General features: G+C 68.6%; 101 protein-coding genes, 4 tRNA genes and 4 pseudogenes (2 of these 109 only partly in view). 51 read left to right on the forward strand and 58 right to left on the reverse strand.

Annotated features, from left to right (window positions below; genetic code table 11):
- Both K8O92_01595 and K8O92_01600 read left to right on the forward strand, forming a co-directional pair.
- On the forward strand, positions 1 to 426 hold the 3' portion of the coding sequence (locus K8O92_01595) for an AzlC family ABC transporter permease (GenBank protein ID UAK32750.1). The gene continues 270 nt to the left of window position 1, outside the view; only the last 426 of its 696 coding nucleotides appear in the window; the start codon falls outside the window, past its left edge; it ends in the stop codon at positions 424 to 426.
- Positions 423 to 734 carry an AzlD domain-containing protein gene (locus K8O92_01600; protein UAK32751.1) on the forward strand — a complete coding sequence of 104 codons (312 nt, stop codon included), beginning with the start codon at positions 423 to 425 and terminating at the stop codon, positions 732 to 734. Before K8O92_01595 ends, K8O92_01600 begins: the two co-directional genes overlap by 4 nt.
- Before the next feature lie 211 nt (positions 735 to 945).
- Here the strand turns inward: K8O92_01600 and K8O92_01605 are convergent, their stop codons facing one another.
- The 7 genes from K8O92_01605 to K8O92_01635 form a co-directional block, all read right to left on the reverse strand.
- On the reverse strand, positions 946 to 1611 hold the full coding sequence (locus K8O92_01605; protein UAK32752.1) for a hypothetical protein: 666 nt from the start codon (positions 1609 to 1611) through the stop codon (positions 946 to 948).
- A gap of 48 nt (positions 1612 to 1659) precedes the next feature.
- A complete protein-coding gene (locus K8O92_01610) occupies positions 1660 to 2031 on the reverse strand; it encodes a thioesterase family protein (GenBank protein UAK35376.1) in 372 nt (123 codons plus the stop codon).
- Between the two features lie 89 nt (positions 2032 to 2120).
- Positions 2121 to 7058, reverse strand: a complete 4938-nt coding sequence (locus tag K8O92_01615) for an NAD-glutamate dehydrogenase (GenBank protein UAK32753.1) — start codon at positions 7056 to 7058, stop codon at positions 2121 to 2123.
- Between the two features lie 635 nt (positions 7059 to 7693).
- Positions 7694 to 9370: an energy-dependent translational throttle protein EttA gene (ettA, locus tag K8O92_01620; GenBank protein ID UAK32754.1), complete on the reverse strand. Its 1677-nt coding sequence runs from the start codon at positions 9368 to 9370 to the stop codon at positions 7694 to 7696.
- 79 nt (positions 9371 to 9449) lie between these two features.
- Positions 9450 to 9950, reverse strand: coding sequence for a single-stranded DNA-binding protein (locus K8O92_01625; protein UAK32755.1), 501 nt, complete (start codon positions 9948 to 9950; stop codon positions 9450 to 9452).
- Positions 9951 to 10110: 160 nt separating this feature from the next.
- Positions 10111 to 11031 carry a serine/threonine dehydratase gene (locus K8O92_01630; GenBank protein UAK35377.1) on the reverse strand — a complete coding sequence of 307 codons (921 nt, stop codon included), beginning with the start codon at positions 11029 to 11031 and terminating at the stop codon, positions 10111 to 10113.
- Positions 11032 to 11075: 44 nt separating this feature from the next.
- Positions 11076 to 13109 (reverse strand): cytochrome c oxidase assembly protein, encoded by a 2034-nt coding sequence (locus tag K8O92_01635; GenBank protein UAK32756.1) that lies wholly within the window; start codon positions 13107 to 13109, stop codon positions 11076 to 11078.
- A 202-nt stretch (positions 13110 to 13311) separates the two neighbouring features.
- Here K8O92_01635 and K8O92_01640 point away from each other — a divergent pair.
- Together K8O92_01640 and K8O92_01645 are read left to right on the forward strand one after the other, a co-directional pair.
- Positions 13312 to 13385 (forward strand) — tRNA-Arg (locus K8O92_01640).
- Positions 13386 to 13654: 269 nt separating this feature from the next.
- Positions 13655 to 14473, forward strand: a complete 819-nt coding sequence (locus K8O92_01645) for a class II glutamine amidotransferase (protein ID UAK32757.1) — start codon at positions 13655 to 13657, stop codon at positions 14471 to 14473.
- A gap of 85 nt (positions 14474 to 14558) precedes the next feature.
- On the opposite strand, the gene K8O92_01650 is transcribed toward K8O92_01645, so the two are convergent.
- Positions 14559 to 15236 (reverse strand): DUF4389 domain-containing protein, encoded by a 678-nt coding sequence (locus K8O92_01650; GenBank protein UAK32758.1) that lies wholly within the window; start codon positions 15234 to 15236, stop codon positions 14559 to 14561.
- 461 nt (positions 15237 to 15697) lie between these two features.
- The gene (locus tag K8O92_01655) at positions 15698 to 16018 is read right to left on the reverse strand and encodes a hypothetical protein (GenBank protein ID UAK32759.1); all 321 of its coding nucleotides are present in this window, start codon (positions 16016 to 16018) and stop codon (positions 15698 to 15700) included.
- 388 nt (positions 16019 to 16406) lie between these two features.
- On the opposite strand from K8O92_01655, the gene K8O92_01660 reads away from it, so the two are divergent.
- Entirely contained in the window at positions 16407 to 16937 is a 531-nt protein-coding gene (locus K8O92_01660) for a DUF4254 domain-containing protein (protein UAK35378.1), read from the forward strand.
- Here K8O92_01660 and K8O92_01665 read toward each other — a convergent pair whose 3' ends face one another.
- The 3 genes from K8O92_01665 to K8O92_01675 are packed head-to-tail and all read right to left on the reverse strand — an operon-like array spanning position 16938 to position 19542.
- Entirely contained in the window at positions 16938 to 17252 is a 315-nt protein-coding gene (locus K8O92_01665) for a hypothetical protein (GenBank protein UAK32760.1), read from the reverse strand.
- Positions 17253 to 18401: an acyl-CoA desaturase gene (locus K8O92_01670; GenBank protein UAK32761.1), complete on the reverse strand. Its 1149-nt coding sequence runs from the start codon at positions 18399 to 18401 to the stop codon at positions 17253 to 17255.
- A 19-nt stretch (positions 18402 to 18420) separates the two neighbouring features.
- Positions 18421 to 19542 (reverse strand): ferredoxin reductase, encoded by a 1122-nt coding sequence (locus tag K8O92_01675; GenBank protein ID UAK32762.1) that lies wholly within the window; start codon positions 19540 to 19542, stop codon positions 18421 to 18423.
- A 143-nt stretch (positions 19543 to 19685) separates the two neighbouring features.
- On the opposite strand from K8O92_01675, the gene K8O92_01680 reads away from it, so the two are divergent.
- Positions 19686 to 20333, forward strand: a complete 648-nt coding sequence (locus K8O92_01680) for a TetR family transcriptional regulator (GenBank protein ID UAK32763.1) — start codon at positions 19686 to 19688, stop codon at positions 20331 to 20333.
- A gap of 28 nt (positions 20334 to 20361) precedes the next feature.
- On the opposite strand, the gene K8O92_01685 is transcribed toward K8O92_01680, so the two are convergent.
- Positions 20362 to 21726 (reverse strand): MFS transporter, encoded by a 1365-nt coding sequence (locus K8O92_01685; protein ID UAK32764.1) that lies wholly within the window; start codon positions 21724 to 21726, stop codon positions 20362 to 20364.
- 169 nt (positions 21727 to 21895) lie between these two features.
- Between K8O92_01685 and K8O92_01690 the strand changes: the two genes are divergently transcribed.
- From K8O92_01690 to K8O92_01700, 3 genes are read left to right on the forward strand one after another with little or no spacing between them, the layout of a single operon-like run.
- A complete protein-coding gene (locus K8O92_01690; GenBank protein ID UAK32765.1) occupies positions 21896 to 22453 on the forward strand; it encodes a PadR family transcriptional regulator in 558 nt (185 codons plus the stop codon).
- 21 nt (positions 22454 to 22474) lie between these two features.
- Positions 22475 to 24505 carry an NADPH-dependent 2,4-dienoyl-CoA reductase gene (locus tag K8O92_01695; protein UAK32766.1) on the forward strand — a complete coding sequence of 677 codons (2031 nt, stop codon included), beginning with the start codon at positions 22475 to 22477 and terminating at the stop codon, positions 24503 to 24505.
- 58 nt (positions 24506 to 24563) lie between these two features.
- Entirely contained in the window at positions 24564 to 25367 is an 804-nt protein-coding gene (locus K8O92_01700) for an SDR family oxidoreductase (GenBank protein ID UAK32767.1), read from the forward strand.
- Positions 25368 to 25480: 113 nt separating this feature from the next.
- Here K8O92_01700 and K8O92_01705 read toward each other — a convergent pair whose 3' ends face one another.
- Positions 25481 to 27178 (reverse strand): DUF853 domain-containing protein, encoded by a 1698-nt coding sequence (locus K8O92_01705; GenBank protein UAK32768.1) that lies wholly within the window; start codon positions 27176 to 27178, stop codon positions 25481 to 25483.
- A 188-nt stretch (positions 27179 to 27366) separates the two neighbouring features.
- Here K8O92_01705 and orn point away from each other — a divergent pair, with 188 nt between their 5' ends.
- Together orn and K8O92_01715 are read left to right on the forward strand one after the other, a co-directional pair.
- The gene (gene orn, locus K8O92_01710) at positions 27367 to 28020 is read left to right on the forward strand and encodes an oligoribonuclease (GenBank protein UAK32769.1); all 654 of its coding nucleotides are present in this window, start codon (positions 27367 to 27369) and stop codon (positions 28018 to 28020) included.
- A gap of 55 nt (positions 28021 to 28075) precedes the next feature.
- A tRNA-His gene (locus K8O92_01715) sits at positions 28076 to 28151 on the forward strand.
- Between the two features lie 114 nt (positions 28152 to 28265).
- Here K8O92_01715 and K8O92_01720 read toward each other — a convergent pair.
- Positions 28266 to 29498 (reverse strand): L,D-transpeptidase family protein, encoded by a 1233-nt coding sequence (locus K8O92_01720; protein ID UAK32770.1) that lies wholly within the window; start codon positions 29496 to 29498, stop codon positions 28266 to 28268.
- Between the two features lie 313 nt (positions 29499 to 29811).
- Here K8O92_01720 and K8O92_01725 point away from each other — a divergent pair.
- The 4 genes from K8O92_01725 (at position 29812) to K8O92_01740 (ending at position 32260) form a co-directional block, all read left to right on the forward strand.
- Positions 29812 to 29884: transfer RNA gene (locus K8O92_01725), tRNA-Lys, on the forward strand.
- A gap of 716 nt (positions 29885 to 30600) precedes the next feature.
- Positions 30601 to 31221 carry a transglycosylase SLT domain-containing protein gene (locus tag K8O92_01730; GenBank protein ID UAK32771.1) on the forward strand — a complete coding sequence of 207 codons (621 nt, stop codon included), beginning with the start codon at positions 30601 to 30603 and terminating at the stop codon, positions 31219 to 31221.
- A gap of 97 nt (positions 31222 to 31318) precedes the next feature.
- Positions 31319 to 31633 carry a hypothetical protein gene (locus K8O92_01735; protein UAK32772.1) on the forward strand — a complete coding sequence of 105 codons (315 nt, stop codon included), beginning with the start codon at positions 31319 to 31321 and terminating at the stop codon, positions 31631 to 31633.
- A 93-nt stretch (positions 31634 to 31726) separates the two neighbouring features.
- Entirely contained in the window at positions 31727 to 32260 is a 534-nt protein-coding gene (locus K8O92_01740) for a DUF1992 domain-containing protein (protein UAK32773.1), read from the forward strand.
- A 25-nt stretch (positions 32261 to 32285) separates the two neighbouring features.
- Here K8O92_01740 and K8O92_01745 read toward each other — a convergent pair whose 3' ends face one another.
- Positions 32286 to 32750, reverse strand: coding sequence for a MarR family winged helix-turn-helix transcriptional regulator (locus K8O92_01745; GenBank protein UAK32774.1), 465 nt, complete (start codon positions 32748 to 32750; stop codon positions 32286 to 32288).
- Between the two features lie 58 nt (positions 32751 to 32808).
- Here K8O92_01745 and K8O92_01750 point away from each other — a divergent pair, with 58 nt between their 5' ends.
- Positions 32809 to 33786 (forward strand): pirin family protein, encoded by a 978-nt coding sequence (locus K8O92_01750; protein ID UAK32775.1) that lies wholly within the window; start codon positions 32809 to 32811, stop codon positions 33784 to 33786.
- Positions 33787 to 33921: 135 nt separating this feature from the next.
- Positions 33922 to 34218, forward strand: a complete 297-nt coding sequence (locus K8O92_01755) for an excalibur calcium-binding domain-containing protein (GenBank protein ID UAK32776.1) — start codon at positions 33922 to 33924, stop codon at positions 34216 to 34218.
- Positions 34219 to 34281: 63 nt separating this feature from the next.
- Here K8O92_01755 and K8O92_01760 read toward each other — a convergent pair whose 3' ends face one another.
- Entirely contained in the window at positions 34282 to 34503 is a 222-nt protein-coding gene (locus K8O92_01760) for a DUF3618 domain-containing protein (GenBank protein UAK32777.1), read from the reverse strand.
- Between the two features lie 166 nt (positions 34504 to 34669).
- Between K8O92_01760 and bcp the strand changes: the two genes are divergently transcribed.
- Positions 34670 to 35143 carry a thioredoxin-dependent thiol peroxidase gene (gene bcp / locus K8O92_01765; protein UAK32778.1) on the forward strand — a complete coding sequence of 158 codons (474 nt, stop codon included), beginning with the start codon at positions 34670 to 34672 and terminating at the stop codon, positions 35141 to 35143.
- A gap of 68 nt (positions 35144 to 35211) precedes the next feature.
- Here bcp and K8O92_01770 read toward each other — a convergent pair whose 3' ends face one another.
- Positions 35212 to 36468 carry a hypothetical protein gene (locus tag K8O92_01770; GenBank protein ID UAK32779.1) on the reverse strand — a complete coding sequence of 419 codons (1257 nt, stop codon included), beginning with the start codon at positions 36466 to 36468 and terminating at the stop codon, positions 35212 to 35214.
- A gap of 255 nt (positions 36469 to 36723) precedes the next feature.
- Here K8O92_01770 and K8O92_01775 point away from each other — a divergent pair, with 255 nt between their 5' ends.
- Positions 36724 to 37386, forward strand: coding sequence for a TetR family transcriptional regulator (locus K8O92_01775; protein UAK35379.1), 663 nt, complete (start codon positions 36724 to 36726; stop codon positions 37384 to 37386).
- A 37-nt stretch (positions 37387 to 37423) separates the two neighbouring features.
- Here the strand turns inward: K8O92_01775 and K8O92_01780 are convergent, their stop codons facing one another.
- Positions 37424 to 37861: a holo-ACP synthase gene (locus K8O92_01780; GenBank protein UAK32780.1), complete on the reverse strand. Its 438-nt coding sequence runs from the start codon at positions 37859 to 37861 to the stop codon at positions 37424 to 37426.
- A gap of 76 nt (positions 37862 to 37937) precedes the next feature.
- The gene (locus tag K8O92_01785; protein ID UAK32781.1) at positions 37938 to 47285 is read right to left on the reverse strand and encodes a DUF1729 domain-containing protein; all 9348 of its coding nucleotides are present in this window, start codon (positions 47283 to 47285) and stop codon (positions 37938 to 37940) included.
- A gap of 356 nt (positions 47286 to 47641) precedes the next feature.
- Between K8O92_01785 and K8O92_01790 the strand changes: the two genes are divergently transcribed.
- Positions 47642 to 47723: transfer RNA gene (locus K8O92_01790), tRNA-Leu, on the forward strand.
- A gap of 510 nt (positions 47724 to 48233) precedes the next feature.
- Here K8O92_01790 and K8O92_01795 read toward each other — a convergent pair.
- The 3 genes from K8O92_01795 to K8O92_01805 are packed head-to-tail and all read right to left on the reverse strand — an operon-like array spanning position 48234 to position 50044.
- Positions 48234 to 48722 carry a DUF4442 domain-containing protein gene (locus tag K8O92_01795; GenBank protein ID UAK32782.1) on the reverse strand — a complete coding sequence of 163 codons (489 nt, stop codon included), beginning with the start codon at positions 48720 to 48722 and terminating at the stop codon, positions 48234 to 48236.
- Between the two features lie 27 nt (positions 48723 to 48749).
- Positions 48750 to 49397, reverse strand: a complete 648-nt coding sequence (locus K8O92_01800) for an enoyl-CoA hydratase/isomerase family protein (protein ID UAK32783.1) — start codon at positions 49395 to 49397, stop codon at positions 48750 to 48752.
- Positions 49398 to 49408: 11 nt separating this feature from the next.
- The gene (locus K8O92_01805; GenBank protein ID UAK32784.1) at positions 49409 to 50044 is read right to left on the reverse strand and encodes a TetR/AcrR family transcriptional regulator; helix-turn-helix transcriptional regulator; all 636 of its coding nucleotides are present in this window, start codon (positions 50042 to 50044) and stop codon (positions 49409 to 49411) included.
- A 155-nt stretch (positions 50045 to 50199) separates the two neighbouring features.
- Here K8O92_01805 and K8O92_01810 point away from each other — a divergent pair.
- The 3 genes and pseudogenes from K8O92_01810 to K8O92_01820 all read left to right on the forward strand — a co-directional run bounded on the left by K8O92_01810 (position 50200) and on the right by K8O92_01820 (position 51487).
- Positions 50200 to 50520, forward strand: a pseudogene (locus tag K8O92_01810) (transcriptional regulator).
- 48 nt (positions 50521 to 50568) lie between these two features.
- Positions 50569 to 50937 (forward strand): annotated as a pseudogene (locus tag K8O92_01815) (cytochrome b).
- A gap of 358 nt (positions 50938 to 51295) precedes the next feature.
- Complete coding sequence (locus K8O92_01820) at positions 51296 to 51487, forward strand: DUF2795 domain-containing protein (protein ID UAK32785.1); 192 nt, start codon at positions 51296 to 51298, stop codon at positions 51485 to 51487.
- Between the two features lie 101 nt (positions 51488 to 51588).
- Here K8O92_01820 and K8O92_01825 read toward each other — a convergent pair whose 3' ends face one another.
- Complete coding sequence (locus tag K8O92_01825) at positions 51589 to 53319, reverse strand: ATP-dependent DNA helicase (GenBank protein ID UAK32786.1); 1731 nt, start codon at positions 53317 to 53319, stop codon at positions 51589 to 51591.
- Between the two features lie 21 nt (positions 53320 to 53340).
- Positions 53341 to 53628 carry a hypothetical protein gene (locus K8O92_01830; protein ID UAK32787.1) on the reverse strand — a complete coding sequence of 96 codons (288 nt, stop codon included), beginning with the start codon at positions 53626 to 53628 and terminating at the stop codon, positions 53341 to 53343.
- A gap of 176 nt (positions 53629 to 53804) precedes the next feature.
- Between K8O92_01830 and K8O92_01835 the strand changes: the two genes are divergently transcribed.
- Entirely contained in the window at positions 53805 to 54356 is a 552-nt protein-coding gene (locus K8O92_01835) for a DUF6098 family protein (protein UAK32788.1), read from the forward strand.
- An 11-nt stretch (positions 54357 to 54367) separates the two neighbouring features.
- Here the strand turns inward: K8O92_01835 and K8O92_01840 are convergent, their stop codons facing one another.
- Positions 54368 to 54565 carry a hypothetical protein gene (locus K8O92_01840; GenBank protein ID UAK32789.1) on the reverse strand — a complete coding sequence of 66 codons (198 nt, stop codon included), beginning with the start codon at positions 54563 to 54565 and terminating at the stop codon, positions 54368 to 54370.
- Positions 54566 to 54957: 392 nt separating this feature from the next.
- On the opposite strand from K8O92_01840, the gene K8O92_01845 reads away from it, so the two are divergent.
- Positions 54958 to 55383 (forward strand): hypothetical protein, encoded by a 426-nt coding sequence (locus tag K8O92_01845; protein UAK32790.1) that lies wholly within the window; start codon positions 54958 to 54960, stop codon positions 55381 to 55383.
- A gap of 99 nt (positions 55384 to 55482) precedes the next feature.
- On the opposite strand, the gene K8O92_01850 is transcribed toward K8O92_01845, so the two are convergent.
- Entirely contained in the window at positions 55483 to 56484 is a 1002-nt protein-coding gene (locus K8O92_01850) for a saccharopine dehydrogenase (protein ID UAK32791.1), read from the reverse strand.
- Between the two features lie 83 nt (positions 56485 to 56567).
- Here K8O92_01850 and K8O92_01855 point away from each other — a divergent pair, with 83 nt between their 5' ends.
- On the forward strand, positions 56568 to 57158 hold the full coding sequence (locus K8O92_01855; GenBank protein ID UAK32792.1) for a TetR/AcrR family transcriptional regulator: 591 nt from the start codon (positions 56568 to 56570) through the stop codon (positions 57156 to 57158).
- Positions 57159 to 57282: 124 nt separating this feature from the next.
- Positions 57283 to 57705 carry a hypothetical protein gene (locus K8O92_01860; GenBank protein UAK32793.1) on the forward strand — a complete coding sequence of 141 codons (423 nt, stop codon included), beginning with the start codon at positions 57283 to 57285 and terminating at the stop codon, positions 57703 to 57705.
- Positions 57706 to 57890: 185 nt separating this feature from the next.
- Here the strand turns inward: K8O92_01860 and K8O92_01865 are convergent, their stop codons facing one another.
- Positions 57891 to 58502 carry a TetR/AcrR family transcriptional regulator gene (locus tag K8O92_01865; protein UAK32794.1) on the reverse strand — a complete coding sequence of 204 codons (612 nt, stop codon included), beginning with the start codon at positions 58500 to 58502 and terminating at the stop codon, positions 57891 to 57893.
- Positions 58503 to 58580: 78 nt separating this feature from the next.
- Here K8O92_01865 and K8O92_01870 point away from each other — a divergent pair, with 78 nt between their 5' ends.
- The 4 genes from K8O92_01870 (at position 58581) to K8O92_01885 (ending at position 62192) form a co-directional block, all read left to right on the forward strand.
- Complete coding sequence (locus tag K8O92_01870) at positions 58581 to 59597, forward strand: DJ-1/PfpI family protein (protein UAK32795.1); 1017 nt, start codon at positions 58581 to 58583, stop codon at positions 59595 to 59597.
- Positions 59598 to 59699: 102 nt separating this feature from the next.
- Positions 59700 to 60422 carry an alpha/beta hydrolase gene (locus tag K8O92_01875; protein UAK32796.1) on the forward strand — a complete coding sequence of 241 codons (723 nt, stop codon included), beginning with the start codon at positions 59700 to 59702 and terminating at the stop codon, positions 60420 to 60422.
- A 35-nt stretch (positions 60423 to 60457) separates the two neighbouring features.
- On the forward strand, positions 60458 to 61423 hold the full coding sequence (locus K8O92_01880) for an alpha/beta hydrolase (protein ID UAK32797.1): 966 nt from the start codon (positions 60458 to 60460) through the stop codon (positions 61421 to 61423).
- A 37-nt stretch (positions 61424 to 61460) separates the two neighbouring features.
- The gene (locus tag K8O92_01885; GenBank protein ID UAK32798.1) at positions 61461 to 62192 is read left to right on the forward strand and encodes an alpha/beta hydrolase; all 732 of its coding nucleotides are present in this window, start codon (positions 61461 to 61463) and stop codon (positions 62190 to 62192) included.
- 688 nt (positions 62193 to 62880) lie between these two features.
- On the opposite strand, the pseudogene K8O92_01890 reads toward K8O92_01885, so the two are convergent.
- The 3 genes and pseudogenes from K8O92_01890 to ilvD all read right to left on the reverse strand — a co-directional run bounded on the left by K8O92_01890 (position 62881) and on the right by ilvD (position 66297).
- Positions 62881 to 63771: pseudogene (locus K8O92_01890) on the reverse strand (hypothetical protein).
- Entirely contained in the window at positions 63768 to 64382 is a 615-nt protein-coding gene (locus K8O92_01895; protein UAK35380.1) for a TetR/AcrR family transcriptional regulator, read from the reverse strand. Before K8O92_01895 ends, K8O92_01890 begins: the two are co-directional and overlap by 4 nt.
- A 208-nt stretch (positions 64383 to 64590) precedes the next feature.
- Positions 64591 to 66297: a dihydroxy-acid dehydratase gene (gene ilvD / locus K8O92_01900; protein ID UAK32799.1), complete on the reverse strand. Its 1707-nt coding sequence runs from the start codon at positions 66295 to 66297 to the stop codon at positions 64591 to 64593.
- 138 nt (positions 66298 to 66435) lie between these two features.
- Here ilvD and K8O92_01905 point away from each other — a divergent pair, with 138 nt between their 5' ends.
- Complete coding sequence (locus K8O92_01905) at positions 66436 to 66822, forward strand: helix-turn-helix domain-containing protein (protein ID UAK32800.1); 387 nt, start codon at positions 66436 to 66438, stop codon at positions 66820 to 66822.
- Here K8O92_01905 and K8O92_01910 read toward each other — a convergent pair whose 3' ends face one another.
- The 4 genes from K8O92_01910 to K8O92_01925 form a co-directional block, all read right to left on the reverse strand.
- Positions 66823 to 67416, reverse strand: a complete 594-nt coding sequence (locus K8O92_01910) for an ATP-dependent Clp protease proteolytic subunit (protein UAK32801.1) — start codon at positions 67414 to 67416, stop codon at positions 66823 to 66825.
- Between the two features lie 297 nt (positions 67417 to 67713).
- The gene (locus K8O92_01915) at positions 67714 to 68319 is read right to left on the reverse strand and encodes an ATP-dependent Clp protease proteolytic subunit (protein UAK32802.1); all 606 of its coding nucleotides are present in this window, start codon (positions 68317 to 68319) and stop codon (positions 67714 to 67716) included.
- 354 nt (positions 68320 to 68673) lie between these two features.
- On the reverse strand, positions 68674 to 70242 hold the full coding sequence (locus tag K8O92_01920) for a hypothetical protein (GenBank protein UAK32803.1): 1569 nt from the start codon (positions 70240 to 70242) through the stop codon (positions 68674 to 68676).
- Positions 70243 to 70593: 351 nt separating this feature from the next.
- Positions 70594 to 71199: a TetR/AcrR family transcriptional regulator gene (locus tag K8O92_01925; GenBank protein ID UAK32804.1), complete on the reverse strand. Its 606-nt coding sequence runs from the start codon at positions 71197 to 71199 to the stop codon at positions 70594 to 70596.
- Positions 71200 to 71289: 90 nt separating this feature from the next.
- Here K8O92_01925 and K8O92_01930 point away from each other — a divergent pair, with 90 nt between their 5' ends.
- Both K8O92_01930 and K8O92_01935 read left to right on the forward strand, forming a co-directional pair.
- The gene (locus tag K8O92_01930) at positions 71290 to 72498 is read left to right on the forward strand and encodes an acyl-CoA dehydrogenase family protein (protein UAK32805.1); all 1209 of its coding nucleotides are present in this window, start codon (positions 71290 to 71292) and stop codon (positions 72496 to 72498) included.
- A complete protein-coding gene (locus tag K8O92_01935) occupies positions 72495 to 73550 on the forward strand; it encodes a phosphotransferase family protein (GenBank protein UAK32806.1) in 1056 nt (351 codons plus the stop codon). The genes K8O92_01930 and K8O92_01935 overlap by 4 nt, the downstream gene beginning before the upstream one ends.
- 96 nt (positions 73551 to 73646) lie before the next feature.
- Here K8O92_01935 and K8O92_01940 read toward each other — a convergent pair whose 3' ends face one another.
- Entirely contained in the window at positions 73647 to 74309 is a 663-nt protein-coding gene (locus K8O92_01940; protein UAK32807.1) for a hypothetical protein, read from the reverse strand.
- A 240-nt stretch (positions 74310 to 74549) separates the two neighbouring features.
- A complete protein-coding gene (locus K8O92_01945) occupies positions 74550 to 75326 on the reverse strand; it encodes an APH(3'') family aminoglycoside O-phosphotransferase (GenBank protein ID UAK35381.1) in 777 nt (258 codons plus the stop codon).
- Between the two features lie 168 nt (positions 75327 to 75494).
- On the opposite strand from K8O92_01945, the gene K8O92_01950 reads away from it, so the two are divergent.
- The gene (locus K8O92_01950; protein ID UAK32808.1) at positions 75495 to 75992 is read left to right on the forward strand and encodes a MarR family winged helix-turn-helix transcriptional regulator; all 498 of its coding nucleotides are present in this window, start codon (positions 75495 to 75497) and stop codon (positions 75990 to 75992) included.
- 9 nt (positions 75993 to 76001) lie between these two features.
- A complete protein-coding gene (locus K8O92_01955; protein UAK32809.1) occupies positions 76002 to 78569 on the forward strand; it encodes an MFS transporter in 2568 nt (855 codons plus the stop codon).
- Between the two features lie 133 nt (positions 78570 to 78702).
- Here K8O92_01955 and K8O92_01960 read toward each other — a convergent pair whose 3' ends face one another.
- Positions 78703 to 79722: a crotonase/enoyl-CoA hydratase family protein gene (locus K8O92_01960; GenBank protein UAK32810.1), complete on the reverse strand. Its 1020-nt coding sequence runs from the start codon at positions 79720 to 79722 to the stop codon at positions 78703 to 78705.
- Positions 79723 to 79832: 110 nt separating this feature from the next.
- Between K8O92_01960 and K8O92_01965 the strand changes: the two genes are divergently transcribed.
- Complete coding sequence (locus K8O92_01965; protein UAK32811.1) at positions 79833 to 80429, forward strand: TetR/AcrR family transcriptional regulator; 597 nt, start codon at positions 79833 to 79835, stop codon at positions 80427 to 80429.
- A 224-nt stretch (positions 80430 to 80653) separates the two neighbouring features.
- Positions 80654 to 81562 carry a cutinase family protein gene (locus K8O92_01970; protein UAK32812.1) on the forward strand — a complete coding sequence of 303 codons (909 nt, stop codon included), beginning with the start codon at positions 80654 to 80656 and terminating at the stop codon, positions 81560 to 81562.
- Between the two features lie 362 nt (positions 81563 to 81924).
- Here K8O92_01970 and K8O92_01975 read toward each other — a convergent pair whose 3' ends face one another.
- A complete protein-coding gene (locus tag K8O92_01975; protein UAK32813.1) occupies positions 81925 to 82293 on the reverse strand; it encodes a hypothetical protein in 369 nt (122 codons plus the stop codon).
- Between the two features lie 411 nt (positions 82294 to 82704).
- Here K8O92_01975 and K8O92_01980 point away from each other — a divergent pair, with 411 nt between their 5' ends.
- From K8O92_01980 to K8O92_01990, 3 genes are all read left to right on the forward strand, one after another.
- Entirely contained in the window at positions 82705 to 83799 is a 1095-nt protein-coding gene (locus tag K8O92_01980; GenBank protein UAK32814.1) for an LLM class flavin-dependent oxidoreductase, read from the forward strand.
- Positions 83796 to 84401, forward strand: a complete 606-nt coding sequence (locus tag K8O92_01985; GenBank protein ID UAK32815.1) for an FMN reductase — start codon at positions 83796 to 83798, stop codon at positions 84399 to 84401. The genes K8O92_01980 and K8O92_01985 overlap by 4 nt, the downstream gene beginning before the upstream one ends.
- A 69-nt stretch (positions 84402 to 84470) precedes the next feature.
- Positions 84471 to 85019 carry a YceI family protein gene (locus K8O92_01990; GenBank protein UAK32816.1) on the forward strand — a complete coding sequence of 183 codons (549 nt, stop codon included), beginning with the start codon at positions 84471 to 84473 and terminating at the stop codon, positions 85017 to 85019.
- Between the two features lie 52 nt (positions 85020 to 85071).
- Here K8O92_01990 and K8O92_01995 read toward each other — a convergent pair whose 3' ends face one another.
- The 3 genes from K8O92_01995 to K8O92_02005 all read right to left on the reverse strand — a co-directional run bounded on the left by K8O92_01995 (position 85072) and on the right by K8O92_02005 (position 88317).
- On the reverse strand, positions 85072 to 85887 hold the full coding sequence (locus K8O92_01995) for a DUF72 domain-containing protein (GenBank protein UAK35382.1): 816 nt from the start codon (positions 85885 to 85887) through the stop codon (positions 85072 to 85074).
- A gap of 99 nt (positions 85888 to 85986) precedes the next feature.
- The gene (gene glpK / locus K8O92_02000; protein ID UAK32817.1) at positions 85987 to 87504 is read right to left on the reverse strand and encodes a glycerol kinase GlpK; all 1518 of its coding nucleotides are present in this window, start codon (positions 87502 to 87504) and stop codon (positions 85987 to 85989) included.
- 48 nt (positions 87505 to 87552) lie between these two features.
- Positions 87553 to 88317 (reverse strand): IclR family transcriptional regulator, encoded by a 765-nt coding sequence (locus K8O92_02005; protein ID UAK32818.1) that lies wholly within the window; start codon positions 88315 to 88317, stop codon positions 87553 to 87555.
- 260 nt (positions 88318 to 88577) lie between these two features.
- Between K8O92_02005 and K8O92_02010 the strand changes: the two genes are divergently transcribed.
- From K8O92_02010 to glpD, 3 genes are read left to right on the forward strand one after another with little or no spacing between them, the layout of a single operon-like run.
- Positions 88578 to 89393, forward strand: coding sequence for an aquaporin family protein (locus K8O92_02010; protein UAK32819.1), 816 nt, complete (start codon positions 88578 to 88580; stop codon positions 89391 to 89393).
- 37 nt (positions 89394 to 89430) lie between these two features.
- Complete coding sequence (glpK, locus tag K8O92_02015) at positions 89431 to 90951, forward strand: glycerol kinase GlpK (protein ID UAK32820.1); 1521 nt, start codon at positions 89431 to 89433, stop codon at positions 90949 to 90951.
- A gap of 49 nt (positions 90952 to 91000) precedes the next feature.
- Complete coding sequence (gene glpD, locus K8O92_02020; protein ID UAK32821.1) at positions 91001 to 92680, forward strand: glycerol-3-phosphate dehydrogenase; 1680 nt, start codon at positions 91001 to 91003, stop codon at positions 92678 to 92680.
- A 47-nt stretch (positions 92681 to 92727) separates the two neighbouring features.
- On the opposite strand, the gene K8O92_02025 is transcribed toward glpD, so the two are convergent.
- The gene (locus K8O92_02025; protein ID UAK32822.1) at positions 92728 to 92892 is read right to left on the reverse strand and encodes a hypothetical protein; all 165 of its coding nucleotides are present in this window, start codon (positions 92890 to 92892) and stop codon (positions 92728 to 92730) included.
- Between the two features lie 138 nt (positions 92893 to 93030).
- Between K8O92_02025 and K8O92_02030 the strand changes: the two genes are divergently transcribed.
- Positions 93031 to 93705, forward strand: a complete 675-nt coding sequence (locus K8O92_02030) for a class I SAM-dependent methyltransferase (GenBank protein UAK32823.1) — start codon at positions 93031 to 93033, stop codon at positions 93703 to 93705.
- Positions 93706 to 93715: 10 nt separating this feature from the next.
- Here the strand turns inward: K8O92_02030 and K8O92_02035 are convergent, their stop codons facing one another.
- From K8O92_02035 to K8O92_02050, 4 genes are all read right to left on the reverse strand, one after another.
- Positions 93716 to 94978, reverse strand: a complete 1263-nt coding sequence (locus K8O92_02035) for an acyl-CoA dehydrogenase family protein (protein UAK32824.1) — start codon at positions 94976 to 94978, stop codon at positions 93716 to 93718.
- An 8-nt stretch (positions 94979 to 94986) separates the two neighbouring features.
- Complete coding sequence (locus K8O92_02040; protein UAK32825.1) at positions 94987 to 95985, reverse strand: phosphotransferase family protein; 999 nt, start codon at positions 95983 to 95985, stop codon at positions 94987 to 94989.
- Positions 95982 to 96278, reverse strand: a complete 297-nt coding sequence (locus tag K8O92_02045; GenBank protein ID UAK32826.1) for a DUF6285 domain-containing protein — start codon at positions 96276 to 96278, stop codon at positions 95982 to 95984. The genes K8O92_02040 and K8O92_02045 overlap by 4 nt, the downstream gene beginning before the upstream one ends.
- A 457-nt stretch (positions 96279 to 96735) precedes the next feature.
- Positions 96736 to 97206, reverse strand: coding sequence for a helix-turn-helix transcriptional regulator (locus K8O92_02050; protein ID UAK32827.1), 471 nt, complete (start codon positions 97204 to 97206; stop codon positions 96736 to 96738).
- 104 nt (positions 97207 to 97310) lie between these two features.
- On the opposite strand from K8O92_02050, the gene K8O92_02055 reads away from it, so the two are divergent.
- A complete protein-coding gene (locus tag K8O92_02055) occupies positions 97311 to 98564 on the forward strand; it encodes a cytochrome P450 (protein UAK32828.1) in 1254 nt (417 codons plus the stop codon).
- A 9-nt stretch (positions 98565 to 98573) separates the two neighbouring features.
- On the opposite strand, the gene K8O92_02060 is transcribed toward K8O92_02055, so the two are convergent.
- The 3 genes and pseudogenes from K8O92_02060 to K8O92_02070 all read right to left on the reverse strand — a co-directional run bounded on the left by K8O92_02060 (position 98574) and on the right by K8O92_02070 (position 101409).
- On the reverse strand, positions 98574 to 99227 hold the full coding sequence (locus tag K8O92_02060; protein UAK32829.1) for an SDR family oxidoreductase: 654 nt from the start codon (positions 99225 to 99227) through the stop codon (positions 98574 to 98576).
- A gap of 46 nt (positions 99228 to 99273) precedes the next feature.
- Positions 99274 to 99726, reverse strand: a complete 453-nt coding sequence (locus K8O92_02065) for an SRPBCC family protein (GenBank protein ID UAK35383.1) — start codon at positions 99724 to 99726, stop codon at positions 99274 to 99276.
- Positions 99727 to 99795: 69 nt separating this feature from the next.
- Positions 99796 to 101409 (reverse strand): annotated as a pseudogene (locus K8O92_02070) (FUSC family protein).
- A gap of 100 nt (positions 101410 to 101509) precedes the next feature.
- Here K8O92_02070 and K8O92_02075 point away from each other — a divergent pair.
- Together K8O92_02075 and K8O92_02080 are read left to right on the forward strand one after the other, a co-directional pair.
- Positions 101510 to 102928: an amidase gene (locus K8O92_02075; GenBank protein UAK32830.1), complete on the forward strand. Its 1419-nt coding sequence runs from the start codon at positions 101510 to 101512 to the stop codon at positions 102926 to 102928.
- Positions 102929 to 103014: 86 nt separating this feature from the next.
- Positions 103015 to 103824: a class I SAM-dependent methyltransferase gene (locus K8O92_02080; GenBank protein UAK32831.1), complete on the forward strand. Its 810-nt coding sequence runs from the start codon at positions 103015 to 103017 to the stop codon at positions 103822 to 103824.
- Between the two features lies 1 nt (position 103825).
- Here K8O92_02080 and K8O92_02085 read toward each other — a convergent pair whose 3' ends face one another.
- The 6 genes from K8O92_02085 to K8O92_02110 all read right to left on the reverse strand — a co-directional run bounded on the left by K8O92_02085 (position 103826) and on the right by K8O92_02110 (position 109338).
- Positions 103826 to 104833, reverse strand: coding sequence for a cation diffusion facilitator family transporter (locus K8O92_02085; protein ID UAK32832.1), 1008 nt, complete (start codon positions 104831 to 104833; stop codon positions 103826 to 103828).
- A gap of 137 nt (positions 104834 to 104970) precedes the next feature.
- Positions 104971 to 105339: a fluoride efflux transporter CrcB gene (gene crcB, locus K8O92_02090; GenBank protein UAK32833.1), complete on the reverse strand. Its 369-nt coding sequence runs from the start codon at positions 105337 to 105339 to the stop codon at positions 104971 to 104973.
- The gene (locus K8O92_02095) at positions 105336 to 106031 is read right to left on the reverse strand and encodes a CrcB family protein (GenBank protein ID UAK32834.1); all 696 of its coding nucleotides are present in this window, start codon (positions 106029 to 106031) and stop codon (positions 105336 to 105338) included. The genes crcB and K8O92_02095 overlap by 4 nt, the downstream gene beginning before the upstream one ends.
- A 362-nt stretch (positions 106032 to 106393) precedes the next feature.
- Positions 106394 to 107746: an FAD-dependent oxidoreductase gene (locus K8O92_02100; protein ID UAK32835.1), complete on the reverse strand. Its 1353-nt coding sequence runs from the start codon at positions 107744 to 107746 to the stop codon at positions 106394 to 106396.
- A 317-nt stretch (positions 107747 to 108063) separates the two neighbouring features.
- The gene (locus K8O92_02105) at positions 108064 to 108645 is read right to left on the reverse strand and encodes a TetR/AcrR family transcriptional regulator (protein UAK32836.1); all 582 of its coding nucleotides are present in this window, start codon (positions 108643 to 108645) and stop codon (positions 108064 to 108066) included.
- A 6-nt stretch (positions 108646 to 108651) separates the two neighbouring features.
- Entirely contained in the window at positions 108652 to 109338 is a 687-nt protein-coding gene (locus tag K8O92_02110; GenBank protein ID UAK32837.1) for a crotonase/enoyl-CoA hydratase family protein, read from the reverse strand.
- 227 nt (positions 109339 to 109565) lie between these two features.
- On the opposite strand from K8O92_02110, the gene K8O92_02115 reads away from it, so the two are divergent.
- Positions 109566 to 110813 (forward strand): hypothetical protein, encoded by a 1248-nt coding sequence (locus K8O92_02115; GenBank protein UAK32838.1) that lies wholly within the window; start codon positions 109566 to 109568, stop codon positions 110811 to 110813.
- On the opposite strand, the gene K8O92_02120 is transcribed toward K8O92_02115, so the two are convergent.
- Both K8O92_02120 and K8O92_02125 read right to left on the reverse strand, forming a co-directional pair.
- The gene (locus K8O92_02120) at positions 110791 to 112017 is read right to left on the reverse strand and encodes an ROK family protein (GenBank protein ID UAK32839.1); all 1227 of its coding nucleotides are present in this window, start codon (positions 112015 to 112017) and stop codon (positions 110791 to 110793) included. The genes K8O92_02115 and K8O92_02120 overlap by 23 nt on opposite strands.
- A gap of 264 nt (positions 112018 to 112281) precedes the next feature.
- A complete protein-coding gene (locus K8O92_02125; GenBank protein UAK32840.1) occupies positions 112282 to 112476 on the reverse strand; it encodes a hypothetical protein in 195 nt (64 codons plus the stop codon).
- A 413-nt stretch (positions 112477 to 112889) separates the two neighbouring features.
- On the opposite strand from K8O92_02125, the gene K8O92_02130 reads away from it, so the two are divergent.
- Both K8O92_02130 and K8O92_02135 read left to right on the forward strand, forming a co-directional pair.
- Positions 112890 to 113213: a hypothetical protein gene (locus tag K8O92_02130; GenBank protein ID UAK32841.1), complete on the forward strand. Its 324-nt coding sequence runs from the start codon at positions 112890 to 112892 to the stop codon at positions 113211 to 113213.
- Positions 113210 to 113917, forward strand: partial view of a hypothetical protein gene (locus K8O92_02135; protein UAK32842.1) — the 5' portion only. 594 nt of this gene lie beyond the right edge of the window; 708 of the gene's 1302 nt are visible here — the first part of the coding sequence; the start codon lies at positions 113210 to 113212; the stop codon falls past the right edge of the window. Before K8O92_02130 ends, K8O92_02135 begins: the two co-directional genes overlap by 4 nt.

Here is a 113917-nt window from a genome sequence, read left to right on the forward strand (position 1 = left end):
GTTCCCGACGCGGTCGGCACGGGCTGGCGCCGGCCGCTCGGGGTGCATCTGATGAACGACGAGTCCGTCGCTCTGACCATCGCGCAACCCGATGCGAGTCGCAGGCGCGCGGCCTACTGGATCACCGGAGCCGGGATATTGCTGGCGTGGCCCGGTGGCGCGGCCATCGGAGCGCTGATCGGATCGGTGGTCACCGACACCTCGGCGCTCGGACTCGACGCGGTGTTTCCCGCGGTGCTGCTCGCGCTGGTCCTGCCCGCCCTGCGCGACCGGACCACCCTCGCGGCGGTGTGCGTTGGCACCGCGATCGCGCTGATAACCGCCCCCTTCCTGCCTACGGGACTGCCGGTCCTGCTCGCCCTGGCCGGACTGCTGGTGGCGGCGCGGGAGAAGCCGCGACCAGCGACCGCATCGGAAGCGGCATGATGCTGGCCGCCGGAATCGTCGCGCTCGCCGCGGGAACCTACGCGTTCCGGTGGGCGGGCCCCGCGCTGCGCGAGCGGGTGCGACTTCCGGCACGCGTGGTGCGGCTGTTGGAAATCGGCGCCGTGGTGCTGCTGGCCGCACTGGTGGCCGTGACCACCCTGCCGCTCGGTACCGCTGGTCTCGGATTCGCCGTGCCCGCAGGCGTTCTCGTCGGCGGCGCACTGGCGTGGCATCAACGCCCCATACTGGTGGTCATCCTGGCCGCCGCCGCGACGACCACGTTCCTTCGCCTGATCGGCATCTCTTGAGCGGCTCGAAAATCCAGCCCGCGCAACCGTTCCGTGCCGACAAAGGCGGCGCCGTCCCCTCCTGCCGACGGCGCCGCCTACCTCATCGATCGCTCCCGGGCATTGTTGTGCTACCGAAAATCGGTCTATGGCCCTTGCATCTTCCGGTGCTCGCGAAATCGGTTGTGCACACGCGTGATAGCGATGGCGTCCGGAGGGACGAGCCGCGTGCTCAGCCTGCGATCAAGGGGATTGCTCCACCCAGGCGGCGGGCCACCGAACCGTAGCGGGCGTCCAGGCGCAGCCATGTCCTCGTCGCGCGTACGCGCACGATCTCGGCGGGCGGGATGCGGCGCGGATCGGCCTTCTCCCCCGAGTGCGGGATGAAGTCCATCGCCGTGAGCGCGAAGACCACCCGCATCGGCACCTGCACCTGAGCGCCTGCGCCGGACACCGTCAGCACCGTCTGGTCGAGCAGCGAGGCGGGCGGACCGTGGTTGCTGCCGTGCTCCTTCGCCAGCTGCGCACCCTGCTCGGCGAGTTCGACCAAGGTACGGGCGGGCACGTCCTCGACGTGCGCGAAACCGTCCGTGGGCGGCAACGCGCCACGCCACGCGGAGTCCATCGGATATCCGAGGTCGATCGGACTGCCGCTCGCCATACCGGCCAGCACGAGATCGGCGCCGACCGTCACGTCGTCGACGCCGAGCTCGGCGATCACTGTGCGTCCCGCCAGCGCCTCGAAACCCGTCGCGACCCATGCGGAGACGTAATTCTCCCCGCGGCGGCGCAGGCGCACCACCACCGCCGGGTCCAGCCGCACGGCCCTGGTCAGGAACGTCGCGAGATTCTCCCGCTCCGCCGGATCCGGTACGTGCAGTACTCGTTGTTCCGTCATCACGGCTGCCCCGCCGTCAGCATTCGACGATCACCGATGCGCGGTCGCTCACTCCATCCACTCGGACAGGTAATCACGCTCGGCGTCGGTCAGCCTGCGCAATCGCTGCGCCCGCATGTCGAATGCCGCGATCTGCGTGGACGCGACCACCGCCGCGGGCGAATCGGGCTCGGCGCCCGCCGCCCGCACCTCGTAACCGATGGTGAAGTCGACCGCGCGCAACTGCTCGATCCACATGGCGATATCCAGCGGCGTGTCCTCGTGCCGCAGCTGGCCGCGGTAGCGGACGTGCAGGTCGGCGAGGACGCAGCCCTCACGCAACGGGGCGGTCGGGCGGCCGTCCTCGAACAGCCACGGGATCCGCGCCTCCTCCAGCAGCGTCACCATCCGGGCATGGTTGACGTGCTGGAACACGTCCATGTCCGACCACCTGACGTCCACCTTGGCATGGAAACGCCGGGGCAGCACCAGGCTGCCCGCCGCCTTCCCGCTTCCGCTCACCGAACTCGTCAACGTGGTACCTCCGATTGGGCGCCCACCCCGCTCACCATGCTCCGCACTTGCCGCGCCGCAACCGAAAGCGTGGCGAGATCGTGGGTTCCGGATTCGAACAACTCCGACAGCGCCGCCCTGGCTCGGCCGAGGCGGGACTGATTCTTCGACTCCCAGTATGCAATCTTCTCGTTCGCCGTCTCTTCGGGGTCACCGCCGGAGAGCACGTCGAGGGTGAGCGAGCGCAGCGACGCGTACATGTCGTCGCGCAGCGCGAGCCGCGCCAGCGCATGCCAGCGGTCGCCGCGTTCGAGGTGGCTGACCGCCTGCAACAGCCAGTCGATCTTGAGGTGATCGTTGAGCGCGTAGTACAGCGACCCGACCTCGTCGCCGTCCCGGTCGGTGATATCGGCGATGTCCACGATGTCCAGCAGAGGGAAGAGGTTGAGCAGACCGAAGACCTCGGTGGCCAGATCGGTCGGCGCGCCGCGGGCGATCAATTCGGCGGACTGGTCGGTGAGGGTGGACACATGGTGTCCGCGCAGCCATCCCGCCACCTTGGGGGCCAGTTCACGCACGTCGGCGCGGTACCGACTGATCTCCGAGCCCACCGCGATCGGCTGCGGCCGGTTGCTCAGCAGCCATCGGGACGCCCGGTCCAACGTCCGCTTCGTCTCCAGTTCGAGCAGGTCGCGCACCGAAGTGGGTGCGTCACACGCACGGATTCGCTTCCACATGTCGTGCAGATCGAAGATTCCGCTGGCCGCGGCGAAGGCGCGCACCGCATCGGTGGTGGTGGCGCCGACCTCCTCGTTCAACCGGTGCGCGTAGGTGATGCCGCCGTAGTCCACCATCTCGTTGGCGATCATGGTGGTGACGATCTCCCGGCGCAGCCGGTGGCGTTTGATCGCCGCCGCGAAGCGGTCGCGCAGCGGTGTGGGGAAGTAGTCCGGCAGCCGCGTGGCGAAGTACTGACTGTCGGGCAGGTCGGATTCGAGCAGATCGGCCTTGAGCGACAGCTTCACATGCGCCATCAGATTCGCCAGCTCCGGCGACGTCAGACCGGAGCCTTCTCCCAGCCTGCGCTTCATCTCCTGATCGGAGGGCAGCGCCTCGAGTTCACGGTCCAAGCCGCGACGCTCTTCGAGATCCTCGATCAACCGCATCTGCACGGGCAGCATCTGCGACGCCTCGGTGCGCGAAATACCCATGAGGAAGTTCTGCGCCACGTTGTCCCGCAGGACCATCTGCGCGACCTCGTCGGTCATCGAGGCCAGCAGCGGATTGCGCTCGTCGGGCAGCAACTGCCCCCCGGACACGACGGCGTCGAGCAAGATCTTGATGTTGACCTCGTGGTCGGAGCAGTCCACGCCCGCCGAGTTGTCCAGCGCGTCGGTATTGATCTTGCCGCCCTTGCGGCAGAACTCGATGCGGCCCAACGCCGTCGCGCCGAGGTTGCCGCCCTCGCCGACCACTTTGACCCGCAATTGGCTCCCGTTGACACGTACCGCGTCGTTGGACTTGTCGCCCACTTCGGCGTTGGTCTCCGTGCTCGCCTTGATGTACGTGCCGATACCGCCGTTCCACAGCAGGTCGACCGGCGCGAGCAGGATCGCGCGGACCAGATCCGGCGGCGACAGCGATACGACGTCATCGCCCAGCCCCAGAGCCGCCCTGGCCTGCGGGCTGATCGGCACCGACTTCACGGTGCGGTCCCACACACCTCCGCCGGGGCTGATAAGTGACGGGTCGTAGTCGGCCCACGACGACCGCGGCAACGCGAACATCCGCTGCCGCTCCCGGAACGAACGCGCCGCATCAGGATCCGGATCCAGGAAAATGTGGCGATGGTCGAACGCGGCCACCAAACGAATGTGCTCCGACAACAACATACCGTTACCGAACACATCACCACTCATGTCACCCACACCCACCACAGCGAAATCCTGCGACTGCGTATCGAGCTCCATCTCACGGAAATGCCGCTTGACACTCTCCCAAGCACCCTTGGCCGTGATACCCATCGCCTTGTGGTCATAACCCGCCGACCCACCCGAGGCGAACGCATCACCCAGCCAGAACCCATAACTCTGCGCCACATCATTGGCGATATCGGAGAACGACGCGGTGCCCTTGTCCGCCGCGACCACGAGATAGGTGTCATCACCATCGCGGCGCACCACTCGGTCAGGAGGCAATACCTGCCCACTCGCGCGATCCACATTGTCGGTGATATCCAGCAAGCCGGAGATGAATGTACGGTAGCAAGCAACCCCTTCGGCGCCCAACGCCTGCCGGTCCGCCACCGGATCACCGGTAGCCGCGGGCGGCTGCTTCACCACGAAACCGCCCTTCGCGCCGACCGGCACGATCACCGCGTTCTTCACCGCCTGAGCCTTCACCAAACCCAGGATCTCGGTACGGAAATCCTCCAACCGGTCCGACCACCGCAACCCACCACGCGCCACCGAGCCGAAGCGCAGATGCACGCCCTCCACCCGCGGCGAGTACACGAAGATCTCGAACTGCGGCCGCGGCTTGGGCAACTCGGCGATTTCCCGCGGTTCGACCTTCACCGAAACGTACTCGCGTGGTTTGCCTTCCGCGTCGATCACGTAGTAGTTGGTGCGCAGCGTCGCCTTGATCAGTCCGAGGATCGACCGCAGGATGCGGTCCGCGTCCAGGCTGACCACCTCATCGATGCGCCCTCGCACCTGGGTCTCCAGCTCCGCGGCATGTTCGGCGGAGACGGTGTCGGGATCGAAACGCGCAGCGAACAGATCGACGAACAGGCGCGCGATATCCGGATAGGTGAGCAGCACACGGCAGATGTTGGCCTGGCTGTACGGGAAATTGGCCTGCTGCAGATACTTCGCGTAGGTGCGCAGGATCGAGACGGCCCGCCACGGCAGCCGCGCACGCAGCACGAGTTCGTTCAGCCCGTCCGCCTCCGCGCGGCCGTACCACATGGCCTCGAAGGCTTCCACGAACCGCTCACGCAGGCCGCGCACCTCGGCCTCCAACACGTCGGCGCGTTTGGAGGACTCGAGCAGTTCCGCGTCCAGATCCCGGTCGAGCGAACTGCGCAACAACTCCGGGCGGGCGAGCAGACCGAAATCGTAGATCCACCGTTCACCACCGGCGCCGCCGGCCGCGTCCTCCAGCTCGATCTGGTACGGGCGCTCGTCGACCACCTCGACACCGAGGCTTTGCAACACCGGAAGTACTTGGCTCAGCGAGATACCGCTGCCACCGATGTAGAGGGTGAAGCGCCACGAACCCGGCGCCGAACCCGGCTTCCGGTAGAGGTATTGGTCGATACCGCCCGCACTCAGCCGCTCCAGGCGCACGATGTCTCGCAGCGCCCGTGCCGCGGCGAAATCCTGTTTGTAGCCCTCGGGGAAGGCCTCCGCGTACCGCTGCACCACGGCCGGATCGAGCACCGTCGACGTGCTCACCTCGTCGTTCAGGCGGTCGTCCCAAGTGCGGCTGGCCTCGGCGAGCAGGTTCTGCAGACGCAGCCGGTTGGGCTCGGAGGTATCGGCGACCGGGGGTGTCCGATGCGGAGCACCGAGCTCGGCTTCCGGCATGCGCACCGTGAAATAGACTCGCGCCAGCTCGCTTTCGCCCACCCGCGCGGAATAGTCGATGGACACCCCACCCAATTCGCGGACCAGGATCTCCTGCATCTCCAGCCGCGAGCTGGTGGTGTACCGATCACGCGGCAGATAGACCAGGCAGGCGACGTAGCGGCCGTAGGTGTCCGCGCGCAGGAACAGGCGCACCTGGCGGCGCAGGCCCACACTCAGCACGGCGGTGGCGGTGCGGCGCAGCGTCTCGGCGTCGGCGGAGAAGAGTTCGGTGCGGGGGAAGGATTGGATGACCTCGAGCATCGCCTGCCCGGAGAACGATTCCAGGTCGAATCCGCTGTCCTCGATCGCCGAGCGGACCCGGCGCTCGATCACCGGGATGTCCAGGACGTTCTCGTGCACGGCGGAGACGGTGAAGACGCCGATGAACAGGTGCTCGCCGACGACGGTTCCATGCGCGTCGAAATCGGCGACGCTGACGAAGTACGGGTACACCGCACGGTGCACGGTGGCGGGAACAAGCCCTTGGGTCAGCGTGAGCAGCGGACGGTCACCGCTGTTGACCGGCACGTGGAAGTCGGTGCCGACGTCCGGTCGCAGCACGCCGAGGCAGGTGGCGGGCACGACGGTGGACATCTCCCTGCCCTCGTCGGTGTTCAGTCGGTAGCGCGCGTAGCCGAGCAGGGTGAAATTCCCTCCGGCCAGCCAGCGCAGCAGGTTGGCGGTGTCGGTCAGCTCGGCCGAGTCGAACGGCGCGGAGCCGGACCCCGCGGCGAGCTCGAGGTCGTCGGCCAGCTTGCTCTGCACGTCCTTGATCGCTTCGGTGTCGCCGATCACCTGACGCACATCGTCCACCACGTCCGGCACCGCGGCCTCGACCCTGGCCAGCAGTGCCGCACTGGTCGACGGGTGCAATTGCACGTGCATCCAGGATTCGCGCAACCCGGCCGCGCCGGTGCCGTCCACCTCGTGCGCGGCGGCGTGCGTCAGGCGTCCCTCCGCGTCCCGCTCGACCTCGAAGATCGGATGGATGATCTCGCTGACGCTGACGCCGATCCTGCTCAGCGACGAGCTGATCGACTCGACCAGCAGCGGCATGTCGTCGGTGACGATCTGCACCGCCGCACCGATTCCGGAGCCGTCATCCGGGTGGTATACCCGCACCAGCGCGCGACCGGGGCGGCGCGTCACCCCCAGCTCCAGATGCCTGCGGAAGATCTGGGTGATGCCGGTGATCGCACAGTCCACATCGCCCGCGTCGACGTGGCGGAAGTACGCTTCCTCGAGCGTCGCGAGATCGCCGCGCAATGACTGCGGCAAACCCGCGGCCCACGCCGCGCTGGACAATTCGGACGAGACGGTCATTTTTCGCCAACTCCCTCGGATATCGGTTCCGTAACAAAGTGACGCTGGTCCGAGGGTAACTGTGCGCCGAGGACGCGTGGGTGAATTCCCTTCCTGGATCGGGGTGTTCACCGCGACCGCGCAGTTCGCCGCCCGTGTGCCGAGATCGTGCGGACGACCTCGGGCACAGCACAGGAATCGGACCCGCGAACGTTCAGGTGAGCGCTACAGGTCGTATCCGCGGCGGCAGGGGCGCCGCACCGGTACCTCGGGTCAGCTCGGCCACCGCGTCGGCGGTCGAAGCCACCGGTTGCTCGAACTGCGCCTGCGCATTCACGACTCCCACCCTAGCGAGCTACGCGCGGGTAGGTGTCACTCCTGTTCCGCGTTGCCGATAAAGACTCATCGAGCTGCCCCACCGAGGCGCTCCTCCCCCCGTTTTCCCCGTCGATTTCTGGCGTCATCGCCCACACGATGCGTCAGCAAACGCCAGGCAGTGGCCGGCTCCGAGCCCGATGAGGCAGGCTGCCAACTGCGATCCGGCGGACGCATGACACCCGCCGGACCCCGGACGAATGCGAAGTCCGGTCTGCGGCGAGGCGTCCTGGGCCGGGTGGGTGCGGCCTGTGCCCGCACCCACCCGCCGAGGGCCGGGCTCAGCCGCGGGTCAGCTTGCGGTGCGTAACCCGGTGCGGGCGGGCCGCTTCCGGGCCGAGCCGCTGGACCTTGTTGGCCTCGTACGCCTCGAAGTTGCCCTCGAACCAGAACCATTTGGCCTCGTTGTCCGAGTCGCCCTCCCACGCCAGGATGTGGGTACAGGTGCGGTCGAGGAACCAGCGGTCGTGGGAGATGACCACGGCGCAGCCGGGGAACTTCTCCAGCGCGTTCTCCAGCGAGCCCAGGGTCTCCACATCGAGGTCGTTGGTCGGCTCATCCAGCAGGATCAAGTTGCCGCCCTGCTTGAGGGTCATCGCGAGGTTCAGCCGGTTGCGCTCGCCACCGGACAGGACGCCCGCGGGCTTCTGCTGGTCCGGGCCCTTGAAACCGAAGGCGCTCACGTAGGCGCGCGACGGCATTTCCTGCTGGCCGACCTCGATGTAGTCCAGACCGTCGGAGACCACCTGCCAGACCGTCTTCTTCGGGTCGATGCCCGCGCGGTTCTGGTCGACGTAGCTCAATTTGACCGTCTCGCCGACCTTCACCTCACCGCTGTCCGGCTGCTCGAGCCCGACGATGGTCTTGAACAGCGTGGTCTTCCCGACGCCATTGGGCCCGATCACGCCGACGATGCCGTTGCGCGGCAAGGTGAACGACAGATCCTTGATCAGCTGGCGGTCACCGAAGCCCTTGTCCAGGTGCTCCACCTCCACCACCACGTTGCCCAGGCGCGGGCCCGCGGGAATCTGGATCTCCTCGAAATCCAGCTTCCGCATCTTCTCGGCTTCGGCCGCCATCTCCTCGTACCGGCCGAGGCGGGCCTTGTTCTTGGCCTGCCTGGCCTTGGCGCCGGAACGCACCCAGGCGAGTTCTTCCTTGAGCCGCTTCTGCAGCTTCTGGTCCTTCTTGCCCTGCACCTCGAGCCGCGCGGCCTTCTTCTCCAGGTAGGTGGAGTAGTTGCCCTCGTACGGGTAGGCACGGCCACGATCCAGCTCGAGGATCCACTGCGCGACGTTGTCCAGGAAGTACCGGTCGTGGGTGACCGCGAGCACGGCGCCCTGGTACTGCGCCAGGTGCTGCTCGAGCCAGTTCACGCTCTCGGCGTCGAGGTGGTTGGTCGGCTCGTCGAGCAGCAGCAGATCGGGCTTGCTCAGCAGCAGCTTGCACAGCGCGACCCGGCGGCGCTCACCACCGGAGAGGTTGGTGACCGGCTCGTCCGGCGGCGGGCAGCGCAGCGCGTCCATCGCCTGTTCGAGCTGGGAGTCCAGGTCCCAGGCGTCGGCGTGGTCCAGATCCTCCTGGAGCTTGCCCATCTCCTCCATGAGCTCGTCGGAGTAGTCGGTGGCCATGAGTTCGGCGATCTCGTTGAAGCGATCCAGCTTCACCTTGATCTCGCCCATGCCCTCCTCGACGTTGCCGCGGACGGTCTTCTCCTCGTTGAGCGGAGGTTCCTGCTGCAGGATGCCGACGGTGGCGCCGGCGGCGAGGAACGCGTCACCGTTGTTCGGCTGGTCCAGTCCGGCCATGATCTTCAGCACGCTGGATTTACCAGCGCCGTTCGGGCCGACGACGCCGATCTTGGCGCCGGGAAGGAAGTCCAAGGTGACATCGTCGAGCACGACTTTGTCGCCGTGCGCCTTGCGAACCTTCTTCATTTGGTAGATGAACTCAGCCATAAGTCAAAAGCCTATCGGTGCGGGAGATGAAGGGACGAAGCAGAGCTACCCTGCCGCCAGGACGAAACCGGTCGTGCGATCACGCGTCGACAGGCTCGGGTGCGCTGCCGCGAGGCGGTGCCGAACCGGCGGCTGCCACATTCTCCCCCGGCGCGTCGCCGACCGGCACCCGACCTTCAGCGCTCGACCCCCCGGAAGTATTCCGCGACGGGGGCATATCGGACAGCCGCGTCAGTTGCGCCGCACAGCGGGACAGGTCCGGGCCGACCACGGAGGCGCGCATCTCCAGATCCCGTCGTTCCACGCCGTCTTTGCTACGGTACTCGTGCGAGCGCAGCTGACCGTAGGCGATGATCGGATCGCCGCGCCGCAGGGACGCGTCGACTCCCGCCACCAATCGACGCCAGCAGCTGACGGTGAGATACAACGTGCCGTTGTCCACCCATTGCCCCGACGCGTGATCCAGCCGGCGAGAATTGCTCGCCAGACGGAAGGTGACCACCTGCTCGCCATTGGTCAGGTCCCGCTTGACCGGATGGGTGGCGATCGTCCCGATCACGGTCGCGTTGGCTTCGTACATGGTTACGCCCCTTCACACTCGGCTCCGGGCCTGCCCGGAGTTCCTCCCCCTCCAGGAGGGCTCCTCCAGGGTGCGTCCAATTCCGGGGCGCCGAGCAGACCCGTCCGGAAATGTGCACAACTCCCCGAAGTGTGAAAATCATCGCTTTCACGCCGTGCGATCAGAACACCGCCACGTCGGTGTTGGCGCCGCAGAGGACGACCACCGGTCGCTCGTCCGGCGCGGGGACATAGGCGCCGCTGTGCAGGGCGGCCAGGGCGACGGCGCCGCCCAGTTCGACCAAGATGCGGAATTCGCGCCACAGATACTCACGCGCCGCGCTGATCGCGTCGTCGCTGACCAGCAACGACCGCACCCCGTGTCGGCGGGCGAGGTCGAAGGCTATTTCACCGATCCGCGTGGGACCCAGCGAATCGACGGTGATACCGGTCCCGGCGATGTCGACGGGACCGTCCGCCTCCGAAGCCGCCCGCAGGATCGCTGCGCCCTCGGGCTCCACCCCGATGACCTGCTGACGGCGCCCGACCGCGGCCGCGATCCCGGCGATCAGTCCGCCGCCGCCCACCGCCGCCAGCACCGGCGGCCGCCCACGTACCTGCTCTTCGAGTTCCAGCCCGACCACCCCCACGCCCGCGACCACCGCGGGCAGGTCGTAGCCGTGCAACAGCAACGCGCCGCGTTCGGCGGCCAGTTCGGCCGCGTGCCGCATGGCCTCGGCGTAGGTGGTGCCGCACCAGAGCACTTCGGCGCCGTGTGACCACATCGCGGCGACCTTGGTGTGCGGCGCGGTCTCCGGGACGACGACCGTGCAGGACTTGCCCAGCCGTGCGGCGGCCAGCGCGGCCGCGATGCCCGCGTTGCCGCCGGATGCGATCACCACCTGATCGACGCCGTCGCCCGACTCCAGCAGCGCGTTCAGACTGCCGCGCACCTTGAACGTCCCGCCGTGCTGGAGGTGCTCCAGCTTCATCGTCACCGGCACCGGGCCGGACGGGCTCGCGACGGAGGTATGGAAGACCGGCGTCTTGCGGATCTGCCCGGCCAGCCGCTTGCGTGCGGATCGCACGTGCGACCGCTCCACCCGCCCGACCGGTCTGTGTGGGGAGACCGCGGTGGCGCGTTCACTCACTTACGCACTTCTCCATCTCGCTTGGCCAGTTCGGCGAACATGGCGTTGTGTGCGGCGAGTGCGGCGTCGTTGTCGCGTACGGCGGCTCGATCGGTGCATTGCGCGAGCCGCTGGTCGCTGCGCGACCATTGGATCAGCAAAGCCAGCATCACCACCACCAGAGGAACCTCACCGCTCGCCCAGGCGAGACTGCCGCCGGTGCGCTGGTCGCCGAGCAGATCGCCGTTCCAGCCCAGACCGAGGCCGCGGTAGAACCAGCCACCGAGCACCGTGGTCATGCTCATCAGCGCGATGCCGAAGAACGCGTGGAACGGCAGCGAGCCGAACACCATGGCGAGCTTGGTCAGCGGCTCCACTTGCCTCGGCTTGGGATCGATGCCGATCACCACCCAGTAGAACAGGTAGCCGCTGAGCAGGAAGTGCAGGTTCATCAGCAGGTGCGCCGCGTGCGAGTCGGCGTAGGCGTCGAAGATGCCGCCCAGATACAGCGCGTAGAACCCGGCGACGAAGATCGCCGAGGCCACGATCGGATGGGTCAGGAAACGCGACACCGGGTTGTGTACCGCGGCCAGGAGCCATTCCCGCGGTCCCGGCGCTCCACCGCGCCCCGCGGGCGGCAGCGCGCGCAGCGCCAGCGTCACCGCACCACCCAGCGCGAACAGGATCGGCGCGAGCATCGACAGCGCCATATGCGCCCCCATGTGCACGCTGAACATGGCAGGCGAGTACCGGCCGACTCCGGAGCAGGTCGCGACCAGCAGCACCACGCAACCGGACAGCCAGGCGAGCGTCCGCCCGGCCGGCCACGCGTCGCCCCGCGCTCGTAGCCGCCGCACGCCGAGCAGGTACAGCAGCGCCAGCACGAGCGACAGCGTTCCGAAGATCAGATCGAAGCGCCAGTCGAACAGCAAACGAGCGACGCTCGGCGGCCCAGCCAGGTCGTAGCCCAGTTCCACTTCCACGGGGTTCGGGACGGAATCCGGGGGTGGCGGCGGCGTGCGTCCGAGTCCGACCGCGAGGCCGATGGTCGCGGCGAAGATCAACACCTCCACGCCCGCGTACCGGACCAGCGCGGCGCGATCGCGGGGATCGGCCGCGAGCGCGGGCAACGCGGCGCGGCGCTGCAAGTAGCCGAACACACCGAGCAGCGCCAACGCGGCCGCCTTGGCCAGCACCAGCCTGCCGTAGGTGCTGGTGAACAACTCGCCCGGGGGCACGCGGACGAACGCGTTGATCACACCGCTGACCGCGATCACGCCGAACGCGACCGTGGCGGTCAGGGAGAAGCGCCGCGTCGCCACGTCGGTGTACGCGCCGCCCCGCAAGGCGTGCGCCAGCACCGCGAACAGGCCGCCCACCCAAACGGCGGACGAGATCAAATGCAAGATCAGGCTGTTGGTCGCCACGTCGTGCGACCCGCCCGAGGAGGAATGCCCGGTCAACGCCAACGGCATCATGGCGGCGATCGCGGCGCCCAGCAGTACCGGGGCCCAGCCCCAGCGCAAGGCCAGTCGGCAGCCCACCGCCACGATCAGGGCGAAGACCACGGTCGTGCGCCAGGCTCCGGCCAGCTCGATCTGGTCGATCGCCCGCCAGAGACCCTCCGGCCGCAGAACCTCACCCACCGGCTGACCCGTGGTATCCGAAACCGTCAGGGGCACCAGGAGCGCGGCGCAGCATGCCCAGACCAATGCGAAGTTCGACGCTCGCCGCACCGCGCGGTAGCCCCCGACGTCCAGCAATCCGTTCGGCTGCGGTGGTACGAGGAAGGCCGCGAAGAGCAGGGAACCGACCGTCAGCGCCGCCGACAGGTCCGCGAGCGCCCGGATCGCGGGCAAGCCGTAGGTGGTCGCCACGCCCGGGTCGGGAATGCCGAGCAGGCTCAGCGCCTGCGCCGCCGACAACCCCACCACCAGCGCCGCGACCACGGCCGCGAGGGCGCCGGCCAGCACGGTGACCGTCGCGAACGTCGCCCCGGACCGGGAGGCCGCGGCTTCAGGCGCGGCGGACGAGGTGGCGGCGGAGGACATACGACTGAGCGTAGTTCGGCGAGTATTGCGTGGCCCGGTCGGGTTTGTACCGATATTGTTGGCCGCGGATCACCACGGGCACGTCACCTACTGTCTCGGGATGGCTGAAACGTTGCTAACGCTAAGAATATGGCCACCTGGACGGTCGCTATAATTGGCCCGCTGGACAGCGCGGCCAATGTCGGCCATCGTGGAACCCGCTGCCTCCGTAGCTCAGTTGGATAGAGCAAGGGCCTTCTAATCCCTAGGTCGCAGGTTCGATTCCTGCCGGGGGCGCAGCACACTGGAGACCCGCAACTTTGCGGGTCTCCAGTGCTATTACCCCCCGAGCGCGAAGCTCAAACACTTCGAAATCTCCCTCTGCGTACGAGGAAAGAAGCCGCGCTCCCACCGCCCTACCGCTCGACTTGCGAGCTGGTTGCGGGATGGGTGGACCCGCCGCCGCGCCCGTGCCGAACGGGCTGCCCGGGTGCCGGGCGAACGGTCTGAGCAGATCCGCCCGCCATCTCCGCTCGATCTGCTTCAATCGATGGATGTGCAGGTGGATGGCTTATTCGGGTGAGCCGATCCGGGCCGAGGACCTCTTGTTCCGGCCGAAGCACTCGTTGATCGACCAGAGTTTGCACTCGCGGCTCGGCGCGACGACCACGAACGGCGACGGCTTCGGGATCGGCTGGTACGGCGAAGGCACACGACCGGCGGTGTTCAAGAACATCGAACCGGCATGGAACGACCGGAACCTGCGCGAGATCGCCGCGCAGGTGCGCACGCCGCTGTTCTTCGCGCACGTGCGCGCGTCGACCGGGACCGCGGTCCAGCGCAGCAACTGCCACCCGTTCCGGCACGAGCGGTGGTTGTGGATGCACAACGGAGCGCTGCGCGGCTTCCACGAGATCAAGCGCGATCTCGTCACGGCGATCGACCCGGTCCTGTATCCCGATATCGAGGGCTCCACCGACTCGGAGGTCCTGTTCTTCCTCGCGCTCACCTTCGGCCTCTTCGACGACCCGTTCGGCGCGGTCGCCCGGGCGGTCGGGTTCGTCGAGGAGGTCGGCCGGGAGCACGGCGTCGCCGATCCGGTGCAGATGACCGTCACGACCACCGACGGTACGTCGATGTGGTTCTTCCGGTACTCCAGCGAGCGGCAGTCGCGGTCCTTGTTCTACTCCACAGATATCGGAACACTGCGGCTGCTGCATCCGGAGGTCGAAGTCCTCTGGGAGCTCAGCATGGAAGCCCGCTTCGTGGTCTCCGAGCCGCTGCGCGACCTGCCGGGGGCGTGGAAGGAAGTGCCGGAATCGGCAGCCGGTGTCGTTCGTGCCGGTCACGAGGAGGTCAGGGCATTCCAGCCGGTGGCTCCATGACCCGCCTGTGCGGGCCGGCGGCGGTGTCGCAACGAATCCGCCCGCCGAGTCAGCGGGCGGATCGGGTGGCACAGCGGCATCGGGTTCACTCGGACTCGCGAGCTCCCTGGTCGAGACGGAAGGGCGGGTACTCGTCCCGCATCAGGCCGGCGTACGCCTGGACGCGAATGACCCAGCGGTTGATGCCCATGACGAAGTCGTAGACGCCCTGGGGGTACCGCGCCGTGAACAGCAGCGCGATCAGCGCGACGAGCAGCAGGACGCTCAGCAACGAGATCGAGCCACCGCTCCAGTCGTCGCCATCACTCATCCCGAGCGCGATACCCCCGCTCACTGCCGCGGCGACGATCAAATAGTGCGGAATGGCCAGCAGCCACCACTTCACCAGCACCAGACCGCGGTGCAGCGACTCCGGGTAGTCGATCTCCAGGTCCGCCGGGTATTCGGCGTTCGGCCGCAGACTGAACGGCGGATACTTGTCGGTGCCGAGCACCGAGAGCGCGTAGAAGACCACCCGCCATCCCCAGCGCATGACGCCGACATTGAAGTCGAACAGGCGCCGCGGGTACTTGCCGGTGACAAGGATCGCGAAGAAGGCGACGATCGTGAGCACCGCGTACGCGATGTGCAGGAAGAACAACACGATGTAGTGCGGAATGGCTAGTAGCCACTTGACCAGCCACATCCACCGCGACAACGCGGGGTCCAGATCGCCTCGAACGCGAATCGGCGCGGTCGGTACGACGGGCTTCTCTGGTTCCATGATCAACGCTCCTCCGGTTGTTGTGATTGAAGTCACAACCAGTACAGGTGAGCTGATTCTCTCGCATTCAACCATTCTCGAACGGCACCATCCGATACCGACATGCCAACGAATCGGGGTGCGCGGCGGCGTGGTCATGGGGGTGCGTACCGGCCGATGGCTCGCTTCGATCACTGCTGTGTCCGGATGTGGGCTTCGCCCATGATGTTTCGATGTCCTTCCGCGCGGATGCGCTGTTCGCTCCGAGATCCGCGTGGTGCGACTCCGCCAGGCGACGCAATGACGGTCGGCGTACCGACAGCCTTCACACGCGCTGTCACAAACAATCCGTATATCGAATTACACTGCGGCGCACGATGTTCAGCACAACCGTTCACCGGGGCGGACGATGGCAGAGCGAGGATGCGCGTACCGGATCGGTGGCACTCCTCGCCGCGCTCCAGCTACGACGGACGGCCCGGTCAGGCGGGCCCGCTCGACTGCGCCGAATACAGGCTGACCTCGCCTTCTTCACTGAGGAAGGCGTTGACCAGCATGGTGCGGGTGGCTCGCAATTCCTCTTGATCCGGCGCTGCGGTGGTGATCGAGATCTGCGGGATGACCGCCCAGTTGACCACGTAGCGCTCCGGCGGGCCGTCGTCGTCGGACAGCCGGGCGAGACGGAAGACCGAGACGGTCTTGCGGACGATCAGATTGCGCACGACCTCCGCGATTCGCTCGGGGTCTTCCAGCGCGAACATGAAGCCGAATGTCAACTCGGGCGATGACACGTAGGCGGGCACGAACACCGAGGCTAGCGGATCGGGCTGCGACGCGCAGCGGTCGCATCGAATCGGTTGCCGCGCATGCGCTCGGTGAATTCGAAGACGTACCACCACGGGGCGGGTCCGGGTGACCGATCCGTAACGGAACATAACGATTTCCCGGCAGCTGCCGGATTCGTACACCAGAGTATTGCGCGGGTTCGGCTACCGCGCTTTCCTGAAAGTGTCCCGATTTTCTCGGACCGTCTTCTCTCGCATCGTCGCGGATTTCCCGGTTTCTCTGCCGTGCCGGTGGAACGTGGGATGGCAGCCGGGTGCGGGACTGCGCCGGAGCCGAGGGGCGCCCCTCCCGAAATCCCCCTCGGCCCTGGCGTACCCAGGATTCATCGTGTCGCAGAGGTATGCCATGCACACCGAATACGCTCAGCGCAGTTTCGGCACCGAAGAGCTGCCGTCGTCCGCGGCGGTGCTTCGCGCGATTCGCGAACCCGGTGAGAATCAGCACCGGCACAGCGTGCTGCACGCGGCGCGCGAACTCGTCGACTGCCACGAGCGACGGCAGCGGGCGCTCGAACGAGCACACGTCCCGGGGGCGTCCAACACCCTCGTCGCGGCGTGCAGCCAACAGGTGGACGACATCGACGGCTGCCGCGCCGAATGGATCGGACGTATCGACGCGTGGGTCGCCGCGAACGTGCCGCACCGCCAGGGCGCATCCCTGCACACCGAGACACTCGGCGCGGTCATCGATCGGATCGCGGCGAAATGGGTTGCGGCTCGGCGCTATTTGGGCGACGAGGTCACGCCTGCGCCGGGTGCCGCGCAGGTGGGCGGGGAAGCCCACCTGCGATGGACCCGGCTGGCCGAACTGATCGACGGCTATCAGGATCTGATCACCGACGTCATCGAACACCGGCGCAGGCTGCCGGTGTGGTGATCAGCGCGGCTCTTCGACCCCCGGCTCGACGACCTCGGCGTCGAGGAACCCCTCCGGCTCGCCGACCGGCGGCTTCGTGACCGTGGCCTCGGTCTGGTCACCGAGGTCGCGATCGGGATCCTGCTGCTCCGCGTCCCGACGAGCCGCGGCCGCCGCCTCGTTCATCTCGATCGCGTCGGTGATCCACTCACCGATCTCCCGGGTGACCTCGGCGACGGTGCCCGTGATGATGTTGGCGATATTGCCGACATGCCGGGCGCCGGAGGACGTCAATTCCTGAATGAGATCCTTATTGCTTTCGAATTTCCCGATCATTCACACGCCCGCTTCGCTCGCCTTCGGCTGTCGCATCACGATAACACCGGGAGACGGCTCGCTCTCGACCCAGCGAGGCGGCAGTGCCAGTTTGAAGATCTTCTTCCACACCGAGCCGATCTGCTTACCGAGCGGGCCGGCGTTGTACGGCAAACCGTACTTTTCACACAATGCGCGCACGGTGGGCGCCATCTCCGGATAACGGCTCGCGGGCAGGTCCGGAAACAGGTGGTGTTCGATCTGGTGCGACAAATTGCCGGACATGATGTGGAACAGCTTGCTTCCGGTGATGTTCGCCGAGCCGAGCATCTGCCGGATGTACCACTCGCCGCGGGTCTCGTCCGCGGTCTCCTCCTCGGTGAACGTCTGTACGCCGGTCGGGAAGTGACCGCAGAAGATGATGGCGAAGGCCCACACGTTGCGCACCAGGTTGGCGGTGGCGTTGCCCGCCAGCGTGTGGAAGAACAGCGGACCGGTCAGGGCGGGGAACACCAGGTAGTCCTTGAGCACCTGCCTGCCCGCCTTGCGCCACTGGCCCAAGAGCAGCTTCTTGACCTCGGGCCACTTCTTCTTGCCCGCCAGGATGTTCTCGACCTCGAGGTCGTGGCCCATCACGCCCCACTCGAACAGCATCATGAGCACGAAGGCGTACAGCGGCTGCCCGAGCCGCAGCACGTTCCACTCCTGGGCCTCGTCCATACGAAGGATGGAGTAGCCGATGTCGCGGTCCTTGTTGTGGATGTTGGTGTAGGTGTGGTGCAAGTAGTTGTGCGAGTGCTTCCACTGGTCGGCCGGGCAGACCGTGTCCCACTCGAACACCCGGGAGTTCAGCCCGGGCTCGCGCATCCAGTCGTACTGGCCGTGCATGACGTTGTGGCCGATCTCCATGTTGTCCAGGATTTTCGACACACTCAGCGCCGCCACCGCGGCCAGCCAGACCGGCGGAAGGAAGCCGAGATACATCAGGCCGCGCCCGGCGATCTCGAACCCGCGCTGCGCCTTGATGATCGAGTACAGGTATTCCCGGTCACGCTCGCCCAGATCGGCGACGATCGCGGCGCGCAGTTCATCGAGTTCCCCGCCGAGTTCCTCGATCTGGTCCGGGCTCAGGACCAGCGGTCCGTTCTCGGTTTCGGTCAGTATGGTCATGATTGGCTCCCCTTCTTAATCAGATGTCGACCTCGACGTCGCCGACCGGCGCGCTGATGCACAGCTGGATCGGCTGGTCGGGGTCACTGTCGGTTTCGCCGGTGCGCAGATTGCGCGTGCAGCCGGAGCGGCGTACCGCCGTGCAGGAGAAGCAGATCCCCATGCGGCAGCCGTACTCGGGACTCAGTCCGGCGGATTCGGCCTGCTCGAGCAGGCTGGCGCCGTTGTTCTGCGCGCTCAACCCGCTGGCCGAGAAGCTCACCGTGCCATGAGCGTCCGCGGTGTCGGCCGGTGCGACCGACAGCGTGAACTCCTCGGTGTGCAGCCGGTCTTCCAGCTGCTCGGCCTGATAGATCGTCCGCACCGCGTCCATCAGCGACTGCGGGCCGCAGACATAGGTCTGCGCGTCGGCGAACCAAGGCGCGACGCGCTCCAGTTCGTCGTAGTCGAAATATCCGCCGGTCTTCGGACGGGCCAGGTCCACCCACGGCGCGCCGGGGTCGACCCGTGGCGCCACGTCCTGCGCCCGATGCGGATACCGCAGCTCGATGCGGAAGTTCGGGTGCCGCTGCGTGATCGCGTCCAGTTCGGCTCGGTGCGGCAGCACCCCGGGCGACTTCGCGTAGTGCAGGAACACGACCTCGCCCGGATGGTTCTCCTCGGCGAGCGTGCGCAGCATGGACAGCACCGGCGTGATGCCGCTGCCGCCGCTGATCAGCAGCATGCGCTTCGGACGCGGCTCGGGCAGGCGGAACACGCCCTCGGCGGGCGTCAGGTCGACCACCATGCCGGGGGCGGCGTGGTGGTAGAGGAACTGCGACACCAAGCCGCCCGGATGCGCCTTCACGGTCAGTTGGATGTGGCGATCCCGACCGCCTTCCGGATTGACCGGCGAATAGCACCGCGTGTGCCGCACGCCATCGATCACCACGCCGATCTGGACGTACTGTCCTGCGACGTGGCCTTTCCACTGCCGCGTCGGGCGCAGCGTGAGCGTCACCGAACCCGGCGCCGAGCGGCGCACATGGGTGATTTCGGCCCGCATGTCCCGCACGGTGAGAGTGGGACGGACCAGCTCCAGATACCGGTCCAGCGGGTGTGGCGAGGTCAGGGTCTGCACCAGGTTGATGAGATCCACCATTGTTCTCCGTGCCTCTTGTCGGGCTGACGACGTGCAATCAATTTTCAGTGCACGTCTGTACACTAAACTAGTGTGACGGATACCCGGGGTTAGGTGTCAACCGGCGAAACGTGTGACTCGAACTACATCTATGGATAGGTCGAATGGTGAACGGATGTATGCTCACCGGAATGAGCGAGCAGGCGGCGACCCGAGGCGAGCGCAAGGAGCGGACCAGGCAGGCACTGCTGGACGGCACCCTCGCGTTGGCCGCGGAGCGCGGATTCGCCGCGCTCAGCCTGCGGGAGATCGCCCGCTCGGCAGGGATCGTGCCGACAGCGTTCTACCGGCATTTCGCGTCGCTGGAGGACCTCGGCGCCACGCTGGTCGATGACGGCGTCACCGCACTGCGGCTGGCGTTGCGCGAAGTCCGCCGCAACGCCGAGGCGAGCCTGTCGGACACGGTGCGATTCGTGTTCGCGCAGGTCGGCCCCAAGCGCGATCTGTTCGGTTTCCTGACCAGGGAGCGCCACGGCGGGTCGGCGGCGCTGCGCACGGCCATCGCGCGGGAGATCCACCTGATCGTGCGGGAACTCGTCGCCGATCTCTCCCGGATCAGGGCCCTGGACTCCTGGACCCCGCGGGACCTGGAAATCGCCGCCGACCTGATGGTCACGACGGTCACCGACGGAATCGCCGCCTACGTGGCGGCGGCGCCGCGCCAGGAGCAGGCGATCATCGACCGCACCGTTCAGCAGATGCGGTTGATCGCACTCGGCATGGGCAGCTGGCGGCCGCCGAACCGGCGCTGATCCGGCGCTCGGCCGCTCGCCGCGGATCTCACGCGGCCGATCGGGGCTCTTCGGTGGCGCCACGGTCCGGCGCGACCGGATCCGGCGACCGCACCGGCAGCAGCACCGCCAGGCCCGCCGCGAGCACGATCAGCAGTCCCGCGATACCCGCGCGGTCGGAGCCGAACAGCCAGACGAACAAGCCGAACAGCGTCGGCGCGAGGAAGGACACCGCGCGCCCCGTTGTCGTGTACAAGCCGAAGAGCTGGCCCTCGCGGCCCGGCGGCGCGAGCCTGGCCAGGAATGAGCGCGCCGACGCCTGCGCGGGACCGACGAAAACGGTGAGCAGCAATCCGAAAATCCAGAACATCAACGGGCCGGACACCACCAGCAGCGCCAGCCCCCACACCAGCATGGCGGCCAGCGACACCACGATGACGACCTTCGGCCCGACCCGGTCGTCGAAGCGTCCCGCGACGATGGCGCCCAGCGCCGCGACGACGTTGGCGGCGATGCCGAACAGCAGCACGTCCGAGTCGGCGATGCCGTAGACCCGTACGGCGAGCACCGCGCCGAAGGTGAACACCCCGGCCAGACCGTCACGGAACACCGCGCTGGCGACCAGGAAACCCACCGTGCGCCGGTCGGTGCGCCACAGCTCACGCAGATCACGCCACAGCACCCGGTAGGAGCCGAGGAATCCGGCGCCCGCCGCGCCGGGATCGGCGTCTGTCCGCGGCATTTCGGGCACCGCGAACAGGACCGGCAGCGCGAACGCGGCGAACCAGACGGCGGCGAGCACGGCGACCAGCCGGATGTTGAGCCCGTCGTCGGTGGGCACACCGAGCAAACCGCGATTGTCGCCGTCACCGGCGATGAAGCCGAAATAGCAGATCAACAGCAAGAAGATGCCACCGAAATAACCCATCGCCCAGCCGAATCCGGAGACGCGGCCGACGGTCTGTGGCGTGGACACCTGCCGCAGCATCGCGTTGTACGGCACGTTCGACAGCTCGAAGCAGGTCGACGCGAACGCCAGCAGCACCAGTCCGAGCCACAGGTCGCGATAGTCGTCGTGCACGAAGAACATCAAGGTCATCGCGGCGATGGTGAGCGCGGTCAGCGCGGCGAGGGAGCGTTTGCGTTTCGCCGAGGCGTCGAAGCGCTGTCCGCTGATCGGCGCCGTCAACGCCACGGTCAGGCCCGCGATTCCCAGTGACCACCCGAGCCACGCGCTGGCGGAAACACCGCCGGGCAGGTCGTCGCCCACCTTGTCGGTGAGATACACCGAGAACACGAATGTGAGGATCACGGCGTTGAATGCCGAAGACCCCCAATCCCACAGCCCCCACGCCACCACTTGCCCGCGCCCGGCAGCCTGTCCGACCGTCGCCTGAGCGTTCACCTCGGTCATGCCGCGCAGCTTAATGCGCGCGACCGCGCGAGCCCGGCCGAAACCGCATCCTCCCGGGCGGAGATGACCAGCGGCTCGCCCCTCGCAAGTCGGTTCGCCACGATCCTGGAGCACAAGTTCCCTATGCACCTAGTTGCATAGTACCGAGTGTCACGACTATCCTCGCCGCATGGCACTCGAGCATGCGCTGCTGGTATCGCTGACCGAGCGCGCCGGCTCCGGATACGAGCTCGCGCGCCGCTTCGACAAGTCCATCGGCTACTTCTGGAGCGCGACCCATCAGCAGATCTATCGCGTCCTCAAGCGCATGGAGGAGTCCGGCTGGGTCGACGGCGAGTCGGTGACGCAGGAGGGCAGGCCGGACAAGAAGGTGTACTCGGTCAGCGAGGCGGGGCGCGCCGAACTCGCGCGCTGGATCGCCGCACCGAGCGACTCCGGCACCCCGCGCAACGAACTCGCGGTGAAGATCCGCGCCGCCGCCTACGGCGACGTCACCGCGTTGCGCGCCGAGGTGGCTCGCCATCGTGACCAGCACGCCCAGCGGCTCGAGCTGTACCGCCACATCGAGAAACGCGACTTCCCCGCCCCGGAACAGCTCACCGGGACGGCCCTGCACCAGTACCTCGTCCTGCGCGCGGGCATCCGCGTGGAGTCGGGGTTCGTCGAATGGTGCGACGAAGTTCTGCAAGCACTGCACCCGCGCGCGTCAGCCCCGCGCGCGGATTGACGGAGAAAGGCGACCTCACCGATGAGTTCCTTCCCCCATTTGTTCGAGCCGCTCGACCTCGGCTTCACCGCGTTGCGCAACCGCGTGGTGATGGGTTCGATGCATACCGGGCTCGAGGACCGGGCCTGGGATACCAACAAGCTGGCCGCCTACTTCGCCGAACGCGCACGCGGCGGCGCGGGCCTGATCATCACCGGCGGCTACGCCCCCAACCGCGCGGGCTGGCTGCTGCCCTTCGGCGCCAAGCTGACCAACAAGACCGAGGCGTACCGGCATCGGGCCATCACCAGAGCCGTGCACGAACACGGCGGCAAGATCGCCATCCAGATCCTGCACGCGGGCCGCTACTCCTACATGCCGGGCAGTGTGTCGGCGTCGTCGATCAAGGCGCCGATCAACCCGTTCCGGCCGCGCGCACTGTCGGTCAAGGGCATCGAGCGCACCATCGATGACTATGCTCGCTGCGCGAAGCTGGCCCAGTTCGCCGGGTACGACGGCTGCGAGATCATGGGCGGTGAAGGCTATTTCATCAACCAATTCCTCGCACCGCGCACCAACAAGCGCACCGACGCGTGGGGCGGTTCGCCGGAGAACCGGCGCCGGATCGCGGTGGAGATCGTGCGCCGCACCCGCGCGGCGGTCGGACCGGACTTCATCATCGTGTTCCGGCTCTCCATGGCCGAGCTGGTGGAGAAAGGCCAGACCTTCGACGAGATCGTCGCGCTGGCAAAGGAACTCGAAGCCGCCGGGGTGAACATCCTGAACACCGATATCGGCTGGCACGAAGCGCGGGTGCCCACCATCGTGACCTCGGTGCCCCGCGCTGCCTTCGTCGAGTTCACCGCGAAGATCACCGCGCAGGTGAACATTCCGGTGTGCGCGTCCAATCGGATCAACATGCCCGAGGTGGCCGAGGAGATCCTCACCCGGGGTGACGCGCAGCTCGTCTCGCTGGCCCGGCCCTTCCTCGCCGACCCGGAATGGGTGAACAAGGCCGCGCAAAGTCGCGTCGACGAGATCAACACCTGCATCGCGTGCAACCAGGCCTGCCTGGACCACGCTTTCGTACGCAAGACCGTGTCCTGCTTGCTCAACCCGCGCGCAGGCCATGAGACCGAGCTGAAACTGCTGCCGACCCGCCGCACCAAGCGCGTCGCCGTGGTAGGCGCGGGACCGGCCGGGCTCTCGGCCGCGGTGAACCTCGCCGAACGCGGCCACCGCGTCGAGCTGTTCGAGGCCGACGACAAGATCGGCGGCCAGTTCGACATCGCCCGCCGCATCCCCGGCAAGGAGGAGTTCAACGAATCGATCCGCTACTACAACCGGATGCTCGAGCTCACCGGCGTCACCGTGCATCTGAACAAGCGGGTCGGCGCCGACGAACTCATCGCGGGAGGTTATGACGAGGTGGTGCTCGCCACCGGTGTGCAGCCGCGCATCCCCGACATCCCGGGTATCGACCACCCCATGGTGTTGTTGTACGCCGAACTGGTCCGTGCGGAGAAGCCGGTCGGCAAACGCGTCGCCGTGATCGGCGCGGGCGGCATCGGGTACGACGTGAGCGAATTCCTCACCGTCGAGGGCCATCCCACGCTCAAGCTCGACGAGTGGAAGGAGGAGTGGGGCGTCACCTCCGACGACGAGCAGGTCCGGGGACAGCTCACTGCGCCCAAGCCCGCTCCCGCGGCACGCGAAGTCGTCCTGCTGCAACGTAAGACGACCCCGTTCGGCAAGGATCTGGGCAAGACCACGGGATGGGTCCACCGCGCCGCACTGAAAGCCAAGGGCGTCGAGCAGATCGGCGGCGTGAACTACGAACGCATCGACGACCACGGCCTGCACATCAGCTTCGGGGAGAAACGGCAACGGCCGCAGGTGATCCCGGTCGACAACGTCGTCGTCTGCGCGGGCCAGGAATCCGTGCGCGATCTGGAGGCACCGCTGCGCGCTGCCGGTGTCAGCCTGCATCTCATCGGCGGCGCCGAAATCGCCGCGGAACTGGACGCCAAACGAGCCATCGACCAGGGCACCCGGCTGGCCGCGCGACTCTGACCGGGCCGGGCGGCCACCGTCGGCGTGGCCGCCCACCGCATCGCCTAGGCTGCACCGGGTGAGCCTGCCCTCCCCCACCTCCGAGAACCGCGCGGTCGTCACCGGCGCCTCCTCCGGCATCGGCACCGCGCTCGCCGCCGAACTCGCCGCGCGCGGCTACTCGCTGATCCTGGTCGCCCGCCGCGAAGAACTGCTCACCGAGCTCGCGCAGCGGCTGACCCTGGCCCACGGCATCACCGCCGAGGTACGCCCCGTCGACCTGGCCGACCGCGACCAACGTGGCGCGCTGGTGGAGGAACTGGCCGCCCGCGACATCGCCATCCTGTGCAACAACGCGGGCATCGCGACCTTCGGCGCGGTCGCCGAACTCGATCCGGCCTACGAGCGCGCGCAGATGGAGCTCAATGCCGTCGCGGTGCACGACCTGACCCTGGCCGTGCTGCCCGGCATGCTCGCCCGCGGGGGCGGCGGCATCCTGATCAGCGGTTCGGCCGCGGGCAACATGCCGATCCCGAACAACGCCACCTACGCCGCGAGCAAGGCGTTCGCCAACACCTTCTCCGAGTCGCTGCGCGGCGAGCTGAAGGGCTCCGGCGTGCACGTCACGCTGCTGGCGCCCGGACCGGTGCGCACCGAGACACCAGACCCGGCGGAAGCCTCCATCGTCGACCGGATGGTGCCCGACTTCATGTGGGTCTCCTCGGAAGCCACCGCCAAGGTGTCCATCGACGCGCTCGCCCGCAACAAGATGCGCGTGGTTCCCGGCCTGATCAGCAAGGGGATGAGCGTGGCAGGCCAGTACGGCCCGCGCGCGGTCACCGCACCCATCGCGGGCGCGTTCTACAAGAAGCTCGGCAGCTGAGCCGACAAGTCGGTCGGCCTCCGTTCATCGCCGTCCGGCATGGGCACTTCCAAGAAACCGGTACGCGGGGCCGCCCGCGACATCGCCGCTGACCCGCATCCGACCTCGACCGTTCAGCGGCGCCTGGTGCCGAACAGACTGCGGGTGATCTGACGACCGGCCGCGCCGGCGGCCGAACGCAGGAAGCTGCGCACGGCCGGATTCTTCATGATCCGCTCGGCTGCGGACTCCTCCTCCGTGCGGGTCGCGGCACGGCCGGGCACGGAAGCGGGCTCCGGTTCCGGCGCCGCGGCGGCGACTTTCGCGGCGAGCAGTTCATAAGCCGACTCCCGGTCGATGGTCCGGCCGTACTTCGAGGCCAGCGGGCTGGACAAGGCCCGCGATTTGATCGCGTCCGCGCCGATGGTGTCCATCAGTGAACGAGGCGGCCGAATCCTGGTCCATGCCACCGGCGTCGGCGCGCCCTCTTCGGAGAGGACGGTCACGATCGCCTCGCCGGTGCCGAGAGAGGTCAGCGCCTGCTCCAAGTCGTAGACACCGGTCCTGGGGTAGGTGCGGACGGTCTTCGACAGCGCTTTCTGGTCGTCAGGGGTGAACGCGCGCAACGCGTGCTGAATGCGGGCCCCGAGCTGGGAGAGCACCTGGTTCGGGATGTCGGTGGGCAGCTGGGTGCAGAAGAACACGCCCACGCCTTTGGACCGGATCAGCTTCACGGTCTGCTCCACCTGCTCCGAGAAAGCCTTGGAGGCGTCGGAGAAAAGCAGGTGCGCCTCGTCGAAGATGAAGACCAATTCGGGCTTGTCCACGTCGCCGACCTCCGGCAGCGTCTGGAACAGGTCGGCGAGCACCCACATCAGGAAGGTGGAGAACATCACCGGCCGCGCCGCCTGCGCGCCGAGTTCGAACAGCGTGATCACCCCCTTGCCGTCCACGACCCGCACCAGGTCTGCCGGGTCGAGTTCGGGCTCGCCGAAGAACGTGTCGCCGCCGTCGGCCTCCAGGTTCACCAGGGCTCGCAGGATCACTCCCGCGGTGGCCGCGGAGACCCCGCCGGTACCCTTCAGGTCCTGCTTGCCCTCCGGGCTGGTCAGATGGGTGATCACGGCGCGCAGGTCCTTCAGATCCAGCAGCGCGAGGCCGTTTCGGTCGGCCCAGTGGAAGATCAGGCCGAGGGTGGATTCCTGTGTCTCGTTCAGCTCGAGCACCTTGCTCAGCAGCACCGGGCCGAAGGAGCTGATCGTCGCGCGGATCGGAAGCCCGGTCCCGGTGGTGCCCAGCGAGACGAATTCGGTCGGAAAGCCGGTCGGCGCCCATTCCGTGGCGCCGGTCTCCGCGATGCGCGCGGCGAGCTTGTCACTGAGCTGCCCCGGCTCGCACAAGCCGGACAGGTCACCTTTGATGTCGGCCAGCACCACAGGCACCCCGGCGCTCGACAACTGCTCCGCGATGCATTGGAGGGTCTTGGTCTTCCCCGTGCCGGTCGCTCCGGCGACCAGACCGTGCCGGTTCGTCATCCGTATCGGGATACGGACGCGCGCGGTGGGATCCACCGTCCCGTCGACCACGACGGCGCCCAGCTCCAGCGCGGCGCCTTCGAATGCGTAGCCCGCGGCGATCTGCCGCGCGGCGGGCACGTCTTCGCGCTCGCCGACCGGTTCGTCGTGTCGCGCGTCGTCCGCCGCGCCGACCGCCGTTCGCTCGGCGAGTTCACGTTCGGCGGCCTCCGCGGCGGCGGCTGCCTCCGCTGCGATGCGCGCCGCTTCGTCGGCGGCCCTGCGCGCCGCGGCGGCCTTCTCCTGAGGGGTGGTCATCGCACGTCCTGTCGTCCGGATTCGGCTCCGACTGCTTTACGCAGTGTTTGCCTGTCACACCGAAACACCATGTGCCGATCTGAGACCAACTGTATCCCTGCCGGTCAGGTTGGAGGGCGCATCGGCAGCTGCGCGATTGCCGTGCCGTACCGCGGGCACGGGACCAGCACCCGGCTAATGTTGCACGAGTGTCCGACAAATACATGGTGTGGATGGATTGCGAGATGACCGGCTTGCGCTTGGACAGCGACAAGCTGATCGAGGTGGCCGCGCTCGTGACCGACAGCGATCTCAACATCCTCGGCGAGGGCGTGGACATCGTCATCCACGCCGACGACGACGCGCTGGCCGCGATGCCCGCGGTCGTCGCCGAGATGCACGCGCGCTCCGGGCTGACCGAGGAGGTTCGTCGCTCCACCGTCACCCTCGAAGAGGCCGAGCAGCGCGTGCTCGACTACATCCGCCAGTACATCCCCACGCCGCGCACCGTGCCGCTGGCCGGTAACTCGATCGCCACCGATCGCGGTTTCATCGCCAGGGACATGCCCCTGCTGGACGCACACCTGCACTACCGGATGGTCGACGTCAGTTCGATCAAGGAGCTGTGCCGCCGCTGGTACCCGCGCATCTACTTCGGCCAGCCGGAGAAGGGCTTGAGCCACCGCGCGCTGGCCGACATCCAGGAGTCCATCCGGGAGCTGGAGTACTACCGGCGTACCGCGTTCGTCGCCCCGCCCGGCCCCTCCACCATCGAGATCGCCGCCATCGCCGCCGAGATATCCGAGATCACCGTCGAGCGGACCGAATCAGCCCAGGTCAACGGCTCGCCAGAAACCGATTAGGGAGTCGGCGGGTAGACACGCTAATATCTAGCCCGCCGGTTGTTCACCGGCGATGGTGAGCGTAGTTCAGTTGGTAGAGCACCAGGTTGTGATCCTGGCTGTCGCGGGTTCGAGTCCCGTCGCTCACCCCAGTGGTCCGGGTGGCTCCGAGAGATCGGAGCCACCCGGGCCTTTTTTCTTTCCCCGGAAACGCCGAACGGGCCACCGGATTCGCTCCGGTGGCCCGTTCGGCGTCTGTCTTCGGCTCAGCGATTGTCGTCCGCGTTGCCCGCCTTCCAGACCGACCACGGAATGTTCCAGTCACCCAGCCCGTCTACGCCGGACAAGGTGCCGCCCACGGTGTTCTTCACGATCGTGATGTCACCGCGCTTGGCGTTCTGATAGACCCACTGCGCGTTCGCCGGACTGAGGTTCAGGCAGCCGTGACTGGTGTTGCTGTAGCCCTGCGCACCGACCGACCACGGCGCCGAGTGGAAGAAGATGCCGCTGTAGGACAGCCGCGTGGCGAAGTCCACCGGCGTCCGGTACCCGTCTGCCGAGTTGACCGCCACGCCGTAGGTGGAGGAATCCATGATGATCTTCTCGTGCCGGTCGGCGACGATGTAGATGCCGTTGTCGGTGGGCGTGCTGTCCTTGCCCATCGAGGTCGGCATGGTCCGGATCACCTGACCGTTCTGCTCGACGGTCACCTGCTTGGTGTCGTCGTCGGCGGTGAAGATCACCGCGTCGCCGATGGTGAAGAACGAGTGGATGTTGTCCTGGCCGTACAGACCGTTACCGAGATCACGCCCATAGACGTTCACGTCGATGGTGACTTTCGTCCCTGGAGCCCAGAAATGCTCCGGCCGCCACCGCACCTCGCGGTTGTTCACCCAGTAGAACGCGCCCTCGACCGGCGGCTCGGTGGTGATTTTGATCGCGGACTGCGCGGCCTTGCGGTCGGGAATGTTCTCGTCGAACTGGATGGCCACCGGCTGGCCGATACCGACCACCTCCCCCTCACCCGGGATCAGGTAGGGCTTGGTCTGGTTTCCGGGCGAGCTCGTGGTGAAGCTCAGCGTCGCCGAGTTCGCGCCGCCGAGCCCGATCGCGTCGGCCTTCAGACGGTAGGTCTTGCCGTAGCCGAGTACCTCGGTGGTCTCCCACGATCGCCCGTCGGCGGCGAGCCTGCCGTTCACCGACTTGCCCTGGGGGCTGGTCAACGTCACAGCGGTGAACTTGCCGTCCTCCACCTTGAACGCCATCGGGACGCCCGGCGAGACGCCGACCTCCCCGTCCTTCACCGGCGACAGCAGCTTGGGCTTGATCAATTCGGTGATGGGGTTGCGGTCGATGGCCACCTGCGCCGCATCGGTGGCGTCGGATGCCGAACATCCCGTCAACGCCAGTGCTGCGACGGCGACGACGATCACCGGCCCCGCGATCTTGCGCATCGACCACCGTGCGGCCGGCTTGCGCCGACCCTGACCACCAATCATCTCCAACCCCGTTTCAAAGTCTCGGTGCTCCAGGACACACCGATGGCTTCGGATGGACCGCCACGCCCTCACCCCGCCGTGCAGCGGGCGGTCTCAACCACAATCGGACATTCTGCCAGTGCGTCACGTCCAGGCCAATGTGAACACCACGTCCGTCACTGCAGCGTTACAACCGATAGATCAACTCCGCGCGCCTGGGCGTTACGACTGGTCCACCTGGCGAGAAGCCGGCACATCAGGGCCGGTCAGGAAACGATTTCACTTCTGCGGGGCAGGCCTGTTAAGGTTTGTCCCGCACCGGAACACGGAGCAGGCGCCATTAGCTCAATTGGCAGAGCAGCTGACTCTTAATCAGCGGGTTCGGGGTTCGAGTCCCTGATGGCGCACTCCACAAGAACCGTGCCCTTGCCAGTCATCGGCTGGCAAGGGCACGGTTTTTTGTCTCCGGATCGCCCGCAGTCCCGTGACATCGCCGTGACCTGCGCCTTTTCTCAGAAGCACCAGCTGTCTCAATTCAGACAGCAATACGCGCGCTCGGCCGCTGAATCCAGGCAATACAGCCGAAAACTTCTGTGATCTATAGCACAAGAGGTTTAGCAGCAAACTCCCAGGTTGGATAACGATTCGACAACGCGGTCCTGAGCTTTCCAAGATCGACGGCACCTGTCGTTCGAAATCTGTTTACCTTCCGTTCACCAAGCGTGACCATTCTGCAATCAGGTCACAAAGCGACCTGAAGTTTGGTCAGCCCGAGGAGTTGTAGACACCGATTCGGTAACGATCACACGGAAGGCGGCAGCCAACCCCCGTGATCGGCGGAGCGGAATCCGGCAACGGACCCGCAATCCCATACTTCCGCCCCATTTCTTCGCATCGAGGATGCGAAGTCCCGCGCGACACCGCGGCCGAGCCCCACCGAGGGCGGTCCGGCGCCGCACGCACGAAGCGTGTCGCGTTCCGGGGACACGAACGGTCCCCCACAACAAAACCACACAACAGCACATGGCCGTTTCGGCGCACGCCTCTGAGCGTACGCCGCAGGATCCGTGCTGCCCGAACGCGGCCGGATCGAGTAAGTCCCCGACCAAGGAACCGATTCGCAATGCCTGACAGACGCCCTTCCGCCCTTCGCCGTCCCTCGCTACGCGAGACCGTCACCGTCGCCGCCGCGGCCGCGGGTGTCGTTGCCGTAGCCGCCTGCTCCGCGTCGTCCGTCGCCGACAACAGCGTCCCGTCTCGCATCGCCATGGTGGCCGAGCAGCAGGCCGCCGCCGCGCCCGCTCCGGTCGCCGCGCCGGTCGCAGAGGCGATCCCCGCGCCGCTGCCCGCCCCCGCTCCCGCGCCCGCTCCCCTCCCGGAGCCGGTTCCGGCTCCGCTGCCCGTCCCCGCCCCGCCGGTCTACGCGAACAACCTCGACGGCTGGATCCGCCAGGCGCTCGACATCATGCGGGCCAACAACATCCCGGGCACCTACGAGGGCATCCACCGCAACATCATGCGCGAGTCGACCGGTAACCCCCAGGCCATCAACCTGTGGGACTCCAACGCCGCCGCGGGCATCCCGTCCAAGGGCCTGCTGCAGGTGATCGACCCCACCTTCGCCGCCTACCACGTCCCCGGCACGCCCTTCGACGTCTGGGATCCGGTCGCCAACATCGTCGCCGCCTGCAACTACGCCGCGCACCGCTACGGCTCGATGGACAACGTCAACAGCGCGTACTGAGTCCGCACGCACGCAGCCTCTCCGCCGCCGGGGAGGCTGCGGCGCCTTCCGGGCCGGTCGGCTAGGGTCGACGCACCTACGACCCCGTGGACGTGCCATGACCGACTACGCACACAGCGACGCGGCGGCCAAGAGCCGCGCCGAGAAAGCGCGGCGGCTGGCGAGCTACCTCTGGCAGCGCGGCATCACCGGAGCCGAGGTGCTCGCGATGCCCGCACCCGTCCGGCGCAAACTGGCCAGAGCCGCCGAAACCAATCCGCCGAGCACGGACGAGACCTGGGCTACGGTGGCGAAGCTGCTGGCGGAGAAGGACGAGTGGGCCGCCCGCCATCAGGAGCATCCTTCGGCCCGGCGTGAGCACACCGACGAGAAGCTGCTCTGGGTGAAGCCGCCGATCACACCGTGGTCCTGAGCGTCGGCGAAAACCCTTCCCGCAGAACGCATTCCACGTCTACTACAGACTTCCGTAGAGTGGTGTCATGTATCCGCCGATCCGGCCGTCGCCATGACCGAGCGCAAGCCGCCGAAGCAGACTTTCGAATCGTGGGTCGACAAGCAGATCCACGAGGCGGCCGAGCGCGGCGAGTTCGACAACCTGCCCGGCACCGGCAAGCCGATTCCCGGAGCGGGCACAGCTTCCGACGAGGACTGGTGGCTGCGCGGTTATCTGCGTCGCGAAGGGGTCAGCGGAGACGCGCTGTTACCGCCGTCGCTGTTACTGCGGCGCGATATCGAGCACCTGTCCGAGGACGTGCGTGAGCTGACCACCGAACGCCAAGTGCGTGCGGCGGTGAGCGAACTCAACAAACGCATCGTGGATTGGCTGCGCATGCCGGAAGGACCGTTCGTTCCGATCGCGCCGGTGAACGCCGACGAGATCGTCGCCCAGTGGCGGATCACGCGCTCGGCCGCGGAGCCGAAGCGCGAGCAACCCGGCCGCGCGACCACAGCGTCCTCTCCAGCGCCGTCCGACGAGGCCGGGCCGCGTCTGCGCCGCCGATGGTGGCGCCGATGGCGGCGCGGCGGCGAACCCGAATAGCTCGCGTCCGGTACGCACCGGCCGATCAGGCCCCCAGTTCGGTCACCTGCTCGACCTCGGCGACCACCTTGTCCGCCAGCGCGCGCAGCGCTCGCGCCTCACCCGGCGTCAGCGGCTCGATGAAGACGCGGCGGACCAGATCGACGTGGTTGGGCGCGGCACGCTCCAGCGCGACGCGCCCTTCCGGTGTGAGTTGGACGATGATGCCGCGGGCATCCTCCTCGGCGGGCCGCCGCTCGACCAGTCCGCGAGCGTCCATCCTGGCCAGATGCTTGGACAACCGGCTCTTCTCCCAGCACACATCGGCGGCCAGTTCCTTGGCGCGCAAACACCCGTTGGGCGCCGCCGACAACGCCACCATCAATTCGTAGTCCGCCAGGGACAGGCCGTCCTCGGCCAGCCCGGCGGAAATCGCCCCATCCAAACGCTGGCGCAGCCGCACATAGGCCTGCCAGGTCGCCTGCTCGTCGTCACTCAACCACCGGACCATGGGAATGAAGTGTAGTCACGGTTGGTTGACATGGACACCAAATCTCGAGGAGGTCCCGATGCCCGCCGTCACCGTTCCAGACATCATGGTTTTGCCACGCCTGCCCCGTTCCGACGCGACCTCGCGTGCGCGGCAGGTCCGCACCGTGGTCACCGCGCACAAACAGCGCGAAGGCGCGGGGTTCGAGGTGCGCAGGCCCTTCCCCAGCATGGATCTGCGCACCGCCGATCCCTTCATCCTGCTCGACCAGATGGGCCCCGTCGCCTACGAACCATACGAGGCGAAGGGCGCGCCCTGGCATCCGCATCGCGGCTTCGAGACGGTCACCTACATGCTCGACGGCACCATGGTGCACCACGACTCACAGGGCGGAGGCGGCGTCATCGGCGAGGGCGACACCCAATGGATGACCGCGGGCTCCGGCATCCTGCACGACGAGGTCCCGCCGGAGGAGATGGTCGCGTCCGGCGGCTGGTTCCACGGCATCCAGCTCTGGGTGAACCTGCCGCGCGCGCTCAAGTTCGCGGCACCGCGCTACCAGGACCTGCGCGCCCGCGAACTGACCCTGGTGAGTTCACACGACGGCGGCGCGCTGGTCCGGCTCATCGCCGGAGACGTCGGCGGATTCACCGGGCCCGGTTCGACCTACACCCCGATCGCCTACGCACACGCCTCGCTCACTCCCGGCGGCCTACTCGAAACCCCATGGCCGCAGGACTTTACGGCCATGGCGTACGTGCTGTCCGGTAGCGGCACGGTGGGACGGGAGCGCAGGCCGCTGGGCGAAGGACAGCTGGCGGTCTTCGGCGGCGGCGACTCGATCACCGTGACAGCCGATGCGCGCCAAGACAATCGGACCGGCGCGCTCGAGGTGTTGCTGCTCGGCGGACAGCCGATCCGGGAACCGGTAGTGCAGTACGGGCCGTTCGTGATGAACACCCGCGCGGAGATCATCGACGCGATGGAGGACTACCAGGCCGGACGCATGGGAAACATCCCGGCAGAGCACATCCGCGCCATCGGGACGACCGCATGAAAGGCGTCGGGGGGCGGATCCCCTAATGCCCTAGTTCCATCCCCCCGAGGTTGACAAGAGCGCGGCCCGTCACAACAGTGGATGCGGCGTCCGGTCGGACGCCGCATCCACCGCAGCAACCACATAGAGGAATACATGAACGTTCGCCGGCTCTCCGTCAGCGCGGCCGTCGCGGGACTGACCTTTCTCGCGGCTCCCGCCGCCCTAGCCGCCCCCCCATCCGGATCCGCCGGAACCGGCTCGTCGGCCGTCGACACCGGCTCGGCCGCGACCGGCTCGGCCGGTCTGTCGCAGACCGGTTCGGCCGGTGGCGCCTTCGCCAACTGCGACGACGCCCGCAACGCCGGCCGTGCGCCGCTGTTCCGCGGCGAACCGGGCTACGGCCCGCACCTGGATCCCGACGGCGACGGCTTCGCCTGCCCGACGGTCTGAACCGACCGCGAAACGACGACACCCGGTGGGCAGCGCCACACCGGGTGTCGTCGTTTCCACAGCTCAGCGGAAGATCTTGAGCAGCGCCAGCCCGACGAAAAGGGCTGCGGCGCCGATCAGGCTGTATTTCACCTTCGGCTCGTTGAGCTTCGCGACCACGATGTGCTTGGTGTCGTCCGCGATGCGGTGCGGATCCGCGCGTACCGCGAGTTCGTCGAGCGTGCTCGCCAGCCGAGTGCGGGCGGCCTCGATCTCCTGCTCGATCCGCTCGGTATCCCTTGCCACGTTCCACCCTCCTGTTGTCGATTGCCGCACCGGGCCACGAACCGGGGCCGCATGCTCGGCCGTTCGCGGAGCACCCAGGGCTCGCGGACGAGTGTATCCGCCCTCACCTCGCGCCATCCGGCCGCGCGAAGATCTCTTGTCCGGGCGTTCGGATACCGTGCTGGAGGTGACCACCAACCAACGACTCTCCCCCGGCGACACCGCCCCCGACTTCACGCTTTCCGATGCCGACGGCAAGAACGTCTCGTTGTCCGACTACCGCGGTCGCAAGGTGATCGTGTACTTCTACCCCGCCGCGAGCACGCCCGGCTGCACCAAGCAAGCCTGCGACTTCCGCGACAACCTGGCCGATCTGGACGGCGCGGGCATCGACGTCGTGGGCATCTCGCCGGACAAGCCCGCCAAGCTGGCCAAGTTCCGCGACGCCGAGCGATTGACCTTCCCGCTGCTGTCGGATCCCGACCGCACCGTGCTCACCGCGTGGGGCGCGTACGGCGAGAAGACGATGTACGGCAAGACGGTCGTCGGCGTCATCCGCTCGACCTTTCTGGTGGACGAAGCGGGCGAGATCGCCGTCGCGCAGTACAACGTCCGCGCCACCGGCCACGTCGCCAAGTTGCGCCGCGACCTGTCGGTGTAGCCGACCGGCAGCGAAAAGCCCGGCGCCGCAGGGGCGCCGGGCCGAAGTCGAGATGCCGCTGGACAGGCTCAGGCCTGCAGTACCTGCTGCGCGGCCCATTGCGCCATCAAACGCAGATGCTCGTCCCACCAGTCCGCGGCTTCCGGAGTGAACACGGCAGGTGGTGGAGCCTCACCAGGGAAGAGCAGCGCGCCGTCGGGCGCGCCCACCACGCGATCGGACGGGACTCCAGTACCCGGCACCAGCGGCGCCGTGGCATCGGTCTCAGCCTCCTCCGTGGCATCGGTCTCGGCTTCCTCCGTGGCGTCGGCGGCCACCAGCGGAAGCGGATGATTGCGCGGGGCAGCACCCCAGCGCTGTTCCAGACCCTCTTCGGTCGCGATGGCATCGGCGCCGGAGCCGAGCGGCCCGCCGAACGAGCCATGCCCCTGCGTGGTGCCTGGCCGGGCCGGATCTCCCGCCTGCGCCGCACCGGCGTCCTCGACCTTGGAGTCCGCCATGACGACGGTGGGCATCGAGCGGGAGGAGTCGTTGAGCATGTAACTCCCGCCGACGACCATTCCGCTGGCCAGCACACCGGCGGCGGCGAACACCGCGACCCCGCCGCGTGCACGCTGTGGCTCGCTCAACGACTCGCCATTGCTGTCCTGCTCGAGTCGCGCGCTCAATGCCGCACCCGCCGCGGACGCGAAAGCGGCCACCGTACAAGGGATCACCGGTGCGCCGAATTCCTCGACGGCCGTCAGCACCGCCGACGCGGCGCCCGCCGAGCCGATCAGCGCCACCGCGTCCGGCCGCGCCGCGGCCGCATCCAACTGTTCCCACGCCGCCGCGACGCCCATGCCGAGCGACCGCGGCGTAGCCCGGCCCGCCTGCCCCACCGCGGCCAGCACCCGCCGGCGGCCGCGGTCGACCAGGGTGAACGCCTGGTATCCGGGCACCACCTCGCAGATCAACAAGTTGTCGTAGGCATCGAGCCACGTCATCATGCTCGCCACGCTCAGATGAGCCGACTTCGCCGAGACCATCGAGGCGCTGTGCCACGGACCGGCCGCCAACCGCGTCACGATGGCCCGCCGCTCCGCGGCATCCCGATAGACCACCGCCACGCCGCCGACCTCTCGATCCGCCTCCAGCCCCGCGGCCAGGGCGTTGAGCGCGGTCTCGACCGCCGCGGCCACGTCCGCCTTGCCGTCGCCGTCGGTTCGCACCACCCGGCGCAGCAGTACCCGGTCGGCCAGTTTCTCGCCCTCCGCGAGGGCCACCGCGTGCACGGCTCCTCGTTCGGTGGAAACGCCGAGAGTCACCACAGATTCAGCCACCACTGATCACGCCTTCCCTCTGCGCATTGACCGAGCTCACGGACTTGCCGAAAGCCATGAGCCCCATGGATTCCCCTGCTCGGAACACACGTCGCGATGCACGCGCGCTCGGTATAGGTTCGGCACCACATCGGCCACGGATGGGTAGCGATAAGCGAGACGCCTGGACACGAACAGCGGATGCGCGTATCGCCCGCTTGTCCCTACCGTTAGCCTGGAGGCGTGGAAGTACGCGCGGAGGCCAGGTCGAAGCACCGTCTGGACCCTGCGTTGGAGCTGCAGGACGACCCACAGGAGCTCATGCCGCGACGCCGGCCGACGCAGGAACGCAGCAAACGCAAGTTCGACGCCTTACTGCAGGCGTCGAGGGAACTGCTCGTCGAGGTCGGTTTCGAGTCGTTCACCTGTGAGGAGGTGGCGGCCAGGGCCGAGGTGCCGATCGGCACGCTGTATCAGTTCTTCGCCAACAAGTACGTCATCGTCTGCGAGCTGAACCGACAAGACCTGGTTGCCGTTTCCCAGGAACTGGCCGACTTCCACGGTGAGATCCCGTCGCTGGACTGGCTGCGGCACATGAACCAGTTCGTCGACCACTTGGCCAACCTCTGGATGACCGACCCGTCCCGGCGGGAAGTGTGGCTGGCCATGCAGTCCACCCCCTCCACCCGGGCCACGGGCGCGATCCACGAGAAGCAGTTCGCCGAGGTCGTGTCTCAGATGCTGCGGCCGCTCACACCGCGCACCCCGCGCGCGCGGCGCACCATGATGGCCGAAGTGCTGGTGCACGTGGTCTATTCCATGCTCAATTTCTCGGTGCAGGACGAGCAGAGCAGCGCCGAAGCCGTCGCCGAACTCAAGCGGCTGATGGTCGCCTACCTGCTCGTCGCGGAGAAGGAATCGCGTACCGGCAGCGAACGATAGCGGGTGGCCCCGGCGGGAACCGGGACCACCGCGCGGCTCAACCCGCGCTGTCGCGGCCCTCGATGAGGTCGGCCAGCTCCCCCGGGTCCTCGAGCACCACCATCGCGGCGGCGGTGTCGCCGTCGTGCGTCAACGACAGGTGAACCCTTACCCGGGGCAGGAATTCGGCGGCCAGGCCGTGCAGCTTGATGCTCGGCCTGCCCCACGCGTCGTTGACCACCTCGATCAGCGGATAGGGGTTGTCCCCGATCTGCGGACGGCGGGCGAACCGCGACGATGCCCAAGCTTTGAGCACCGCCTCCTTCGCCGCCCACCGCGCCGCGTAGCTGCGCGCCGGGTCGGTGCCTTTGCTCTGGCAGTAGCGCCGCTCTCCCGCGGTGAAGCTTTCCCGGAGCATGGTCGTACCGGCGCGTTCGAGCTGTTCGGCGAACTCGGAGATGGTCACCAAGTCCAAGCCGATACCGAGGATCGTCATAGGCGGGCAGCCTACGGCGTGCTCGACGAGCGCGGGCGTGAACCCGGCGCGGCGAGTTGCCCCGCCGCGCTTCCGGTTACGCGCATCCGATTCCGTCCACCCGGTACGCGCCGTCCTGCCCGAGGCGTGCCTCCGGCGAGAGCAGCATGTCGGCCTCCAGCTGCCGAACCCGCGTGGCCGGTGCGCCTTCTCCGCCGAGCCTGCGATCCGCGGGACGCTCGTACAGCGGCGCGCCGCCGCACATCGCCTCCACGAACCGCTGCCGTCCGGCAAGGTGACGCTCCTGCGCCCTGCGCTGGTACTCCTCGCGCCGCCCCGGCTCGATGGCCTGGATGAACGCCTCCGGGTGCACGATCGCCAGCAGGCCGTTCACATGGCCGAAGCCGAGCGAGGTGACCAGACCGGCCTTCAGCGGAAGGCGATCGCCCAGCCGCAGCGGTTCGCGCACCCAGACCAGGTGCGGGTACGGCCGCATCTTCTCGTCGACGCAGTCGAGGCTGCGGTTGGGCGGGATGACGCCCTGCTCCAGCACCTGGCACAGGCCGATGAGCTGGAAGGCGGCGGCACCGCCCTTGGCGTGCCCGGTGAGGGTCTTCTGCGAGACGACGAACAGCGGAGCACCGTCCGAGCGTCCGATGGCCGTCGCGAGGCGCTCGTGCAGCTCGGACTCGTTCGGGTCGTTGGCCGCCGTCGAGGTGTCGTGCTTGGACACCACCGCGATCTCGTCCGGGGTCACGCCGAGCTTGCGCAGTTCGGTCGCCAACCGGGACTCCGTCCCACCGCGACCGGCGCCGAGCGCACCCAGACCCGGAGCCGGGATGGAGGTGTGCACGCCGTCGGCGAAGGACTGCGCGTAGGCCACCACGCCCAGCACCGGCAGGCCCATCTCCAGCGCGACACTGCCCCGCGCCAGGAGAACCGTTCCGCCACCCTGCGATTCGATGAACCCGCCGCGGCGGCGATCGTTGGCGCGGGAGAAGTAACGGTCGCTGATGCCCTTGGCGCTCATGGCCGCCGAATCCGCGGTGGCCGACATGTCACCGAAGCCGACGATGCCCTCGATCCCGAGATCGTCGTATCCGCCTGCCACGACCAGATCGGCCTTGCCGAGCCGGATCTTGTCGACACCCTCTTCGACCGACACCGCGGCGGTGGCGCAAGCCGCCACCGGGTGCACCATCGCGCCGTAGCTGCCCACGTAGGACTGCACCACGTGCGCCAGCGCCACGTTCGGCAGGGCCTCCTGCAGGATGTCGTTCGGGCGCGGCTCGCCGAGCAGGTTGTCGACGTAGAGCGAGCGCATCGAGGACATGCCGCCCATGCCGGTGCCCTGCGTGTTGGCGACCAGCGAGGGGTGCACCCAGCTCAACAGCTCCGCGGGGCTGAACCCGGAGCTGACGAACGCGTCCACCGTGCACACGATGTTCCACAGCGCCACGCGGTCCACCGAGGCGGCCATATCGGGCGAGATGCCCCAGATGGTGGGATCCCAGCCGGTCGGGATCTGGCCGCCGACGGTGCGCGACAGCTTGGCCCGGCGGGGCACGCGGATCTCGGTGCCTGCTTTGCGCGTCACGGTCCAGTCACCGGAATCGGCGACCGGCGTGATCACCGTGTGCTCCGGATCGGCGGCGTGGAAGGCGCGGGCCTCGGCCTCGCCGCCCACTGTGAACGACAGGTCCTGGTCGAGGAAGACCGAGGTCATCAGGGGGGCCGTGTTGTCGGTCATGGCGCCGTCGTCTTCGTAGCGGCGCACACCGCACCGGGCGACCACGGCGTCGTGGTAGCGCTCGGCCAGCTCGTGCTCCGGCACGTAGTCGCCGGAGGCGGTGTCGTACCAGCCCGGCTTCGGGTCGTTCTCCCAGCTGACCATGCCGGTGGTCCAGGCCAGTTCCAGCACGCCCGCCGCCGACAGTTCGTCGGAGACCTCCATCTCGAAGCGGGTGCGCGCCGAGCCGTACGGGCCGAGCTCGCCCGCGCCGACGATGACCACCATGTCGGCCGGATCCGCGCTCACCTCGCCCCACTCGGGCACGGGCACCGCGGAGGTAACGGTCGGCGGCGCGGGCAGCGCCGCGATCGTGCGACCCGTGTCGGCGTCGGTCCGCGCCTCCGCCTGCTCCGCGGCCTGCTTGGCCAGCGCGGGCAGATCCAGCTTGGCCCTGGCCAATCCACCGGTCAGGTCGATCTGCTGCGGTCCGCTCACGGTCACCTGACGGGCCCGCGAGGTGCACCATTTGAGCAGCTCGTCGGCCATTTCGGTGGTGGACCAGGTCTGCACGCCCGCCTTCTCGACCGCCTCGACCATCGGGTCGTTGTGGCCCATGAGACCAGTGCCGCGCACCCAGCCGATCAGCGCGTGTACCAAGGTGACGCGGGTCGACCACGACTTCTCGGCCCGCCACTTGGCGACCACGGCGTCCAGCGCCGCCTTCGCCTCGCCGTAGGCGCCGTCGCCGCCGAACAAGCCGCGGTTGGGCGAACCCGGCAGCACCACGTGCAGTTGCGCGTCCACGTCGTGGTCGGCGCCCAGCTTGGACAGCCCGCCGATCAGCCGTTCGACCGACCAGAGCAGCACCCGCATTTCCATTTCGGCGCGCGCGCCCGCGTCGGCGAGGTCACCGGCTACTCGCGGCGCCGCGAACGGCAGCAGCAGCGTCGGCGTCATCGCGTCCTTGATTTTGACCTTGGTGCCGCCGGCGTTCTCGACCTGCTCGGTGCCGATCCAGTCGATCAGTGCGTCGATGTCCTGGTAGGACGCCATGTTGGCGGGCACGACCCACAGGGCAGCGCCGTGGCGGGCGTTGTCACGGTAGAGCTTCCGGTAGAAGCGCAGGCGCTCGTCGTTCAGCGCCGAGGTGGTGACCACCACTGTGGCTCCGCCGCTGAGCAGCCTGCCGGTCACCGCCGCGGCGATGGACCCCTTGCTCGCTCCGGTGATCACCGCGATGTCCGAGGACCACAGGCCGGGCTCCTCGGTGCTGCGGGCCGCCTCGGCGATGCGCTCGTACAGCCCGGCGAGCACCGAGCGCGCCTCGTGCATCGCCCGCTGCCGCCACCAGTTCGCCTGCGCGGCAACGGCTTCGCCTGCCCCGATGAACCCGGTGACCGGCCCGTTGCCGCTGCCGGCGTCGTCGGAAAGCCAGAGCCGGGCCAGATCCTCGCGCGCCGTGGCCCACCGGTCGTCGAGCAGCACCGCCTTGCGGGCGTCGAACGCGGGCGCGACCAGACGCGGCCAGTCCGAACCGAGTTCGGCCGACACCAGATCGACCAGGGAGTCCTCGGTCGTCTCCGGCGCGGAGACCCGCTCCGACAGCCCGAGCTGTTCGAGCACGACGCGCGCCGCCGTTGCCAGCACGCCGTCGCGTCCGGTGATCTGTTCGGTGAACTCACCCAGTGCGGCGGCGTCGACGGTCGCACCGCCACCGCCACCCGCGGAGGGCAGCGACACCGAGACCCCGCGGCGGGCCGCGACCGCCTGCACGGCGGCGTCGATGGCCGCGTCGACCGACGCGGCGTCACTCAGCGCACCGGAGACCAGTCCGCCCAGGTCGCCGCCGCGCACGCTGGTTCCTTCCCTGGTACCCAGCGACACTTCCGCGGTCACGTGACTGGCCCAGCCGTCACCGAGTTCCCAGACCTTCTTCACCCGGTCGGTGATGGCGGCCGGACGCTTGCCGGACGGGCCGAACACCTTGCGCAGGTGATCGCCGATGGCGTCGGTGAGCACCGTGCCGAAGGGACGGTAGGTGCGGGCCAGCCGCTCCACCGTCGCGGACAACGCGCCCATGTCGGCGTCGGCCGCGCCGTCGATCGCGCCGAGCGACAGCTCGGAGCCGAGGTCGACGAGCAACTGGTTGCGGCGGGAGGACACACCGTCGCAGAGGCCTTCGATGGTGTCCACCGGACCGATCTGGTCCAGCCGCAGCTTGGTCCACAGCGCGATCAGCACGCGGGTGGCGTCGGCGGCGGTGAACGCGATGTCATCCGGTCGCGGGCCGCCCGAAGCCGGGGCGGGCGCGGCGACCGGGGCGGCGGCGACGGCCGCTGCCGCAGGCGCGGCGGCCGCAGGCTCCTCGACAGGCTCGTCGATCGGCGCGGGATCGGTGTCGGTCGCGTAGACGATCGCCGCCTCGCGCTCGATGTTGAGCACCTCGACCTTGGCGCCACCGAAAGCGGGCAGCTTCAGCGTCTGGCTCGCCAGGTTGGCGACCGTCGGCGTCGCGCCGAGACCGATCTCGACGAACCGCTCGATCCCGAGGCCGCCGTCGGCGACGTCGGTGAACAGCAGGTCCTGGGTCTCGATCCAGCGCACGGGGCTGGCGAACTGCCAGGCGAGCAACTCGACCAGCACCACGCGGCACAGCTCGGTCGGCCGAGCCGCCCAGCTGTCGAAGTCGGCCAGCACCGCGGCCAACGGCTCGGACGGCACCAGATCCGCGATTTCCTGGACGAATGCCCGCTCCAGCGAGAACGGCTTGGGCACCAGGTTCGGGATGTAGCGGCCGACCAGCACCTCCGGGCGCAGGTCCACCGGCAGCAGCTGTTCGAGCTTCTGCCGGAATTCCGGCACACCCTTGCGCAGCACCGTCGAGTGGAACGGCACGTCGATGCCGGGGACCAGGATGAACGCCCGCTTGCCACCGAATTCGGCGCGGCGGCGGTCGATCTCCTCCTCCAGCGCCTCCAGTCCGGCCACCGTGCCCGCGATCGCGTACTGCGACCCGCGCAGGTTCAGGTTGACCACCTCGAGGAATTCCCCGACCCGGTCACCGACTTCCTTGACGAAATCGACGACCTCCGCGTCGGGCAGCCCGATCTGCGAGGGCCGGATCGCGGCCATGCGGTAGTCGCTGCGCCCCTGCGCGTCCCGCGGCACCAGCTCGTGCATCGCCGAACCGCGCTGGAACACGACCTCGAGCACCGCCTCCAGCGGAAGCACCCCGGCGACGGCCGCGAGCGCGTTGTACTCGCCGACCGAGTGGCCCGCGAGCATCGCGCCCTCGACGAACGCACCGGCCTCGCGCAGTTCCGCGACCTGGGCGACACCGAGGGTCGCCATGGCGACCTGGGTGAACTGGGTCAGGTGCAGCACGCCATCCGGGTGCCGGTGCTCGACGCCCCGCGCCTTCAGGTAGGTCGGGTTGTCCCGCACCACCGCGAGGATCGAGAAGCCGAGCGCCGCACGGGTGTGCTTGTCCGCGCGCTCCCAGATCTCCTTGGCCGCCTTCGACCGGGAGCGGGCATCCAGCCCCATCCCCTTGCGCTGGATGCCCTGTCCGGGGAAGGCGTAGACGGTCTTGGGTGCGGCGGTGCGACCGGTCGCGGTCATCACCAGCTCGCCTTCGGTCCGGCAGGAGACCTCGATGATCTCGCTGCCCGCGTCGACCGCGACGCGTTCGACGCGCACGTCGATCGCGGCGCCGGGGCGGACCATGCCGAGGAACCGGGTGGTCCACGCGGTCAGCGACCGCGCGGGCGCGGAACTGTCCGGATCGACCGCCGACACGACGTGCTGAGCGGCCGCCGACAGCCACATGCCGTGCACGATCGGGCTGCCGAGCCCGGCGAGCTTCGCGGCGGATTCGCTGGTGTGGATCGGGTTGTGGTCGCCGGAGACGGCGGCGAAGGCGTGCATGGTGCGCGGGGCCACGATCGTGACGTCGCGGCGACGCCTGCGCGGAGTGTCGGTGGCCGCGTCGGACACCGTGCCCGCCGCGCGCGGCGGATCGGTGAGCTCGCCCGCGCCGTTGCGTCCGCGGATCGCGAATCGCTCGGTGAGCGTGGCCAGCACCGGCATCGACATCCCGGTCTCCGGCTTGTCCAGCATGGCCGTGATCCGCACGTGCACCTCGACGACGCGGCCGAGGTCGGTGTCGAGGGTCTCCCCGGCTTCCGCGCGCACCGCGAGCACGCTGGTATCGGCGGGCAGGTCGCCGGCCAGGTGCACCTGGTGGTCCAGGTGGACCAGGTCGAGCATGCCTTCGATGACGCTCTCGCCCTTGGCGGTGCGGGTCGCGCCGAGCACCGCGAACACAGCGGGCCAGCAGGCGCCGACCAGCACGTCGGGCACGGTACGGCCGAGCGTGCTCAGCGTAGCGGGAAGACCGGAGCCGGTGACTCCAGCGTGGTCGGCGATCAGATCCGGTGTCCAGGCCAGGTTCACGTGCGCGACCTTGCCCTTGACCTCCGGGAGATCCTGCCCCGCGGCGACCGCGAGCAGCGCGCTCATGGCCGAGTCGGCGTCGGCCTCGGTGACGACCGGGGCACCACCGTTGTAGACGGAGGTCGGCACGGTGATCCGGATGCGCACCGCCTTGCCCGCCGCCAGCGGAACCGTCAGCTCCAAGTAAGCGTGCTCCGGCTCGGGGCCGGTGGTCTCGACCAGTGTCGCGCCGCTGGAGGGATGCACCGCGCCCTGGCCGTCGACGACCCATTCGGACAGATCGCCGAGCCGATGCACCGGGCTGATCGTGGTGCGCCCGGCCCACTGGACGTCCGGTGCGGCGAGCACGGCGTCGATCGGGCCGCTGGTGACACCCGCTGTGCGCCGCGCGTCCACCGCGGCGGGCGTCACGCCGTCACGCACCAGGGAGTACGCCGTGTCCTGTTCGAAGCGGTCGAGCAGTTCGCCGACCGGCTCATCGACCCGGGTGATGCCCGCGACCGAGACGGTGCCGGGGATGACGCACACCTGATCGGCCGAGTAGCGCGGATCGTGCGCCTGCCACAGCGAATCCGAGCGCCACCAGCGGCGCACGTCGGCGTCCACAACCGGCACGAAGTTCACCGGCTTGCCGGGGGTCTTGCACAGCGACACGAAGAACGGGACGTCGGCCGGGTGCAGCAGGGTCTGCGCCGCCGCCGGGTAGGCGTCCTTCAATGTGCACAGCGCGGCGACCGGGTCCTCGAAGTCCTCGTCGCCGGCGAACAGCGTGGGAATCTCGCCGCGGTCGGCCGGATGCAGCCGGGATTCGGTACGGCGCATCATCTCCGCGAACCGGTCGCGCCAGGTGATGTCCAGCCACACCGAGCGGGTGGCCTCGGCGATCGCTTCGCCCAGATCGCTGCCGCAGTCGAAGTCCTTGCGGCGGTCCAGTCCCACCGCGAGCTCGACGTAGCGCTCCAGCCAGTCTTGGTAGGTCATGGTGACCAGGTCGCCGAAGTAGGGCTTGGCGGTGGCGTTCAGCGCCGCGATGATCTCGTCCCGGCGTGCGGCGACCGCGTCGGCGTCGCCGGCGACCTCGTCCAGCAGGCGGCCGGTGCGCGAGGCGGCGTTGTCGATCTCGTGGATGTCGGCGCCCAGTTGGCTGCGGCCCGAGGCCATGCCGCCGGACGCGGTGCCCGCCCCGACCCAGTCGGGGGTGCCGGGCGTGTCCACCAGCAGTTGCTTGACCTCCGGCGCGGTGGTCGCCTCCAGCGTGGCCATGGCCGCCGTACCGACCAGCACGCCGTCCAGCGGCATCACCGGATAACCGTGCCGCACCGCCCACCGGCCGGTGAGGTACTCCGTCGCGCGCTCGGGGGTTCCGATGCCACCGCCGACGCACACCACCACGTTGGCGCGGTTGCGCAGCTCGGCGTAGGTGGCCAGCAGCAGATCGTCCAGGTCCTCCCAAGAGTGGTGGCCACCGGCCTTGCCGCCCTCGATGTGCATGATCACCGGGTAGTCCGGGACCGCGTCGGCGATCCGCAGCACGGCCCGGATCTGGGCCACCGTGCCGGGCTTGAACGCGACGTGCGGGATGCCGACCTCGGTGAGCTCCTGGATCAGCGCGACGGCTTCCTCCAGCTCCGGGATGCCCGCGGTCACGATGACACCGTCGAACGGGGCGCCCGCCGAGCGGGCCCGCTGCACCAGCCGCTTACCGCCCAGCTGCAACTTCCACAGGTAGGGGTCGAGGAACAAGGAGTTGAACTGCACCGAACGTCCCGGGTGCAGCAGCTTCTTCAGCTCGGCCACCCGGTCGGCGAAGATCTGCTCGGTCACCTGTCCACCGCCGGCCAGCTCGGCCCAGTGGCCCGCGTTCGCCGCGGCCGCGACGATCTTCGCGTCGACCGTGGTCGGGGTCATGCCCGCGAGCAGGATGGGCGAGCGCCCGGTCAGCTTGGTGAACGTGGTCTCGACCACGATGCGCCCGTTGGGCAGCCGCACCGGCCGCGGCGCGAACGCCGACCACGGCGTCGCCGGCTCCGGCGCCGCACCCGGGGTGAGCAGGCTGCGCTGTCCGGCACGGGTGGCGGCCGCGATCATGCCGAGACCGGTGCCCTTCAACGTGCCCCCGGTGACCCGCGACAGCAGATCGCCCGGGCCCAGGTCCAGAATCCATTGCGCACCCGCGGAGATCACGCCCTCGACGATGCCCACCCAGTCGATCGGATCGACCAGGATCTCGCGCGCCAGCCGACCCGCCAGCTCGGCGTCCAAGCCGCACTGGGTGGCCCAGCTGCTCACCAGGTCGACGGTGTCGGCCAGCGCGGGGTGGTGGAAGGCCACGTCGACGGCCACGTCTTCGAAGACCGGAGCGAACACCGAGCCACCGCGCACCTTGGTGTCGCGCTCGCGCGCCTGCTCGTCATGGATCTGCGCGCACCGCTGACGCACCCGCTCCAGCTGCGCGGGCGGGCCGGAGAGCACCGCGCGCCGACGACCGTTGCGGATCGAGACCACCACGGCCGCGGCCGGATCGGCTCCCTCGCACACCTCGGCCACCACAGCGCGCAACTGCTCGGGATCCACATTGGATACCGCGACCATCGGCGAACGATCGCCGACCGGCATCAGTCCGCGCCGGCGCGCCACCAAACCACCTGCCGCGCCGATCATCTGGGCCACCGCGAGCAGTTCCGCGTCACGCGCGCCGCCGGCTTCGACCGCGGCCGCCGCGAGCAGACCCTGCGAATGCCCGACGATCGCCACCGGCGCGTGTTCGGCCGGATCCAGACCTTGCAGCCGCAGCGCGCGCACGGCCGCCACCTGGGTCAGCAGCACACCGGGCATGGACACCGCGGCCGAGCGCAGCACCCGCTCGGACGGAGCCGCGGAGATCTCGCCCTCCTCGGCGTCGGCGAGCTCGTTCTCGAGCATCCAGCCGATCGGGTCGAAACCGACGGGGCGCACCACAAGCAACTGTGCCGCGACCGGCTCGAGCAGCGTGGCCGCCTCATTGACCAGCGCGGTCAGCTCCGGCTCCAGCGCGCTGTCGCGCCCGATCTCCTCCAGCTCGTTCAGCCACTGCGCACCCTGCCCACCGAAGGCGAGTGCGTACGGCTCGCCGCCGAGCAGACGATCCAACAGCGGCGACCGCGCCGAGCCCGACGCGGCCTTCCCGGCGGCGGCAACCGCCTTCGTGCTCTGTCCGGCCTCGGCCTTGGTGCTCTCGTTGATCGTCAAGACGCTTCGACTTCCTTCTCCATGCGACATGCCTCGGCGACACGCCGGTCCCTACCGGTTCACGAGTGATCGCGGGTGATCGGCCTGATACCGGCGAGGATGGCACAAAATCATGAGGAAATCCTCACGTTTGCCCCCGCGCGTGGCCGTTACTTTGGAGTATTCCGGTACACACGTACTAGAATCGCGAGGAACATGACTGCGCCTCATGTTTGAACCCCCTGGTCCATCGGGTTACCAACGCGTAGGAAACATGAGTGCCCCTCACATTGAAGGTTACTGAATCGTTATAATCCCAGGTAAGGTTACTGACGAGTACGCCACACCCTCCCAATGCTGCGTAAAGGACGAAACGCCCGGTAGAGTTTGGACGGTCGTACCATCAAGCGCGAGTGGCGAAATTGGCAGACGCGCCAGATTTAGGTTCTGGTGTCCACGGACGTAGGGGTTCAAGTCCCCTCTCGCGCACAGATTCCCGTCAGTCGTGACACTTTTTCGTGCCGCGTGTTGGAGTGCACTCGCACACACGAAGGCCGACCAGTGGAAACACGCTCTGACCCGCATCGATTCTTGGCCAGATCTGCCACTTCGCGACAGTGGTGACCCTCTCGGAAAGTTCGCTGGCACCGCCGACGGGGGTGGTCAGCGGTGATCGCGCCGGTCATCCCGCCGCAGTCGCCGTTGCAGGAACTTGTTCACGGACCGCTGGTCACGAACCGTGTGGTCCGTCCCGCCCATGGCGACCTCGTCTACGGGCTCTGCTGTGTCGGGGAGGCCGGATCCTCGACAAGATCACCTTCACCGCGCTGGGCTGGCGTCCGGGCATACGTCTTTCCGAACATCCGGAACAATCAGCATCTCTCGACCTTGGGGCCGATTATGTCGTGACCGGCGAGCTTCCCCACGACCAGCGTCCGCACCTGGTCACCTGGATTGCGCGTCGCGGTGCCAGGTGGCTTCGAGACGGCGGTGTGGGCGTCAGCGTTTCTTGGAGACATGCATGATGATCCGGGCGGTGACGAAGGCTTTGCCGTCGGCGTCGAGGACATCGACCGGGACGAGGAGTTCGGTGGGTTCATCGCCGAACTCGGGGATGGGGTCGAGTCGGGCGACGGCGGTCACTGCGGTGGTTGCCTTGGATTTGTATTCCACGGTCATGCCGACCGGGATCCACCGGTGGGTGGCCGGGATGGTGGCGTCGGTCATCATGCCGCCGGCGAGCTCGGCCATGTTGCAGGATGCGATGGCGTGGTAGGTGCCGAGGTGGTTGTGGACGCTGCGGCGGTTGGGCGCGCCGACTCGGCACAGTCCTGGTCGCAGCTCTTGGAGCAGAGGGTGCACACTGCGGAAATAGGGGGCTTTGAAGCACAGCGCCTGGGTGAAGAACCAGTTGCCGAATGGCAAGCGTTGCAGTGTGTTCCAGAGCGCGAGGTTGGTGCTGCCTGGCTGGTCCGTGGTGGTTGTCATCGACGGTCTTCCTCGGTTCGAGCGGTGTCAGCGCAGTGCCGCGGTGACGGCGCTGTACATGGTGGTTTTGATGGCGGCGAGGGTGGCGGGGTTCTTGCCGAGGATGGGGGTGAGCCGGTCGATGGCGGTGGTGAGGACCGCGGATTCGGCAGCGGTGGCGTCGACGAGTCCGGCGGCCAGGGCATCCGGGCCGGTGAACCGGTGGCCGGTGGTCATGGCGGTCACGGCGGCGTGGGGGCTGAGCTTGGCCTGGATGAGGGCGGCCATGCCGGGGGTGAAGGGAATGTTGATGTCGACCTCGGGGAAGCAGTAGTAGCCGCGGTCCTCCCGCATGACGCGGTAGTCGTGGGCGATGGCCAGCATGGCCCCCGCGCCGAAGGTGTGGCCGTTCACCGCGGCGATGGTGGGCAGCGGAAAAGTGAGGATTCGGGCGAACAGTTCCTGGACGCGGCCGACGTACCATTCGGCGCGGTCGCCGTTGGCCATCAGCCAGTCCAGGTCCAGGCCGTTGGAGTAGAACTTCCCGTCTGCGGTGGTGATCAGGCCCTGGGCGTCGCGTTCGACGGTGTCGAGGTGGGCGTGGACGGTGTCGAGCCAGTCCGGGGAGAACCGGTTCTCGTCGTCGCCGAGGTTCAGTACGGCGATCTTGTCCTGGTAGTGCAGGTTCGCGGTCATGGTGTGGCCTTTCACTTCGTTGTGGGGGTGCGGGGGACCAGAGGGACGGCCAGTACCGCGCGGACCGCGGCTGCAAGGCGTTGACGCACCGCGGGATCGGGGTCTCGGCGGCCGCGCAGCAGCAGCGCGGTGGGCAGTTCCACCACGCATTCACGGATGACGCCGACGGCCTCGCGATCGGCGCGGTCGAACACACCGCGCGACAAACCCACGAACAGCTCGATAAGGGTCTGATCGAGCTGGCGTAACTCCTCGGCGATGTCGTCGGGAAGCTCGCTGGAACCGAGGAGCTCCTCGCGGGGCACGGTCAGCAGGAAACGCCCCGAGACCGGCTGCTGGACCAGGAATTCGGCAGGAGTGTCGGCAGCGGCGACGACTGCCTCGATCACCTCCTCGCGGGAGCTACCCGCGGCCAGTGCCCGATCCACGGCCTCGCGCTGCAGAGTCAGGAAACGCTGCGCGGCGCGCAGCCAGACCCGACCCATCAGCCCGGCGCGGGAGCCGAAAGCGTGATAGATCGCGCCATTGGACACCGAGGCTGCCTCCGAGAGCGCCCGGACAGTGACCGCAGCGGGTCCGGAGTCGACTGCCAGCTGTTCGGCGGCATCCATGAGTGGATCCAGAGCGTGCACACGAGGGCGGGGCATGATCGAAGCATAACAGAGCGCTTGCTCTGTAACTCACCGGCCGGGTGGTCGATGTGGGATTTTCGCAGCTCAATGACCCCTCGGCGGTTCAATGAGAGCTCGGTGCCGCGACTCACCCAATAAGTCGAGCACGTGCTCTGGTATAATTATGGAGCATTTGCTCTCATATATGGAGTCTTGCAACGGCTGCCAGGGCACAACAGGTCCCCCCGACCGCGTGCGGTAGAACACCGCTCAACAGCGATCTCACGGCGCTGATCGGCGAGCTGTCCACTCGCAGTCCGCAGTTCCGCGAGGACTGGGCCGATCAGGACGTCCACGCGTACCGCACCGGCCGCAAGGTCTACCGGCATCCGGTGGTGGGCGAGCTCGAGATCAGTTACGACGTGTTCGAGATGCCCGGCGAAGCCGGATTGTCCATCGGCGCCTACAGCGCCGAGGAAGCCACTGCATCGGCAGACAAACTCGCCCTGCTCGCCAGCTGGGCCGCCGACCAGGAATTCACCGTGCCGAACCGAGCGACGGCCTACTTCCTGACCTACCGGATGTGCCTTGGCTTGCAGCGCGGCGATCGCGCGGTACTCGCCCACGGCATCGAGACCGGCGTGATCAAACGCCTGCCGCACGGCGAGTACATCGAGATGCACCAGCCGTTGGGCCCGGTCGATGACCACGGCCACCCGGTTCCGCTCGAGTATCAAGGCGCCCCGGTACCGAAGAAGATGAACAAGCTGGGGTCGGCGGGCAAACCCGGACCGGGTTCGTTCCTCCGCCCGGATCCGGCGCCCGAAGCGGAGCGTCTCCTGACGACCGAGCACACCGAGGAACGCAGGCAACTGGCCGTTCTCCGGGAATACCAGCTGCGCCGCGACGGCGAACGACACGACCGATGAGACTGCGCCGTGTCAGGCACGCCGAAGACTACGGACTGCTGGTCCCTGCGGCCACCGTCGCCAGCGAGTACGCAGGGCAGGTCGTAAGAGACACTCTGCGCGCCCACGGGATTCGTTCAACTGTGGGATGGACCGACCGGCGCGGTCGACGCCATCGCCTGCTCGTTCTCGTCTTCCCCGAGGACGCCGTCCGCGCCTACGACGTGATCTGCGCCCACACGAGCCGGCCTGAGCCTTGAAGGTGTCCGCGGTGAATTCACGACGGACGGGAGCCGGTGGTCATCCCTGGTTTGGGCAGCTCCGGCAGTGGTAGTGCGTCTGATGTCCGCTATCTCGGATCCTCGGAGAGGAGAAGAAGATGAGCCAGGTCAATCCCATTCAGGTGCAGAAGTATTTGTCCGGCGTCGATTATCCGTGTGATCGTGACGGGATCGTTTCCGCCGCGAAGGACAATGGTGCGGACGAGAACGTTCTCGATGCTCTCGAGTCGATGCCCGACCGGACCTATGACGGTCCGAACGCGGTCAGTAAAGCCGTCTCGTCCGCCTAGGCGCAACCTGCGGCTGGAGTCCGCTTTCATCAACGGTTGATATGTAGCGGACGGCTGATGTAGCCCGAATGCCGCGAACAGCCCCTCCGGCGGTGTCTGTACTACCGCGACCGCGACCGCGACTTACTGTCCGCGCCGTGCACCTCGGTGTCGGCGTCGTCAGGGCAGACCCCGCCGGAAGGGTCGGGGGCGCGAACGAGCAGTCCGCGTTTGCGCACCTCGGGCAGGGAGAGGGTTCTGTAACCGAAGTCGTCGAAAAGGACAGTGATGCGGTCCTGTTCGGCGGACAGGACGACGCCGCAACCCCATTGTTCGTGGCGAACCCTGCTGTCGAGCGGGAATTCATCGGTGCCGCGGGCGCGGCCGGAGGCGGTGCCCGCATCGCAGGTGTCGCAATTGCCGCACGGTTCGAGCAGTTGCTCGCCGAAGTACCCGAGCAGGTAGCGGCGCCTGCAGTCGGTGGTTTCGGCGTAGCCGCGCAGCATCCGCAGGCGAGAGGTGATCAGCGTTTCGTGCGCGGTGGCGGCATCGCGGGCCAGATCGGCGGCGTCGTCGGGGGTCAGGTCCGCATCGAAGGCGAGGCGGCCGGACCCGGTTGTGGTGAGAGCGCCGGCCTGTTCGAGCAGGTTGACCGCGCGGGTGCGGCGGGCGGGCGCCGCGTCGACCTCGTCGGCGAGTTGCTTCGGCGGAATCGGGTGATCGTGCCGCGCGAGTGCGCGGGCGACCGCGTCGACGGTATCGGTGGGCGGTTTGCTGGTGGTGAGGAACCGCTGCAGGTTCAGATCCTCGGGCCGATAGAACAGGATGGTCTCGGCGGGGTCGCCGTCACGTCCGGCCCGGCCGATCTGCTGGTAGTAGGAGTCCAGCGAGTCGGGCACCGAGGCGTGCGCGACGAACCGGACATCGGGCTTGTCGATGCCCATCCCGAATGCGGAGGTCGCCACCACCACGTCCACCTCGCCGTTCAGGAAATCCTGGTGCACCCGTTCGCGGTCGGCGGTCTTCATCCCGGCGTGGTAGCCCGCTGCCCGCACACCGGCCGCGTCGAGTTCACGGGCGTAGCGATCGGTGTCCTTGCGGCTGGCGGTGTAGAGGAGACCACATCCGTTCCGCGAGTCGCCGGCCAATCCGCGGATATGCGCGATGACGGCGTCGTGCTTGTCGGATTCGCTGGTGAACCGGCGCGCCGCCAGGTGCAGGTTCGGTCGATCGAAGCTGGCGATCACCTCGCGGTGATCCAGCATGCCGAGCCGGGTCACGATGTCGCGGCGCACCGGCGGCGCCGCGGTGGCCGTCAACGCGATCACCCGCGGGTGCCCGAGACGTTCGCACATCGGACCCAGACGCAGATAGTCGGGCCGGAAGTCGTGGCCCCACGCCGAAACACAGTGGGCTTCGTCCACCACGAACAGAGCGACTTCGAGCGCGGCCAACGCCTCTACCAGCTCCTCTTTGGCCAACTGCTCCGGAGACAAGAACACGTACTCGGCGTCGCCTCGGCGCAGGGCGTCCCAGGCGTCCCGGCGCTCGCCGCGGCTCTGTGCGGAGTTCAGTGCCACCGCGCGGGGAGCTCTGCTGTCCTCGATGCCCTCCATCTGGTCGTGCTGCAACGCGATCAAGGGGGAAACCACCACCGTCGGACCGTCCACCAGCAAGGCTGGTACCTGGTAGATCGCCGATTTACCCGCTCCGGTCGGCAGTACGGCCAGCACGTCGTGCCCGTCGAGCACGAGCTCCATCGCCGTCAACTGTTCGTCCCGCAGCCGTGGCAACCCGAAGATCTCCGCCGCCAGGCGCCGCAGCTCACGACCGCGCCGATCAGAGTCCGTCATAAGCAGAACACCGTTTCGAGGTCATGGGCGTGGGTTGATCCGCTGCCAGCGGGGTCGCTCGGAGCGCATGGCGGCGGCGCATCGGCGGCACAACGCGAGCCGGTGATCACCGGTGTCGGCCAACCACTGCGCTTCATCCCAGGGCACATGGGGGAAGCGGGCCAAGTGAGCACGGGACAACGGCACGCCGCACAGGGTCTGGTTGGTGCCACGCACCCAGGCGTGGGTGTCGCCACCGGGGTAGCGAATGCCGTCCTCGCCGGTCCACCGGCTCGAGGCGGCCACCGCCAATTGCGCGGGTCTGGGCATAGTGGTCGCTTTCCCTGAATCCCATGGCGGAAACTGCGGTATCCCCCTGGCGCGGCGTCCACGAGCGGTATCGGGACGGCTCGGCACCGGCGACGAGCCGTCCCGACAGCACGGCGAGCACAGAACTCGGATCGACCGGTTGTGTGTTTTGCGGCGTGAGTGGGCACCCAGACCGCATGGGCGGCGAAGACGCTGACAACACCGAACGGAACCGCTCCCCTCGTCCGCGCTCGGTTTCCACGGCCGACGACCTCCCCCGGTCTTCGGTGCGGCAGGGCCGGCAAGTCGGTGGGACCGAACTGCCCACCCTGCGGCGGCTGACCGAAATCGCTCGGCTCATCGAGCGCACGGACTCGACGGTATATCTGCGTTACTCCCACGGCCCGGACCGGGACCGTGAGGCAGGTGGAAGCCGCGACTACGAGGCCGACCACGACATGCCCGGTCTCTCGGTCAGCACCATCGAGCCCGAGGATTGGTGGACGCGCACGCCCGTGGAGTGGATCGCGCGCAGGATTCGGCAGTACGCCGACCTGGGCGCGGAACAAGACCGTTATGCGTGGCTGTTGACCGGCCAGGTCGCCGGGGCCGGACCCGATCACGAACCTCTGCTAACCGGTATCAAGCCCCTGGCTCGATTGAGTCCCGATGTGATCGCCGAAGCCGCCCGGCTCTACCACGAACGGTTCCACGTCGGTCGCGACTCCACCCAGGAAACCCATTCGTAGCGATCACCTGATCAGGCGCGTCCGACGAGGTCGGGGCGACCGCTGCCGGGCTTCGTGCGATACGGCAGCACGAACATGTACAAACCGGTGCCCATGAGCACGAAGAGCGGGGGCAGCGGCAGGTAGAACACCCAGAGCGCGGACTCCATCATTCCCAGCGCGGCGGCGACGAAACAGACGACGACCGTCGCCGTGAAGAGGAGGGACATCCAGCGGTGCAGCTGCCGGTGCCACTAACGGGCGTCCGATCAGGAAGGCGCCGATCAAGCCGCCGAAGAAGACCCGGGGCGAGTTGGGAAACGGGCGGTGATGCGGGCGAACGAGTCGCGCACGAAACCGAGCACCGCGAGCCCGAGGTAGGTCATGATCACACGATCACGCCGAATACCACCACGGTCTGCACAAGACGCGCGGGCAGCCGGCCGGGCGGCTGCCCGCGGTGGCGAACTGCGGCATGTCGGTACCGAATACGCCGACGACGACGCCGTAGGCGGCGGAGACGATGATCATCCCGGCCGCCATCGACACATTTCGGGGGAGATACGTCAGTTTTACTCGGCCGCATATCATCTCGCGCACCCCGTGAGGAAAGATGTGGCGCATGACCGCTTCTCGAGTGTTTCGTTCGTTGTCGCGTACCCTGCCCGCGGTGCTAGCCGCCGTCACCTTCACCGCGACCGTCGGCATCGCGACCACACAAGCCCTGCCCGACATTCCCTCGTTGCCCGGCCCTGTGCAGCGCCTGCAGATCCAGCCGGGCAAGAACAGCACCGAGGCCAATGGCAATGTCCTCAAAGGTAAGTCCGACAGCTACTCCATCGCCACGGTGCCGGGGCAGCGCCTGAGCTTCGACGTGTCCTCTCCGAACGGCAACGCCCGCGTCTCGGTGGCCCCGCTGATCGGGCCGATGGTCGCCACCGAGGTTCCGCACGCCGATCTCGTCGCCGACGGCAATGACTACCAACTCCTCGTGTCCTCCGCCGACGGCACTGCGACCGGCTACACCCTGACCGTCACCGCCTCCTGACGTTTCCGATTCCCACCGGCCTGATGTGCCCACGTCGCAGCCTTCAGGCCGACGGGTAGGTGTACCGGCAAGCGAAGCCAGTCACAGCGCTTCAATGCCTCACACGCTGACGGAGGTGGTGCCGATCTCCGCCATCCGCTCGACCACGTAGGCCGGGTCGAGCAATGCTTCGGGAGTGTAGAGGCCCGGCGTGACGGGTTCGCCGCGCAGTCCGAGCAGTCGTTCGACGCCGAGCGCGACGCCGAGGGCGGTCCAGGGGCGCTGCCCCACCGGGTGGACGAGATAACGGCTCGTACTCAGCGGCGCGCCCGCCCGCCCCACTCCCTCGAGTTCTATCCGGACCTCGATGGAAGCTGGTTCGCCGCGGCGCCTGCTCGCGGTTTCACCGAACGCGAACGCGAAGCGGACGTTCGGCGCTCCCGTCGCGACGGCGAGGCTGGGCACGTCCAGGATGGGGACGCTCTGGCCCGGCAGCACGACGCCGTCGACACTCGGCACGTCCACCTGCGCGTCGGGCTCGCTCAGCCAGGTGAAGATCCCGTCGCGACGCACGAATCCCGCCGGGGTGGCGGCCAACATGCGCTCCAGATCGGCAGCAGCCGCTGGGCCGCCGGTGTCCGTGTCGTCCAGTACGACGCCGATCCGTATGGTGTCGATCCGGTCGAACTCCCGTGCCGCGTCCAAGGTCGCGAGAACGACCAGACCGGCACAGCAGTGGCCGGCCACCAGGATCGGAGCGGCACTCGGCCGCTGGACGCCCGCGGCCACCTCCGGTGCGATGTCCACCATGCCGCTGGAGATGCTGAGGTACGGCACCCCATGGTCCAGCGCGTAGCGCAGCCCGTGCAGGCGAGCGTCCCACACCGTCGCGATCACCGCCGAATAACCGTGGTCGGCCGGGAGCCCGAGATCGCTGCGCTCCAGATCGATGGTCACGGCCGTCGCCGCGCCGAGTTCGTCGGCGACTCGCTGCGCCCGACCGAGATCGCGGCCCGCGATCGTCAGCGGCAGCGTGGGATACCACCGGCGCAGTACCGCCGCCGCTCCCGAGCCCGCCTGGCCCGAACCGCCCATGATCAGGACGGATTTCGAATGTTCCACTGTGATTCCTCTCCTAAGGGTGAAGCTACATTTTGTAACCTACTCTTTGTAGCTACACTGAGGCGAAGACGCAAGGGAGGACCATGACGACGACATCCACCCGCCTCTCCAAGCAGGCGAGGCGGGAGCAATTGCTCGACACCGCCCTGGCGATCGTGCGCGCCGAGGGCGCCGACGGCTTGACCCTGCCCACCCTCGCAGAGGCCGCCGGGGTGAGCAGACCGATCGTGTACGACCACTTCCGCACCCGTCCCGGCCTGCTGCTCGCGCTGTACCGGCGACTCGACGAACGACAGCGAGCCGCTACTGCCCAGGCGCTGCGGGAGGCCGCGCCCACCGCTGCGGAGCTCGCCCGTGTCACGAGTACGGCATACTTCGCCTGCGCCGCCGACATGCCGGAGTTCAACGCCATTTCCGCCGCGTTGAAAGGAAATCCGGACATGGAGGCGATCCAGCACGAGATGTACGACAGCTACGCGGACCTGATGGCCGACGCGCTCCTGCCGCACTCCGGCCTCCCGGCCGACGCGCTTCGGTTGCGCTGCGTCGGTGTGCTGGGTGCGGCCGAGGCGATAGCGACCGAGCTGAACCGAGAACGCACCACGGTCGCCGAAGCCATCGCGGCGCTCACCGACCTGATCGTGGGAAGCCTCGACGCCGGAACCGACTGCTAGCCCCGGCGGCCACCCTCCGCGCGGGCGACCCGGGCGCCCGGACCTGCGGCTGCGCCCCCACGTGATGCGCTGTATTTGCCGGTTTCCTTGCGAGGGAGCCGGTGCGACGGTCACGCTGAAAGGTATGCGGACCCGCGAAATCGAGGTCGGGTGCACCTACATGGTGCTGGTCCCGCAGCGTCTGCCGCGCAGCCGCTACCCCGACTGCGACCAGCCGGGCTCGCTCTCGTGGGCGTGGTCGTGGCTACGAGGCGGCAGGTTCCGGCTCACCGTCACGGAGATCGACCACACCTGTGATCCGATCATCGTCGAAGGACTGCGGATCACCGCGAACTCCCGCATCGCGGTGGTGTTGACGACCGAACAAGCTCACGATCTCGGCTTGCCGTTCGGCGTGTTCCGGGTGCGCGGGACGTTGTTCGACGGTGAAGACCGGCCAGTGCGCCTGCCCGAGGTCGAACCGCTACGGGTCCCCGCCCGCTGGCTGCGACCGGTCGAGCAGCCCTGCTTCACCCACCGCGACATCGATTGCTTCCCCTACCTCTGAGGTCGGTCGCCAACCAGCCGGGTCGGCCGCGCGACCACCACGCTTCCCTGATTCGTATCACGCGCCGTCGAGCCGGACGACGAGCCGAGGCCTGTCGGTGAACACCGTGCGTCGAGCCGGTCCCCGGTGCGAGGGGTCGAGCGCGAAGCGGATCGTCGGCACGGCGCGAACTCCCCTGGACCGGGTCAGTGGACGAGCTGGTCGGCCCATGCCTGCGGCAGGGCCGCAGTCGACACATCGGCGATCTCGTGCAACCGCTGCGTCGGAGTTCCCAAGCGGCTGAGTTGGATCAGCCCTTGAGCGACCACCACGACGTTGGCGCTGACGGCCGAGAGCGTGGCTTCGTCGTCGTCTCCGGCGCCGCGCATGGCGGGTCGCAACCGCTCGGCGACGCCGTGCTCCATCGCGGCGGTGGTCCGGCTGCCGATAGCGGCGACTTCGGGGATCCGGGTACCGAGATGGGCGATGCTGTTGATCATCAGGCAGCCGCGCCGATCCGGATGCGCGGCACAGTCTTCGATGATCGCGCGGTAGAGCGCACGCACCGCGGATCGCGCCGAGCCGCCCGCCGAACCCATGGCCTCGCGGACCAAGTGCGCACGCCGCTCGCAATAGCGTTCGAACGCAGCGAGAAAAAGTCCGCGCTTGCTGCCGTAAGCGGCGTAGATGCTCCCGTTGCCGACACCGGTCGCGAGCGAGACATCTTCTACCGACGTGCGGTCGAAACCCTTCGACCAGAACAGCTCGGTCGCGGCGTCGAGCATGTTCGATTCATCGAACTGTCGCGGCCGTCCCATGTCCTCACCGTACCAATCACTGTGCGAGGTCACACACATCCACTTGTTCTGGAGCCGCTACTCCACAATACTGTTGACATGTCTTCCAACTTCACCGCCCGTCCTCGCAAACGAGTGGGCATTCTGGTCTTCGACGGCGTGAAGATGCTCGACTTCGCCGGGCCCGCGGAGGTGTTCGTCGAGGCGAACCAATCGGTGGCGGGGTACGAGGTGGTCTTGGTCTCGGCCGACGGTAAGGATGCCCAGACCTCGATCGCCGCGCGGATCGAAGTGAGCTGCGCGGTCGCGGACGCGGGCCGCTTCGACACGGTGGTGATTCCGGGGAGCGAGCTTCCACCGGGCAAATTCGTGACGCCCGAGGTTCTGGCAGCCGCGCGGCATCTTGCCTGCAACACCCGGCGGCTGGCGTCGGTCTGCAGCGGCGCGTTCGTGGTGGCCGACCTGGGCCTGTTCGACGGCAGGCGCGCGACCACCCACTGGAAATTCGCGGCCGACCTCGCGCGGCGATACTCGTCGATCGAGGTGGACCCGGACGCGATCTTCGTGCGGGACGGCAACCTGTACAGCTCAGCGGGGGTCGCCGCGGGCGTCGATCTCGCGCTGGCGCTGGTCGAAGAGGACCACGGCGCCGACGTCGCGCGGCGTGTAGCGCAGTCGCTGGTGGTCTACATGCAGCGCGCGGGCGGTCAATCACAATTCTCCGCGTCGCTGAGCGGACCGGTGCCGCGCAGTCCTCTCGTCCGCGGAGTGGTGGATTTGATCTGCGCGGATCCCGCGTATCCGCACACGGTCCAGACCCTGGCCGCCCACGCGCGGGTCAGCGTGCGGCATCTGACCCGGCTCTTCCGCGCGGAACTCGAGCGCTCGCCCGCGGAATACGTCTCGTTCATCCGGTTCGGGATGGCCCGGGACATGCTGCACGCCGGATACAGCGTGACGGAGGCCGCCATGGCCGCGGGGTATGGCGGCAGCGAGGCGTTGCGCCGCGCGTTCGTGGCCCGGCTGGGCATCTCCCCGAGCAAGTACCAGCAGCGCTTCCGTTCCACCGGCTCGGCCGCCGGGCTGGACGTGGTGATGGAACAGGCCGTGTCCTGATCGGAGGCTTTTGTGGCCCGTGGGGAGGGGCGCGGCACTGGGTATCCGACCGAGACTGGCGCATGCACAGCGCCGTCACCGCGCGCTGGAGAAAGGAATGCCATGTCCGCCCCGGCAAGTCCGACCATCGTCCTGGTCCACGGCGCGTTCGCCGATGGCTCGAGCTGGTCCCCCGTCACCGAACGGCTGCTCGAACGAGGCCATCGCGTCGTCGTGCCCCCAGTGTTCAATCGCAGCCTGTCCGCGGACGCGGCTTACATCAAGTCGTTCGTCGAGCAGATCGACGGCCCGGTGCTGCTGGCCGGGCACTCCTACGGCGGCGCTGTCATCACCGTCGCCGGCGTCGCGGACAATGTCACCGGCTTGGTCTATGTGTCCGGCTACGCCCTGGAAGAAGGCGAGAGCCTCGGGCAGTTGCAGGGCGGGTTCCCGGATTCCGACCTGGCGGCCAACCTCGTCTACGCGCCGTATCCGGTGGAGGGCGCCGAGCCCGGCACGGACGTCTCGGTCGACATCGACGCCTTCCCGAATGTCTTCGCCGCGGGTCTCGATCCGGCGAAGGCCAAGGTCCTCGCGGTCTCGCAACGGCCGTTGTCGGCGATCGCCTTCAACGAGCCCGCCTCGGCGGCCGCGTGGAAGACGAAACCGGCGTGGGGCATCGTCTCCAGCGCCGATCGCACCATCAATCCCAACGTCGAACGGTTCGGCTACAAGCGAGCCGGACTGCGCTCGATCGTCGAGATCGATGGACCACACCTGGTGATGCAGACACACCCCGACGAAGTCGTGGCCGTCATCACCGACGCGATCGCTCAATTGTCCTGAGTCAAGGCAGTCCCCTCTACGAGAAAGGCACCATCATGTCAGGAAACCCGCTGGGCATCTCGCTCGAACAGGCGGCGCAGGAGTTCGTCGACGCGACCTCGCAGCCGCCGTTCCTCTACCAGCTCCCGCCCGAGGAGGGCCGCAAAGCGGTGGACTCCGTGCAGGACTCGCCGATCTTCAAGCCCGAGATCGATGAGGAGTGGGTCACCGTCGAGGGTGGGCCGACCGGCTCGGTGCGAGCCCGGATCGTCAAGCCGCAAGGCGTCACCGAGACGCTGCCGGTGATCATCTACACCCACGGTGCGGGCTGGGTGTTCGGCGACGCGCACACCCACGACCGCCTGGTGCGCGATCTCGCAGTCGGCGCGCACGCGGCCGTGGTGTTCCCCGAGTACGACCGGTCACCGGACGTGCGCTACCCGGTGGCCAACGAGCAGTCCTATCGCGTCGCCCAGTGGGTCACCACCGAGGGCGGCGAGAAGGGCCTCGACTCGTCCCGGATCGCGATCGCGGGTGACTCGGTCGGCGGCAACATGGCCATCGCGCTGACCTTGATGGCCAAGGAGCGCGGCGACGTCTCGTTCCTCCAGCAGGTGCTGTTCTATCCGGTGACCGACGCCAACTTCGACACCGGCTCCTACGAGCAGTTCGCGGAGGGCTACTTCCTCACGCGCGAGGGCATGAAGTGGTTCTGGGATCAGTACACCACCAGTGCGCAGGAGCGCGCGCAGATCACCGTTTCTCCTCTGCGCGCGAGCACCGACCAGCTGGCCGGACTGCCGCCCGCGCTGGTCATCACCGCCGAAGCCGACGTGCTGCGCGACGAGGGCGAAGCCTTCGCGGGCAAGTTGCGCGCCGCGGGCGTGCCGGTCACCCAGGTGCGCTACGGCGGGATCGTCCACGACTTCGTGATGGTCAACGCGCTGCACGACACCCAAGCCGCCAAAGCCGCGGTAGCGCAAGCCGTCGCGACGCTGCGGTCCGCCCTGCACACCGCCTGACCTGTACCCGACGACCGAATTCGAAGGAACCGCACCTGTGAGCACCGAGTCCACCAGTTCTTCCCCCGCACCGGCCATCGTGCTGGTCCATGGCGCGTTCGCCGACTCCTCCAGCTGGAACGGAGTCATCGAACGGCTGCGCGCACAAGGGCATTCCGTGATCGCGGCCGCCAATCCGCTGCGCGGCCTCGACAGTGACGCCGCGTATGTGGCCTCGGTTCTCGACTCCGTCGAGAGGCCGTGCATCCTGGCCGGTCATTCCTACGGCGGGAGCGTCATCACGGTCGCCGCCGCGGGGAGAACCGATGTCGAAGCGCTGGTCTACATCGCCGCGTTCATTCCCGACGAAGGTGAGAGCGCACTGCAATTGACCGACAAGTTCCCCGGATCGACGCTCGGGCCGACCACCAGGCCCTCCTCCTACCCGCTTCCCGACGGGGGCGCGGGCACCGAGCTCTACATCAGGCAAGAGGAATTCCACCGGCAGTTCGCCGCCGACGTGCCCGCCGCCACCGCGGAGCTGATGGCCGCGACTCAGCGGCCGGTCGCGCTTGCTGCCCTGCAACAGCCCGCGACCGCAACGGCTTGGCGGAACATCCCGTCGTTCGCGCTGGTCACCAGCGAGGACAAGAACATTCCGGTGGAAGCGCAGCGATTCATGGCCGAACGCGCCGGCGCGCACGTCGTGGAGGTCTCCGCTTCACACGCCGTCTCGGTCTCCGCGCCCGATGCGGTCAGTGACCTGATCGCTCGCGCGGCGGGCAGGTAGCCGGAGTCCAGGTAGTCGCACAGCCGAAGGTCCCGCGCAGCAGCGTTTTTCCCAGCGCGGGACCCAAGGTGCACGGCCTCCTACTCCCGACGGAACCCGCGCTCGGGCCGCGCGACTGCCGACGGTCCGCGCTGTGCCCTCAGCAGCTGACGACGGCGGTGGCGAAGCCGTCGAGGAGCAGGACGGGATCGGTGAGCGGTGTGGCTCGCAGGCCCGTGGACCCGACCTGCTCGACGCCGACCGGGAGGAAAGAGGAATCGAGGGGAATCGTCAGCACAGCCTCGGTCTTGTTGATCACCACGAGTTTTCGTTCGCCGGAGGCGGCGACGAAAGCTTGGGCGTGTACCCGTGGGTCGGGAAAGGCGGTGCTGGTCGCGGCCAGCTGATCACCAGGGCCGAAGTGCCGCAGCAGCAATGCCAGCGCCTCGTAGCGCAGGTTCGGGGCGCCGGTCTCCCAGTCGATCAGCGATGTGCCGGGAATCATCCCGGGGTAGTCCATGAACTCCGCGATGCCGACCACGTCGACGCCCAGCGCCACGAGTTCGGCCCAGAGATAGGACTGGACCGCAGCGCTGAGCGCCCAATATTCCTCGGGGATCTCGGGGTTCGGATTCATCACATCAGCGGGGTACGTGCCGATTTCGTTGATGAACGTTTTGGCGGCCGGGGCGAGCCTGCGCCGGATCCCGTCGATGAACCGCGCCTGCTCCAGGAACCCATCGGCTCGCGCGAAGAAGATGTCGCGCCAGTGTTCGTATGGCGCGTTACCCTCTGGACCGAACGGGTTGACGATGTCCGACGACGCGTAGAAGTGATAGGAGAACGCGTCGACCGGCACGCCGGGACGGTGTACGGCCGGATCCAGGAACTGCCAGTAGTACTCCGGATCCCGGTGCATGTGACTGAGCGACAAGCCGACGAATTTCATGTCGGGGTCGAGCGGACGCAGTCGTTCGACGATCGCGTCGTACAGCCTCGTGTAGTCCGCCGGCGCGATCCGGTGCCCGAGGTCGGGTTCGCACAGAACTTCCCAATAGGCGAAACGGTAGTGGTGTCCGGACTCGTGGCGGCGTCCCAGTTCGTCGGTGAACCCGCCGGCGATATACCAGCTGGCGACGCGGTAGAAGTAGTCCGCGACCTCGGTGAATGTCGGATCACGGAATTCGGTGCCTCGCTCGTAGTCCCAGTGGATCTCGTCGGGGTCCTCCGCGACGGTCACCGGCTCCTCGGTGCGGAACATCCAGGCCGGGATGGTCGCGAAGTTCGCGACGACCGGACGACCATCCGCGGCGTCCATGAAGTCCTCGACCAGCGGATCGAGCAGCTCGAAATTCCAGGAGGTCTCGGTCGCGGTGGGCGGGGCCAGCTCCGCGACCGCGATGCGCGGATGGGAATACCAGGGCAGGAATCGAACGAGGTCGGCGTCGAGCGCACGCAGTGCGTCGAAGGCCTTGTCGTGGATCGGTGAGCCCCGGCGCAGCGGCGGTGCCGTCCACAGGTGGGTGGTCAACGTGGTGCGCGAAGTGCCGGTGGTCGCGGCCCAGTCGACGTGGATCGGGTTGGCAGGTGCGCCAGTCATTTCGTCTTTCTCTTCTCTGTGGGAGGTGGGAAACCGAGCGCGGGCAGCAGGGCTTCGTCCACGATGGCCGTTCGGACGCGCTCGTCGGGCCACTGCCCGGTGTCGATCTGATGCTTGATCACCAGCGCCTCGCCGATATCGCTGACTATCGGCGTGATCAGGGCGCCGTCGATTTCGCCGAGCGCCGCGTAGTGGTCGAGGACCGTTCGGGTGAACCGGCCGCCGCGCAGGTCGAACACATTGCGGTACAACGACTCGACCAGATCGGGCCGTCGCTGCCGTTCACCGAGGATCGCGGCCGTGGCCGACCCGGTCGGACCGGACAGCCAATCGGTCAGCTGCTCCAGCGCCCGGAGCAGGTCCCCGCGCAGGTTCCCGCCCGCCGGGGACGGCATTTCGACCGGGTACGCCTGTGCCAGCGCCTCGATCAGCAATTCCTCGACCGTCGACCAGTGCCGGTAGAGCGAGGTCTTGGCGACGCCGGCGCGCCGCGCGACCCCCTCCATCGCCAGCCGCCCCAGGCCGGTCTCGGCAGCCTCCGCGATGACGGCCGCATGACAATCGGCACGGAGCTCGTGCTTGGTGCGGCGACCCTTCTCCGCTGGCTTCATCGCATTCACGATCGCCAATATAGCTACGAAAAAGTAGCTATGCAACTGTAGCTACAAATCGGTAGCTTAATTTTGGCACGACTTCGCCTCCAGGCCGTGGAATCGAATTCAACGGTGCGCCGAAGACTTCGACGCAACGGCTCGAAGCATGCGGCAACGAGCCAGACGACCATGAGATCACCGGGAGATCACGCAGGAGGACGAACGCTCAGTCGCAGACGGCACCGATCGATGCCGAGCCCACCAGCTTCGTGTATTTGGCCAGGACGCCGCGGGTGTAGCGCAGCGGCAGGGGGTCCCAGCCTTCGCGGCGGCGGGCGAGTTCGTCGGCGTCGACCAGCAAGTCGAGAGTGCCCGCGGCGACGTCGAGGCGGATCGGGTCGCCGTCGCGCACGAACGCGATCGGGCCGCCGTCCACGGCTTCTGGTGCGACGTGTCCGACGCACAGGCCAGTGGTGCCGCCGGAGAACCGTCCGTCGGTGAGCAGCAGCACGTCCTTGCCCAGGCCCGCGCCCTTGATGGCGGCGGTGATGGCCAGCATCTCGCGCATCCCGGGGCCGCCCTTCGGCCCCTCGTACCGGATGACGACGACGTCGCCCGCCACGATCGTGCCGTCTTCGAGGGCATCCATCGCCGGTCGTTCCCGATCGAAAACCCTTGCGGTGCCGGTGAACACGTCGGAGTCGAAGCCCGCCGACTTGACCACGGCGCCATCGGGCGCGAGAGAACCGGTGAGGATGGTGATGCCACCGCTCGGATGGATCGGCGAAGTCATCGCGCGGATCACCTTGCCGTCGGGATCCGGCGGGGCGATGTCGGCCAGGTTCTCGGCCACCGTCCTTCCCGTCACGGTCAAGCAGTCGCCGTGCAGCAGCCCGGCGTCGAGCAATGCCTTCATCATGACCGGCACGCCGCCGATGCGGTCCACGTCGGTCATCACATGGTTACCGAAGGGTTTGACGTCGGCGAGGTGCGGGACACGGCGCCCGATCCGAGCGAAATCGTCCAGCGTCAGGTCGACGTTCGCCTCGTGCGCGATGGCCAGCAGGTGCAGCACGGCATTGGTCGACCCGCCGAAGGCCATGACGACCGCGATGGCGTTCTCGAAAGCGGGTTTGGTGAGGATGTCGGCGGGAGTGATCCCCTGCCGGATCAACTCGACCACGGCCTCGCCGCTACGACGGGCGTAACCGTCACGGCGACGATCTGTCGCGGGCGGCGCGGCGCTGCCGGGCAGCGACATACCCAGCGCCTCCGCCGCGCTCGCCATGGTGTTGGCGGTGTACATGCCGCCGCAGGCGCCCTCGCCGGGACAGATCGCCCGCTCGATGGCGTCGACGTCCTCGCGGCTCATCAGCCCGCGGGCACACGCGCCGACCGCCTCGAACGCGTCGATGATCGTCACCTCGCGCTCGCTGCCGTCGGAGAGCTTGGCAAGGCCGGGCAGGATCGACCCCGCGTACAGGAACACACTCGCCAGGTTCAGCCGGGCCGCGGCCATCAGCATCCCGGGCAGCGATTTGTCGCAGCCGGCCAGCAGCACCGAGCCGTCGAGCCGCTCGGCCTGCATCACCGTCTCGACGCTGTCGGCGATCACCTCACGCGAGACCAAGGAGAAGTGCATCCCCTCGTGCCCCATGGAGATGCCGTCGGACACCGAGATGGTGCCGAACTGCATGGGAAAGCCGCCGCCGGAGAAGACGCCGTCCTTGCAACCCCTGGCGAGCCGGTCCAGGGACAGATTGCACGGAGTGATCTCGTTCCACGAGGAGGCCACTCCGATCTGCGGCTTCTCCCAGTCCTCGTCGCCCATACCGACCGCGCGCAGCATCCCGCGGGCGGCGGTTCGCTCCAGGCCGTCGGTAACGTCGCGGCTGCGCGGCTTGAGATCGGGAACCTTCGGATTCTCTGGCACGGTTCCCCATCATCCTCGGTCCGCTCCGATTACGGCGGCGACCACGCCGGATCCGCGAATTCCGTCCACTGGAACGGCCCTGTACGCCCAGAGCGTAATGCCGGGCGAACCCGTCACCCGCAACCGTACGCTCGGACCATGACCGAGCACCCGAGACTTCACTCGATCCCCGGTGGACGCGACGACCGGCCTCGGCAGCCGGAACCGCAGACGCCCCCGGAACCCCTCTGGCGCGAGGTGCTCGGCGAACAGTTGCGCACGCTGCGGCAGGACCGGAGCGAGACGCTGGTGGAAACCGCTAAGCGGGCGGGCATTTCCCCGCAGTACCTGTCGGAGGTGGAGCGGGGACGCAAGGAGCCGTCGAGCGAGATGATCGCCGCCCTGGCCGGATCACTCGGGACCACGCTGGGTGAGCTCACCGGTCAGGTGGCGGACGAACTCCGCGCCCGCCGCAGGGTCGCCTTCCTGCGGCGGTCGGCGCCGCGCTCCGGCACCGGGCCCACGCTCATGGCGTTGGCGGCCTGATCAGTCGCGGCGCCCCAGGACCTGGTCGACGAGGCCGTACTCGACCGCGGCCGATGCGGTGAAGACCCGGTCGCGGTCGGTGTCGCGCCGTAGCCGCTCCACCGTTTGCCCGGTGTGCCGCGACAGGATCGACTCGATCTCCGCCCGCATCCGCACCAGCTCGTCGGCCTGCAGGATCAGATCGGGGATCGTTCCCTGCCCGCGCGCGGCGGGTTGGTGCAGCACCACCCTGGCGTGCGGCAGCAGGGACCGGCGGCCGGGCTCGCCGCCCGCGAGCAGCACCGCGCCCACCGCGATCGCCTGGCCGACGCAAGTCGTCTGCACGGGCGACTGGATGTGCTGCATGGTGTCGTACACGGCCAGCATCGAGGACAGGTCGCCGCCCTCACAGTTGATGTAGAGGTTGATCTCCTGCTCGGGGCTCTCCGATTCCAGGTGCAGCAGCTGCGCGATGAGCGCGTTGGCCACACCGGAGTCGATCGGCGTGCCGAGATAGACGATCCGCTCGGCGAGCAGGTGGGAGTAGATGTCGGTGATCCGCTCGCCGCCGCGTGGATGCTGGGCGATCACGTTGGGGATGGTGTAGGTGCTCATGATGTGTCCACTTCCGGTATGAGCGGGCCCCTGCGGGGTCACGCTGCGCTGCCGCCTCCAGGCCTGAGCGCTCATGCTGTGTCTTCTGTCGGCATCAGCGGGGCCTTGCGAGGTCACGCTGCGCTGCCGCCTCCAGGCCTGACCGCTCATGCTGTGTCTTCTGTCGGCATCAGCGGGGCCTTGCGGGGTCACGCTGCGCTGCCGCCTCCAGGCCTGACCGCTCATGCTGTGTCTTCTGTCGGCATCAGCGGGGCCTTGCGGGGTCACGCTGGCGCTGCCGCCTCCAGGCCTGACCGCTCATGCCGAGATCCCGATCCGCTGACGTTGCGGGACGATCTGTCCGAACGAGTCGACGATGTGGTCGATGAAGCCGTACTCCTTGGCTTGCGCAGCGGTGAACCAGCGGTCGTGCAGCGAATCCTCGTAGATCCGGTCGAACGGCTGGCCGGTGTCCTCGGCGATGATGCCGAGCACCGTGTCCACGGTGTAGCGCAAGTCGTCGGCCTGGACCTCGACATCGACGGCGGTGCCGCCGATGCCCGCGGAGCCCTGATGCATCAGCACCCTGGCGTGCGGCAACGCGAAGCGCCGGCCCTTGCTCCCCGACGACAAGAGGAATTGCCCCGCGCTACAGGCCAATCCGAGAGCGAGCGTGGAGACTTCGCATGGCACCAGCCGCATCACGTCACGGATGGCGAGCATCGACGGAACCGATCCGCCCGGCGAATGGATCCACAAGGAGATGCCCGCTTCCGGGTCCTCGGCGGCGAGAGTGAGCAACTGGGTCATCAGCAGCGTCCCGTTGTCGTCGTCGAGGGCGCCGTCGAGCACGACTATGCGGCGGCTGAGCAGCTGCTCTCTGGCCCGCCAGCTGAACATCGGGGTCTTGTCATCGTGAGTCATGGTTCCACGGTGCCGGACTCACAGCGGCGAACCGCGCCCGTGCTGCCGTCGGCGGATCTGCTCTCAGCAGTCGAGCGACGACGCGGACGCCGAGGACCGCGGCGACTTCGGCGACACCCCCAGCCCACTCGCTGCGCGTGACGGTCGAGGCCGCGTCCCGCTGTACGACGCCCTCGCCTACTGGCGGAATGGGCCGAAGCCAGCCCTCTGGCCGAGTCGAGCGCTGAACTGACGGCTCGCCGGTCTACCGGTGTCTGTTCGAGCGCCGTCGAGCTCCGATGCGACGCGAGGAAGACGACAATGCCCGCCGACGCGTGGTGCGCCGGCGGGCATCGATGCCGGGATCGGGGCTCGCTAGGATTCGCGGCCCGCGGTGGAGGCGGAGCGCTGCCTGCTCTGGGCGCGGGCGCGGCGGCGTTCGGCCTGCAGTTCGGCGAGTTCCTGCTCGAGGATGTCGGCGACACGGAACGAACCGGTGTCGTAGATGTCCGGTTGGCGTGCTGTCGGCGGCTGCGCGACGTCCGGCTTGGGGCTGTTCTTGCCGTTCTTGGGTTCCGGCATCAGGCTGTCGATGTCAGCGAGCGGGCGCTGGGCGACCGCCGGGATCTCGGCCGTCGGGACCTCGGTGTCCGGCACCGGCGTACGCGGCTTGGCCGAAGCGGTCTGACGAACAACGACTTTCGCCGCGGTCGGCTCCTCGGCCGGGCCACGCGTAGCGGTCTCGGCCGCGGAAACCGCTCCGAGCGCCACGGGCTCCGCGGCCACGGGCTTCTTTCCGTTGGTCGAGGGCGCGCTGCCGTTGGCGGCGATCGTGGCCTCGGTGTCCTTGACCTTCACCGGTGTGGTGGGACGCGTCTGGAAGACTTCCATCGCGTCGAGATCCTCGATGGACTCGGGCAGCACCGGCTTGCGCGGCGTCGGGACCGGCGCACGCTTCTTCTCGGCTTTCACCATGTCCACGGGCTGCTCGTCGGAAACTTTCGGCGCACCGACGGTTTCGGCGACCTCGGCCTGCTCCTGCTCGACGACCTCCACCGCTGCCGCGGCCACGACGGGCTGCGGGTCGTGATCGGTGTACTCGTGCGGGATGCCCGGCGCCTCGGGCGCGACCGGCATGCGGTATCTGGGCAGTGTGAGCCGGATCTGCTCAGCCGGGTCGGGCAGGTCGCGGACCTGCTCGGTGGCCCTGGCGATGGCCATGCCGTAGCGGGCGCTCGCGGCGTCGTGGATGAGCAGCGCGACGCCGATCATCACCGGCGCGATGGCGTGCACGGCCGCGTCGTACCAGGCGCCCGCACGCAGGTAGGGATAGGTGTTGAGGCTGACGGTCAGGGCCAGCAGGGCGATTTCGGCCGCCGCGACCTGACGGCGGTTGTCGACGACGCCCCATTCGGCGACCTTGTTGGTGCCGATCATGATGATGATCAGGCAGACGCTGATCATGCCTTCGAGCAGGTAACTGAACCAGTACAGCGGATCGGTCGCGCCACCCGGGGCGATGTTGTGCTGGACGTTGACCGCCGACCACAACATGCCCGCCGCGACCACACCCGCCAGCGCGCGCAGCGACCAGGACCGATGCCGGTAGAGCGAGGCCAGCTTCGCGTGCGGGCTGGATTCGCGTCGTTGCGCGGCAATCGCCTTGCGGGCGAGCAGGAGGTCTCGCATGTCGGCCTTCTCGATCGCTTCGGTGGTCTGCCTGGCGCGGTCGGATGCCGCGGCGGCAGCCTGCGCCTCTTTCCAGCGCTGTCCGCGCTCCTGGGTGCGAATCCGTTCGGCGAGCTCACGTTCGGCATGCAGTTCGTCTTCCGACAGCGCCTCGGTAAGCGCCGGATCGAACTGGTAGGCGAGCCGTCCACGGGCCTTCTCGACCCGCCTCGCCAGCTGTGTAACCTCGTCCTCGATGGGATGTTCGATGACCATCAGCGCTCCCCGCCGGGGAGATTCGATGGCAGACAAGTGATCACGTATGGCAACGGCACGTTTCATTCATAGTCGATCCACCGCCGTCGGCGAAACTATTCATTTGCCAACTCGTAAAACTATTCGGCGCGCCGTGGACGACACACGCGGCACGGCGTGATTTCCCCTCTGTGCCCTGGTTCGACGCCCTGGCGCCGCAGCCCGGGCAGCACGTCCTTGCCGCTGGTGTCGAACCGCGCTTCCAACCATTGACCACCCTATGTCGAGGTGGTTCGGTTTCCCGCGAGCCATTCCGCCGCCACGGCTCGAACCGCGGATCTCGGCGCGCGATAACTGGTTGTGCGCGAGCCGTCAGTGGCGACCCGCCGCGCGCTCGCTGTCCACCGAATCGAGCACTCGGGACAAGGTGTCGAACAGCAACCGGTCCAGCCGGTCCTGCTCGACGTCGTCCCGGGCCGACCACTGCACCGTGAGATCCTCGGCCATCGCCCACCAGGAGCGCACCACCAGGCGTTCGGCGGTCGACCGGGCGGACCTGCCGAGAGCCGCGAAGACCCGGTCGGTCAGCTCGTCGTGCATCTGCTCCATGATCGACTCGAGCACCGGGTCCTGCCCCGCGGCGCGCAGCAGCGCCACCAGCGGGCCACTGCGCCTGCGCATGTAACCGACGAAGTTGGCGATCATCGACGCGAGCGGGTCCGCGGCGTCCGGATCCGGACCGGTGGCGCGCAGGAATCGCTGCGACGCGGCGCCGACGAGCTGGGCGTAGTAGTCCTGCTTGGTCGGGAAGTAATGGAACAGCAGCCCGCGTGAGATGCCGGCCTGCTGCGCGACCGCGTCGACGGTGATCTGGTGCCAGGGACGGTCGATCAGCATGCGCAGACCGATGCCGATCAGTTGTCTGCGTCGATCGTCCGCCGAGCGGCGGCCGCCGGGCTCCACGGCAACCTCCGACATCCACCCTCCTCTATTGAGCAATGCTCAACAATATGCTACCAATGACCCGACCGGAAGTTGAGCAATGCTCAGCGAGCCTCGAGGATGGGTATGGATTTCACGCATTCCGACCGAGCCGTCCGCCTCACCGATCAGGTGCGGCAGTTCGTGCGCGACGAGATCGAGCCGCGCGACGAGGAGCACGCCGCCTTCCTGCGGGAGTCGCCCTGGGAGGTCCCGCCGGTGGTCGAGGAACTGAAACAGAAGGCGCGGGCCGCGGGTCTGTGGAACCTCTTCCTGCCCGACCCGGAGCTCGGCGCCGGCCTCACCAACGTCGACTACGCGCCGATGGCCGAGGCGATGGGCGCTTCCGGCTGGGCGCCGGAAGTGTTCAACTGCAACGCGCCCGATACCGGCAACGCCGAGGTCCTGCTGCACTACGGCAGCGCGGAGCAGCGCCAACAGTGGCTGCGCCCCCTGCTGGAAGGCACGATCCGCTCGGCGTTCTGCATGACCGAACCCGAGGTCGCCTCCTCCGACGCGACCAATATGGCCGCGACCGCCGTGGTGGACGGCGATCAGATCGTGCTCGACGGCCGCAAATGGTGGAGCACCGGCGTCGGCCATCCGAACTGCAAATTCGTCATCTTCATGGGCCTCACCGACCCGGAGGCGCACCCATACCAGCGCCACTCCATGGTGCTGGTCCCGCTGGACACCCCCGGCGTGCGGATCGAGCGGATGCTCACCACCTTCGGCTACCTGGACGAGCCCTACGGCCACGGCGAAGTCACCTTCACCGACGTGCGCCTGCCGCTGGACGCCGTGATCGCCGGGCCGGGACGCGGATTCGAGATTGCCCAGGGCCGCCTCGGGCCCGGCCGCATCCACCACTGCATGCGCGCGATCGGCTTGGCCGAGCGTGCGCTCGAACTCGCCTGCCGTCGCAGCCTTTCGCGCACCGCGTTCGGGAAGCCGCTGGCCAATCTCGGCGGCAACCGGGAGCGGATCGCCAACGCGCGCGTCGCGATCGATCAGGCCAGGCTGCTCGTCCTGCACACGGCCTGGCTGCTGGACACCAAGGGCCTGGTCGGAGCGCGCAGCGAGGTCTCCCAGATCAAAGCGGTCGTGCCGAGGATGACCCAGGAGGTGCTCGACATGGCGATCCAGTTGCACGGCGGCGCCGGACTTTCCGACGATTTCCCGCTGGCGCGCGCGTTCGCGGGCATTCGTTCGCTGCGCTTCGCCGACGGCCCCGACGAGGTACACCTCAACCTGATCGCGCGCCAAGAGCTACGGAAGTACGGTAGCGACCGGTGAGCGCCACGGAGGCCGCCGCCGTCCGGCCGGAGGACGCCTTCGACGTCGCCGCCGCGCACACCTGGCTCGCCGGCCAGGTGCCCGGTCTGGCCGAGCCGCCGCAGGTGCGCCAATTCTCCGGTGGCGCATCCAATCTGACGTATCTGCTGCGCTACCCGGACCGCGACTTGATCCTGCGCCGCCCGCCGACCGGCAAGAAGGCGGCTTCCGCGCACGACATGGGCCGGGAGTTCCTGGTGCAGCAGCGGTTGCGCCCGCACTATCGTTACGTCCCGCGGATGGTGGCCCGGTGCGCCGACGCTGATGTGATCGGCAGCGAGTTCTATGTGATGGAGCGCGTGGCCGGCACGATTCTGCGCGGCGATCTGCCGGAGGGCATGAGCCTGTCTCCCGACCAGGCGCGGCGATTGTCCACCGCGGCTTTCGACTGCTTGATCGAACTGCACGAGGTGGATCCGGTGGCCGCCGGACTGACCGGCATCGGGCGGGGCGCGGGCTATGTCGGCCGCCAGGTCGCGGGCTGGTCGCGGCGCTTCGTCGACGCCCGCACCGACAATGTCGGCGATTTCGCCGCGGTGATGGCCTGGCTCGACGCCAACCAGCCCGCGGACGTCGCCACCACCGTCATCCACAACGACTTCCGCCTCGACAATCTGGTGCTCGACCCGTCGGGCTCGGGCGCGATCGTCGGCGTACTCGACTGGGAGATGGCGACCCTGGGCGATCCGCTGATGGATCTCGGTGGCGCGCTGGCCTACTGGGTGCAGGCCGACGACGACGAGGTCATGCGGGCTTCCCGCCGCCAACCCAGTCACCTGCCCGGCATGCTCACGCGGGCCCAGATCGTCGAACACTACTGCGCGCGCACCGGCCGTTCCGCCGAGAACTGGCCGTTCTACGAGGTTTTCGGATTGTTCCGCCTAGCCGTCATCGCGCAGCAGATCTACTACCGCTACCACCACGGGCAGACCACCAACCCGGCGTTCGAGGACTTCTGGATGCTGATCAACTACCTGGACTGGCGCTGCCGGAAGGTCGCCGGGCTCGAGTAGCGCGGACGCGGCGTCGCCGAATGCTCGTCGGCGGTCGCGTCTCGAGCGTCGAGCCGTCCGGCTCGCCGGTCCGCGGCAGTCACCGCGCTGGGCGGCTCAGTTCGGCGCGGCGATCTTGATGATGGTGGATTTGCCGTCGACGGTGGCCACGGTGACGAACTGACGATAGGTGCGGTTGGCGGAGTCGGGCCGCAACTCGGTGATCACCACGTCGTAGCGCCCGTCGAGCATGGGGGTGATCATGACGCAGTGCTGGGTTCCCGCTGGTACCGAGGCGATGCCCGCGTCGATCACGCCCACCGGTGGTACCGCGGCGTCGGGCACCGTCAGCGATCGCGCGACCGCGCCCGAGCGAGCCACATAGTAGGCATGCTGGAAGGCCAGGATCACCTCCGCGCCGGAGGCCGTCGAGCCGGTTCCGTTGCCGCGTACCAGCTGTTCGCCGCGCGTCGGCTCGCAGCCGGGGCCGCCGCCCAGCACCGGGTCGGCCACGGTGGCCGATTGCCGTGGCGCGGAGGCCGCGCCCGTGTAGACCAGGACCAGCGCGGCGGCAGCGAGCGAGGCGGCCAGCCCGACACCTCCGACCAGCCAAGCGCGTCGTCGGCCGCGACGAGCGCGGCGGCGAGCGCGCGGCGCCCCGCGCCGGTGGGACGGCGGCTCGTGGGCGGAGAGCATCCCTGGCCACGTGGGCACACGTTCGGCCCGGACCTGGCCCGGGCGGGCGCGTCGGCCGCCGGGCCCGGATGTGTTCGACGACATGATCTCGCCGCACCCCCTTTTACCGGTGCCTACTCGGCCACCGTGGGTTCCCTCTCAATGCCGTTGCGCAATAACAACATTGCATATTTCCCTGGATTTTGTCGGTCAAATGCTCAACAGACAAGACCGAACCACGCCCAGCTGCCCCGGAGCACAGAAACACCGGTTTATCAGGACCGAACGGTCGGTGCGCTCGCAGTCACGCCCGCCCGTGCCGGCCGAGCCCGCGATATGCCCCGGCTAACCCCAAGTCAACGGGTCCAGATGCAAGAAGAAACGCTGACGCTCGGCGTCCAGATCAATGCCGTAGCGGTCGGCGAAGGCCCGGTCGGCGTGTTCGGCGCGCCGCTCGTCCTGCCATGACTCCCGCGAATTGGCCAGCAGGAGAGCGATATCGGCGTACGGGTCGGCGACACCGAGGCGGCCGAGGTCGATGAAACCCGCGACCGTGTACGTGTCCGGGTCGAGGACGATGTTGGGCAGGCACAGATCGCCGTGACACACCACGGCTTCGACGGACTCCTGGATCATCCTCGGCGCCAACTCGGTGGCCAGCCTGGTGAGCAGGACGGTGGGCGGGGTGTCCTGCTGCTCCTCGGGGAGGAATTCGGGATGGACCGCACCCCGGGCCACCACATCCTGGGCGATCGCGAACATCCGCGCCAAGCCTCGGTCGAACGGGCACTCTCCGGTGGGCACATCGTGCAGGCGTCGCACCGCGTCCGCGATGGACTCCCATGCGCGCGTGAGAGCGTCGGGGCCGACAGCGTCCGCGGCCACGCCGGGGATGGCGCTGGTGACCAGGCAGGCGCCGCCGTCGCCGGTCCGCCAGTCCAGCACCTGGGGACCGGGGATACCGTAGCCGCCGAGCCAGGCGATTTTGTCCCGCTCCAACTCCAGCGCCGTGACCCCACCGGGATCGACGCACTTGGCATAACGGGCGCCGTCGGCGGACCGGAACACCACGGCGTCGGACTCCCCGCCGACGACCGGCTCCCATCGGCGGTCGGGCGGCAAGGCGGCGCGGAAGCGGACGAGCGACTCGGACACGCCATCGACGGTAGCAACGCGGCTCGGGAGTGACCCACCTCGCAGACCTCTGGCAACCGAGATGTATAGTTGCCAAAAGCAACTAGTTGTCGTTGCCAAACAAATCTGCCGGTGGGGAACGTCGAGGTGATTGCCATGTCCGCAACCGCTCGCGAGCGCCCGGTCACAGCGGCCGAACTCGCGGCCGCCGACGAACTCGGTCAGCGGCTGGTCCGGTTCATGCGCGCTCTCAACCGGGCGAAGTGGCAGCCTGCCCGGCCCGGGCCGGACGGGCTGGAGCGACTCGCCTACTCCGTGCTGTTCTGCCTGGTGCACGAAGGACCACAGCGCGCGGGCAGACTCGCCGAGCTGCTGCACGCCGAGGCTTCGACCATCAGCAGACAGAGCAGATCGCTCGTGGCGCACGGCTTGGTGGAGCGTCGGGCCGACCCGGTCGACGGCCGTGCGTGCGTGCTGGCGGCCACCGAAGAGGGCGTTCGCGTCTTCGAGGAGAACCGGGCGCTGCGCAACCGGTGGCTGGCGGGCATCCTGGCCGACTGGCCCGCACCGGACCGCGATACCTTGACCGCTCTGCTCGACCGGCTCACCGCAGGAATAGAGACCACTCCCCGACACCCAGCCGATCCGAAATAGGGCCCATCCATGACGAATTCCACCACCCGGGCTCCGCGGAACCCGGACGCAGGCGCGGACACGTCACTGTCCCACCGGCAGATCCTGACCATCCTGTCCGGGTTGCTGCTCGGCATGTTCCTGGCCGCCCTCGACCAGAACATCGTCAGCGTCGCGATCGTCAGGATCGCCAACAGCCTGCACGGTTTCGACGAACAGGCCTGGGCGACCACCGCTTACCTGATCACCGCGACGATCACCACGCCGCTCTACGGCAAACTGGCCGATATCTATGGCCGTAAGCCCTTCTATCTCACCGCCATCGGCCTGTTCGTCATCGGGTCGGTGGCGTGCACTTTCGCCACGTCGATGTACCAGCTCGCCGCGTTCCGCGCGTTCCAGGGCCTGGGCGCGGGCGGATTGATGTCGCTGGCGTTCACCATCATCGGCGATATCGTCCCCGTGCGGGAACGCGTGCGCTACCAGGGCTATTTCATGATGGTCTTCGGTACCGCGACGGTGCTCGGCCCGGTGCTGGGCGGCTTCTTCTCCGACTACGAACAGCTCGGCGGCATCGAAGGCTGGCGGTGGGTGTTCCTGGTGAACGTTCCGGTCGGCCTGCTCGCCCTGCTGGTGGTGGCCAAAGTGCTCAACGTGCCGCACCAGCGCCAGAATCACCGGATCGACTGGTTCGGCGCGCTGACCTTGGCGATCGGCGTCGTGCCGCTGCTGATCGTCGCCGAACAGGGGCGTCACTGGGGATGGTCCGCGCAGCGGTCGCTGCTGTGCTACGGCATCGGGGCGGCCGGCCTGCTGCTGTTCGTCCTGGTCGAGTTCCTGATGAAGGATTCGGCGCTGATCCCGTTGCGCTTGTTCAGGAATTCGACCTTCAGCGTCACCATCGTGGGCGGGTTCATCGTCGGCGTCGCGATGTTCGGCGCGATCACCATGGTCCCGCAGTATTTCCAGGTAGTGCGCGGCTACTCGCCGACCAAAGCCGGTCTGCTGATGCTTCCCCTGGTACTCGGCATCACGATCGGCTCACAGCTGGCCGGACGGATCACCAAGGTGACCGGTCGCTACAAGATCCTGCCGGTGGCGGGCACGTTCATCGTCGCGGTCGGCGCGCTGCTGTACGCGCAGGTGCACTACGACAGCCCGCTGTGGCAACCCTTGGCCTACGGCGGCGTGGTCGGTTTCGGGCTCGGCTGTTGCATGCAGACGCTGATCATCGCCGCGCAGAACGCCGGACCCCGTTCGGACATGGGCGTGTCCACCGCGTCGGCCACGTTCTTCCGGCAAATGGGCGGCACGCTCGGCGTCGCGGTGTTCCTGACGATCCTGTTCAACCTGCTGCCGCACCGGATCATCGACGCGTTCGGCGGCGAGCTACCGCCCGGCTTCGGCGCCGACCAGCTCAGCGCCATGCAGGCCAACACCAGCGGCATCGCGGCGCTGCCCGAGCAGTTGAAGGCGCCCATCCTCACCGGCTTCACCGACTCCATGCACGGCGTGTTCTACGCGGCGGCCGGAGTCGCGCTGCTCGCTTGCTTCGTGCTGCTGTTCATGAAAGAGATTCCGCTGCGCGACGATCCCGTGCCCGTCGCGCAGGCACCGATCGAGGAGACGGAAGCCGCCGGATCGCACTGGGACGCGGATGAAGTCTGGGAAGGCGCCGCGCGGGCGCTGTCGGAACCGGAGCCGGTACTCGCCGCGGCGGCGAGCGGTTACGCCTCGGGCGATCCCGCGGGTAACGGCGCGCACCGGCGCGAGCCACGCGCGAACTTCGACGGCGCGGAGTACGAAGGCCGCTCACTCGGCGGCTACGTCCATCGCGAAGACGGCCGCGCGGTACCCGCTGCCGCGCTCACCCTGATCGACCACCACGGACGGCAAGCCGCCCGGACGAGCGGCGGCGCGGACGGCGGCTACCTCCTCGGGGCGCCGGACGCGGGCAATTACGTGCTGATCGTGTCGGCCGCCGGGCACCAGCCCGCGGCGGTCAATGTCGTCGTGGGCGAGCGGCCGCAGCAGGTCGACATCACGCTGCTCGGCTCCGGCGAGGTGTCCGGCGTGGTCCGGTCGGGCACCCTCGGCGAACCGCTGCCGGGCGCGACCATCACACTGACCGACCTGGACGGTGAGGTCGTCAGATCCGCGAGCGCGGCGGCCGACGGCGCCTATGTGTGCCACGGCGTGGTACCCGGCACCTACACCCTGGTCGCGGTCGCCGAGCACATGCGGCCCAGCGCGACCGCGCTCACCGTGCCGGACAGCGGGCTGCTGCACCACGACATCGAGCTCGCGCCGATGGCGGTGCTGGCCGGATCGGCGTGGTCGGATGACGGGCGGGCGGTCTCGGACGTGCAGATCAGCGTGTTCGACGCGGCGGGCGTGCCCACCGCGACGGCCCGCACCGACGAGCACGGGCGTTATGTCGTCACGGATCTCGCCGAAGGCGACTACACGGTCGTTGCGCGCGGCTACCCCCCGGTGACCAGCCGGATCACGGTGAGCGGCGGCGAAGTCGCTCATGACGTGCGGCTCGGCTACGACCTCGAGGACGAGGAAACCGGAAAGACGCCGCCCATCCACTGAGCCGCTGGAAGGACGCCGGGCGCGGGCGGATCGATCACCGCTCCCGGCGTGCTCCTGCGCCGGTGGTCTCTCGATCCGACGGCATCCGGACGCGGCCGCCGCCCTCGCACGAGGATGTCCGATCAGCAGCGGCTCACTCCCGCGCCCCACGCCGCTTGTGATCGCCGAACGGTTCGTCGCGTTCCCGGACGGCCGCGCGGAAGCCCGCGGTGACGGCCCGCTCCTGGAAGGCGTAGCCCTCCCTGGTGTGCCGGGAGATGCCGTCGAAGACGGTGCTGATCATGCCGGAGTTCGCCACTCCCTGGGCGTACAGCGCCGAGTTCAGCGCCAGTTTGGCCATCATCAGCTGGTTGATCGGCATGCGCGCGATGCGCGCGACGAATTCCTCGGTGCGCGCGTCGAGTTCGTCGGCGGGCCAGGATTCGATCGCCAGGCCCCATTCGACCGCCTGTTTTCCGGTGAGACAGTCCCCGGTGAACAGCAGGCGCTTGGCGCGCTGGTCACCGAGGCGATGCGCCCACATTCCCGCCGCGGGAACGCCCCAGACCCGGGTGGGCGGATAGCCGATCTTGGCGTCGTCGGCGCAGATGATCTGGTCGGCGAACAGGGCGATGTCACTGCCGCCCGCCACCGCGAAGCCGTGCAGCTTGGCCACGGTCGGTTTGTTCGCCTGCATCAGGCTGGCGAAACCGCGATTGAACCGGCTCATCATCGCGTAGTCGATCATCGGATCCCAGGTCCGCGCCGGGTCGTGGTTGCGGCCCTGGACCACCGGGTCGACGACCGTCCCCGCCGCGTCGCCGGGACCGCCCGCCACCGCGAAACTCTGCTCGGCGAACAGGCTCAGGTCGTATCCCCCGCAGAATCCCTTGCCGCGCCCGGACAACAGGATCACGTGCACCCGCGGGTCCAGATCGGCGCGTTCGACCGCGTGCGCCAGGTCCTGCGGGGTGTCGGGGGTGATGGCGTTGCCCTTGTCCGGGCGGTTGAAGGTGATGCGCGCGATACGGCCGTCTCGCTCGTAGGTGAGTGTCCGGTACTCGCGCGCGGCGTCCGGCTCCGGGCGGCCCGTCCACGGCGAATCCGGCGTCTCCGTCCAATCGTGATACCACGCGCCCGCACCGTCATCGGCCTGGATGTCACTGTCGGTCATCGCTGTTCCCTTCGACGTCGTCCGGCACCTGTCTTCGCAGTCTGGTGCACCGACCATTTGACAGTCAACATTGACTGTGAAAATGTCGCCGTGGACGGAGGGAGACGGTGATGGCCGGAGTGCGCGAGGAGCAGAAGCGGGCGACCCGGGTTCGCATCCTCGAGGCCGCCGCCGACCTGCTGGCCGAGCAGGGATACCGGGCACTGTCCACCCTGTCCGTGCAGCGCGCGGCCGGTGTCAGCCGCGGAGCGCTGCTGCATCACTTCCCGACCATCGGCGCGTTGATCGCCGAACTGGTCGGCCATCTGGTCGCGCGAAACGAGGCGGCCGTTCGCGAAGTCGCGACCGGACTCGGCGCCGGGGCCGATCCCACCGTGCGCGCCTTGACCGCCCTGTACGAGTCGATGGCCCGGCCGGCGGCACAAGCCGAATTCGAACTGTGGGCGGCCGCGCGGACCGATCCCGCGCTTGCCGAGGCGTTGCGCGCGGCCGAACGAAAAGCCGGGCGCGACTTGCACCGCGTAGTGGACACCCTGTTCGATCCGGACATTGTCGCCCATCCGCGCTATCCGGCCGTTCGCGATCTCACCATCGCGATACTGCGCGGCACCGCGATGTCCCGCCCACTGCGCACCACCGAGCGCGCCGCCACGGCAACCATCGATCAATGGGCGCAGGCCATGAACGTCTTGCTCACACAAGGCTGATAGCAATCATCAAGCGCCGCCGTGACTCAATCCGCTGTGATGCGCGTCACTCATCCACTCGATTGTGCTGTCTCCCACACTCTCGCTATCCTGGCTGCACTTTGAGACCAGCGAGTCTCAATGCAGCCTTCGACGGGGCCGGGTTCGACCACCGCACGGCTCCGGCGGAGGCCGATTCCTGCCGGGGAGCGCCTGCGGCGCGTGGACTACCAGGAGCAAACGCCATGCGATCGAAGTGGATCTCGGCGGCCATCGGTATCACGGCGATGGCGCTGTCGTGTGTGGGACCGGGCAGCGGACCCGCCCTCGCCACACCGGACTGTCCGAGCATGTACGTCGTGGCGATCCCGGGAACATGGGAGACCACGGACCATCCGGACAACGAGCGACCCGGGCCCGGGATGCTGGCCGGAGTCACCAATGGCCTGCCGCCCTCGGTGCGCGTGGACTACGTCAGCTACGCCGCGACCGCGTTCCCCTGGGAGAGCGACGTCTATGGCGCTTCCAAGCGCGAAGCCGTGGACAATGCCCGCGGCTTGATCGCGGCGATGGCCAGGGAATGCGGTGCGACCAAGATCGCGCTGCTCGGCTACAGCCAGGGTGCGGACGCCGCGGGCGATCTCGCCGCCGAGATCGGCACCGGCATCGGCGTGGTGCCACCGCATCGGATTGTCGCGGTCGGACTCCTGTCCGACCCACGCCGCTCCCCCACTGATGCGCTGGTCGGCCCGCCGGTGGGCGGCGCGGGAGCGGGCGGCCCGCGCATCGGCGGATTCGGTTTCCTCACCCCGCAAACCCGCACCATCTGCGCGATCGGCGACCTTTACTGCTCCACGGCCTCCGACGATTTCGTGACCCGCTTCGCGGGCTTCCTGGCCCAGACCTCCTATCCCGACCCGGCCTATCTCTGGCGCTACCAGCTCGAAATGGGCGCCATCGTCGGCGATCTGATGTCCAACGGCGGACTCCCGGTGCTGCAGAGCCAGCTGTCGGAGTCGGCCAACCAGGAACGCGCGCGGCTGCTGGACGAGTTCTACCGCTCCGAGGCGCACACCGCCTACGGCAGCTACCCCGTCGGCGGCGGAGCTACCGCCCTGTCGTGGATGCACGACTGGCTGGCCTCGCTGGCCTGAGTCAGCGGGCGAGCCGGCGCGCGACCTCCCCACCCCGTCCGCGACGGCGCCCTGTGGAGGGGCCGCGGAGGTGCTGGCCGCTCAGCGACTCGGCCGTGCTGCTGGACTGCGGGCGCACAGCGCCGGCGGCCCGCTCGCCCCTCCACGCGCCGATCCGTTCGCGCCGTGCTCGTCGCACGCGGCGCGGGAGAGGCGCGTCGCGCATCGTCATCGGCGGGGCCGAGGCCGCCACATCGAGCGGGTGGTACTGGCGCGCGGGTTGCGCTGACACGTCGAGGGCCGTGTCCTGGTGCACGGCTGCCGGGTACTGGTCCGACATGGCGCGCCGACCCATTCAGCTCGGCTGAGCGCTTCGGGCCGCGTCATCGGATGCGCAGGGCCGTCAGCCGCCAGCCGGCAGAGCGGGTCCGGACGATGCGCGCCGCCAAGGCGAAACGACGACTGCCGCGGCCGTACGCGGCGAAGACCTCGGCGGTCCGCGCATTCATGAGGACCACGCTCACCCGGATCGGCACCGCCGCACCGAGAGCGCTGCCCGGCACGAGACCGGCGCCGATCAACGTGCGCACCGCGGCGACGACCGTGGCGTCGGCGACCACGGCGAGTTGTGGCACCGGTCGCCTGCGGTCGAGCACCTCGAGGACGATTCGTACCGCCGACTCGGCGAACCGGCATGCCTGCGCCCGTGTCTCATTCTCGATAGACGTCGCGGACGCATGCCCGCGACGCACCGCTCCGCGTACACCCGCTCTCGCCCGCCCGGAGCCCGCGCGCGGTCGCGGCCGGCACGGTAGCGCCCGAGCGACCGCCGGATCGCGCGGCGCGCTCCGCGCCTCGGCGCCGCGACAACTGTCCAACGGCGGCTCCGGATTAGGAGCAGGCGCCAACCAATCGCGATAATCAGTCATACGAATCCCTTCAGCCTCCGGTGGGTCCAAACCCGTGGCGACCGATTCTGCGGACACGGCACCGAAAATCGCGCGTAGTCGGCTACCCGAATCCAGCCGGGCTCGCCACCACCGGGGTACGGGAGCCCCGAGCAGCGACCACACCACCACACCGGGAATACCCGCAAACCCCCTACGGTTGCATTGGTTGCCATATCCACCAAAATGAGTCAGACTGGGAACGAAGGAGGCGTCGTGCAGTTCGGAATCTTCACGGTCGGTGATGTGACGACCGACCCGACGACCGGCCGGACGCCGAGTGAGCACGAGCGCATCACGGCCATGGTGACGATCGCGCGCAAGGCCGAAGAGGTCGGGCTGGACGTGTTCGCCACCGGCGAGCACCACAACCGGCCGTTCGTGCCGTCGTCGCCGACGACGATGCTCGGCTACATCGCGGCGCGCACCGAGCGGCTCCAACTCTCCACCGCGACGACGCTGATCACGACGAACGATCCGGTGAAGATCGCCGAGGACTTCGCCATGCTCCAGCACCTGTCCGAGGGACGGGTGGACCTGATGCTCGGCCGTGGCAACACCGGACCGGTCTACCCTTGGTTCGGCAAGGACATCCGCGACGGCATCGCGCTGGCGATCGAGAACTACCACCTGTTGCACCGGCTCTGGCGCGAGGACGTGGTCGACTGGGAGGGCAAGTTCCGCACGCCGTTGCAGTCGTTCACCTCGACGCCGCGCCCGCTGGACGACGTAGCGCCGTTCGTGTGGCACGGCTCGATCCGCAGCCCGGAGATCGCCGAGCAGGCGGCCTACTACGGCGACGGATTCTTCGCCAACAACATCTTCTGGCCGAAAGAACACTTCCAGCGGCTGATCGCGCTGTATCGGCAGCGCTACGAGCACTACGGTCACGGGTCGGCCGACCAGGCGATCGTCGGGCTCGGCGGACAGGTGTTCATGCGCAAGAACTCACAGGACGCGGTACGCGAGTTCCGTCCCTACTTCGACAACGCGCCGGTGTACGGGCACGGCCCCTCGCTGGAGGAGTTCACCGAGCAGACACCGCTCACCGTCGGCAGCCCACAGGAGGTCATCGACAAGACGCTCACCTTCCGGGAGTCTTTCGGCGACTACCAGCGCCAACTGTTCCTGATGGACCACGCGGGGCTGCCGCTGAAGACCGTGCTGGAACAACTGGACCTACTCGGCGGAGAGGTGGTCCCGGTGCTGCGCAAGGAATTCGCGGCGCTGCGCCCGGCGCATGTTCCGGACGCGCCGACGCACGCGAGCCTGGTCGCCGCCCGCGACGCCGCCCTGGAGGCGACCCGATGACCCGCATCGCGATCGTTTCCGCGGGCCTGTCCCAGCCCTCGTCGACCCGGCTGCTCGCCGATCGGCTCGCCGCCGCCACCGGCGAGGCACTGACCGCGTCCGGTGCGGATGTGACATTCGACGTCGTCGAAGTACGTGAGCACGCCCGCGATCTGGCCGACAACCTGCTCACCGGATTCGCCCCCAGTACTCTGCGCGCGACGATCGACAGCGTGTCCAGCGCCGACGGGTTGATCGCCGTCACGCCGATCTTCAACGCCTCCTACAGCGGCCTGTTCAAGACGTTCTTCGACGTACTGGAACCGGACGCGCTGGCAGGGATGCCGGTGCTGCTCGGCGCGACCGGCGGCTCGGCACGCCACTCGCTGGCGTTGGAGCACGCACTGCGTCCGATGTTCAGCTATCTGCACGCGGTGGTCGCGCCCACCTCCGTGTACGCGGCGTCCGAGGACTGGGCGTCCGCGGCGGCGGGCGGATTGCGTAGCAGAATCGACCGCGCCGCCGGGGAGTTCGCCGCCATGCTGACCACCACCCCACGAGCGCGCGCCGCCGATCCGTACGACGAGCCGGTACCGTTCGCGCAAATGCTCGGCACCCACTGAGCTTTTCGCGATCACCCGGCGCCATCCCTACCCAACTAGTTCAAAAATCAACCATTTGAGGAGAACGCCATGTCGACCACGACCACGAACACCCTGACCGCGGGCACCTGGGTCATCGACCCCGCCCACTCCACCCTCGGCTTCTCGGTACGCCACCTGATGGTGAGCAAGGTGCGCGGCCGGTTCACCGACTTCTCCGGCCGGTTGGTCATCGCCGAGGACGGCAGCGCCTCGGCCGAGGCCGAGATCCGGGTCGACTCGGTCACCACCGACAACGAACAGCGTGACGCCCACCTGCGCACCGCGGACTTCTTCCAGGCCGAGCAGTTCCCGGTGGCCACGTTCAAGTCCACCGGATTCCGGGTCAAGGGCGAGGACTTCGTGGTGGACGGCGAATTCACCATCCGCGGCGTCACCAAGCCGGTGTCGCTGGACGTGGAATTCCTCGGTGTGAACCCCGGCATGGGCCAAGGGCCGGTCGCGGGCTTCGAAGCCAAGACCGTGATCAATCGCCGCGACTTCGGCATCACCATCGACATGCCGCTGCCCGACGGCGGCGCCGTGATCGGCGACAAGATCACGCTCACCCTCGAGGTCGAGGTCGGTCTGCGGTCCTGAGTTCTCGACGGTCCCGCAGGAGTTCGGTGCTCCTGCGGGACCGTTTTTTTCCTCAGAATAGGGTCATCGGTTCGGCCGGAGCGGGGTCGGGCAGCGGGTCGATCTCGGGCAGCCGGGCGCGGACTTCGTCGTGGAAGCGACGGGCCAGCTCGAGCGAACCGGCATTGTCCGGCGTGTGCACGAACACCGTGGGCGACCGGCCTTCGCGCAACCATTCGGCGACCATGCCGACCCACGGGCGCCAACCCTCGACGGTCCGCTCGACGTCGTCGCGGCCGTGGTAGCGCACGATCGGGTATTCGGTCAGTGCGCGCATCCGGCGCTGCACCCGCGGCTTCTTCGACGCCGCTTCCTGTTCGGCCGCGCTGGTGGGCGGACCGTCGAAGAGCACGGTGGTGTCGAACGGAACCCATTCGGCGCCGACCCGGGACAACACGTGTTCGAGCCGGTGTACCGCCTGCTCGTCGGCGAAGAACGCGGGATGCCGGACCTCTACGGCGAGCCGGTAGGCGCGCGGCGCCTGACGCAGGAATCCGGCAAGCGCACCGAGATCCGTCGGGCCGAACGAGCCGGGCAGCTGCACCCACAGCGCGTGGATGCGCTCCCCGAGCGGCTCCATCGCGGCGAGGAAAGACCTCAGCTCCTCCTCGACGCCGGACAGCCTGCGTTCATGGGTGATCGGCTTGGGCAGCTTCAGTACGAAGCGGAACGACGGATCGCATTGAGCCGCCCAGGATTCCACCGTTCGCCGCGACGGCGTCGCGTAGAAGGTCGTATTGCCCTCGACGGCGTTGCACCAGGTGGCGTACCAGCGCAGTCGCTCACCCGGCGGAAGGTGCCGTTCCTGCCAAGCCGCGTGCGTCCACATCGCACATCCCACGTTCAGCCGCATGTTCTCGACGCTAACCCACCCTCCCGACACCGGAGCCGGTCGCTCACTCCGGCGGCACCCGGCCCTGCTCCGGGCTCACCGCCGCGCACGCTTCCGCGGCCGAACCCAGCCGAAGGTCAGCTCGACGGCGCGCTTCCAGTTCTCGTACTCGTCCTGGCGCAACTGCGCGTCCATTCGCGGAACCCATTGGGCGGCCAGTCGCCAATTGTTGCGCAGCCCTTCCAGATCCGGCCAGTAGCCGACGGCCAGGCCCGCGGCGTACGCGGCGCCGAGCGACACGGTTTCGGCGACGAACGGACGCAGCACCGGAACGTCCAGGACATCGGCCACGATCTGCATGAGCAGGTTGTTCGAGGTCATGCCGCCGTCCACGCGCAGGGTCGCGGCCTGGAGGCCGGAGTCGGCGTTCATCGCCTCCACCACGTCACGGGTCTGCCAGGCGGTTGCCTCCAGCACGGCTCGGGCGATGTGCCCCTTGGTGACATAGGAGGTCAGTCCGGCGATCAGGCCGCGGGCGTCGCCGCGCCAATGCGGCGCGTACAGGCCGGAGAACGCGGGCACGACGTAGCAGCCGCCGTTGTCTTCGACTGTGCGCGCGAGGGTTTCGATTTCCGGCGCGCTGGTGACCAGCCCGATGTTGTCGCGCACCCATTGCACGAGCGAACCGGTGACCGCGATCGGCCCCTCCAGCGCGTAGACCGGCTCCGGTCCGATCTGGTAGCCGATCGTGGTGAGCAGGCCGTGCTCGGACCGCACCAGCTCGCTTCCGGTGTTCATCATCAAGAACCCGCCGGTGCCGTAGGTGCACTTGGTTTCGCCGCGCGCGAAGCAGGTTTGGCCGAACAACGCGGCATGCTGGTCACCCAGGGCGGCGGCGATCGGGATGCCGGGGACCACCCGGCGGGTCATGCCGTAGGACGCGGTCGAAGGCTGGATGCGCGGCAACATCCGAGCGGGAATACCGAAGAAATTCAGCAGTTCGTCGTCCCACGTCAGGGTGCTGAGGTTCATCAGAAGGGTGCGGCTGGCATTGGTGACGTCGGTGAGGTGCAGGCCACCGTCGGGACCTCCGGTGAGGTTCCAGATCAGCCAGGTCTCCATGGTGCCGAACAGCACCTCGCCCCGCTCGGCGCGCTCGCGCAGACCGGGTACAGAATCCAGCATCCAGCGCAGCCGCGGCGCCGCGAAGTAGCCGGCCAGCGGCAGACCGCAGCGCTCGCGGATCCGGTCGGCGCCCGGCTCGCGCTCCAGTTCCCGGACCAGTTCGTCGGTCCGCACGTCCTGCCATACGATGGCGCGCCCGATCGGCGTGCCGGTGCGGCGATCCCACACCACGGTGGTCTCGCGCTGGTTCGCGATGCCGAGCGCGGCGATCCGGTCGGCGGCGACGCCGGAATCCCGCAACGCCTGCGGCACGATCCGCTCGACGTTGCGCCAGATCTCCAGCGCGTCCTGCTCGGCCCACCCCGGCCGCGGGTGATGCTGCCGGTGCGGCCGCTGGGCCACGCCGACCAGCCGGGCGCGCTGATCGAACAGGATGCACCGGGTCGAGGTGGTGCCCTGATCGATCGCCAGCACGTAACGCTGCTTCACGCTCGCCCGCTCCTCGTCGAAATCCGCCGGTCGCCGGCCGGACCGATCTCAGTGGCCCGCACCGAGATCCCGCGATACCGCGCGAGCGGCGTCGAGCACCTGACCGACCAGTGCGGGCCGGTGCCGCAATTGGGCGTCACAGAGCCGGTCCACCGCACCGGTGATGCCGATGGCGCCGACCACCAGGCCACCGGGCGCCCGGATCGGCGCCGCGATACCCGCCTCGCCCGTCCGGAATTCCCCGGTATCGCCCGCCCATCCGGCCTGCCGCACACCGGCGAGCGCCCTGGTGAGCGCGACACGGTCGATGAGAGTGCGGTGTGTGAGCGGGGCCAGTTCGCCGCGGCGGACCGCCGCGGCCAAGTCGATGTCGTAGGCGAGCAGGACTTTGCCCAGCGCGGTGGCGTGCGGCGGCAGGAGCTCGCCGAGTTCGAGCGCCTGTTCGGTGTTGTCCGGCCGGAATACGTGATGGACCACGACCACAGCGCCGTCCATCGGCGCGCCGATCCGCACCGACTCGCCCGTGCGAGCCGCCAGCGCGTCGGCCCAGTTGATCGCGCGGGAGCGCAATTCGTTCGCGTCGAGGTAGCTGGTGCCCAGATGCAGTAGCGCCGCTCCGAGCTGATACTTGCCGGTCGCCGGGTCCTGCTCGACGAAGCCGACACCCTGGAGCGTCCGCAGGATGCCGTGCGCGGTCGGTTTCGGCAGCTCGAGCGCACCCGCGATGTCGGCGACGCCGAGACGGCCGGAACCTCGGGCCAGCAGCCGTAGGACGGCCGCCGCCCGCTCGATCGATTGGATCGCACCCGGCATGTCGGGAAACCTATCCTCCAGGTGGCGATTCGACAATGTCGAACGGTTGGTAATACCTGGGCAACATCAGTGAAACCAGGTGTGAGCTGCGCCATACATCCTCCTGACCGGTCGGACGGTAGCGGCCCCGCCTTACGGCAACCAGTCGAGGCGTTCGACATTGTCGAACGGCGGCAGTATCCGGGCCCGGCATTCCGCCGTAATTTCCAGTGACACGCACGGTCGCGTCCGCGGCCAGCGGGGTGAACGGAGGCTCAACGATGAACTTCGGCTCGATCTTTCTCAGCGAAGCGCTCGGCACAGGAGTGCTGGTGCTGCTCGGGGTCGGCGTGGTCGCGAACGTATTGCTGACCAAGTCCAAAGGACTGGACGGCGGCTGGCTGCTGATCAACGTGGGATGGGGGTTCGCCGTCCTGGCCGGCGTCTACGTCGCCTACAAGACCGGCGGCCACCTCAATCCCGCGGTCACCATCGGCATCCTGTTCAGCGGCGCGGAGGAGTTCGCCCCCGGCATCGCGATCTCCGGCTCCGCGACGCTCGCCTATCTGAGCGGCCAATTCTCCGGCGCGTTCGTCGGCGCGACGATCGCCTACGTCGCCTACAAACGCCACTTCGACGCGGAGACCGACGCGGAGAAGAAGCTCGCCGTTTTCGCCACCGGTCCCGCGATCCGCGCCCTACGCTGGAATTTCGCCACCGAAGTGATCGGCACGTTCACGCTCGTCCTGGTCATCCTGACTTTCGGCCACACGCCGAGCGGGCTCGGCCCGGCCGCCGCGGCACTGTTGGTCGTCGGCATCGGCGCTTCGCTGGGCGGCCCGACCGGGTACGCCGTCAACCCCGCGCGCGACCTGGGTCCGCGCTTGGCACACGCGCTGCTGCCGGTGCGCAAGCCCGCCCCCGCGGATGCGGTCCTGGTGCCGGTGGGCGCGGGCGACTCCGGACCGGTCGCATCTCCCGAGGCCGACGCGACGACACACGGCAAGGACTCCGACTGGGGATACGCCTGGGTGCCGGTGCTCGGGCCGCTGGTGGGCGGTGCGCTCGCCGGTCTGGCCGCCCAATTCCTGTTCTGAATCCTCCTCCGCGACAGCACGTTCCGAAAGGACCTCGATGAGCAAGTTCGTCGGCGCAATCGACCAGGGCACCACGAGCACCCGTTTCATGGTGTTCGACCACAGTGGCAACGAGATCGCCCGCCATCAGCTCGAACACGAGCAGATTCTGCCGCGCCCCGGCTGGGTCGAGCACAATCCGACCGAGATCTGGGAGCGCACCCGTGCTGTCATCCAGAGCACGCTGACCAAAGCCGATCTCGACGCGAGCGATCTGGCCGCAGTCGGCGTCACCAATCAGCGCGAGACCACGGTTGTGTGGAACCGCAGGACCGGGCGGCCGTACTGCAACGCGATCGTCTGGCAGGACACCCGCACCGATCGCATCGCCGCCGAGCTGGAGCGGGCCGGGCACGGTGACACCATCCGGCGCAAGGCGGGCCTGCCGCCGGCCACCTATTTCTCCGGCGGCAAGCTGCGCTGGATTCTGGACAACGTCCCCGGGGTGGCCGCGGACGCCGAACGCGGTGACGCGCTCTTCGGCACCACCGACACCTGGCTGCTGTGGCAGTTGACCGGCGGAGTCGACGGCGGCGTGCACGTCACCGATCCGACCAACGCCAGCCGCACCATGCTGATGAACCTGGAGACGCTGGACTGGGACGAGGAGCTGCTGTCGCTGTTCGGGGTGCCGCGCGCGATGCTACCGCGGATCGCGCCGTCGGCGAACTCGGATCTGTTCGGCACCACGCGCCCCGACGGCCCGTTCGGCGGCGCGGTCCCGCTGTCCGGCGTGCTCGGCGACCAGCAGGCCGCCACCGTGGGGCAGGTCTGCTTCCGGCCCGGCGAGGCGAAGAACACCTACGGCACCGGAAACTTCCTGCTGCTCAACACCGGAACCGAGATCGTTCGGTCGCAGCACGGGCTGCTGACCACGGTCGCCTACCAGTTCGGTGCGGAGAAGCCGGTGTACGCGCTGGAAGGTTCGATCGCGGTGACCGGCTCGGCGGTGCAGTGGCTGCGTGACCAGCTGGGCATCATCTCCGGCGCGGCACAGAGTGAATCGCTGGCCCGGCAGGCCGAGGACAACGGCGGGGTGTACTTCGTCCCGGCGTTCTCCGGGTTGTTCGCGCCGTACTGGCGTTCGGACGCGCGCGGCGCGATCGTCGGCCTGTCCCGCTACAGCACCAACGCCCATCTGGCGCGGGCGACGCTGGAATCGATCTGCTATCAGACCCGCGACGTGGTCGAGGCGATGCAGGCCGACTCCGGCGTGCGACTGGATGTGCTGCGGGTGGACGGCGGCGTCACCGCCAACGAGCTGTGCATGCAGTTGCAGGCCGACTTCCTCGGCGTGCCGGTGTCGCGTCCGGTGGTCGCGGAGACCACCGCGCTCGGCGCGGCCTACGCGGCGGGCCTGGCGGTCGGCTTCTGGAACGACACCGACGAACTGGAACAGAACTGGAACGAAGCCAAACGCTGGAGCCCGACCTGGTCGGAGCAGCAGCGCGAGCGCGGCTACGCGCGCTGGAAGAAGGCCGTCGCCCGCACCCTCGATTGGATCGACGTCGACGAATGAGGGGCGACGCCGACCTACCCGTAACACCGAAACAAGGAGAGATACCGCTGTGTCCGCACGATTGGACTCCCGTTACCGCGCCCGCGCGGTGAACTCCCTCGGCGACGCCGAGATCGACGTGCTCGTCATCGGTGGCGGGGTGGTCGGAGCGGGCGCGGCCCTCGACGCCGCCTCCCGCGGCCTGACCGTGACCCTGGTGGAGGCCAGGGACTTCGCCGCGGGCACCTCGAGCCGCTCCAGCAAGCTCATCCACGGCGGGCTGCGCTACCTGGAGCAGCTCGATTTCTGGCTGGTGCGAGAAGCGCTGAAAGAACGCGGCCTGCTGCTGCATCGGCTCGCACCGCACCTGGTGCGCCCGGTGTCGTTCCTGCTGCCGCTGCGGCACCGGGTGTGGGAACGCGCCTACATCGGCGCGGGCGTCGCCCTGTACGACACCATCGGCGGCGCACGCGCGCTGCCGATGCACCGGCACCTGTCGCGCACACGCGCGCTGGAGCTGGCGCCCGCGCTGCGCGAGGACGCGCTGACCGGGGCCATCCGGTACTACGACGCGCAGGTCGACGACGCCAGGCACACGATGATGATCGCCCGCACCGCGGCCCAGCACGGCGCCACCGTGCTCACCCGCACCAGAGTGACGGGGCTGCTGCGCGACGGCGAGCGCGTCGTCGGCGCGGAGGTCACCGACCTGGAGACCGGCCGGGTGCACACCGTCCGCGCGCGCCGGGTGATCAGCGCCACGGGGGTGTGGACCGACGAGATGAACCGGATGACCGGCGTCGAGTTCCCGTTCCACGTCCGGATGTCCAAGGGCGTGCACATCCTGGTGCCGCGCCACCGCCTGAATCTGGACACCGGCCTGATCATGCGCACCGAGAAGAGCGTGCTGTTCGTCATCCCGTGGGGCGGGCACTGGATCATCGGCACCACCGATACGGATTGGTCGCTGGACAAGGACCACCCCGCCGCCAGCAACGCCGACGTGCGGTACCTGCTCGACCACGTCAACCGAGTGCTGCGCGAACCGCTCACCCGCGACGACATCGTCGGGACCTACGCGGGGCTGCGGCCGCTGCTGTCCGGCGCGTCGGCCGACACCGCCACGCTCTCCCGCGAGCACGCGGTCGCCGAACCGGCGCCCGGTCTGTTCGTGGTAGCGGGCGGTAAGTACACCACCTATCGGGTGATGGCCGCCGACGTCGTGGACGCTGCGGTGGCCGGGCTCGGCCGTGCGGTCGCCCCTTCGGTGACCGAGCACCTGCCGATCCTCGGCGCGGTGGGCTACCACGAACTCGCCGCCGACCTGGACAGCTTGGCGCAGCGCGCGGGCCTGCCCCGGGCGACGGTCGAGCGTCTGCTCGGCCGTTACGGCTCGGCGATCACCGACCTGTTCGACCTGATCGCCCGCGAAACGGAACTGGGCAAGCCGCTCACCGGCGCTCCGGAGTACCTGGGCGCGGAGGCGGTGTACGCGGTGACGCACGAGGGAGCTCTGCATCTGGACGATGTGCTCACCCGCCGCACCCGCATCTCCATCGAAGCGGCCGACCGCGGCTTGGCCGCCGCCGCCGAGGTGGCCTGGCTGATCGGCGCCCACCTCGGCTGGGACGGCGCGGCGACCGAACGCGAGATCACCCGGTACGGCCACCGGGTGCACGCCGAACTGGCCGCCAACCAGGCCGCCGACGACGTGTCCGCCAACGCCGCACGGCTGGTCGCCGTCGTCTGAGCCCGCCGACGTGGCACGGTTCCCGCGCGCAACCGTGCCACGCCGGGCTACTCGTCCGATCCGCTGTGCCCGCGCGGGGTCGATTCGTCGGTCTCGAGCTCTTCTCCGGTGGGGTGCTCGTCGGCATGCGTCAGCTTGGTGTGCTCGTCGGCGAAATCCGCGTCCTGCTGCATCGACTCCGCCGTCGTCGGATCGAGATTCGGTGTGCTCATACCGCGCGCGTACCCACCCACGCCGCCGCGACGCAGACCTGATCCACACGCACGTCCGGTCGCGCACCTCACGCGAAAAGCGCACTTCGAGGGCGTGGCGGTTGACCTCGAGTGGGGTTGAGGATGGACAGTGGTTCCATGACTCGTCCAGCGGATTTCTGGAATACCGTCTACGACAACGACACCGCACCTTGGGTGATCGGTGAACCGCAACCCGCCATCGTGGCCTTGGAGCGCGAAGGGGGTATCAGCGGCCGCGTCCTCGATCCCGGCTGCGGCGCCGGTGAGCACACCATTTTGCTGACCAGGCTCGGTTACGACGTGCGTGGGATCGATATGTCGCCGAGCGCGGTGGCCTACGCGCGCGCCAATGCGGCCGCGCAGGGTGTGCCCGCCGCCGCGTTCGAGGTGGCCGACGCGCTCGCGCTCGGTGACCGGCCGGATTTCGCCGGTGACCCGCCGGGCTCCGCGCCCGCGTTCGACACCGTCGTCGACAGCGCGCTGTTCCATGTCTTCGGGACCGAGGACGAGGCGCGCGCCGCGTACGTCCGCAGTCTGCACGCGGTCTGCAAGCCGGGCGGCACGGTGTATGTCCTCGCCCTCTCCGATGCCGAGCCGGGATTCGGCCCGCGAATCAGCGACACGCTGATCCTGGAGTCCTTCCGCGAGGGCTGGACAGTAGCGGACCTGCGACTGGCACGGTACCGCGGCCGGGTCACCGACCTGGTGGCCCAGGACGCGGCGGCCCTGGAGGTTTCCGAGACGGGCCGGGTCGACGCCGCCGCGTGGCTGGCCCGCATCCGCCGCCTCTGAGCCGCGCCGCTCACACCCCTTTGGGAGCTTTGCCGCCCATGAAACCGAACAGATAGCCCGCGACGCGACGCATCTGGATCTCCTCGGCGCCCTCGGTGATCCGGTAGCGCCGGTGGTGGCGGTAGATGTGCTCGAACGGCTTGTGCCGGGAATAGCCGAGGCCGCCGTGCACCTGCATGGCGCGGTCGGCGGCCTCGCAGCACAACCGGTTGGCCCAGTAGTTGCACATCGAGACCTGCTCGGAGGCGGCGAACGTGCCGTAGGTGTCCATCGACCAAGCGGTCTTGTGGATGAGCGTGCGCAACATCGCGCACTGCGTGTGCAGTTCCACAAGAGGGAACTGGATCGCCTGGTTGGCGGCCAGCGGCTTGCCGAAGGGCTTGCGCTGCTTGGCGTAGGCCACCGACTCGTCGATGCAGTATTGCGCCGCACCCAGGCTGGACGCGGCTTGGCGGATCCGGTTCTCGTTGAAGAAGTGCTGGACCACCGCCAAGCCGCGTCCTTCACCGCCGAAGACGGCGGTGTCGGGGACGCGAACGCCGTTGAGCGCGACGCGGGCGTGATCGGTGGGCATGTTGAAGGTCCAGAGGTATTCCTCGACGACGAACCCCGGAGCGTCGGTGGGCACCAGGAACGCGGTGATGCCCGTCGCGTCGCCGGGGCCGCCGGAGGTGCGCGCGAAGATCAGGTCGGCGTCGGCGATGTGCACGCCGGTGTTCCAGGTCTTCTGTCCGGTAATCACCCAGCCGTCGCCGTCGCGGACCGCTGAGGTCTCCATGTAGGTCGCGTCGGAGCCGTGCTCGGGCTCGGTGATGCCGAAGGCGAAGAACTTCGTCCCCGAAGCCAGCCCGTCCACCCACTCCGCTCGCTGCGCGGGTGTGCCGTATTCGAGCATGAGCAGCAAACCGACATTGTTGGCGACGATGGCATGCTCGTTCTGCAGATCACAGTGCAGCCCCAGGCCGCGCCGGGCCAGGTGCTCGCGGATCACGGCCATGCCCAGGTTGGTGCCGTCCCGGCCGCCGTACTGCGCCGGGAAGGCGTACCGCAGGTGACCCGCGGCGTCGGCGCGCCTGCGGACCTCGGCCAGCAGCGCTTCCCATCGCGCGTTCGGCAGGCCGCCGCGCTCCCAGTCGGTGCGGGCGTCCTCACGACGGTGGTCGAAGAAGCGGATGTTGTCATCGATCTGCTCGAGCGGCGCGATCTCCCGGTCGATGAACCGGTCCAGTTCGGCGAGGTAATCGACCAGTTCGGCAGGTAGCTCGAAATCCATCGAAGTCTCTAGCCTTTCGCAGTGGGTCGGATCTGCATCAGCAGGTCCCATTCGATTTCCGAAACCCGGCGCCCGCTGGCCGCCATCACGATGTCGCGCACGCTGCCGTCCGAGTGCGCCGCGGCTTGCCCGGCCAGCCCGACCCCCCATGCGAGCGTGCACATCACCTTCCACCAGCGGAAACGGTCTTCATCGAACTCGCCGCCCGCACGGCGGTAGCCGCGCGCGAACGCGCCGCGGCCCGCGAATCCGCCGAATTCCCGGTCGTCGGCGCGGAAGCGCCACATGCGCAGCGCGGGCCAGGCCACATCGCGCATCGGATCGCCGTGACGCTGCGCGCCTTCCCAGTCGAGCACCGCCCGCAGTCCCTCGGGACCGACGACGATGTTGCCGTTGCGCATGTCGGTGTGCAGCAGCGCGGTACGCGGCGGCGCGGGCGGGCAGCGGCGTTCCAGCCAGCGCAGCGCGAGGGCGAACACCGGCCGGTCCGCCAAGAGCGCGCGCACGTGCTCGCCCGCCTCGATCAGCTGGTGCTCGGGATCGGCGGCGGCCTCGGGCAGCCGAGCGGGGGCGGTCGCCGGATCGATGGCATGCAGGCGGCCCATGGCCTCGCCGAGCTGTTCGGCGACTCGTTCGCCGAGACCCGCCGACTCCGTCAGCCGCAGCACCTTGCGCGGCACCGTCTCTCCGTCCACCCGTTCGGTAACCACGAACGGCCCGTCGGCGTAGGCGCTGTCGGTGCAGATCGCCACGACGGGCGGAACCGGGACACCGTTGCCGCGCGCCAGCTCCCGGACCGCGGCCTCCACGTCCACGGGGACGAGCTCGATCGCGTTCGGCACGATGGTCGCGACCAAGCGCCGCTTCGCGCCTCCCATATCGGCGTCGAAGGCGACGTTACGACGGCGGGCGCCCGCGGAGAGGTATTCGACGTTCGACACCGTCACCGCGTGGCCGCTGCCCGACCCGAGGAACTCCGCCAGGCCACGTGCCAGGTCGGAACTCACTCGCCCGCCCACGCGTCGTACCCCGGCTTGGCGATCGCGAGATCGGCCCGCACCACGGAAACCAACGCCGCCCAGAGCTGTTCGTCGTCTCCTTCGGGTACCGCGGCGAGCAACTCACGCTCCTGCTCGGCCGCGGCGGGGCCGGATTCGATCTCTCTGCGCACGATCCTGGCGAGATTGGCGCCCACACGCGCCTTGTGCTGCAACCCCGCGGGCAGGGCGGGCAGCAGCGTCTCCTCGAGCAACTCGGCGAGCGATTCCAGCAACTCCGCTGCCGATGGGCGATTCTGCATTCGTTCCCCTCGGTCGATCCCGGCCCTCAGCATGGCACGCGCCGTCGCTGTCCCGATCGGTACTTTCGGCCGTCACTCCCGGTCGTCGAGCCGCAACAGCCCCGCGGTCGTCGAGCGGAAACCGCAGGCGGCGAAGTAGAACGGCGGGTTCGACACGCTGGACGGCCTTGCCGATGCCGGGAAGCTGCACTACATTCCTGCGATCGCGAGACCACTCGGTCTCCAATCCCTGCGCGACGTACCCGCGACGGCACAGCGTGGGACCCGCGTTGACGATCGGAGCCGGCTCGATGGCGATGCTGCTGTACTACCTACTCCTACCGCTGTACCTGGCAGAGGCTTTCGTCGACCTGCTGGATTGAGCGCCGAGTAGCCCGGCGCACCGCTCCGGAGGCCTCCGCACCAGACGCGGCGCTGTCTTCCGCCCTGCCCAGTCCTACTCCGTCCGTCGAACCTCTCACCCGGCTTGCTCGGCGCCGGGCGGCTGGTGGAAGCCGGGGCCCGCCTTGGGTTCGACGTCGCGCGGGTCGATCGGTTCGCGGCAGTGGTCGCAGACGAGCATCGGCGAGGTCTCGTGCCCGCAGGTGCGATGCTCGAGGACGATGGGCTTGCCCTCCGGCCCGACCAGATGATGGTCGCCCCAGACCATCATCGCCGTGACGATCGGATACAGCTCGCGGCCCGCGGCGGTGAGGTGGTAGTCGACGCGCCCGCCGCCGTGATCGGTGCGGGTGAAGACGCCCGCGTCGATCAGCATGCGCAGGCGGCTGGTGAGCAGGTTGCGGTTGGTGATGCCGATATTGCGAGCGAAATCGCTGAAGCGGTGCACCCCGAAGAACGCCTCGGCGATGAGCAGGATGGTCCACCGGTCGCCGAGCAGTTCGACGACGCGGGTGACCGAATCGTCGGCCGGGCGCCGCAATGTCATGACGGTATTTTCGCATCCCTGCTCGGTATTGCTTTCCTACTAACAGTATCGGAATAATACTAAGTAGACCGGCGCCCGCTCCGGCCGGACAGTTGGGAGTGTCGATGACGACCACGAACCACCCGACCAACGACTACGTGCGCCTGCTCGACCCAGCGGTGCGACCGGATCCGTATCCCCTGCTCGCGCGACTACGCGACGCCGGTGCGTTCCGGATGGGGACGGCTCCGGTAGTCGTGCTGACGCGCTACGCGGATTGCGCCGCCATGCTGCGCGATCCGCGCGCGAGCGTCGACCGGTCACTGGCCCGGTTGCAACTCGGCTCGATGCCGATCTATGACGGGACGCGGGAGGACGGTGCGGCGCGTGCGAAGCCCTCGTTCCTGTTCCTCGATCCGCCGGATCACACTCGCCTGCGCCGCCTCGTGTCCGCGGCGTTCACCCCGCGGGTGGTACGGCGATTGGAGCCGCGGATCACCGAGATCGTGGACGACTTGCTCGACCAGCGCGCCCGCGAGGGCGGGTTCGACGCCGTCGACCACTTCGCCTATCCGCTGCCGGTGACCGTCATCTGTGAACTGCTCGGCGTCCCGCTCGCGGACGAAGCACGGCTGAGCGCCTGGTCCGCGCTGCTGTCGCGCACGCTGGACCCGACCTCCCGCGCGGCCGCCCGATTCCGCGCCGACCCGGCGCGGATCCAGCGCGCCGGGACCGAACTGCACGCTTACTTCGAAGATCTCATCGATCGACGCCGCCACACACCGGGCCCGGATCTACTGTCCGAACTCATCGCTGCGGAAGACTCCGGCGACACGCTCACCCATGCCGAATTGATCTCGACCTGCGCACTGCTGCTGGTCGCCGGCCACGAGACCACCGTCAACCTGATCGCCAACGCGACCCTGGCCCTGCTGCGCAGGCCGGAGGAACTCGCGGCCCTGCGCGCGGATCCGGACCGGGCGGCGGGCGTGGTCGAGGAGACGCTGCGCTTCGACCCGCCGGTCCAGCTGATCCCGCGCGTCGCCGCCGACGACCTGACCATCAGCGGCACGAGCATCGAGCGCGGCGACCTGGTGGTGCTGCTGATCGCGGCCGCGCACCGCGATCCCTCGGTGTTCGGCGACCCCGGCCGATTCGACCCGGCGCGCGAGAACCGCCACCTGGCCTTCGGCCTCGGGGCGCACTTCTGCGTCGGGGCTGCCCTGGCCCGCTTGGAGACGCGAGTGGCGTTGACCCGGTTCGCGCAACGCGTCGAATCCCCCTCGCTGCCCGTTGACCCGCCACCGTATCGAGAACACGTCAACCTGCGCGGCCCCGCGCACCTGCCCATCGAATTCGCTGCGATCCGGCCCAGGTAGTCCCGCCGGTCAGCCGTCGTAGGAGACGTGCGGCGTCCATCCGTCGGCGGGGCGGACGGCTGCCGCGTGCAACGCCGCGGCGACCCGGTCCCGCGTGAAAGCGCCCTCCCCCAGCACTCCTTCGACCTGGACGGCGACCGCCCGGATCCCCGCGGGCGCGAGTGTGGCGTCCAAGCTGGTGACCAGGTTGCGCACCGCCGCCTTCTGGATGCCGAGCGAGGCGGCTCGGTGCCACGGTTTATCCGCGGCCGCGCTGCCGGTGACCAGCACGCGGGCGCCCTCGGACAGGAAGGGCCGCGCCGCCTGGACGGCGGGCAACAGCGCAGCGGCGCCGACGGTGAAGTCCTCGATCAGTTCGGGAATCGAGAGCTGTAGCGGATCGGCCTCTCGGAAGACGCTGGGGTTGAAGTGCAACACGTCGATACGGCCGTGGCGCTCGCCCACTCCCGTGACGACCTCGCCCACGTCGGCGGGGTCGCTCAGATCCACCCCGACACCCTCCGCGTCGAACCCCTCCCCGCGCAGTTTCTCGGCCATCGGCTCGGCCTCCTCGGGAAACCGGCAGGCCAGCACCGTGGCGAAACCGTCGACGGCGAACAGGCGGGCGACCGACAGCCCGATGCCGGGACCGGCGCCGAGCACGAGGAGCACAGGAGCAGTCATGGGTCCCGAGCCTAGGTGCGCCGCCGAGCGGCGTTGTGTGCCGGGACTATTCGACGACGGCCTTGATCCGGTTCAGCGTCTCGCGCATCCCCTCGACGTTGGTCTTGCGGCGCGCCCACCCGGCCAGCGACCAGTACAGCCGCAGCACGGGATTGCTGTGCAGCTGGAACGACTCGGTGACGTCGGTGCCGCCCTCGACCGGCTCGAAGACGTAGCGCCACGTATTGACCGGCATGCCGCGCGGTCCGAGCACGGTGAACGCGAACTCCCGCCCCGGCTCGCAGGCGACGATGCGGCACACCGTCGCGTACTTCAGCCCCCAGCCGTTGCGGTTGACATGTCCGCGGAACTTCACGCCGACCGCGGGACCGGTGGCGCCGCCGAGCCACTCCGCGGCGAACGTCTCGGGACTGAATCGCCCGGTGTTCTCGATGTCGCTGACCAATTCCCAGATCTTGTCGGCGGGGGCGGCCATGCGCACCGTCACGCTGTCATGCATGCGGCGAACGCTAGCAGGCGGTACCGCCCCCGCTTCCGGGCCGAGCCCAGCCGCGGCCACGCGTGCCGCCCAGCCGTCCACGTCGGCCAGCCACTGGCCAGGCTGCAGCACCCAGCACGTGGCGAGTAGATCGTGGCCGAGGTGCGCGAGGGCCGCGTGTTCCGGCCAGTAGTCCCGCGTCCACTCGGGGTCGTCGGTCGCCGAGTCGATGCCACTGCGGACCACACCGACCAGCTCGAACTGCAGATGCTGGACCAACACCCACGCTCGAGCGTCCATCGGCTTGCGACGCAGCCGGTCGAGCAGGGCGTGGGCGGCGGCGCGCCCCCGGCGATCCATCCAGCGGAAGGTGCGCCGATGCCCGTACGGCGCCACCCCGTACAGCGCGAGCACGGCGACGGCGACGCCGAGCACCGTCTCAACCAGCCGATCCCGGATCACCGGTCCGATCGGTCCGCCCGTGGTGGCGACCCCGCCCGCGATCAGCGCGACCGGGGTGATGAAGACGACGGCCAGCGCGTAGTTGCGCGGCACGAACAGCTCGATACAGAACTGCAGCGCGGCGATCAGAACGACCAGCGCGTAACCGGTCGGCCCGAGCTGATAGATGAGCGCGAACAGACCGAGGCCCGCGATCGTGCCGACGAACCGGTGGATCGCGCGCACCTGCCCGCGCACTCGATCGGGCCCGGTTTGCAACACGATCAGGGCGCTGAGCACCGCCCAGTGCGGCCGCTCCAGACCGAGCAGCGCGCTCAGGCCGCCCGCGCCCAGGCAGCCCGCGGCAACGCGCATCGCGCTGATCGTCGCGTGCGAGGAGAACGACAGGGAACGCCGCAGCCGGAAGCCGACTCCGGGACGGGCGAACGAGACCAAGGGATCGACAAGCAGATCGTCGGTGTCGTCGTCGGGAACGTGCCCGGCCAGCCTGCGCCGGGCGGTTTGCAGGGTGGCCAGCAGCTCGGCTTCCCCGGGATCCGAGGGCGGACCCGCGTCGTAGACCGCGGCCCACGCGTCCGCCATCGCCGAGCCGGCCCGGTGGCGCAGCTCGATCGCGGGCGTCCCCGCCTCCCGCGCCGCCACATAGGCGTCGACCGCGCGGACCGCGGCGTCCACCGCCACGCGTTCGGGCTTGCGGCGATCCCGCAGCACTCCGGCCATCGAAACGACGACCGACGCGACGACACCGCAGGCGGCGCACAACAACAGCGTCGCCATCGCCGTCCCGGTCTCGACGGCTTTCATCGACCCCGCACAGACCAGTGCGAAGAACAGCGCGCCCGGCGGCCCGAGCCGCAATGCGTCGATGACGAAGACCGCCACGACCGCGATCGCCGACACCACGGCCACCATCAGCAACGACGTACCGAGTCCCGTATCCAGCAGGCCGCCGATGAGCGCGCCGGCGCCGCTCGCGGCGAGCAACGCCACACCGGCGGCCAGCACGACCCTGCCGCGCACCCGGAACGGGCGCCCCTCGCCATAGAGCACGGCGAAGGCGCCGAACATGACGAACACCGCCGTGTCCGGACGGCCCAGACCGGTGATGATCGCGGCGGGGACAGCGAACGCCACCGCAGCGCGCAGCGCCACGCTCCACCGCCGGCCCGCGGGCGGCAACGCGAACAACAGCGAGCCGACGCGGCCCCTCGGTGGCACCGGATCCGGGTATGTCGCGGCCACCTGCTGTCCTCTCTGGTCAGGACGAATCCGGTCCGGACGAATCCGGTCCGGACGAATCCGGTCTGGACGGACTGCCTGGTGCACACCTTAGATTCGTGGCATGACCGCCGACGCTCATATTCCCCTACCCACGCGCGTCCACGCCTTCGGCGACGACGCGCTCGGTGATCACGACGCCGTCGCCCTGGCTTCGCTGGTGCGCGACGGGACGGTCTCGCCACGCGAACTCGCCGCTGCCGCCGTGGCGCGCGCCGAGCAGGTGGAAAAGCTGGCGGCCGTCGCCTACCCGAGCTACGGGAAACCTCTGCTGCCCGCCGACCGGACCGGCACGTTCTACGGCGTGCCCAGCTTCGTGAAAGACAACCTGGACGTGGCGGGCATGCCGACGAACCAGGGCACGGCCGCGTTCCACGCGACGCCCGCTCGCGCGCACAGCGGCTACACCCGGCAATTCCTCAGCACCGGCCTCACCGTCCTCGGCAAGAGCGCCATGCCCGAATTCGGCTTCAACGCCAGCAGCGAGTCGCCGCACGTCGCGCCCACCCGCAACCCGTGGCACACCGACTACTCGGTGGGCGGCTCGTCGGGCGGGGCGGCCGCGCTGGTGGCGGCGGGTGTCGTACCGATCGCGCACGGCAACGACGGCGGCGGATCGATCCGGATTCCGGCCGCGTGCGCCGGGCTGGTCGGCTTGAAACCGACGCGGGGACGGCACGTGGTATCCGGGCTGGCTCGCACGCTGCCGGTGGATATCGTCAGCGAAGGAGTGCTGACCAGGACCGTGCGCGATACGGCGGCCTATGCCGCGGCGGCGGAACGCTATTGGCGCAATCCCGCGCTGAAGCCGATCGGCCGCGTCGACGGTCCCGCGAACCGCCGCATGCGGATAGCGCTCGTGCTCGACAACATCGCGGGACCGCTCGCCGCCGGCCCGACCCGGGATGCCGTCGAAAGGGTTGCGCGCACGCTCGAAGCCTGCGGCCACTCGGTCGAACCGGTGCCCCTGCCGTTCGACGCCACGATCGAGAACGCTTTCCTGCACTACTGGGGCCTGCTCGCAGCCCTGGCCACCACGACGGGACGGCTCGTCGACCGGAGGTTCGACGCACGGCGCGTGGACGACCTCACGGTCGGTCTCCGCGCCCTCTTCCTGCGCCGGGCCCTGCACGCCCCGCTTACGATTCGCCGGTTACGGGCGGCGACGGCCACCTACGAACGGGAACTCGGCCCCTACGACGCGGTGCTGCTTCCCACTCTGGGCCACACCACACCGGAGCTCGGCTATCTCAGCCCGACCGTGCCGTTCGACGAACTCATCCAGCGGCTGCGCGCCTACGTCTGTTTCACCCCGATCAATAACATCACCGGAACGCCTGCCATCACGGTTCCGGCGGGCCTCACCGCCGCCGGGGTGCCCATAGGAGTCCAATTCGCCGCCACACGCGGCAACGAGCGCACCTTGCTGGAGCTGGCCTATCTGATCGAAGCGGAACAGCCGTTCCCACGCCTTCTCCCCTGACCCCTTCCCACTCGACTTAGGTTAGGCTAAGTTCATTTTCCGGGGGATTCGGACGGACTCGGCCGCAGGCCGGAGAGGACGAGATCATGGGCGCGAACGTCGATCTGACGGGAGTCCCGGAAACCATGCTGTGGACGCTCTACAACCGGGCGTCGGAAGCGAAACGGGCGGATGGCATTCTGCGCGACCCGGACTGCGTCCGGATCTTCGACGCGCTCGAGTACGACTATGCGCGAGCCTTCGGCGCACCCGACGGCACGCACGCGGTGCGATCGCTGCGGTTCGACCTCGCACTGCGGCCGTGGCTGGCCGAACACCCCGGCGGGACCGTGGTCGAACTCGCCTCGGGACTGGAGACCCAGTTCCAGCGGTGCGACGACGGACAGGTGCGCTGGCTGTGTGTCGATGTGCCCGAAGGCATCGCGCTGCGCGAACGGTTCCTTCCACCGAGCGAGCGCTGCCGTCACCTGCCGATCAGCGCGTTGGACACAGCCTGGCTGGACGAGGTGGAGGCCGACCGCGGCGTCTTCGTCACGGCGCAGGGGCTGCTCATGTACTTCGAGCCCGACGAGGTGCGGCGCCTGTGCATCGCGATCTTCGACCGACTGCCTGGCGCGGAATTCCTGTTCGACATCATCCCGCCATGGTTCTCCCGCAAGACCATGCGAGGCTTCCGTAAAACACCGCACTACACCGCTCCCCCCATGCCCTGGGGCGTCAAGCGCAGCTGGGTGGCGGCACTGCTGCGCGAGTGGAGCCCGCGGGTGGCCGAGGTGAGCGTGTCGTCCTACGGACCTTCCCGCGGCCCGCTCGCGGCGAGTCTTCCGATATTCGAGCGCCTTCCGGTGCTGCGCGACATCCCGCCCGCCATCGTCCGTGCGCGTGGCGCCGAGTAGGTCAGGGGGCGCCGACATTCGCCCCGGACGACGGGCGGTCGCGGTGCACCGGACCGTGGGCGTCGTCGCAGTGATCCTCCAGCACCGGCAGCAGGCGCTGCTCGTGCACGGCCGCCGACGGGCCGACGACATGGGTATGGTCGACCTGCAACGTGGTGTGGGTGATGCCGTAGGCGTCGTGAAGCAGATGCTCGATTCGCTGACGCAGCCCGTGACAGTCGGCGCCGGCCCGGACCAGCACGTGCGCCGACAAGGCGATGTCACCGGAGGTGATCTGCCAGACGTGCAGATCGTGCACCTCGTCGACGCCGTCGATGTCCACCAGCCTGCGCCCGAGCGCGTCCGGATCGACGCCCGCCGGCGCCGCCTCCAGGAAGATCCGGCCGGATTCGCGCACCAGCCCGAGCCCCGCCTTGACCATCAGCGCGACGACGATCAGCGTGGCGATCGCGTCCGCCCTGGCGAAGCCGGTGGTCAGCACGACGAGGCCGGCCACGGCGGTCGCGATGAACCCGTACAGGTCGTTGAGCACATGCTGGAAGGCGCCCTCGACGTTGAGGCTGGAACGGTTGGCCTTGCTGATCGCCCAGGTGGCCACGATGTTGACCACGACACCGGCCAACGCGGTCACCAGGACGAGCCCGCCGGTCACCTCGGGCGGCTCCAGCAAACGGCGCACGGCCTCGTAGGTGAGCCAGCCCGCCAGCACGAGCAGCGTGACGCCGTTGGCCTGCGCCGAGAGGATCTCGGCGCGCTTGTAGCCGTAGGTGTACTTGCCGTTCGCGGGGCGGGCCGCGAACCGGATCGCGATGAGCGCGAGCACAATGGACGCGGCGTCGGTGAGCATGTGCGCCGCGTCCGACAGCAAGGCCAGCGAGTTCGCCAGCACGCCGATCACGACCTCGACCGACATGAACCCGACGATCAGGGCCAGCGCGATGGTCAGCCACTTGCGGTCGGCCTCACCGGACAGCCCGTGCCCGTGCGCGTGACCATGTTCGTGCCCCATCGACCCAGCCCCTTCCATCAATCACCGAAATATATGCGCATGTTTGCATCTGTCATGTCAGCTTAGCTGACCCTGCGCGGCGCGCGATAGCGCAGCCAAGTGAGCTGGATCACGTCGCATTGGGTTCGGCGGCGGGGTCAGCCGAGCAGGGCGTGCACTGCCGCGTATGTCGACACAGTGGCGATCAGCCCTGCGGAAACACTTGCGACCACGTTCACCGCCGCGAACAGATACGCTCCCCGGTCGGCAAGCCGCACGGTCTCGTAACCGAAGGTGCTGTAGGTGGTCAGCGCTCCGCAGAACCCGGTGCCGAGCAGAACGAACAGTGACGAGGGCAGTGCGGTCCCGGCCCCGGCGAGCGTGCCGAGCACGAGACAACCGAGCAGGTTGACCAGGAAGGTGCCCCAGGGGAACAAGCTGTCACGGCGATCCTGCACCGCCCGGTCGATCAGATACCGCAGCGGCGCGCCGATCGCGCCGCCCACGAGGACCAGCAGCACGTTCATCGCGCTCCTTCCCGTCTCTGCCGCAGGCGCTCATACCCCGCCCTGGTGAGCCACATGGCGGTGAGCGTGGCGAGCAGAGCGCAGATCAGCGTGCCCGCCAGATAGCAGGTCGCGACGAGGATCGCGCCTGTCCGCAGCAGCTCGCGAATTTCATTGACATAGGTGGAGAAGGTCGTGAATCCGCCCAGCACGCCGACGCCGAGGAAGGGGCGCAGCAACCGATGGGCGGCCCAGATCTCGGTCACCGCCACCATCAGCACGCCGATCGCGAAGCAGCCCGCCACATTGGTGAGAAAGGTGGCCGACGGGAAGTGTCCCGGCTGTGCGGGCAGCCACTGAGCGAGTCCGTAGCGAGCGAGCGCTCCGAGCGCTCCGCCCGCGGCGACGACCACCGACACCGGGCCGTGCGTACGCCAGAACTCCCGCGCGGGGTTACGCGCGCGGCCCGCGGTGTCGATCGGTTCGTCGGTCGGTTCCCCGCCCACCGCGCATCTCTTACCCGAGGTGTCCGGAGCAGCGCCACCCCAGGTCACGACGCGGCCGCGCTCATCGGTCCCCGGCCTGTCCGGCACCGTCGTGCGCGACGAGTACCGAGCAGCCGACGTGGCGTGCGGCCTTCTCCGCGGTGCTGCCCATGAAGCGGCCCCAGATGCCCGAGTGCCCGCTGCGCCCCACCACCAGCAGGTCGGCATCGTGGTCGGCGGCGGCGGTGGCCAGTTCCCGCGCGGCCTGACCGGCGCGCAGTTCGGCCCGCACCACGATGCCGCGCCGGTCGGCGGCCTCGGCGGCGGTGGCGAGCCAGCGGCGACAGGTCCGCTCCCCGAGCGAGCGTTCGTCCTCCATCTCGCCGACCACCGGACCGTAGTGCGGCAGATGCTCTTCGACGGCCACGACCGTGAGCGTGCAGTGCTGCACCGCCGCCAAGTCGAGCGCCATCGTCAGGGCGGCCCTTGCGCCGGGAGAGTCGTCGTAGCCGACCACGATCCGCTGGAACACCTCTTCATTGTGATCCCTCGGGTGGGCCGGAGCCAGCACTCGGGCAACCCTTTGGCAATCATGCGGTGGCCGTGGATCGCTCCGCCGCGAGCACTTCGGCGGCCGCACGCTCCCCGGAACGGATCGCTCCCTCGATGTAGCCCGACCATTCCGTGGCGGTTTCGCTCCCGGCCCAGTGGATCGCGCCGACCGGGTGGCGCAAGGCCGAGCCCAGGGTGGTCAAGACGCCCGGCGGGTAGAAGGCGCCGTAGCCGCCGCGGGCGTATGGGTCGTCGGCCCAGACCTTTTCGTGCCATTCGAGCGGTTCGCGGGCAGCGTGCCCGAAAGCCCGTACCAGTGAACCGATGATCATGGCGCGTCGCTCGCTCGCGGGAAGGGCGGCCAACCGCTGCGCGGCCCGGCCCGGCACCAGCGCGCCGAGCACACCGGGACCACCGGGGCGGGTGGCGTCGAAGGTCACCGGCACGGGATCGCGCAGGTTCAGCGACTGCCCGGTGAGCCGGTCGTCACGCCAGAACGGCCGCTCGTAGACCGCGAACGATTTCAGCACCGAGCCCATCGGCATGCGCTGGGTCAATTGGTCGCGCGCGGCGGGCAGCGGCGGATCGTAGGCGATGCGTCCGGCGAGCGCGGGCGGCACCGCCACGATCACACGCTCGGCCCGCACGTCACCGGCGGCCGACTCCACCCGCACACCGCCTGGTCGGCGCCGAATCGTCGTGACCGGCGCGCCGAGACGCAGCGCGTCACCCATCTCCGCGGCCATGGCCAGCGCGGGCCCGTCGGCGCCGTCGACGAACAGTCGCGTCACCGTTTCGGCGGTGATCCCCGCCTCGACGCCGCCCGCCGAGCGGATCGTAGTCAGCAGACCGAGCATGGAGATGCTGCCGACGTCGACGCACAGTTCCTCGCCGATCATCACCTCGGCCAGGTTCCGGGCGCGCCGCTGGGGCACATTCCGGCGCAACCAGGTCGCCGCGGTCATCGCGTCCAGCCGGTCGGCGCCCGGCGTGGTCCACGGGCGCGCGAGGTCGACCCGGGCGGCCATCCGTTCCAGCCGCCACATGGCCTGGGCGAGCACGACGAGCACGAGCGTCGGCAATGGCGGGCGCGCGCCGCTGAACGGCCGCCGGACCACTCCCTCGACCATCAGGTCGACCCCTTCGGGTGGCGCGTATATCGCGGCGCCGTACTCCTCGGCCAGCGCGGCGAGCCTGCCGTGCGCACCCGAGATCCACTGTCCGCCGAGGTCGACGGCCCATCCGTCGCCGACCCGCGCGGTCAAGGTGCGACCGCCCGCACGATCGCTCGCCTCCAGGACGACGACGTCCCGGCCGGCCGCTCGCAACGTCCGCGCCGCGCACAGTCCGGCGTATCCGGCGCCGACGACAACGACGTCCGCACGGTCCATTGGTGGCCTCCCGTCGCCGCACCGTAACTCGACAACCACTGTCGATCACGCATCGCCGATCCGCAACCGGCACGGTGATCCGGGCCGCAGGGACTGCGCATCGCTGCCACGATCCCGATCCGGCGCGAGGCGTCCGATTGCCACAACGTCCGATCCGCTGTTCCAGCGCAACCGACCGCTCACCCGCCTGTCCGCCGCGTAAGCCCAGAAGGCGCTCGGCGACGGCCGCCGAAACCGCGGCCGGAAACGAACCGATCGCCGAAGGCACTGCGCGGCTGCCCATCCTCCGCCCGGCAGCATGACTCCCGGCGCGGCGGCTATCGCGTCAAGGTGGCGAGGGCGGCGAGGGCGGCCTCCTGAAATGTCGCGACCAGCGTGCGCGGCGGGGCCGTGACACGTCCGCGTACCCACTGCCTGCAGTACTCCTGCGCTGGTCCGACACAGATCGCGTGGGCGACCGGATAGCCGTCCTCGCCCACGTCCGCGGTTGCCCGCAGCTCTCGATACCGGCGCTCCAGCGCACCGAAGAAGACCCGATTGTGTTGTGCCAGTTCCGGCTCCGCAGCCCGCGCGACCTCGTCCGGCAGCGTGGCGAACAGGAAACGGGCGAGATCACGATGATCTTCCACCCAGCCGAGATGGGCCGCGAGCATCGCGCGGATCGCCTGCTCGGCGCCGACGTCGGACGTGTCGAGAACCTCCAGCACCGTCCGCTGATAGTCGAGCATGCCGAAGACGTAGACGGCGGCGGCCAATTCGGCCTTCGAGCCGAACGCGTGGAACATGCTGCCGCTGGACAAACCGAGACGATCGCGCACGCCCGCCACCGTGAACGCCGAATAGCCCGTGGCCAGCAACTGCCGCGTCGCTTCGGCCAAGATCCGCTCGCGGGTGCCCACGGCCGTCTAGCCGTCGAACTCGGCATCGATGCCGGACCGCACCGCCGCGAGCACCTGAGCACGGACCCGCAGCTTCGTCCCGGTGTGCGCGGCGAAGTCGATTCCGGTCAACCGGTGCGCTTCGGCCGTCGCGCGCGTGCGCAGGTCGTCCGCGTCGGCGGCGAGCACGTCGAGGAAGCCGAGCTGTCTGGCCTCTTCGGGTCCGACCAGGATCCCGGTGTTCGCCGCGCGGTCGAATCCGGGGGCGGTGAGCCGATGCCGTGCCAGCTCCACGCCGTAATGCGGGATGGTCAGCCCGATCGCGACCTCGTTGAGACCCACTTTGAAATCCCCCACGACGCCGAACCGCACGTCCGTGGCCAGCAGCGTGAACGCGCCCTGGGCGATCGCGTGCCCCGGGCATGCCGCGACGACGGGATACGGGAACCCCAGCAGCCGATGGACGAGGTTGCCGCCGGCACGCAGGGTTCGGCGGATGTCGTCGGCGGAACGCGAGAACGTCGCCAGGTCGTAGCCCGCGGAGAATACGCGTGGGCGCCCGGTCAGCAGGACGACGGCGCGGTCGGCCTCGGCTCGGTCCAGGGCGGCGGCGATGGAACCGATCATGTCCTCCGACATCACGTTGGCCTTGCCGTCGTCAAGCGTGATCGTGGCGACCCCGTCTTCGAGCTGGTAGGTGGCGAGTTCGGTCATGGCAGCCTCCTCTAGAGCGATGCTCTAGAGTATCACTCTAGAGGGGCTGGCAGCTATCCACGGGCTCCCGGTCACGGAGCCGGTTTCGGACAAGGTGTCGTTGTGGCAACGATCCGAAACGGCGACCGCGGATCGACCGATACAGGACACACACGATGCTGCCGAAAGAGCCTGGCGCGCGCGGGCTTCGGACTAGCCTCGGGACAGGCTCAGGTGGAGGAAGCGACATGACCGCAGCAACCGTCATCCGTCCGCTGGCGCCGAGTGAGGCGATCTTCGCCAACAGTGAAGTCCTCGTCGGCTATTCGATTCGGATCGCGGGTCGGTTGGATCTCGCTGCCCTATCGGCGGCATTCGAAGCCGTGGTGCGCTCCCGCCCGATCCTCGGCGCCCGCTTGGAGCCGGACGGGTGCGGTGGGCATTTCCTGCTCGAATCGCCGAGCGCCGCACCCGAGATGACGGTCACCGAGGGTGATCCCGAGCAGTTGCTGACCGGCGCCCGGCTGGATCAGCGCAGAGCGCTCGCCTCGCTGTGCGTAGTCCGCGACCGCGCCTCCGCGGGCGTCACTTTGGTGACTCACCACAGCGTCGCGGATGCCTATCATTCGCTGGCCGTGTTCGCGGAGCTGTGGTCCTGCTATACCGACCTCGTCCGCGGGCAGTCGGCCGAATCGGAGCCACACGGCTTCCCGCGATCGGTGGAAGACCTGCTACACGAACGCGGCGTGCGGAAGATCGGCACACCGGTTCTGCCGTACCGTCCGATGGGCGTCGCTCGGACCATCTCCGGCCCAGAAGATCCCGACTACCTCCTCCCCCGCACCGCGCGCTGCAGGCTGACCCGCGCGCAGACCGCCGCGCTGATCGAGCTCGGGCACCGGGAGGGCACCACGATCAACGGCATCGCCTCCGCCGCGATCCTGCTCACCGAGGCCGAGTTGCGCGGGCTGCCGCTGACCGACCTGGCCTACACCTATTCCGTCGACCTGCGCACCCGGGTGCGGCCGCCGATCGGGGCGACAGAAGGCACCAACGTACTCGGCTTCGACAACTTCGTGCCGGGCCCACGGACCGGCGCGACGCTCGTCGAACTGGCCCGCGCCATCAGCGACTCGCTGCGCGCCGGACTCGACACGGGCATGGTGCAACAGACCCCGCTGCACATTCCCGAGATCGCCGCGGGCCCTCCGCCGCGCGCACCGGGCATCGTGCTCGCCACCAACTGGGGACGGGTGCCCAGACCGCGCGTGCCGGAGGACCTGCGAATCACCGACTTCCGCTCGATCATGCTCGGCAAGCCGGACAGGACCGGGCACCGGCTGCAACAGCCGAGCGGCACCATCATCATCAGCACCTTCGACGACCGGCTGAGCATCGAGATCCACCACCCCGAGGAAACCACCGATGAACAGCGGCTGCGCGTCCGGCTGCTCACCACCCACCTGTCGGGTTTCAGCGCGGCAGGCGCCGCATAGCGCGCGCCGCGGACGTACGGGACAACGTCTGCAACGGATCGGTGAGCAAGTCGGTGAAAGCCAGTTCCGCGGCCCCGATCAAGGTCGCGTCACCGCCGAGTGCGCTGGTGCGCAACCGGACCCGTTCGCGGACGGCTCGAAGGCCGTTCACCGCCACCCGGCTGCGCACCTGCGCCGTGGACGCCAGGTAGATCTCGCGCAGCACGCCACCGAACACCACCATCGACGGATTGAAGATGTTCACCAGATTGGCGACGCCGCGGCCGAGCCATTCGCCGACCTGGTGCAAGGCGTCCCGTGCCGCCGCGTCGCCGCGGGCAGCCGCCTCGATGATCGCGTCGACCGCCGCCTGCCCCGAGGGTTCGGTCCGTCCCGCCGCCGCGATCAACCCGAGTTCGCCCGTTTCGACCTCCAGGCAGCCCCGGGAACCGCAGGCGCACGGCCGCCCGGCCGGATTGACGATCATGTGCCCGACTTCCCCGCCGTAGCCGCCTTCCCCGCTGAGCAGTTCACCGTTGACGATGATGCCGCCGCCGATACCCACGTCGCCGTGCAGGTAGATCAGGTTCGCCGAGCCTTCTCCCGCACCGCGTTCACGCTCGGCCAGCGCTCCGAGATTGGCGTTGTTGCCGACCGCGACACGGAGGCCGAGATCGAGTTCCCGTGTCATCTCTGCGCCGAAGGGGACGTCCACCCAGCCGAGGTTCGGCCCGTAGCGCACCACGCCGTCCTCCTCCCGGACCATGCCGCAGAACGCGACGCCGACGCCCACGCACACGGCGTCCGCGGCAGCCGCACCGATCACCTCCCTGGCCATCGTCACCAAGGCGGCGATCACGTCGCCCGGGTCGAACGTCCCACCCGGACGGGTGGTCTCGATGCGATCGAGCACCGAACCGCCCAGCCCGACCCGTGCCGCGATGAGGCGGTCCGCGCCGACGTCCAGCGCGACGACGTAGACCCGCTCCGACCGCGGCCGCACCACCAGTGACGGCCTGCCCGCCCGTCCGGTCTGCCCGGGCAGTTCCTCGCTCACCAGGCCTGCCGCCGCCAGGTCCGTGGTGAGCGCGAGGATCGTGCTGCGGTTCAACCCCATCCGCTCGGCGAGCGCGGCGCGCGACACCGCCCCGTCACGGTGGACGTGCCGCAGCAACCCGGCGAGGTTGCGCGTGCGGATCTCCTCGGGAGAAGGTGCTGCTCGCATTCACCGGGCTTTCGTCACGGGGCTGACATTCATCGAAGCAGGAGCGCACGTTTACGGGACATGGCGTCCACTCCGGCGGCCGAGAGCAGGACAAATCCTGGTCACAACGCATCTCGTGCCCGCGCTGTAGTCCATCAGCCCCATCCCGTTGTCGATCACCGCGACCCACCGCGGCGCCGAGCACCGCGTCCAGCATCCGCTCCTTCGAAGGAATGGAGCCCCTTCCGCAATCCCCTCATCGAATCGCGGAAGGGGCGTGCGGTATCAGATCCCGTTGTCCAGCGCCGCGAACACCTGCTGCAAGTACTTGCGGTCCACCATGCCCCAGCGAGCGGAGGTCTTGCTGTCGGGAAGGATCACGCCAGTCCGGGTTCTGCCCGCGGACTCCGCCGTATCGTCGCCGCACGCCGTGAGCGTGGCGGCAAGCAGCGCGAACAACAGCGCCGCCGCGCTGAACATGCTTTCGCATGAGCGGGTCTCTCATCTCCGGCCGGAGAAGTCTCCGGCCGGTCGGAGCGGACCGAATGTTGTTCACAGCAACATATTAGACTGTGATGCAGCGCACAACCCCTGTTCTGTTGTTCCGGATGGCAATCTCGACACGCGTACGTTCGCTCGGGTGGAAGCCGTTGCGCCACCGCAGGGAAGACGTGCGGAGAAGGCGTGAACAGGGGTGTCGGACCAGCGCCGACCGCCACGCGCGCGGACGCCACCAGCCCGGGCGGCCCCGCGCCCGGCATCTGACGCGCGTGAGGAAGGCGTCCGCGCGAAACAGACCACCGGGGATCGGGCGCATAGCGGGCCTCCGGCACAGTACCCTTGGCGATGAATCATGGCGCGGTAGCGACAGACTGGGATCCGGGAGGGGAACAGTGGACACGCTCAAGCTCGACCCGGCGGCGATGGCCGCCTACACCGCGATAGCGGACGCGGTGTCCAAACAATTGGCGTCGGCGGCCGCGGTCGCCTCCGGCGCGGTGGATCCGGACCGGCTGGCCGCCGATCTCGGGCTCGTCGGCGCGGAATTCGCGGCGCGTTTCTCCGCGGCCGTCTCCGAACACGCGGAGGCGTTGTCGACCGCGGGACAGCTGGTCGGCGCCTACGGCCAGGTCCTGCGTGGTTACAGCGAGGAGGCGCAGGGTGTCGACGCCGCGACGGCGACGGCGATCACCCGGTCAGGGGAGGAACTGGCATGAGAAGCCTGATGGGACTGCGCAAACGGTCACACGCCACCCAGCCCGCCACCGAGACCCCCCGGCCGCTGAGCACCGAACCCGGTGTCGACCCGCCGATCGTCGCCGCGCTGGTCAAACCGCTGTTGACGCTGCGTTCCTCGCTCGGTACCGGTGTCGGCGTGCCGAGCGCGGCAGCCACCGGCGCACTCTCGGCCGCCTCCACACAGGTGGCCGATACCGAAGGTCCGCACCGCGAAGGCCTGCACGCGCTGGAATCGACCTGGACCTCCCGCGCCGCCGACAGCGCGGTGCCCGCGATGCGCACCACCCAGACCCAGATCGGCGACATCTCCGACCGGGGACCCGCCTATCTGTCCGTCCTCGCCGACGCGCACGCCACCTCCGGGCGCGCGGCGCGGCAAGTCGACCAGATCATCGCCGACTTCCGGCGCGACGCGCGGGAGATCCTGGGCAACGCGACCTCCGCGCCGGAGACCGACGCCGTCATCGCACGGGCCACCCAGGCGCTGCGCGACGCGCTCACCACGGTGACGGCCGCGCGTACCGAGATGGACGATCACACCAGGAAACTCGACGCGATGGGACCGCTCACGGTCACCTCACCGTCCGGCGTCACGCAAGGCCAGGCCGTCTACCCCGGTAGCACCGGACAAGTCGTGCCCGGCACCACGACGCCCGCCACCACGCAGCCCTTGGACCCCGCA

This window comes from Nocardia asteroides (genome assembly GCA_019930625.1).
Classification (GTDB): Bacteria; Actinomycetota; Actinomycetes; order Mycobacteriales; family Mycobacteriaceae; genus Nocardia; species Nocardia sputi.

What these genes read in the sequence shown, in the direction of transcription:
- K8O92_01600 (UAK32751.1), top strand. Translation starts at nt 423, where the DNA reads ATGATGCTGGCCGCCGGAATCGTCGCGCTCGCCGCGGGAACCTACGCG.
- K8O92_01605 (UAK32752.1), bottom strand. Translation starts at nt 1,611, where the DNA reads ATGACGGAACAACGAGTACTGCACGTACCGGATCCGGCGGAGCGGGAG.
- K8O92_01610 (UAK35376.1), bottom strand. Translation starts at nt 2,031, where the DNA reads ATGGACGTGTTCCAGCACGTCAACCATGCCCGGATGGTGACGCTGCTG.
- K8O92_01615 (UAK32753.1), bottom strand. Translation starts at nt 7,058, where the DNA reads ATGACCGTCTCGTCCGAATTGTCCAGCGCGGCGTGGGCCGCGGGTTTG.
- ettA (UAK32754.1), bottom strand. Translation starts at nt 9,370, where the DNA reads ATGGCTGAGTTCATCTACCAAATGAAGAAGGTTCGCAAGGCGCACGGC.
- K8O92_01625 (UAK32755.1), bottom strand. Translation starts at nt 9,950, where the DNA reads ATGTACGAAGCCAACGCGACCGTGATCGGGACGATCGCCACCCATCCG.
- K8O92_01635 (UAK32756.1), bottom strand. Translation starts at nt 13,109, where the DNA reads ATGTCCTCCGCCGCCACCTCGTCCGCCGCGCCTGAAGCCGCGGCCTCC.
- K8O92_01645 (UAK32757.1), top strand. Translation starts at nt 13,655, where the DNA reads ATGGCTTATTCGGGTGAGCCGATCCGGGCCGAGGACCTCTTGTTCCGG.
- K8O92_01650 (UAK32758.1), bottom strand. Translation starts at nt 15,236, where the DNA reads ATGGAACCAGAGAAGCCCGTCGTACCGACCGCGCCGATTCGCGTTCGA.
- K8O92_01660 (UAK35378.1), top strand. Translation starts at nt 16,407, where the DNA reads ATGCACACCGAATACGCTCAGCGCAGTTTCGGCACCGAAGAGCTGCCG.
- K8O92_01665 (UAK32760.1), bottom strand. Translation starts at nt 17,252, where the DNA reads ATGATCGGGAAATTCGAAAGCAATAAGGATCTCATTCAGGAATTGACG.
- K8O92_01670 (UAK32761.1), bottom strand. Translation starts at nt 18,401, where the DNA reads ATGACCATACTGACCGAAACCGAGAACGGACCGCTGGTCCTGAGCCCG.
- K8O92_01675 (UAK32762.1), bottom strand. Translation starts at nt 19,542, where the DNA reads ATGGTGGATCTCATCAACCTGGTGCAGACCCTGACCTCGCCACACCCG.
- K8O92_01680 (UAK32763.1), top strand. Translation starts at nt 19,686, where the DNA reads ATGGTGAACGGATGTATGCTCACCGGAATGAGCGAGCAGGCGGCGACC.
- K8O92_01685 (UAK32764.1), bottom strand. Translation starts at nt 21,726, where the DNA reads ATGACCGAGGTGAACGCTCAGGCGACGGTCGGACAGGCTGCCGGGCGC.
- K8O92_01690 (UAK32765.1), top strand. Translation starts at nt 21,896, where the DNA reads ATGGCACTCGAGCATGCGCTGCTGGTATCGCTGACCGAGCGCGCCGGC.
- K8O92_01695 (UAK32766.1), top strand. Translation starts at nt 22,475, where the DNA reads ATGAGTTCCTTCCCCCATTTGTTCGAGCCGCTCGACCTCGGCTTCACC.
- K8O92_01705 (UAK32768.1), bottom strand. Translation starts at nt 27,178, where the DNA reads ATGACCACCCCTCAGGAGAAGGCCGCCGCGGCGCGCAGGGCCGCCGAC.
- K8O92_01720 (UAK32770.1), bottom strand. Translation starts at nt 29,498, where the DNA reads ATGATTGGTGGTCAGGGTCGGCGCAAGCCGGCCGCACGGTGGTCGATG.
- K8O92_01730 (UAK32771.1), top strand. Translation starts at nt 30,601, where the DNA reads ATGCCTGACAGACGCCCTTCCGCCCTTCGCCGTCCCTCGCTACGCGAG.
- K8O92_01735 (UAK32772.1), top strand. Translation starts at nt 31,319, where the DNA reads ATGACCGACTACGCACACAGCGACGCGGCGGCCAAGAGCCGCGCCGAG.
- K8O92_01740 (UAK32773.1), top strand. Translation starts at nt 31,727, where the DNA reads ATGACCGAGCGCAAGCCGCCGAAGCAGACTTTCGAATCGTGGGTCGAC.
- K8O92_01745 (UAK32774.1), bottom strand. Translation starts at nt 32,750, where the DNA reads ATGGTCCGGTGGTTGAGTGACGACGAGCAGGCGACCTGGCAGGCCTAT.
- K8O92_01750 (UAK32775.1), top strand. Translation starts at nt 32,809, where the DNA reads ATGCCCGCCGTCACCGTTCCAGACATCATGGTTTTGCCACGCCTGCCC.
- K8O92_01755 (UAK32776.1), top strand. Translation starts at nt 33,922, where the DNA reads ATGAACGTTCGCCGGCTCTCCGTCAGCGCGGCCGTCGCGGGACTGACC.
- K8O92_01780 (UAK32780.1), bottom strand. Translation starts at nt 37,861, where the DNA reads ATGACGATCCTCGGTATCGGCTTGGACTTGGTGACCATCTCCGAGTTC.
- K8O92_01785 (UAK32781.1), bottom strand. Translation starts at nt 47,285, where the DNA reads ATGTCGCATGGAGAAGGAAGTCGAAGCGTCTTGACGATCAACGAGAGC.
- K8O92_01795 (UAK32782.1), bottom strand. Translation starts at nt 48,722, where the DNA reads ATGACAACCACCACGGACCAGCCAGGCAGCACCAACCTCGCGCTCTGG.
- K8O92_01800 (UAK32783.1), bottom strand. Translation starts at nt 49,397, where the DNA reads ATGACCGCGAACCTGCACTACCAGGACAAGATCGCCGTACTGAACCTC.
- K8O92_01805 (UAK32784.1), bottom strand. Translation starts at nt 50,044, where the DNA reads ATGCCCCGCCCTCGTGTGCACGCTCTGGATCCACTCATGGATGCCGCC.
- K8O92_01820 (UAK32785.1), top strand. Translation starts at nt 51,296, where the DNA reads ATGAGCCAGGTCAATCCCATTCAGGTGCAGAAGTATTTGTCCGGCGTC.
- K8O92_01825 (UAK32786.1), bottom strand. Translation starts at nt 53,319, where the DNA reads ATGACGGACTCTGATCGGCGCGGTCGTGAGCTGCGGCGCCTGGCGGCG.
- K8O92_01830 (UAK32787.1), bottom strand. Translation starts at nt 53,628, where the DNA reads ATGCCCAGACCCGCGCAATTGGCGGTGGCCGCCTCGAGCCGGTGGACC.
- K8O92_01835 (UAK32788.1), top strand. Translation starts at nt 53,805, where the DNA reads ATGGGCGGCGAAGACGCTGACAACACCGAACGGAACCGCTCCCCTCGT.
- K8O92_01840 (UAK32789.1), bottom strand. Translation starts at nt 54,565, where the DNA reads ATGTCCCTCCTCTTCACGGCGACGGTCGTCGTCTGTTTCGTCGCCGCC.
- K8O92_01845 (UAK32790.1), top strand. Translation starts at nt 54,958, where the DNA reads ATGACCGCTTCTCGAGTGTTTCGTTCGTTGTCGCGTACCCTGCCCGCG.
- K8O92_01855 (UAK32792.1), top strand. Translation starts at nt 56,568, where the DNA reads ATGACGACGACATCCACCCGCCTCTCCAAGCAGGCGAGGCGGGAGCAA.
- K8O92_01860 (UAK32793.1), top strand. Translation starts at nt 57,283, where the DNA reads ATGCGGACCCGCGAAATCGAGGTCGGGTGCACCTACATGGTGCTGGTC.
- K8O92_01865 (UAK32794.1), bottom strand. Translation starts at nt 58,502, where the DNA reads ATGGGACGGCCGCGACAGTTCGATGAATCGAACATGCTCGACGCCGCG.
- K8O92_01870 (UAK32795.1), top strand. Translation starts at nt 58,581, where the DNA reads ATGTCTTCCAACTTCACCGCCCGTCCTCGCAAACGAGTGGGCATTCTG.
- K8O92_01875 (UAK32796.1), top strand. Translation starts at nt 59,700, where the DNA reads ATGTCCGCCCCGGCAAGTCCGACCATCGTCCTGGTCCACGGCGCGTTC.
- K8O92_01880 (UAK32797.1), top strand. Translation starts at nt 60,458, where the DNA reads ATGTCAGGAAACCCGCTGGGCATCTCGCTCGAACAGGCGGCGCAGGAG.
- K8O92_01895 (UAK35380.1), bottom strand. Translation starts at nt 64,382, where the DNA reads ATGAAGCCAGCGGAGAAGGGTCGCCGCACCAAGCACGAGCTCCGTGCC.
- K8O92_01905 (UAK32800.1), top strand. Translation starts at nt 66,436, where the DNA reads ATGACCGAGCACCCGAGACTTCACTCGATCCCCGGTGGACGCGACGAC.
- K8O92_01910 (UAK32801.1), bottom strand. Translation starts at nt 67,416, where the DNA reads ATGAGCACCTACACCATCCCCAACGTGATCGCCCAGCATCCACGCGGC.
- K8O92_01915 (UAK32802.1), bottom strand. Translation starts at nt 68,319, where the DNA reads ATGACTCACGATGACAAGACCCCGATGTTCAGCTGGCGGGCCAGAGAG.
- K8O92_01920 (UAK32803.1), bottom strand. Translation starts at nt 70,242, where the DNA reads ATGGTCATCGAACATCCCATCGAGGACGAGGTTACACAGCTGGCGAGG.
- K8O92_01925 (UAK32804.1), bottom strand. Translation starts at nt 71,199, where the DNA reads ATGTCGGAGGTTGCCGTGGAGCCCGGCGGCCGCCGCTCGGCGGACGAT.
- K8O92_01930 (UAK32805.1), top strand. Translation starts at nt 71,290, where the DNA reads ATGGATTTCACGCATTCCGACCGAGCCGTCCGCCTCACCGATCAGGTG.
- K8O92_01940 (UAK32807.1), bottom strand. Translation starts at nt 74,309, where the DNA reads ATGTCGTCGAACACATCCGGGCCCGGCGGCCGACGCGCCCGCCCGGGC.
- K8O92_01950 (UAK32808.1), top strand. Translation starts at nt 75,495, where the DNA reads ATGTCCGCAACCGCTCGCGAGCGCCCGGTCACAGCGGCCGAACTCGCG.
- K8O92_01955 (UAK32809.1), top strand. Translation starts at nt 76,002, where the DNA reads ATGACGAATTCCACCACCCGGGCTCCGCGGAACCCGGACGCAGGCGCG.
- K8O92_01960 (UAK32810.1), bottom strand. Translation starts at nt 79,722, where the DNA reads ATGACCGACAGTGACATCCAGGCCGATGACGGTGCGGGCGCGTGGTAT.
- K8O92_01965 (UAK32811.1), top strand. Translation starts at nt 79,833, where the DNA reads ATGGCCGGAGTGCGCGAGGAGCAGAAGCGGGCGACCCGGGTTCGCATC.
- K8O92_01970 (UAK32812.1), top strand. Translation starts at nt 80,654, where the DNA reads ATGCGATCGAAGTGGATCTCGGCGGCCATCGGTATCACGGCGATGGCG.
- K8O92_01985 (UAK32815.1), top strand. Translation starts at nt 83,796, where the DNA reads ATGACCCGCATCGCGATCGTTTCCGCGGGCCTGTCCCAGCCCTCGTCG.
- K8O92_01990 (UAK32816.1), top strand. Translation starts at nt 84,471, where the DNA reads ATGTCGACCACGACCACGAACACCCTGACCGCGGGCACCTGGGTCATC.
- K8O92_01995 (UAK35382.1), bottom strand. Translation starts at nt 85,887, where the DNA reads ATGTGGACGCACGCGGCTTGGCAGGAACGGCACCTTCCGCCGGGTGAG.
- K8O92_02005 (UAK32818.1), bottom strand. Translation starts at nt 88,317, where the DNA reads ATGCCGGGTGCGATCCAATCGATCGAGCGGGCGGCGGCCGTCCTACGG.
- K8O92_02010 (UAK32819.1), top strand. Translation starts at nt 88,578, where the DNA reads ATGAACTTCGGCTCGATCTTTCTCAGCGAAGCGCTCGGCACAGGAGTG.
- glpK (UAK32820.1), top strand. Translation starts at nt 89,431, where the DNA reads ATGAGCAAGTTCGTCGGCGCAATCGACCAGGGCACCACGAGCACCCGT.
- K8O92_02025 (UAK32822.1), bottom strand. Translation starts at nt 92,892, where the DNA reads ATGAGCACACCGAATCTCGATCCGACGACGGCGGAGTCGATGCAGCAG.
- K8O92_02030 (UAK32823.1), top strand. Translation starts at nt 93,031, where the DNA reads ATGACTCGTCCAGCGGATTTCTGGAATACCGTCTACGACAACGACACC.
- K8O92_02035 (UAK32824.1), bottom strand. Translation starts at nt 94,978, where the DNA reads ATGGATTTCGAGCTACCTGCCGAACTGGTCGATTACCTCGCCGAACTG.
- K8O92_02045 (UAK32826.1), bottom strand. Translation starts at nt 96,278, where the DNA reads ATGCAGAATCGCCCATCGGCAGCGGAGTTGCTGGAATCGCTCGCCGAG.
- K8O92_02050 (UAK32827.1), bottom strand. Translation starts at nt 97,206, where the DNA reads ATGACATTGCGGCGCCCGGCCGACGATTCGGTCACCCGCGTCGTCGAA.
- K8O92_02055 (UAK32828.1), top strand. Translation starts at nt 97,311, where the DNA reads ATGACGACCACGAACCACCCGACCAACGACTACGTGCGCCTGCTCGAC.
- K8O92_02060 (UAK32829.1), bottom strand. Translation starts at nt 99,227, where the DNA reads ATGACTGCTCCTGTGCTCCTCGTGCTCGGCGCCGGTCCCGGCATCGGG.
- K8O92_02065 (UAK35383.1), bottom strand. Translation starts at nt 99,726, where the DNA reads ATGCATGACAGCGTGACGGTGCGCATGGCCGCCCCCGCCGACAAGATC.
- K8O92_02075 (UAK32830.1), top strand. Translation starts at nt 101,510, where the DNA reads ATGACCGCCGACGCTCATATTCCCCTACCCACGCGCGTCCACGCCTTC.
- K8O92_02080 (UAK32831.1), top strand. Translation starts at nt 103,015, where the DNA reads ATGGGCGCGAACGTCGATCTGACGGGAGTCCCGGAAACCATGCTGTGG.
- K8O92_02085 (UAK32832.1), bottom strand. Translation starts at nt 104,833, where the DNA reads ATGGGGCACGAACATGGTCACGCGCACGGGCACGGGCTGTCCGGTGAG.
- crcB (UAK32833.1), bottom strand. Translation starts at nt 105,339, where the DNA reads ATGAACGTGCTGCTGGTCCTCGTGGGCGGCGCGATCGGCGCGCCGCTG.
- K8O92_02095 (UAK32834.1), bottom strand. Translation starts at nt 106,031, where the DNA reads ATGCCGACCTGCTGGTGGTGGGGCGCAGCGGGCACTCGGGCATCTGGG.
- K8O92_02100 (UAK32835.1), bottom strand. Translation starts at nt 107,746, where the DNA reads ATGGACCGTGCGGACGTCGTTGTCGTCGGCGCCGGATACGCCGGACTG.
- K8O92_02110 (UAK32837.1), bottom strand. Translation starts at nt 109,338, where the DNA reads ATGACCGAACTCGCCACCTACCAGCTCGAAGACGGGGTCGCCACGATC.
- K8O92_02115 (UAK32838.1), top strand. Translation starts at nt 109,566, where the DNA reads ATGACCGCAGCAACCGTCATCCGTCCGCTGGCGCCGAGTGAGGCGATC.
- K8O92_02120 (UAK32839.1), bottom strand. Translation starts at nt 112,017, where the DNA reads ATGCGAGCAGCACCTTCTCCCGAGGAGATCCGCACGCGCAACCTCGCC.
- K8O92_02125 (UAK32840.1), bottom strand. Translation starts at nt 112,476, where the DNA reads ATGTTCAGCGCGGCGGCGCTGTTGTTCGCGCTGCTTGCCGCCACGCTC.